This window comes from Microbulbifer epialgicus (assembly GCF_041447265.1).
Lineage (GTDB): Bacteria > Pseudomonadota > Gammaproteobacteria > Pseudomonadales > Cellvibrionaceae > Microbulbifer > Microbulbifer epialgicus.
Window position 1 is genome coordinate 1 of the sequence record NZ_JBGMEK010000006.1, and the last position, 115343, is coordinate 115343.

At 47.3% G+C, this 115343-nt stretch carries 90 protein-coding genes and 1 pseudogene (1 of these 91 running past the window's edge); 29 read left to right on the plus strand and 62 right to left on the minus strand.

The window, feature by feature from the left end:
- Nucleotides 1-10: 10 nt before the first annotated feature.
- From ACCI49_RS04450 to ACCI49_RS04475, 6 genes and pseudogenes are all read right to left on the minus strand, one after another.
- Nucleotides 11-1570, minus strand: a complete 1560-nt coding sequence (locus ACCI49_RS04450; RefSeq protein ID WP_371837776.1) for an alpha/beta hydrolase family protein — start codon at nucleotides 1568-1570, stop codon at nucleotides 11-13.
- A 3-nt stretch (nucleotides 1571-1573) separates the two neighbouring features.
- Complete coding sequence (locus tag ACCI49_RS04455; protein WP_371837777.1) at nucleotides 1574-1939, minus strand: hypothetical protein; 366 nt, start codon at nucleotides 1937-1939, stop codon at nucleotides 1574-1576.
- Between the two features lie 77 nt (nucleotides 1940-2016).
- Nucleotides 2017-2211 (minus strand): hypothetical protein, encoded by a 195-nt coding sequence (locus ACCI49_RS04460; protein WP_371837778.1) that lies wholly within the window; start codon nucleotides 2209-2211, stop codon nucleotides 2017-2019.
- Between the two features lie 37 nt (nucleotides 2212-2248).
- On the minus strand, nucleotides 2249-3655 hold the full coding sequence (locus ACCI49_RS04465; RefSeq protein WP_371837779.1) for an HlyD family type I secretion periplasmic adaptor subunit: 1407 nt from the start codon (nucleotides 3653-3655) through the stop codon (nucleotides 2249-2251).
- Nucleotides 3652-5673, minus strand: a pseudogene (locus ACCI49_RS04470) (type I secretion system permease/ATPase). Before ACCI49_RS04470 ends, ACCI49_RS04465 begins: the two are co-directional and overlap by 4 nt.
- 614 nt (nucleotides 5674-6287) lie before the next feature.
- Nucleotides 6288-6833 (minus strand): hypothetical protein, encoded by a 546-nt coding sequence (locus tag ACCI49_RS04475; protein WP_371837780.1) that lies wholly within the window; start codon nucleotides 6831-6833, stop codon nucleotides 6288-6290.
- Nucleotides 6834-7456: 623 nt separating this feature from the next.
- Here ACCI49_RS04475 and ACCI49_RS04480 point away from each other — a divergent pair.
- The 3 genes from ACCI49_RS04480 to ACCI49_RS04490 all read left to right on the plus strand — a co-directional run bounded on the left by ACCI49_RS04480 (nucleotide 7457) and on the right by ACCI49_RS04490 (nucleotide 9886).
- A complete protein-coding gene (locus tag ACCI49_RS04480; protein ID WP_371837781.1) occupies nucleotides 7457-7630 on the plus strand; it encodes a hypothetical protein in 174 nt (57 codons plus the stop codon).
- A 69-nt stretch (nucleotides 7631-7699) separates the two neighbouring features.
- Nucleotides 7700-8389 carry a UPF0149 family protein gene (locus ACCI49_RS04485; RefSeq protein ID WP_371837782.1) on the plus strand — a complete coding sequence of 230 codons (690 nt, stop codon included), beginning with the start codon at nucleotides 7700-7702 and terminating at the stop codon, nucleotides 8387-8389.
- 1053 nt (nucleotides 8390-9442) lie between these two features.
- Nucleotides 9443-9886 (plus strand): hypothetical protein, encoded by a 444-nt coding sequence (locus tag ACCI49_RS04490; RefSeq protein WP_371837783.1) that lies wholly within the window; start codon nucleotides 9443-9445, stop codon nucleotides 9884-9886.
- Between the two features lie 573 nt (nucleotides 9887-10459).
- On the opposite strand, the gene ACCI49_RS25100 is transcribed toward ACCI49_RS04490, so the two are convergent.
- On the minus strand, nucleotides 10460-10720 hold the full coding sequence (locus ACCI49_RS25100; RefSeq protein WP_442928483.1) for a hypothetical protein: 261 nt from the start codon (nucleotides 10718-10720) through the stop codon (nucleotides 10460-10462).
- Here ACCI49_RS25100 and ACCI49_RS04500 point away from each other — a divergent pair.
- Genes ACCI49_RS04500 through ACCI49_RS04510 form a run of 3 tightly spaced genes read left to right on the plus strand, consistent with a single transcriptional unit; the run spans nucleotide 10697 to nucleotide 12532 of the window.
- The gene (locus ACCI49_RS04500) at nucleotides 10697-10996 is read left to right on the plus strand and encodes a hypothetical protein (RefSeq protein WP_371837784.1); all 300 of its coding nucleotides are present in this window, start codon (nucleotides 10697-10699) and stop codon (nucleotides 10994-10996) included. The two genes, ACCI49_RS25100 and ACCI49_RS04500, sit on opposite strands and share 24 nt — an antisense overlap.
- Entirely contained in the window at nucleotides 10996-11172 is a 177-nt protein-coding gene (locus ACCI49_RS04505) for a YgjP-like metallopeptidase domain-containing protein (protein ID WP_371837872.1), read from the plus strand. Before ACCI49_RS04500 ends, ACCI49_RS04505 begins: the two co-directional genes overlap by 1 nt.
- Before the next feature lie 49 nt (nucleotides 11173-11221).
- The gene (locus tag ACCI49_RS04510) at nucleotides 11222-12532 is read left to right on the plus strand and encodes a patatin-like phospholipase family protein (RefSeq protein WP_371837785.1); all 1311 of its coding nucleotides are present in this window, start codon (nucleotides 11222-11224) and stop codon (nucleotides 12530-12532) included.
- Nucleotides 12533-12578: 46 nt separating this feature from the next.
- Here ACCI49_RS04510 and ACCI49_RS04515 read toward each other — a convergent pair whose 3' ends face one another.
- Nucleotides 12579-14258, minus strand: coding sequence for an NAD-dependent malic enzyme (locus tag ACCI49_RS04515; protein ID WP_371837786.1), 1680 nt, complete (start codon nucleotides 14256-14258; stop codon nucleotides 12579-12581).
- A 282-nt stretch (nucleotides 14259-14540) separates the two neighbouring features.
- On the opposite strand from ACCI49_RS04515, the gene ACCI49_RS04520 reads away from it, so the two are divergent.
- On the plus strand, nucleotides 14541-16511 hold the full coding sequence (locus ACCI49_RS04520; RefSeq protein WP_371837787.1) for a DUF3604 domain-containing protein: 1971 nt from the start codon (nucleotides 14541-14543) through the stop codon (nucleotides 16509-16511).
- Nucleotides 16512-16530: 19 nt separating this feature from the next.
- Here ACCI49_RS04520 and ACCI49_RS04525 read toward each other — a convergent pair whose 3' ends face one another.
- The 4 genes from ACCI49_RS04525 to ACCI49_RS04540 all read right to left on the minus strand — a co-directional run bounded on the left by ACCI49_RS04525 (nucleotide 16531) and on the right by ACCI49_RS04540 (nucleotide 20625).
- Nucleotides 16531-16980 (minus strand): GyrI-like domain-containing protein, encoded by a 450-nt coding sequence (locus ACCI49_RS04525; RefSeq protein ID WP_371837788.1) that lies wholly within the window; start codon nucleotides 16978-16980, stop codon nucleotides 16531-16533.
- 183 nt (nucleotides 16981-17163) lie between these two features.
- The gene (locus ACCI49_RS04530; RefSeq protein WP_371837873.1) at nucleotides 17164-17544 is read right to left on the minus strand and encodes a SpoIIAA family protein; all 381 of its coding nucleotides are present in this window, start codon (nucleotides 17542-17544) and stop codon (nucleotides 17164-17166) included.
- A gap of 173 nt (nucleotides 17545-17717) precedes the next feature.
- Nucleotides 17718-19421 carry an arylsulfatase gene (locus ACCI49_RS04535; RefSeq protein WP_371837789.1) on the minus strand — a complete coding sequence of 568 codons (1704 nt, stop codon included), beginning with the start codon at nucleotides 19419-19421 and terminating at the stop codon, nucleotides 17718-17720.
- 154 nt (nucleotides 19422-19575) lie between these two features.
- Nucleotides 19576-20625: an HAD family hydrolase gene (locus ACCI49_RS04540; RefSeq protein WP_371837790.1), complete on the minus strand. Its 1050-nt coding sequence runs from the start codon at nucleotides 20623-20625 to the stop codon at nucleotides 19576-19578.
- 96 nt (nucleotides 20626-20721) lie between these two features.
- On the opposite strand from ACCI49_RS04540, the gene ACCI49_RS04545 reads away from it, so the two are divergent.
- Together ACCI49_RS04545 and ACCI49_RS04550 are read left to right on the plus strand one after the other, a co-directional pair.
- A complete protein-coding gene (locus ACCI49_RS04545; RefSeq protein WP_371837791.1) occupies nucleotides 20722-23022 on the plus strand; it encodes a tetratricopeptide repeat protein in 2301 nt (766 codons plus the stop codon).
- A gap of 237 nt (nucleotides 23023-23259) precedes the next feature.
- On the plus strand, nucleotides 23260-24663 hold the full coding sequence (locus tag ACCI49_RS04550; protein ID WP_371837792.1) for an MFS transporter: 1404 nt from the start codon (nucleotides 23260-23262) through the stop codon (nucleotides 24661-24663).
- 227 nt (nucleotides 24664-24890) lie between these two features.
- On the opposite strand, the gene ACCI49_RS04555 is transcribed toward ACCI49_RS04550, so the two are convergent.
- From ACCI49_RS04555 to ACCI49_RS04635, 17 genes are all read right to left on the minus strand, one after another.
- The gene (locus ACCI49_RS04555; protein ID WP_371837793.1) at nucleotides 24891-26276 is read right to left on the minus strand and encodes a hypothetical protein; all 1386 of its coding nucleotides are present in this window, start codon (nucleotides 26274-26276) and stop codon (nucleotides 24891-24893) included.
- A 14-nt stretch (nucleotides 26277-26290) separates the two neighbouring features.
- Nucleotides 26291-27034, minus strand: coding sequence for an outer membrane lipoprotein-sorting protein (locus tag ACCI49_RS04560; RefSeq protein WP_371837794.1), 744 nt, complete (start codon nucleotides 27032-27034; stop codon nucleotides 26291-26293).
- Between the two features lie 48 nt (nucleotides 27035-27082).
- Entirely contained in the window at nucleotides 27083-28312 is a 1230-nt protein-coding gene (locus tag ACCI49_RS04565; RefSeq protein ID WP_371837795.1) for an ABC transporter permease, read from the minus strand.
- A gap of 2 nt (nucleotides 28313-28314) precedes the next feature.
- The gene (locus ACCI49_RS04570) at nucleotides 28315-29019 is read right to left on the minus strand and encodes a hypothetical protein (RefSeq protein WP_371837796.1); all 705 of its coding nucleotides are present in this window, start codon (nucleotides 29017-29019) and stop codon (nucleotides 28315-28317) included.
- Nucleotides 29016-29750, minus strand: coding sequence for an ABC transporter ATP-binding protein (locus tag ACCI49_RS04575; RefSeq protein WP_371837797.1), 735 nt, complete (start codon nucleotides 29748-29750; stop codon nucleotides 29016-29018). Before ACCI49_RS04575 ends, ACCI49_RS04570 begins: the two co-directional genes overlap by 4 nt.
- On the minus strand, nucleotides 29750-30484 hold the full coding sequence (locus ACCI49_RS04580) for a tetratricopeptide repeat protein (protein ID WP_371837798.1): 735 nt from the start codon (nucleotides 30482-30484) through the stop codon (nucleotides 29750-29752). The genes ACCI49_RS04575 and ACCI49_RS04580 overlap by 1 nt, the downstream gene beginning before the upstream one ends.
- Nucleotides 30485-30505: 21 nt before the next feature.
- A complete protein-coding gene (locus ACCI49_RS04585; RefSeq protein WP_020415023.1) occupies nucleotides 30506-30760 on the minus strand; it encodes an acyl carrier protein in 255 nt (84 codons plus the stop codon).
- Nucleotides 30761-30762: 2 nt separating this feature from the next.
- Entirely contained in the window at nucleotides 30763-31893 is a 1131-nt protein-coding gene (locus tag ACCI49_RS04590; RefSeq protein ID WP_371837799.1) for a hypothetical protein, read from the minus strand.
- Nucleotides 31890-32804 (minus strand): alpha/beta fold hydrolase, encoded by a 915-nt coding sequence (locus ACCI49_RS04595; RefSeq protein WP_371837800.1) that lies wholly within the window; start codon nucleotides 32802-32804, stop codon nucleotides 31890-31892. The genes ACCI49_RS04590 and ACCI49_RS04595 overlap by 4 nt, the downstream gene beginning before the upstream one ends.
- Nucleotides 32801-34768 (minus strand): NAD(P)/FAD-dependent oxidoreductase, encoded by a 1968-nt coding sequence (locus ACCI49_RS04600; protein WP_371837801.1) that lies wholly within the window; start codon nucleotides 34766-34768, stop codon nucleotides 32801-32803. Before ACCI49_RS04600 ends, ACCI49_RS04595 begins: the two co-directional genes overlap by 4 nt.
- A gap of 5 nt (nucleotides 34769-34773) precedes the next feature.
- Nucleotides 34774-36621, minus strand: a complete 1848-nt coding sequence (locus ACCI49_RS04605) for an acyl-CoA dehydrogenase family protein (protein WP_371837802.1) — start codon at nucleotides 36619-36621, stop codon at nucleotides 34774-34776.
- Nucleotides 36614-37633 (minus strand): hypothetical protein, encoded by a 1020-nt coding sequence (locus ACCI49_RS04610; RefSeq protein ID WP_371837803.1) that lies wholly within the window; start codon nucleotides 37631-37633, stop codon nucleotides 36614-36616. Before ACCI49_RS04610 ends, ACCI49_RS04605 begins: the two co-directional genes overlap by 8 nt.
- A 2-nt stretch (nucleotides 37634-37635) precedes the next feature.
- Nucleotides 37636-38175 carry a hypothetical protein gene (locus ACCI49_RS04615; protein ID WP_371837804.1) on the minus strand — a complete coding sequence of 180 codons (540 nt, stop codon included), beginning with the start codon at nucleotides 38173-38175 and terminating at the stop codon, nucleotides 37636-37638.
- A complete protein-coding gene (locus ACCI49_RS04620; RefSeq protein ID WP_371837805.1) occupies nucleotides 38172-38822 on the minus strand; it encodes a hypothetical protein in 651 nt (216 codons plus the stop codon). Before ACCI49_RS04620 ends, ACCI49_RS04615 begins: the two co-directional genes overlap by 4 nt.
- 182 nt (nucleotides 38823-39004) lie before the next feature.
- Nucleotides 39005-40045 carry a hypothetical protein gene (locus ACCI49_RS04625; RefSeq protein WP_371837806.1) on the minus strand — a complete coding sequence of 347 codons (1041 nt, stop codon included), beginning with the start codon at nucleotides 40043-40045 and terminating at the stop codon, nucleotides 39005-39007.
- Between the two features lie 3 nt (nucleotides 40046-40048).
- Entirely contained in the window at nucleotides 40049-41197 is a 1149-nt protein-coding gene (locus ACCI49_RS04630; protein ID WP_371837807.1) for a type III PLP-dependent enzyme domain-containing protein, read from the minus strand.
- 127 nt (nucleotides 41198-41324) lie between these two features.
- Entirely contained in the window at nucleotides 41325-42794 is a 1470-nt protein-coding gene (locus ACCI49_RS04635) for a class I adenylate-forming enzyme family protein (protein ID WP_371837808.1), read from the minus strand.
- Between the two features lie 851 nt (nucleotides 42795-43645).
- Here ACCI49_RS04635 and ACCI49_RS04640 point away from each other — a divergent pair.
- Nucleotides 43646-45217 (plus strand): DUF1254 domain-containing protein, encoded by a 1572-nt coding sequence (locus ACCI49_RS04640; RefSeq protein ID WP_371837809.1) that lies wholly within the window; start codon nucleotides 43646-43648, stop codon nucleotides 45215-45217.
- On the opposite strand, the gene ACCI49_RS04645 is transcribed toward ACCI49_RS04640, so the two are convergent.
- The gene (locus ACCI49_RS04645; protein WP_371837810.1) at nucleotides 45214-46278 is read right to left on the minus strand and encodes an AraC family transcriptional regulator ligand-binding domain-containing protein; all 1065 of its coding nucleotides are present in this window, start codon (nucleotides 46276-46278) and stop codon (nucleotides 45214-45216) included. The genes ACCI49_RS04640 and ACCI49_RS04645 overlap by 4 nt on opposite strands.
- A 97-nt stretch (nucleotides 46279-46375) precedes the next feature.
- On the opposite strand from ACCI49_RS04645, the gene ACCI49_RS04650 reads away from it, so the two are divergent.
- The 3 genes from ACCI49_RS04650 (at nucleotide 46376) to ACCI49_RS04660 (ending at nucleotide 47911) form a co-directional block, all read left to right on the plus strand.
- On the plus strand, nucleotides 46376-46705 hold the full coding sequence (locus ACCI49_RS04650) for an NAD(P)-binding protein (protein WP_371837811.1): 330 nt from the start codon (nucleotides 46376-46378) through the stop codon (nucleotides 46703-46705).
- Between the two features lie 78 nt (nucleotides 46706-46783).
- Nucleotides 46784-47101: an NAD(P)/FAD-dependent oxidoreductase gene (locus ACCI49_RS04655; protein WP_371837812.1), complete on the plus strand. Its 318-nt coding sequence runs from the start codon at nucleotides 46784-46786 to the stop codon at nucleotides 47099-47101.
- 57 nt (nucleotides 47102-47158) lie between these two features.
- A complete protein-coding gene (locus ACCI49_RS04660) occupies nucleotides 47159-47911 on the plus strand; it encodes an NAD(P)/FAD-dependent oxidoreductase (RefSeq protein WP_371837813.1) in 753 nt (250 codons plus the stop codon).
- 373 nt (nucleotides 47912-48284) lie between these two features.
- On the opposite strand, the gene ACCI49_RS04665 is transcribed toward ACCI49_RS04660, so the two are convergent.
- The 3 genes from ACCI49_RS04665 to ACCI49_RS04675 form a co-directional block, all read right to left on the minus strand.
- Nucleotides 48285-50297: an alkyl/aryl-sulfatase gene (locus ACCI49_RS04665; protein WP_371837814.1), complete on the minus strand. Its 2013-nt coding sequence runs from the start codon at nucleotides 50295-50297 to the stop codon at nucleotides 48285-48287.
- A 236-nt stretch (nucleotides 50298-50533) separates the two neighbouring features.
- The gene (locus ACCI49_RS04670; RefSeq protein ID WP_371837815.1) at nucleotides 50534-51688 is read right to left on the minus strand and encodes an acyl-CoA dehydrogenase family protein; all 1155 of its coding nucleotides are present in this window, start codon (nucleotides 51686-51688) and stop codon (nucleotides 50534-50536) included.
- 305 nt (nucleotides 51689-51993) lie between these two features.
- Nucleotides 51994-52503 (minus strand): Lrp/AsnC ligand binding domain-containing protein, encoded by a 510-nt coding sequence (locus tag ACCI49_RS04675; RefSeq protein ID WP_371837816.1) that lies wholly within the window; start codon nucleotides 52501-52503, stop codon nucleotides 51994-51996.
- A 141-nt stretch (nucleotides 52504-52644) separates the two neighbouring features.
- Here ACCI49_RS04675 and putA point away from each other — a divergent pair, with 141 nt between their 5' ends.
- Nucleotides 52645-55791: a bifunctional proline dehydrogenase/L-glutamate gamma-semialdehyde dehydrogenase PutA gene (putA, locus tag ACCI49_RS04680; RefSeq protein WP_371837817.1), complete on the plus strand. Its 3147-nt coding sequence runs from the start codon at nucleotides 52645-52647 to the stop codon at nucleotides 55789-55791.
- 280 nt (nucleotides 55792-56071) lie between these two features.
- On the opposite strand, the gene ACCI49_RS04685 is transcribed toward putA, so the two are convergent.
- Nucleotides 56072-56662, minus strand: a complete 591-nt coding sequence (locus ACCI49_RS04685; protein WP_371837818.1) for an HAD-IA family hydrolase — start codon at nucleotides 56660-56662, stop codon at nucleotides 56072-56074.
- Nucleotides 56663-56888: 226 nt separating this feature from the next.
- Here ACCI49_RS04685 and ACCI49_RS04690 point away from each other — a divergent pair, with 226 nt between their 5' ends.
- A complete protein-coding gene (locus tag ACCI49_RS04690) occupies nucleotides 56889-58202 on the plus strand; it encodes an amidase family protein (protein ID WP_371837819.1) in 1314 nt (437 codons plus the stop codon).
- Between the two features lie 146 nt (nucleotides 58203-58348).
- On the opposite strand, the gene ahr is transcribed toward ACCI49_RS04690, so the two are convergent.
- The 8 genes from ahr to ACCI49_RS04730 form a co-directional block, all read right to left on the minus strand.
- A complete protein-coding gene (gene ahr / locus ACCI49_RS04695; protein WP_371837820.1) occupies nucleotides 58349-59368 on the minus strand; it encodes an NADPH-dependent aldehyde reductase Ahr in 1020 nt (339 codons plus the stop codon).
- Between the two features lie 170 nt (nucleotides 59369-59538).
- Nucleotides 59539-59934, minus strand: a complete 396-nt coding sequence (locus tag ACCI49_RS04700; protein ID WP_371837821.1) for a glycine zipper family protein — start codon at nucleotides 59932-59934, stop codon at nucleotides 59539-59541.
- A gap of 302 nt (nucleotides 59935-60236) precedes the next feature.
- Nucleotides 60237-60731, minus strand: a complete 495-nt coding sequence (locus tag ACCI49_RS04705; protein WP_371837822.1) for a DUF2878 domain-containing protein — start codon at nucleotides 60729-60731, stop codon at nucleotides 60237-60239.
- 1 nt (nucleotide 60732) lies between these two features.
- Nucleotides 60733-61998, minus strand: a complete 1266-nt coding sequence (locus ACCI49_RS04710; RefSeq protein WP_371837823.1) for a class I SAM-dependent methyltransferase — start codon at nucleotides 61996-61998, stop codon at nucleotides 60733-60735.
- A 5-nt stretch (nucleotides 61999-62003) separates the two neighbouring features.
- On the minus strand, nucleotides 62004-62783 hold the full coding sequence (locus ACCI49_RS04715; protein ID WP_371837824.1) for a DUF1365 domain-containing protein: 780 nt from the start codon (nucleotides 62781-62783) through the stop codon (nucleotides 62004-62006).
- Nucleotides 62784-62796: 13 nt separating this feature from the next.
- Nucleotides 62797-64047, minus strand: coding sequence for an NAD(P)/FAD-dependent oxidoreductase (locus ACCI49_RS04720; RefSeq protein ID WP_371837825.1), 1251 nt, complete (start codon nucleotides 64045-64047; stop codon nucleotides 62797-62799).
- Nucleotides 64047-64793, minus strand: coding sequence for an SDR family NAD(P)-dependent oxidoreductase (locus ACCI49_RS04725; protein ID WP_371837826.1), 747 nt, complete (start codon nucleotides 64791-64793; stop codon nucleotides 64047-64049). Before ACCI49_RS04725 ends, ACCI49_RS04720 begins: the two co-directional genes overlap by 1 nt.
- A gap of 33 nt (nucleotides 64794-64826) precedes the next feature.
- A complete protein-coding gene (locus ACCI49_RS04730) occupies nucleotides 64827-65258 on the minus strand; it encodes a nuclear transport factor 2 family protein (RefSeq protein ID WP_371837827.1) in 432 nt (143 codons plus the stop codon).
- A gap of 197 nt (nucleotides 65259-65455) precedes the next feature.
- Here ACCI49_RS04730 and ACCI49_RS04735 point away from each other — a divergent pair, with 197 nt between their 5' ends.
- A complete protein-coding gene (locus tag ACCI49_RS04735) occupies nucleotides 65456-66034 on the plus strand; it encodes a sigma-70 family RNA polymerase sigma factor (protein ID WP_371837828.1) in 579 nt (192 codons plus the stop codon).
- Between the two features lie 7 nt (nucleotides 66035-66041).
- On the plus strand, nucleotides 66042-66728 hold the full coding sequence (locus tag ACCI49_RS04740) for a ChrR family anti-sigma-E factor (protein ID WP_371837829.1): 687 nt from the start codon (nucleotides 66042-66044) through the stop codon (nucleotides 66726-66728).
- Between the two features lie 30 nt (nucleotides 66729-66758).
- On the opposite strand, the gene ACCI49_RS04745 is transcribed toward ACCI49_RS04740, so the two are convergent.
- The gene (locus ACCI49_RS04745) at nucleotides 66759-70271 is read right to left on the minus strand and encodes an indolepyruvate ferredoxin oxidoreductase family protein (RefSeq protein WP_371837830.1); all 3513 of its coding nucleotides are present in this window, start codon (nucleotides 70269-70271) and stop codon (nucleotides 66759-66761) included.
- Between the two features lie 620 nt (nucleotides 70272-70891).
- Between ACCI49_RS04745 and ACCI49_RS04750 the strand changes: the two genes are divergently transcribed.
- The 3 genes from ACCI49_RS04750 to ACCI49_RS04760 all read left to right on the plus strand — a co-directional run bounded on the left by ACCI49_RS04750 (nucleotide 70892) and on the right by ACCI49_RS04760 (nucleotide 72983).
- The gene (locus ACCI49_RS04750; RefSeq protein ID WP_020414988.1) at nucleotides 70892-71383 is read left to right on the plus strand and encodes an Lrp/AsnC family transcriptional regulator; all 492 of its coding nucleotides are present in this window, start codon (nucleotides 70892-70894) and stop codon (nucleotides 71381-71383) included.
- A gap of 261 nt (nucleotides 71384-71644) precedes the next feature.
- Nucleotides 71645-72079, plus strand: a complete 435-nt coding sequence (locus tag ACCI49_RS04755) for a hypothetical protein (protein WP_371837831.1) — start codon at nucleotides 71645-71647, stop codon at nucleotides 72077-72079.
- A 55-nt stretch (nucleotides 72080-72134) separates the two neighbouring features.
- Nucleotides 72135-72983 (plus strand): alpha/beta fold hydrolase, encoded by an 849-nt coding sequence (locus ACCI49_RS04760; protein WP_371837832.1) that lies wholly within the window; start codon nucleotides 72135-72137, stop codon nucleotides 72981-72983.
- Between the two features lie 51 nt (nucleotides 72984-73034).
- Here ACCI49_RS04760 and ACCI49_RS04765 read toward each other — a convergent pair whose 3' ends face one another.
- The 3 genes from ACCI49_RS04765 to ACCI49_RS04775 form a co-directional block, all read right to left on the minus strand.
- Complete coding sequence (locus ACCI49_RS04765; protein WP_371837833.1) at nucleotides 73035-74696, minus strand: D-arabinono-1,4-lactone oxidase; 1662 nt, start codon at nucleotides 74694-74696, stop codon at nucleotides 73035-73037.
- A 42-nt stretch (nucleotides 74697-74738) separates the two neighbouring features.
- Nucleotides 74739-76604: a carotenoid oxygenase family protein gene (locus tag ACCI49_RS04770; protein ID WP_371837834.1), complete on the minus strand. Its 1866-nt coding sequence runs from the start codon at nucleotides 76602-76604 to the stop codon at nucleotides 74739-74741.
- Between the two features lie 620 nt (nucleotides 76605-77224).
- Nucleotides 77225-77689 carry a GNAT family N-acetyltransferase gene (locus ACCI49_RS04775; RefSeq protein WP_371837835.1) on the minus strand — a complete coding sequence of 155 codons (465 nt, stop codon included), beginning with the start codon at nucleotides 77687-77689 and terminating at the stop codon, nucleotides 77225-77227.
- A gap of 476 nt (nucleotides 77690-78165) precedes the next feature.
- Here ACCI49_RS04775 and ACCI49_RS04780 point away from each other — a divergent pair, with 476 nt between their 5' ends.
- The 3 genes from ACCI49_RS04780 (at nucleotide 78166) to ACCI49_RS04790 (ending at nucleotide 81954) form a co-directional block, all read left to right on the plus strand.
- Entirely contained in the window at nucleotides 78166-79155 is a 990-nt protein-coding gene (locus tag ACCI49_RS04780; RefSeq protein ID WP_371837836.1) for an alpha/beta hydrolase, read from the plus strand.
- A 518-nt stretch (nucleotides 79156-79673) separates the two neighbouring features.
- Nucleotides 79674-80438, plus strand: coding sequence for an amidohydrolase family protein (locus tag ACCI49_RS04785; protein WP_371837837.1), 765 nt, complete (start codon nucleotides 79674-79676; stop codon nucleotides 80436-80438).
- 601 nt (nucleotides 80439-81039) lie between these two features.
- Nucleotides 81040-81954, plus strand: coding sequence for a hypothetical protein (locus ACCI49_RS04790; RefSeq protein WP_371837838.1), 915 nt, complete (start codon nucleotides 81040-81042; stop codon nucleotides 81952-81954).
- A 313-nt stretch (nucleotides 81955-82267) separates the two neighbouring features.
- On the opposite strand, the gene ACCI49_RS04795 is transcribed toward ACCI49_RS04790, so the two are convergent.
- The 4 genes from ACCI49_RS04795 to ACCI49_RS04810 form a co-directional block, all read right to left on the minus strand.
- On the minus strand, nucleotides 82268-83671 hold the full coding sequence (locus ACCI49_RS04795; protein ID WP_371837839.1) for an MFS transporter: 1404 nt from the start codon (nucleotides 83669-83671) through the stop codon (nucleotides 82268-82270).
- 189 nt (nucleotides 83672-83860) lie between these two features.
- Complete coding sequence (locus ACCI49_RS04800) at nucleotides 83861-85273, minus strand: MFS transporter (protein ID WP_371837840.1); 1413 nt, start codon at nucleotides 85271-85273, stop codon at nucleotides 83861-83863.
- A 266-nt stretch (nucleotides 85274-85539) separates the two neighbouring features.
- On the minus strand, nucleotides 85540-86616 hold the full coding sequence (locus ACCI49_RS04805) for a LacI family DNA-binding transcriptional regulator (RefSeq protein ID WP_371837841.1): 1077 nt from the start codon (nucleotides 86614-86616) through the stop codon (nucleotides 85540-85542).
- Between the two features lie 79 nt (nucleotides 86617-86695).
- Complete coding sequence (locus ACCI49_RS04810) at nucleotides 86696-87958, minus strand: MFS transporter (RefSeq protein ID WP_371837842.1); 1263 nt, start codon at nucleotides 87956-87958, stop codon at nucleotides 86696-86698.
- Between the two features lie 438 nt (nucleotides 87959-88396).
- Between ACCI49_RS04810 and ACCI49_RS04815 the strand changes: the two genes are divergently transcribed.
- Together ACCI49_RS04815 and pgmB are read left to right on the plus strand one after the other, a co-directional pair.
- Entirely contained in the window at nucleotides 88397-90748 is a 2352-nt protein-coding gene (locus tag ACCI49_RS04815) for a glycoside hydrolase family 65 protein (RefSeq protein ID WP_371837843.1), read from the plus strand.
- Nucleotides 90748-91419 carry a beta-phosphoglucomutase gene (gene pgmB, locus ACCI49_RS04820; RefSeq protein ID WP_371837844.1) on the plus strand — a complete coding sequence of 224 codons (672 nt, stop codon included), beginning with the start codon at nucleotides 90748-90750 and terminating at the stop codon, nucleotides 91417-91419. Before ACCI49_RS04815 ends, pgmB begins: the two co-directional genes overlap by 1 nt.
- A gap of 355 nt (nucleotides 91420-91774) precedes the next feature.
- On the opposite strand, the gene ACCI49_RS04825 is transcribed toward pgmB, so the two are convergent.
- The 5 genes from ACCI49_RS04825 to ACCI49_RS04845 form a co-directional block, all read right to left on the minus strand.
- Complete coding sequence (locus ACCI49_RS04825; RefSeq protein WP_371837845.1) at nucleotides 91775-92233, minus strand: cupin domain-containing protein; 459 nt, start codon at nucleotides 92231-92233, stop codon at nucleotides 91775-91777.
- A gap of 403 nt (nucleotides 92234-92636) precedes the next feature.
- The gene (locus ACCI49_RS04830) at nucleotides 92637-93413 is read right to left on the minus strand and encodes a thiaminase II/PqqC family protein (RefSeq protein WP_371837846.1); all 777 of its coding nucleotides are present in this window, start codon (nucleotides 93411-93413) and stop codon (nucleotides 92637-92639) included.
- Between the two features lie 443 nt (nucleotides 93414-93856).
- On the minus strand, nucleotides 93857-94858 hold the full coding sequence (locus ACCI49_RS04835; RefSeq protein ID WP_371837847.1) for a serine hydrolase domain-containing protein: 1002 nt from the start codon (nucleotides 94856-94858) through the stop codon (nucleotides 93857-93859).
- 4 nt (nucleotides 94859-94862) lie between these two features.
- A complete protein-coding gene (locus ACCI49_RS04840; RefSeq protein WP_371837848.1) occupies nucleotides 94863-95468 on the minus strand; it encodes a serine hydrolase domain-containing protein in 606 nt (201 codons plus the stop codon).
- A gap of 1238 nt (nucleotides 95469-96706) precedes the next feature.
- Entirely contained in the window at nucleotides 96707-98989 is a 2283-nt protein-coding gene (locus ACCI49_RS04845; RefSeq protein WP_371837849.1) for a TonB-dependent siderophore receptor, read from the minus strand.
- Between the two features lie 399 nt (nucleotides 98990-99388).
- Here ACCI49_RS04845 and ACCI49_RS04850 point away from each other — a divergent pair, with 399 nt between their 5' ends.
- The 3 genes from ACCI49_RS04850 (at nucleotide 99389) to ACCI49_RS04860 (ending at nucleotide 101468) form a co-directional block, all read left to right on the plus strand.
- The gene (locus ACCI49_RS04850; RefSeq protein WP_371837850.1) at nucleotides 99389-99745 is read left to right on the plus strand and encodes a hypothetical protein; all 357 of its coding nucleotides are present in this window, start codon (nucleotides 99389-99391) and stop codon (nucleotides 99743-99745) included.
- 571 nt (nucleotides 99746-100316) lie between these two features.
- Nucleotides 100317-101072, plus strand: a complete 756-nt coding sequence (locus tag ACCI49_RS04855) for a metallophosphoesterase family protein (protein WP_371837851.1) — start codon at nucleotides 100317-100319, stop codon at nucleotides 101070-101072.
- A 39-nt stretch (nucleotides 101073-101111) separates the two neighbouring features.
- Nucleotides 101112-101468: a DUF4870 domain-containing protein gene (locus tag ACCI49_RS04860; protein WP_371837852.1), complete on the plus strand. Its 357-nt coding sequence runs from the start codon at nucleotides 101112-101114 to the stop codon at nucleotides 101466-101468.
- Between the two features lie 176 nt (nucleotides 101469-101644).
- On the opposite strand, the gene ACCI49_RS04865 is transcribed toward ACCI49_RS04860, so the two are convergent.
- Nucleotides 101645-102601 (minus strand): right-handed parallel beta-helix repeat-containing protein, encoded by a 957-nt coding sequence (locus tag ACCI49_RS04865; RefSeq protein ID WP_371837853.1) that lies wholly within the window; start codon nucleotides 102599-102601, stop codon nucleotides 101645-101647.
- A 919-nt stretch (nucleotides 102602-103520) separates the two neighbouring features.
- Between ACCI49_RS04865 and ACCI49_RS04870 the strand changes: the two genes are divergently transcribed.
- A complete protein-coding gene (locus tag ACCI49_RS04870; protein ID WP_371837854.1) occupies nucleotides 103521-105329 on the plus strand; it encodes a phosphoinositide-specific phospholipase C-related protein in 1809 nt (602 codons plus the stop codon).
- 1270 nt (nucleotides 105330-106599) lie between these two features.
- On the opposite strand, the gene ACCI49_RS04875 is transcribed toward ACCI49_RS04870, so the two are convergent.
- From ACCI49_RS04875 to cobN, 6 genes are all read right to left on the minus strand, one after another.
- Nucleotides 106600-107352 carry a zinc-dependent metalloprotease family protein gene (locus tag ACCI49_RS04875; RefSeq protein WP_371837855.1) on the minus strand — a complete coding sequence of 251 codons (753 nt, stop codon included), beginning with the start codon at nucleotides 107350-107352 and terminating at the stop codon, nucleotides 106600-106602.
- A 224-nt stretch (nucleotides 107353-107576) separates the two neighbouring features.
- Nucleotides 107577-108254 carry a protease inhibitor BamI-like protein gene (locus ACCI49_RS04880; RefSeq protein WP_371837856.1) on the minus strand — a complete coding sequence of 226 codons (678 nt, stop codon included), beginning with the start codon at nucleotides 108252-108254 and terminating at the stop codon, nucleotides 107577-107579.
- Nucleotides 108255-108738: 484 nt separating this feature from the next.
- Nucleotides 108739-109545: a zinc-dependent metalloprotease family protein gene (locus tag ACCI49_RS04885; RefSeq protein ID WP_371837857.1), complete on the minus strand. Its 807-nt coding sequence runs from the start codon at nucleotides 109543-109545 to the stop codon at nucleotides 108739-108741.
- A 508-nt stretch (nucleotides 109546-110053) separates the two neighbouring features.
- Nucleotides 110054-110875 carry a zinc-dependent metalloprotease family protein gene (locus tag ACCI49_RS04890; protein ID WP_371837858.1) on the minus strand — a complete coding sequence of 274 codons (822 nt, stop codon included), beginning with the start codon at nucleotides 110873-110875 and terminating at the stop codon, nucleotides 110054-110056.
- 280 nt (nucleotides 110876-111155) lie between these two features.
- On the minus strand, nucleotides 111156-111785 hold the full coding sequence (locus tag ACCI49_RS04895) for a protease inhibitor BamI-like protein (protein WP_371837859.1): 630 nt from the start codon (nucleotides 111783-111785) through the stop codon (nucleotides 111156-111158).
- A 375-nt stretch (nucleotides 111786-112160) separates the two neighbouring features.
- Nucleotides 112161-115343, minus strand: partial view of a cobaltochelatase subunit CobN gene (gene cobN, locus ACCI49_RS04900; protein ID WP_371837860.1) — the 3' portion only. 738 nt of this gene lie beyond the right edge of the window; 3183 of the gene's 3921 nt are visible here — the last part of the coding sequence; its start codon lies off the right edge, out of view — the gene reads right to left on this strand; it ends in the stop codon at nucleotides 112161-112163.

The window sequence follows — 115343 nt, forward strand, 5'->3', positions numbered from 1 at the left end:
TCTGGAACTGTCAAACTATGCGTGCCTCCCCAGCAAAGCTGGGGGGTCTCCCATTTTTACTAGAACCACTACCAAATACATATTGCTTCGCGGGATCTGAACCAGGTGAAACATCACTCGAATAAACCAATGCACCACTCACTACATCACGAAATTCTTGCGCGTCGTACGAACCCGGAATTTTTCCGCTCAAATTTCTTTGGAGAATGTAAGTTAACATAACTGCCCGGTCAGCAAGATAGCTATCGGTATAGACTCTCTCTGAATTGTCCCGACCTTTGTCTTTCTCCCATTCTGACACTATATCTGTGTAAAGGCTGGATAATGCATTTTCAGCAGATGAGCCATTTGTCCGAAATACCAGGTTAGTTAAATTTGTAAGAGAGAGAAAAGCACCTAAATTGCTTCTAGCATCTTGCCAATTTATAGAAGTCTCTATAAACATAGAACCTGCAAGAGCCTGAAATTTACTATTGTCCTGAAGGCTATGAATTGCCTTATACATCGCATCGCGATCTCCTATAGGCAACTTTTCATTTGAAACTTTTAATAATTTATTGACGGCATCGACAACCCCCTCAAGAGAAGCGGATTCTGACTGACTTCCCGCATTAAAGATCGCTCCATATTGATTTAAAGAGAGATCGGATTGCATTTGGCTGAGCAAATTATACACAGCCAGAGAATCCACTAGAAATTTCTGGCTATGGTTATCAGTGCCGCCTTCGGGCTCTATTCTTACATCAACCTTATTCCCTGGGCGGGAATGTAACCCTGCAGTTAAATTATTTGATTCCTCATCAAGATCAACTTCACTTGCGATAATGTTATGTACGTTATTACTATTCCCATTAACAGGCACACTACCACCCAGCCAATCAAAGAAGCTCTCATTAAACGAGCTATCTTTAATTCCAGGAGCATTATAAACAAAAACATCTTCTGTTGCTGATGGAAATAGCGAATTAAATGCCATTGCCAGGTGCCCGCCCAAGGAGTGACCGACCACATCAAAAGTCCCTCCCGCAGCCATCAGCTCTGAATAAATATTACCTTCAGCCTCGTTAGCAGCGGGAACAGCTGTATTTTCCAAATAGGTGTATGTATATAGAGAGCCATTAACAGGGCTATTTGTTGTTTTTTCTTGAGATAAAATCGCCGCGCCATCCGGCACAACATATCCTGTATCCATCTTAATCTGAGAGACTAGTGTGCCAGGCTTTGCTGAAACACGTTGCCACCAATTATACATCGCTATAATTTGATCATAGCCAGCGCCACCAAGGGCAAGTGAAGTATCAGTAGGAATTATATCACCATCATCGTTTGGTACGGTACCTCTAACGGCTAAAACGAGTTTTCCATCGCGCTCAAATACAGTTGCATCAAAGCCGGTACCTTCATCATCATGCTGGGTAACCACCTCAGTTTTATTTATAAATTTCTCCGCTTGAGCATCTGTAAAATCAGCTTTTATTAACTCTCTTTTACTTAGCACATCATCTTGCGAAAAAGTCGCATAAGCGGCCATCGCATATTCTGAATTATCAAAATATTTATTCTCGGACATAAATTACTCCTTTACATTTATGATTTTTTTTACAAACTTGTCAGCCGATTCGAAATCACCTTCGCATGAAGTTGAAGGCACTGGAAAAGGTACCGGGAAAGTCTGACCGACTCTTGAAAAAGAAATAAACTCACCCATAACTTTATTATCGGCAGCTCTTATAATTTTTACAGTATACTGTGCTACACTTGGATTCCCGCTCTTCAATTCACTGTAGATTGCATCCAAATAGAACAAATCATCTTTCCCAGCATACTTTTTAAACGGAATCTTAACTGAGCCGTTAGACCTCAATCTAGATGAAGGGAAATCCTTCTCTGACACTTTTCCAACCTCATAAATTATGCCACCCCCATTATCTCTACACATAACTCTAACTTGGCGATCCCAATAACTTTTATTCAGCTCGGAACCCAGAATAGCCATACCGATATAACAGAAAGGGCTCAACACAAGCACCAATAGTAGAGAAAAAAAATTCTAGAATACCCACCACCCTGAACCACCACCCATAACGACATCATAGTTAGATAGGCAAAAAATACGTATATCGCCAACTTTTCTTCGTGCACAAAACCAAATGCAAATAAAAGAGCTGGCATCAGAACAATGCCTGCAAAAGCAAAATATTTAATATTCATAAAGCATCAACTCCAAACCGAAACTAATAACAACTTATCACCTCTCAACAAAGCTACCAGCCAAAGACTCTCTTACTGGCTTGGTAAAATATTCGTAAATATTTCTCTTACCTGTCTTCACTTCTGCCACAACATGCATCCCCGCCCGCAATAATAGATCCCTTTTACTGTGCTGCTTTAGCTCCTGAGCATGCAGTTCAATATCACAGAGATAACGATACCCCTGCTCTTCATCCATTACCGCATCCCTTGAAAGGTTTACAACAACTCCTGCGACAGTGCCATATTTAGTAAAGTTATAGGTGGATACCTTAACAGTGACAGGGTGCCCTTCTTCTACAAAGCCAATATCTTTATTTAAAATCCATGCCTGCACCTGTAAGGTGCTGTCGGCAGGCACAATTTGCATTAGGGCCTGAGCAGGCTCCAAAACAGCATCCTCCGTATGAATTGCCAACTCTTGCACAGCGCCAGAAATTGGTGCGCGAATTACCTGCTGCTCAGAGCGGAGCTTTGCCTTATCAAGCTCTTTTTTCTGGGCTGAAATATTACGCTCCAACTCTTCCTGCTGTGAATAGCTTTTATACAGCGCATTATTTAATAGAGCAGATGCTTGTAGATTAAGCTCCAGTATCTGGGAGCTGTATTGACCAATCCTCTCACGCTCTAGTACCAGCTCCTCTTCGGCATTAATGCGCTGCTGCTCCAATTCCAGATACCTGTCCCGTGCAACCATTTTCTTATCAAGTAGCTTACGAAGAGATTCAGTGCGCTCCGTCAATATTGGCAATGTCTTTTCCGCCTTTCTTACCAAGGCGTGGGACATACTCAGCTCTTGTTGTTTGGAAGTAATCTGCTGCTCAATCAGATCTATTTCTGACAGGTAGTCTGAAAAATATCCACGGAGCAAGGTGCGCTGAAAAGAAACCTGCTCCTGTACCCCCGCCTGTAGCAAGGATTCCTCCAACTCCTTTAGGGACTGCTCAATAATATTCCCCCGAGTTTCACGCAATTGAGGTAAATATTTGTTAAATACTTTCTCCCGAATCAGTCGAGCATAGGAGACTTCCAGCTCATTTTTCAGACGCTCTTTGTCAGCCGTAGCATTGGTCGCATCTAGGGTTATTAATGGATCTCCGGCTTGCACATGACTACCTTCCCGCACATGAATCCTCCGAACTACAGACAGTTCTTTCGCCTGAATAGTTTTGACTTTTCCATCGGGAATTACTGTGCCTTCCGCTACGGCAACAATATCAATCTTGCCAAAAATGGCCCAAAGGATTGCTATCGTGAAAAATAGACAAATTGTATTGATCACCCACAATCCCAGTGGGTTTGGTGGTGATCGCTCCACTTCAAGAGCAGCTGGCACAAAGTCTAGAACAGCATTGCGCCTTTTTACCCAGTGGCGTACATTAAATCGGGACCAAAAGCGCATCATACAACCTCCCGCAAATTGGATTGCATAGCGTTAAGCTTGGCGAAATGACCTTTTTTCTGTATTAGCTGCTTAGGACTGCCCTGCTCTACAATACGACCTTTCTCCATGACAATAATACGGTTTGCATCCCGTACAGCAGTCAAACGATGAGCAATAATCAGTACGGTTCGACCCTTGCAAATTTGGCGCATATTGGCTTGAACTATGGCCTCCGATTCATAGTCCAGTGCACTGGTAGCTTCATCAAAAATTAGAATCCTTGGGTCGGCCATAAGGGCACGGGCTATGGCGATACGCTGTTTCTGACCGCCTGAAAGTGAACTTCCCTGCTCTCCAACTACGGTATCAAAACCCTCCGGCAATTCCAGAATAAAGTCATATGCACCCGCTTGTTTTGCGGCAGTAACCACTTTATCCATTGGCGCGCCCGGATCTGCCAATGCAATATTGTCCCGAACAGTCCGATTAAGCAAAAAGCTCTCTTGCAATACGACACCTACTTTCTGCCTTAGCCAAGCTGGGTCTACCAATGCCAAGTCAACACCATCGACCAGAACACGCCCAGCCTCCGGTACATAAAGGCGCTGAACCAGCTTCGTTAGAGTACTTTTTCCGGAACCAGATTTACCGACAATGCCAACAATTTCGCCTGGCCTGATTGATAACTGGATACCATCAATCACAAGAGGGCGATCAGGGCCATAACGGAACTTCACGTGTTCAAAAGAAATTTCCCCTCTAATCGCGGGCAACGTGGTACGATTAGGGTCATGCCCCGCTTCCGCAGGTGTGTTAAGGATGTCACCCAGGCGTTTAATTGAAATTCCTGCTTGCTGAAAGTCTTGCCATAGTTGCACAAGCTTTAGAATCGGCTGGCTAACTCGGCCGGCAATCATATTGAAGGCAATTAGCATACCGACACTCAGCTCTCCAGAAATTACTAGGTGAGCGCCCACCCACAAGATACCGACGGTGACCAATTTATTGATTAAACTGGCAGATTGACTGGCAACATTCCCAAGATTTAACGCCCTAAACGAAGCTCTGACATAACCTGCTAACTGCTCCTCCCAGCGACGTTGCATTTGCTGCTCAACAGCCATACTTTTCAAAGTTTCGACCCCATTACAGGCTTCAACAAGAAACGCCTGATTTTCTGCACCGAGCTTAAATTTTTCGTGTAGTCGATTCCTTAAAACTGGTGTAATAATCACTGAGAGAAGAACATAAAGAGGCAGGGAACCCAAAACGATCCAGGTTAAAGTTGGGCTGTAGAGAAACATAACCGCGAAAAACACCAGCGTAAAGAATAGATCTACACACAAAGTAAGCGCTGATCCAGTTATGAACTGGCGTATCGAGTCAAGCTCTCTGACCCTTGCAACGGTATCTCCAACTCAGCGGTTCTGGAAATAAGCAATTGGTAGACGCAGTAGGTGATTAAACAGACGAGAGCCCAGAACCACATCAATACGATTCGAGGTATGGCTGAACAAGTAGGTTCTCAATCCATTCAGAAGCACATCAAAGATACAAACGACCAAAAATCCTAAAGCAAGCACATCCAAGGTAGTTAGCCCTTGATGGACAAGTACCTTATCGACAACAACCTGGAAGAATAAAGGTGTAATCAGGGCAAATAACTGTATAAAAAATGAGGCGAGCAATACCTGACCAAGTAGTTTTTTATACTTTAGTATTGAGGGTACAAACCAGGAAATATCGAACTTTCTTTCAACTGAAGATAGAACTCCTTTTTTGCGGAATAAAAATATGGAAATTTTATCGGAATCTTTCGCTAGCAACTCCTCTACTGGCACTATGATAGGGCTTGTCTGCCCAACTCTCTGCAATAGCGCTCCTCCATCCCGAATGCCGCCAAGAACCGCGCAAGCACCGGATGGCTCAACCACCACTACGGGAAATGGCAAACCTTCAAGCTTAGATGGTTCTGACTGATGACTTTTTGCTTTCAACCCAAGAAAACCTGCTGCTCTGATCACCTCATAGGGCGCCATGTCACCAGCTGGAAATTCTCGATTTAACTTTTCAGGATTAACCGCAAGCTGATTAAGTCTTGCGATAATAGAAATACAGGAGAGACAACTCGCCCTATCAACTACAACGTCCAAACCATACTCCCTTAGTACAACTTCCCTGCTTTACCTAGCTATCGCAGGGAGATGCCGAGACTAAGAGATTAAGCTAATTGGGTAAATACACCCCAATGTAAATTAACTGACAATTCTCACATTCTCACAATGTTGATGTTTTTTTTGAGAGCAACGCCTCAAATTAAACACAATTACAACTAGACCACCCCCCCAACGAACAAAAAAAGTACAAAAATATTTTTATATGCACCTCATCCAGTCTCAACTTACAACCACTTAAAATATTTTTATCAGTTAGATAATACGTACCATTTACCACGCGAAACTCACCCCTCCATCAGAGCACTCCATAGATTAAAAAGAAATTACATGGACTTTTTATTCAGGTTTTCAGGGAACAGCTTGCGAGCATACGGGAGTGTATTCACAGCTAGTCGTGAGAGTTGTGAATTCTTTACTTCCTACCCCGTGACAATCGTCCTCCAATACCAAAAACTATGCCGTTGGAAATATTTATTTTATCTAGGACTATCCACCCGATACCAATAGTTGGCAATAAAACCCCGTGCATCTACTTGTAAAGCTTGCCTGATAATTTCAGGGACTGCATTTTTACAGCGCCACTCAAATACCGTTGCCCTGCCTGTCACAATCGTCGGGATAGCTTCCGATGCGGGATTGCTTTTACAGTAAGCCGCTATCGCATCGCTCGGCTCCCGAGAAGTATCCGCTTTTTCCTCACAGGGAAGGTTGGCGCCAACAAAGCACGCATAGACTTCGCCATCCATGCAGCGCCAAAAAGTGCCCCCTACAACCCAGTCCCTGGGGGCACCCGCAGAAATACCAGCCGCCTGGTAGATACCCGATAACACCACCTGTGGTTTTGCCGGGCCGATATAGGGCTCTTCCGGATTATCTGCATTAACTACGACTCGACAGTAAACCACCGGATCATTAAAGGCCCCGAGATACTTTCCTTTATTTTGCTCCGTCTCGGCCAGGCTCACACTCCCACAGAGCCACAGAGCCGCGCTCGCCAAGATATATACTATATGCTGAATCATGTTTGATCCCCTTTCCCTGCTAGCAAGCCTCTGCCAAGCTCAATAACAGTTTTACCATTTCCCATGCAGCCACTGCTCTGGCGCCAATAGTGGCTCAACAGTCCTTCAGCTAATAGGGCTCTCTATAGATTAGCCACCCCAGCCCAGCCATACCGAAGGCTCCCCACAGCAGGTCAAAAAACAACCAGGGAGTTAGGCTCTGATCATCACTAATTAGCTGGTAATCACTCCTGCGACTTAAGCCGCTCTTGCCTAATAGTGCCTCAGTATAAATGCTCTTGACGCCACCCGACCTCTGAATCAACATCGCCACAATCAGCGGGGCCAGCCCCGAATAGCACGGCTCCCCGGCTTCCAAACAATTGCGCGCTGGACTGGCAGCGGCCGGCGAATAAATAAGCCCAGCAGGTAGCAGAGAGCACCCTGTCGTCCTGCCCGCGCAGGCCTGACACTTACTATCATTGATTGCCGGGTAACTTCAGCGCCCACAACGCGTATAATGGGCGCCACCGCGCAGAAGCCGAAAAACAATATCAACGACAACACCCGCGACAATGCCAGTGCAAACCGAATTCGATTGGGCCACAGCGCCCCAGCAGTACACAAAGGACAAGAAGCACCCCATGAGCAGCAATAGCGCCGCCGAACAAATCACCCAGGACAGCATCAACAAGGCCCTGTGGAATGCCTGCGATACCTTTCGCGGTACCAATTACCGAGCAAGAAAAGATCACCGAAACTCTATCCAGCGCCGATCGGGAAATCGAATCCCTGCAACAAAAACTCGATTGCCTTAAGCAGTAGAAAAAAACCCTGATACAGCAACAAGTTACCGGCAAGCGCCAGGCCCAGATAGAGGATGCCCAATGACTTTTAACGAAACTATCGATCTCGAAACGCCCATAGGCGAAGCCGATCTGGAATTTATTGAAGAAGTACTGCACAAGTACGGCAATGACGACTCGATACTGGATATCTGCGAACTGGACGGTTTTCTTACCGCCCTGGTGTCGGGCCCGGAGATGATTCCCCCCAGCCGCTGGTTCTCCGCCATCTGGGGTGGCCCCGGCAACGAACCGGAGTGGGAGTCCGAGGAAGAGATGGAGCGCTTTATGGCGCTGCTGTTCCACCTGATGAACAGCAATGCTATGGCGTTAGTTGAAACCCCGGAAGAGTTCCAGGCCCTATTTAATCTCTTTGAGAAAGAAGGCGAGGCCCCGGTTACTATCGCCGAGGAGTGGTGCTTCGGCTATATGCGTGGCGTCGACCTGGGCCAGTGGCCCAACCTGCCCGCAGAACTCAACGCCCAGTTACAAGCCATAGCCCTGCACGGCCGCGAGGAACACTTTGATCACCTCGGTACCCTTACCGCCGCCGAACACCAGCAAAGCGTCACCCAAATAGAACCCGCCGCCCGTGCCTTGCACCGCCACTGGCTGGAACAGCGCGCCCCGGAACCACCAACAAGCCCCCACCGAGCAGAACCCAAAACCGGCCGAAATGACCTCTGCCCCTGTGGCAGCGGTAAAAAGTTTAAGCGCTGCTGTTTGCATTGATAGCGGTCGCACGAAGCCGTGCATAAAACTGGGTCAGAAGGAAAGAATACATTGCACTCGAGACGCGCTGTGAATACGTTCCTGTAAGCTCGCAATAGGCATCCAAGCCTCATGGGGTACCAAGCACAGTGTATTCTTTCCTTCCCCCTTTTTAGTAACTGCTCGCTCCCTATTGACGAAAAAAACTCCCAGAAAGTGCCAGTTTATAAACACCCGCAACTGAAGCGAATCTGTTTTTTCTTGAGGGTTCCAAAGTTATCGCCTCCACAAACAAAACTTCTTGACGCCCTATCCCGCAAGAATGAATTAATAAACGCGCCACGGAAATGACCTATAAACGCCAACCCAACTAGCCCGCAGCTACTTAGTCTTTATAGCTTGCCTTGTATTTGCAGACAATTACCAAGAGACGCCAACCACCTGTAGGAATCCCCGCCCTTTTGACAGAGGAGGATATTAAATCACAGACCTTTGCTTTAAGATCGGTTGCAACAACTGATTAGGAGGTTTTTATCAAGCCGAGTGGCCAGTTCTGTTCTTTAGCCCTGCCCCTTAGTGCACAGAAATATAACTAGTCACAAAGCCTCAATCTCACTTTTGTAAAAATAGCCGCCATTGGATAGGCCGCACCTGGCGAATGGAAAATAAGTAGGTCAGCACACTATAAGCCTTTGCTGGAAAGTGCTAAGCGCATATAAAACACTTTTCCTTCCAAAAGGCTGCGCATACTTTTTGCCTGAAATTTTCAACAAAAACGAAACCAAGGCTCCAGCTGGCTTATTTATTAATTATAAAATGAATTCACTTTAAGTCCTCATATTTTGGTACCCCTAAACATCAGAAAGCCCTGATCCAAAAACCCAAAGGAGATTAACCATGGAAATGAACTTTAAAGACAGAGGATTCCTCTCAACGTGGTACTTAAATATGGTCACTTTTGATAGAGAAGATAATCTGTGGTGTGTGGGGACTTCGAATAATATCGGAAAGTGGAATTCAAGAACTTTTGGCCTCGTTGACAAAAAAGAGTACAACAAATCATGGGATTCCAAGATGATTGCATTTGACAAGTCAAATGCAATGTGGGGCGTTGGAACTAAAGGTAATCTTGCCAAATGGAACCCCACCACTGAACACTGGGAGGAACCGGACATTGAAAAGCCCTGGGACCTAAAAATGATTGCCTTCGATAACTCTGGAGAAATGTGGTGTGTTGGCGAAAAAGGTAATGTAGGCAAGTGGAACCCCATTGACAACAAGTGGGATGATCAGGGTGATCTCGGCGGCTGGAAACTGGATTGGATTGCCTTTAGGCCGGGTGACCCAAGAGGTGATATCTATTGCGTGGATACCAATGGGAAACTGGGACTCTACGACCCCAAATTCCCGAATGACACTTTCCATATCGCATCCAATTTTGAATGTAAAAGCCTCTATTTCCATGAAATATTTGGATTTTGTGTCGGCACTAAAGGCAATATGGGTGTCTCAATTTAATAGGTAGTAACTTTAACTACTGGATAATATTAATTATTCACAAGTTATTTGGTAACCCCGCTCAAAAAGTGCACCTCTGGCACTTTTTGGGAGGTATGCAGTACTAACAAGGTTAAGGTTAATGCACTAGCAGTTAGATGAGCACTCAGGGACTCAGCCCTGATACTAATACCAAGGCCTATCAAATCCCAAAACCACCAGATAGTAGAAGCAACAACGAGCCCACGGGCTGCAACAAGCACTCACCCCCCAACCATGCAGGTCTCTAACCAAAGCTGTTGCAATACAAGCTCGCAAGAGGCGGGCTGGCAATAGCACTTTCCCACTTGCTCCTCAGCCAAGAAATGGAGACACTTTTATCCTAATAAAAATGGATTACACAGCAGTACCGAAATTCTAAGAAGAATACGCCGCAAAAATCCCTGCCCTGGCCCTGTTATGCAATCTAGGCTGGCCTTTTCTGCCTCCCGCATAGGCCAATAAAGCCCGCAGTGGGCGCCAGGATCAGTTGGAGCTCACAGAAATACTGCGCCAGCGGCGTGGAGAGCCACCGCCCGGATATGGTGTGTTTTGTCAACGGTATCCCCTAGTAGTGATCGAGGCCAAGCGCCCAGATAGCAGAAAGGTCTCTCTATCGACGAGGGCATCTCCCAGAGCCTGCGCAACCAGCGCCCCGATGAAATCCCGCAACTGTTCGCGTACAGCCAATTTCTGCTCTCGGTCAACGGCGCCGAGGGCCGCTACGGCACCTGTAGCACCCCGACAAATTTCTGAGCGGCCTGGCTTGAGGAAGATATCGCCGATGGGAAAATGCTGGCGATAAAAAACCGGCAACTTTACTGCGAGCAAATCCAAACCCTGTTTAAACAGCGCTCCCCGGCAGATCTGGACTGGTACCAGACCCAGATTGCCGGCGGCGAGCAGGCCCTGGGTAGGCAGGATCGGCTGCTGGAGATGATCCGTTTCTTCACCCTGGTCGATAAAAAGGCCGGCAAAATCGTCGCCCGTTACCAACAGGTATTCGGTATCAAACGGCTATTGGAGCGCATCGCCCAACGCGGCAATAATGGCGTGCGGGAAGGCGGCTTAATTTGGCATACTACCGGCTAGTGCATCGACTATGTCTTTTGCACGAGCTCTGCCATATCGCAGAGCACAACCACAGCGAGAAGTTTTACCGATTAATGAATCAAATGATGCCCAAGTGGGAAGGCATGAAAAACAAACTGGATGCTATGGCGAATTTGATTATAGGTGATACCCTGCCCCGCTCCATTAGTGGATAATATTTTCAACTTTCGTATGGAATCGACCTCCTCATCAGGGAAAGACCACATGAGTAAAACAGCATGGGTAACCAGCGCCATCTACCAGGCGAATACCCTTTGGCAAAATTCGCGTACAACGATCGAAGGCATATCCTTTAGCGATGTGCAGGATGCTGACGGGCTCCAGTATGTGGACCTGGTAATGGAAGGCGGTGGCATGCTGGGGATTGCCCTGGTGGGCTACACCTATATCCTGGAGAAAGCCGGCATTCGTTTTCGCAAGATTGCGGGCACTTCTGCAGGAGCGATCAATGCACTGTTTTTAGCTGCCGCCGGCACCCCAGGCTCACGCAAAAGTGAGAAGCTACTGGGCATTATGGCCAATGCCGATTTTGCTAGCTTTGAAGATGGAGAGCGCTTTGCGCGCAAGACAGTGCAACGCCTGCTTAAAGGCAAAGGGCTTTTTAGCAGCCTGGCCCTTCACCCATTCGATTCCCTGCGCACTTGCAAACAGCTGTTACGAGATAAAGGCCTCAACCCTGGCGACACTTTTACCCAATGGCTACAAGAAGAACTGCACCAGCTGGGCATTACCAATACCGCACAGCTCAATCAGCGTATCAACCAGTTTCCCACTCTTCACTACCGGGGGGAACCCGATCATCAAGTAGGCAATGCAGAAGTGGCTCTGGTTGCGGCGGATATTACCACTGAGACACGAGCCGTTTTCCCGGCCAAGGCACCGCTTTATTTCAGTAACCCGGATGCTGTAAACCCCGCCGAATTCGTCCGCGCTTCCATGTCTGTGCCGGGCTTTTTCAAGCCCTATACAGTGAAAGATATTCCGCAGCTGGAAGCATGCAGCTCAGTGGCTGAGAATTGGCGCAGTATCAAGGGCATCGGTGACCCCAGGCTGTTCTTCAAAAATGGTTTCCCCAATGAGATTCAGTTTGTGGATGGTGGCCTGGTATCCAACTTCCCCTTTGATATCTTCCACAAACCAGTCGGCACCCCAAAGCTGCCCACTTTTGGCATTAAGCTGGAAGTGGACCACTACCAGCCCAAGTCTGACAAGGTTGGGCGCTTTGCCATGGGGCTAATCAATACCTGCCGCAATATGCTCGACAACCATGTGCGAGCAAGCCTCAATGCGGAGTACCACACACTGGTAAAGGAGATCGCTATAGAACCGATGGCCAGCGGAGAACACCCCCACTGGTTGGATTTCGCTATGCCGGGGGAGCACTGTGAGCACCTATTTTTGTCGGGTGTCAGGGCCGCGATCGAGTTCTTAAGCAGTGAATTCCAGTGGGAGGATTATCTGGTGCTGCGCCAGCCGGAGGTCTTCTTTTCCGGCGAGAAACTGGCTTCGGGTTAGCCGGGTAAAATTACCCGGCCCAGGATTTTAAAAGGCGGGGAGTCGTTTAGAAGGAACGGCGGCGGTAACTACGGTAATCAGCCTTCCAGAAATTGCGTTCCAGAGATTTTTCAAGCTGATCCCGGCTCACTTTTGGCGCCACTCCATCGAGCTGTGCCTGAGCCGCAACCGCGCGCGCTATATGGCGGCTTACTTCTCGAATATCATTCAGGTGCGGCAACAGCGCACCCTCTCCTTCTTTTACTACCGGCGCCTGCTCAGCCAGCGCGTTGGAAGCCGCCATTAACATGCCATCTGTCACCTGAGTGGCACCCGCGGCAAGAATCCCAAGGCCAATGCCGGGGAAAATATAGACATTGTTGCACTGGGCCACAGCATAGTGGCGCCCATCAATCTCCACTGCAGCGAAGGGGCTGCCAGTTGCCACCAGCGCTTCACCGTTGGTCCAGGTGTAGATTTCGGCAGGAGTGGCCTCTGCGCGGGAAGTGGGATTGGACAGAGGCATCACCAGGGGGCGCTCATGCCCTTGTTGTAGCGCTTCAATCACCGGCTGGGTGAAGAGGCCACCTTGTCCGGAAACACCAATCAGAATACTGGGTTCAACCTTGCCAATCAGTTTTTCCAAATTCCACTCAGAGACACCTTCAAACACGTCGGATTTCTGTGCCAGGGCCTCCTGGAAGTCATGCAGGCCCTTCATATCGGAAGTTACCAGGCCATAGCGGTCGTACATGAAAATGCGTGCGCGGGCCTCCGTATCACTGAGACCGGCCTGCACCATGGCACTTACAACCTGCTCAGCAATCCCACAACCAGCGGAACCCGCACCAACAATCACAACTTTCTGTGCCGTAATTGGCTCCTGCCAGGTTTTGCAGGCCGCGAGGATGGTACCCAGAGCAACCGATGCCGTGCCCTGAATATCATCGTTAAAACAGCACAGCTGTTCCCGATAGCGACGCAACAACGGCATGGCATTAGTCTGGGCAAAGTCTTCAAATTGCACCAGTACCTTGGGCCAGCGGCGTTTTACCGCGCAGATAAACTGCTCCAGGAACTCATCATACTCCTCTTGGGAAATACGCTCATGACGCCAGCCCATATACATGGGGGCGCCCAATAGAGTACGGTTATTGGTGCCAACATCCAGGGTTACCGGCAAGGTGTAAGCCGGGCTGATACCACCACAGGCGGTGTATAGGGAGAGCTTGCCAATGGGAATACCCATACCTCCAATGCCCTGGTCACCGAGCCCCAAAATGCGCTCGCCATCGGTAACCACGATCACCTTGACATTTTGCTTGGTAGCGCTGCGCAACATATCATCCATGTACTCGCGATCCGGGTAGGGAATAAACAGACCCCGGTGGTTGCGATAGATGCTGGAGAATTCCTCACAGGCCGCACCTACGGTGGGCGTATAGATAATCGGCAACATTTCCTCGATATGATGCTCGATCAGATAGAAAAACAGCGTCTCATTATCATCCTGTATAGCCCTCAGATAAATGTGCTTGTCCAACCCTGTCTTGCACTGCTGGTACTGGTAGTAAGCACGACGCGCCTGCTCTTCTATGGTCTCGACATTGTTTGGCAAAAGCCCTGCCAGATTGAATTCGAGCCTTTCCTCTAGGGTAAATGCACTGCCCTTATTCAGCAGAGGCATTTCCAGCAAAGAGGGGCCGGCATGGGGGATATACAGTGGACGCTTTTCGTTGTTGCTCATAAACCTGCTTTTAGTCTGGTAAGGCGGGCGAGGTAAATTGCGCTCAGCTATAGCGATCTGACTGTATTAACCAACACAAGTCAGTAAAGTACGCAAACCTGCCAATCTAGTGGGGCCAGAAGACTATCTATTGTTCCAAGATATAACAAGGCCCGAGCTGCCTCCCAGCCAACCCTGAAACAACACCGCTCAACTATGCTAGCTGTATTTTCACTTGTAATTGCAGCACGGAAAGCAATATCGGCGCTGCACAGTTTTCGCTAAGGCAAGGGAGCGCCTGGCATGAAAATGCAACTACTGCGCAATGCATCAATAGTCCTGTTTGTCACGCTAGGCCTTTATAGCTGCGGAAAAAATAATGGTGAGGCAAAGAAGAATATCGGCGACAGCGGTGAGCAAACCTTAAAGGATGGTGAAAAGCGCGAGGTACTTACGGCCATGGCGCCGGAAATAGAAGCGGAAATCAAAGCTGTGGAAAGCGCTGATAAGCGCATCGCGCGCAATGTCTATTTTGGCGATACACATGTCCATACTGGCTGGTCGGTAGATGCGGGGCTGGATGGCGCAATTCTCACCCCAGACGATGCCTATCGCTTTGCGCTGGGGGAGGAAGTCACTTCCAACAGCGGCCTTAAAGCGAAACTAAGCAGACCCTATGATTGGTTTATGATCACTGATCACTCCGACGGAATGGGGGTCATTAGTGAGATAGTCGCCGGCAACCCGGAGATGATGTCCGATCCCACTCTTAAGCGCTGGCATGATGCACTGGCTTCCGGCAGTGAAGAAGCTACCACTGAAGCAAAGAGCGAGGTCATCGTACTGCAGTCTGAGGGTAAGCTTCCCAAGCAGGTAATGGACCCCAAGTGGATGCGCTCCGCCTGGGAAAAGACCGTGGAAGCTGCAGAGAAATATTACAAACCCGGTGAATTTTCCACCTTCATCGCCTTTGAGTGGACCGTCAACGCAGACGGTGGTGATAACTTGCACCGCAATGTGATTTTTCGCGACGGCGCTGACCGCACCAAGTCTCTGATGCCCCTGACCACTTTTGACACCCAGAACCCGGTAAAACTGTGGGAGTGGATGAAAGCCTACGAAGACAAAACCGGTGGCCGAGTACTGGCGATCCCCCACAACGGCAATATGTCCAATGGGCGGATGTTTATCGAGAAGCAGTTTGATGGCTCCCCCCTTACCCCAGAGTGGGCACAGCTTCGCGCTCGCTATGAACCTCTTTATGAGCTGGTTCAAATAAAGGGACAAAGCGAATCCCACCCTGCCCTATCCCCGGAAGATGAGTTCGCCAATTGGGATCTGTGGGACCGGGGTAACCTGATATTGAAACCCAAACCTCCTGGTGCCCTGCAATACGAATATTGGCGCGAAGCCCTCAAAGCTGGACTGCGCCTGGAAAAAAGCCTGGGTACCAATCCTTTCCAATACGGCGCCAACGCCGCAACAGATACCCATACCGCGCTCTCTACCCCAGACCAGGACAACTTCTATGGAAAGTTCAAAACCCTGGAGCCCAGCAACAAACAGCGCTGGGCCTTTCCACTACTAAAAGGCGTTGGCGGAGAGTACTTTGGCTGGGAGCAGGCTGCTTCGGGAGTTACTGGCGTTTGGGCTACCGAGAATACTCGCGAAGCCATCTGGGATGCAATGAATCGCAAAGAGACCTTCGCTACCACCGGGCCACGTATTTCCGTACGTTTTTTTGGGGGCTATGACTACACGGATGCGGATACCAAAGGAGATCTAGTAGCCAATGGATACAAGAAGGGAATTCCAATGGGACAAAAATTGCCTCCCGCTGAGAAGGGGCAAGCAGCGACCTTCTTGGTCGCAGCCCTGAAAGATCCTCAAGGGGCAAATCTTGACAGGATACAAATCATTAAAGGCTGGCTGGACGACAGTGGGCAGACCAGGGAAAAGATATACAATGTGAAATGGTCTGGGGATCGCAATTTGGACAGCGACGGAAAGATTCCACCAGTGGGTAACACCGTGGACCTCAAGACTGCCCAGTACACAAATAGTATTGGTGATTCGCAGCTGATCGCTGTATTCAAGGACCCGGACTTTAATCCGAAGCAAAGCGCTGTCTACTATCTGCGCGCTCTGGAAATACCTACTCCACGCTGGACGCTCTACGATAAAGTACGCTTCGGCATTGATATGGATGAGAAGGTGCCTCTGGTTCAACAGGGGCGCGCCTTCAGCTCACCGATCTGGTATTCGCCCCGGTGAGCTTCGTGGCATCGGCCAACTACTTGATAGAAATGGCAACCTGTACTTCATTCGAGCCCACATAGTGCTCAAAGTCAGTAGCGTAAGCGCGCATATGGGGACAGTCGGGCGCTGAAAAGTACCCCCATATCTCACTCCACAAGTTGATAGCCACCTGAGGCATTTCCCCCTGCGCACTAAACACCAGGTACTTGCCTGGCTCTATACGAACAGGCTTAAAGTCTTCAGACATTTCTGTAGAAAGCATATCGGAACAGGCATAAACATCGAACAGCCCCGAATGATCTGACTCATAATTGGTATACACCCCATAAATCTTTGGGGTACCGCGCAACTTTGGCGCGGCTTCCGCACCAAATTTGTCCCACAGCGGAGCAATCTTCGCCGTCGCCGGGTCCGCTTCATTTGCATTCTTGGTTCTGGTACCAAGCCCCACCAAGTCAAAACCTTCAATCTGTTCAACAACCATAACTACTCCAGGACGTCCTCATTATTCGTTTATCTCGAATATATCAGCCAATGGTTAACGCTGGAAGTTGTTAACTCGGCAAACTAATAAGTTTCTACTGGGTCGAAAGTGAAGAATACACCTCTTTCGTGACACGCGATGAATACATTTCTAAGCCGCCGGCGGATCAGCCCTAAAGTGCACTCAGCCATTTTTAGGCGCGTACTCCCGTAAAAAGTGAATAGCATCTTTACGCTGGTCTAAAGAAAAGCACTTCATATCGATTCCTCGAAACAGCTTATCCTCCATATTAACCACTTTCTTTAGCCACTCTTTATCGGTCAAAATTGCCGCAGCACAAATGTTGGAGATACCAACCTCAAAGAGGTATTTGAACTTCTCTATAATTGCCGAAAACTCGAGTCCATCGAATGACTCTATCTCTTCGTAAATCGTGATCTTTTCATACTGTTCACCTAGCTTTTTTGCCTCTAGTAGGGCTTCAGAGACATCAGCCTCAGAAAGGTTTCCTGAGATTTTTAGAGCAAGCGCATTGGGTATACCGATATCTATGATTTTTAGCATCACAAAAACCCCTTATAGCTTTCAATTTAATACCATTGGATAAGAAGTACAGAATACACTTCTCTCACGACCTACTTTAAATAGGTCCCTATTTGCTCGTAATCGGCATCCATGCCTCATACGGTCCCGAGCACAGTGTATTCTTTCTGACCCAGTAGTATACGGGTACCAAATCAATTACTACCCGCAGCTCCCGCTTCCAGCTGCTTCTGTACCTTTTCCAGGTTAAAAGATCCCGGTACCTGACTTGGAGGGTATTCTTTCATGGTTTGTAGGAATTTCGCGGCGAGTTGTTGCATCGGGACAAGTACGAATGCCCGATCAATAAACCAGTCGTTATAAGTGTTGGAACTGTGTTGCGCTTTTTCAAAGGGATCCTGGCGCAGGTTAAATAAGAGGGGCACTCGCAGTTCGATAAAGGGTTCACGCCAGACCTCAAAACCCTTGCCACGATTCTCAAGGAAGATGGCTTTCCAGGGCTCATAGCGCATGGCCACAATCTGGCCATCATCATTGACATAGATAAACTCTTTACGCGGCGACAACTTGGCCTTGCCGGTGAAGTAGTCCATCATGTTATGTCCATCCACATAGTTACGATATTGCCTGCCATCCAACTCTACCCCCTGCTTTAATTGTTCTTTGATGTTGGGGTTTCCTCCAGCGGCAGCTAAAGTTGGCAACCAGTCCTCATGTGAAACCACCCCGGTTAGGGTTGTTCCGGCAGGGAACTTGCCTGGCCAGCGTACAAAAGCAGGTACACGGTAGGCGCCTTCCCAATTGGAATTTTTTTCACTTCGAAAAGGGGTAGTGGCAGCATCGGGCCAGGTATTGAAATGAGGACCATTATCTGTGGAATAAAATACGATGGTATTATCGGCAATCTGCAAGCGGTCCAGTAGATTCAATAGCTTGCCCACCAATATATCGTGCTCCACCATGCCATCCATATACTCATTGCTATTGGGACCCGCCAGGTTGGTGTGCTCTTCACGTACATGAGTGCGAAAGTGCATTCGAGTGGCGTTCCACCACACAAAGAATGGCTTGCCTTGTTGGTGCGCTCTCTCAATAAAATCTATCGCGGCAGCAAGTGTTTCATCATCAATGGTTTCCATGCGCTTTTTAGTGAGAGGCCCGGTATCCTCAATAGGCCCCCCTGCGAATGATTTGATTACCCCGCGAGGGCCAAACCGCTTGCGGAATTCCAGGTCCTTGGGATAATCGCGGTTTTCCGGCTCCTCTTCCGCATTGAGGTGATATAAATTGCCAAAGAATTCATCGAAGCCGTGATTGGTTGGTAGATGCTCGTCGAGATCACCCTGGTGGTTTTTACCGAACTGGCCTGTGACATAACCGAGGCTCTTCATCACCGTTGCGATTGTCACGTCACTCTTTTGCCACCCTTCCTTGGCTCCAGGCAGTCCAACCTTGGTCATGCCGGTGCGTACCGGGACGTTACCTGCCAGAAAAGCCGCTCGGCCAGCTGTGCACGATTGCTGGCCGTAGTAATCAGTGAAAGAGAGACCCTCGACCGCCAAGCGATCAATATTTGGTGTGGCATACCCCATCATGCCTCGACTGTTGAAACTGATATTCCAGATGCCAATATCATCCCCCCAAATCACCAAAATATTAGGTTTATCCTGTGACTGTGCGCTGGGCTCAACTTGGGGCTGGGGCTGGGGCTGGATTTGAGGTTGCTGTTCGGGTTGTGTCTGGGCATGAGTTTGCCACTGTAGACACCAAAGTAATCCAAAGCAAATCGCCATATAGCCCAACGGACGGAGGAGTGAATACATGAAATGATGGACCTCGTAAATCCCTTTGCGCACTTTGCCCGACTCGAATATGAGCAAATATCCTTTGCTTGCCATCCTGGATATCCCCCCTTTTATTCGCACTAACCCGCCAGACCGTATGGATCTTGGCGTTTTCCGTGGAGAAGTAATACAGCAAGACTAGACAAGTCTGTATCCAATTGTTGGTACAGCTCAAATGGGCAGCCACAAACAAGGCGGGAAAGCAGATTCACCTGCCTTTGAGTTCAGATTTATGAGCCGTTTTTCGTTTTGGAGGCACGGGCCGCACGGGTGGAAAAATCACCCCCCAATCCTTCGCCATATCCACCACTGTCCAGCCATAGGGTTTTGCAGCTTGCAGCGCCTTGTCCAAGCGCCCTACTCTAGAATTGCGATCATAGGCCCATTCCCGCTTACCATCTGTATGGTGAATCAGCATGCCAAAACGAGGACCTTTGCCGGTGGTAACCCACTGCAACATTTGTAAATCCCCATCAGAATTCCCCACAGCAAATATTGGACGTCGCCCGATACTCTGGCTGATACCAATAGGCTTACCCTGTTTATCATTCACAAACTCAACCTTATCGGTCATAACCACGCGAGGATGGCCATTATTGCTCTCATAACGCGCTTTCAAGCGGCTTCCTATTACTTGTTCCGGCGGAATACCATAGAGGTTTTCAGAAAATACCCGTATAAAATCGACGCCCCCTCCCGAAACAATGTAGATTTTAAAGCCATTTGATCGCAGGTAATTCAGTAGCTCCAACATGGGCTGGTAAGTCATATTGCGGTAGTGTTGTCCGGTCAGGGGGTTCCTGGCTGAGGTGAGCCAACGCGCAACGGTGCGATGAAACTCATCGGCAGTCATATCGGCATGGGTTGCCCCTATCACTTTTTCCAGCCCCGCTCTACCTTCTGCTAACAGGCTGATCATATCTCCGTTAAGGATCGACGCGAACGGCTGTTCAGTCTTCCATTCTGGATGTTCAGGTGCCAGCCGCTTTACCTCATCCATGGCAAAGAGTAACTGGAAGTAAGCTGGTTTTTCCGCCCACAGGGTACCGTCATTGTCGAATACAGCAATGCGCTGTTCCGGGGGCACAAAATCCGAACCATCAACCTGGGTAACCTTGTCTACAAAGGCCATGATGGCTGACTTAACCTTAGTATTATTCCAGGAGGGAAGTGGCAGATCGCGCCCCACCTCAGAAAAACTGAGGCTTGTCAGCATGAGCAGGCAAAGGGCTAGTAAGCAGGCTTGCGTCCTCACCATATCGATTCACGGCCCTTATTGGTTACAGCTAATGTATTTGGTGGCGTATGAACTAATCTTTTAAGGAACTTGGCAATCCAAGAAAGCACCCAAGTCATGATAAATATAGCCAGTAACTTTCTTCATTTTTACACTTCTATCTGCTTGTTGATGCTTGCGGCTTGCGGGACCGACAATAATACGGTGCGTGAACAAGGCGCCCTCGACCGTCCCCTTGCCCATTCACTCACATCAGCTAAATTGACTCGGTCACCTGTCGGGAAAGCAGATTATGTAGGTTCAGGAACCTGTGCTCACTGCCATCAGAGAGAAACTGCCGCTTGGCTCGGTAGCCATCACGACTTGGCGATGAAAACAGCCAATGAAAATAGTGTCCTCGGTAACTTCAACCAGTCAAAGTTTATCTATCAGGGAGTGACCTCCACTTTCTATAAAAAGGGAGATCGCTATTACGTAGAAACTGATGGGCCGGATGGCACACTACAAAGCTTTCCTGTTGCTTATACCTTTGGCGTAAATCCTCTTCAACAATACCTGGTCAAATATCCTCGCGGGCGTATACAGGCTCTCAGCATTGTCTGGGATAATCGAGAAAAATCAGAGGGCGGACAGCGCTGGTTTCACCTATTTCCTGATGAGAAGGTTGACCATAGCGATCCCCTACATTGGAGTGGCATCAATCAAAACTGGAATTTTATGTGCGCGGATTGTCACTCCACTAATCTCCGCAAAAATTACGATTTAAATACAGATACTTTTCAAACCGCCTGGAGTGAAATTAATGTCGCTTGTGAAGCTTGTCACGGCCCAGCTTCCAAACACCTTGAATGGGCACATAAGAAACAAAAGAATATCGATAACTTAGGATTTGCCATTAAGTTACAGCGGGTAAGCAAAGCTCAATGGGAAATGGACCTTGAAAGTGGTATTGCCAAAAATAGGGTCGCAAAAACTTCTCAGGAGTTACAAACCTGTGCTCAATGTCACTCCAGACGCACCACCTACTTACCTGGAGCTATGCCAGGAGACAAGTTCCTGGATCACTACAACCCCACTTTGCTACAGCCGCCTCTCTACCATGCCGATGGCCAGATCAACGGCGAGGTTTATGTCTATGGTTCTTTTTTGCAAAGTAAGATGTATAAGGCAGGGGTAACCTGTAGCAATTGCCACGAACCCCACAGCTTACAATTACGCAGCACTGGCAATACGCTCTGTGCTCAGTGTCATCTCCCGGAGAAATTTGCCACCACGGAACATCACCTTCATGTAGATGGCAGCCCAGGTGCCCAATGCATCAATTGCCATATGCCCGCCAAAGTTTACATGCAGGTAGACAACCGCCGTGATCACAGTTTTCGAATTCCCAGGCCGGATCTCTCTGACAAACTGCATACTCCTAATGCCTGCACAGGCTGCCACAAGGATAAAGCCAACCAGTGGGCAGCCGATATATTGCTTAAAGAGTTTGGCCCGCCGGATATTAAACACTATGGTGAGGCGATATATGCAGGTATTCATGGTGCGGATGATGCAGAAAGCAAACTAAGTAAACTGATTACAGACTCAACGCAACCAGCCATTGCCAGGGCAACAGCAGTATCCTTGTTGCCCCAGTACCTTTCTCGCCACTCAGTCCAACTTCTTCAGGCGGTATCCCAAAGCAATGAGCCACTGTTGAGTCTGGCCCTGGCCCAATCACTGGACAGAGTGCCACCGCAGTTGCGCCCAGCTTTGGGAATTCCGCTATTGTTTGAGCAGGATCGCGTAACCCGATCCCTTGCGGCTAATGCGCTAGCTTACCTGCCCATGGATCCTTATCCAGTATCAGTTCAAAAACAATTTTCCCAGGCCCTGCGGGAATATACCATCTCTGAGTTATTGAATAGCGACCGTCCGGAGTCCCTGGTCAACCTCGGAGGATTACATTTACAGAAAGGCAATCCCCAGCAGGCCGAAGCGTTCTATCGTCGGGCAATCAATAGAGCCCCCTACTTTGCTCCTGCCTATGTCAATCTTGCAGACCTTTACCGAGGACAGGGGCGTGAAAAGGATGCCGAACTACTTTTGAGAAGAGGCTTAACTACTGTGGAAGGCAAGGCCTCGATCCAGCACTCATTGGGGCTCTCACTGGTGCGACAAAATCGGCATTCTGAGGCTATGCCCTTCTTAAGAAAATCCGCCGAGTCCGATGACACCCACAGCCGCTATATCTATGTCTATGGAATAGCCCTTAATTCGGCGGGGCAGAGTGAGCGAGCTTTGGAGGTTTTACAATACGGGCTAAGCCGGTTTCCAGGCAATACAGAAATTGTACAAGCTTTGGTTTCTATCAGTCGAGAATCTGGAAACCCGGCAATAGTAAATAAGTACCAATACCTTTTACGTGATAATTAAAGGCAAAGAAATTTTCCGAATCGAATACAACAGAGTCCTTCAATCACAAGTCTCAGAAAAGCACTTAAAATGAATCACTTACTTACGTGGCAGCAGGAAAGAGTGCGCTTTACTTGGCACCCTATGAGGCATGGATATCAATTACGAGCATTCAAATGTCCATTCAAGGCGTGTCGTGAGCGAAAAGTGTTCTTTATCTTCGATCCAATAGTGAGCTCAGAAGATTAGTATAAAAATATGAAAACAATCACCCCCAACCTGACAGATGCTAAACTGTTAGGCCTAGTGGCTCTAGGCTTTGCAGTATTTTTTGTTACCAATGATTTGGGTATTCTTACGGTTGCCATCCCAACCATAGGGAAGGAGTTCAACGGCAACATCACCACTGTGCAATGGTTAATAAATGGCTACACCCTGGTTTTTGGTGTCCTATTAATTTCTGGTGGACGCTTGGCAGATATTTTTGGGCGAAGGCGAGCCTTCTTTGTTGGTAGCGCAATTTTTGTTTTCTTTTCCATTCTTTGTGGCCTCGCTATAGATATACAGATGTTACTAGTATCCAGGGCCCTAATGGGGATTGGTGGCGCGCTGATTTGGCCAGCTATTCTAGGGATGATTTACAACCTCATTCCAAGAGAGCATTCAGGGTTGGCAGGTGGTTTTATAATGGCAGTCTCCGGCGTCGGATTAACTATAGGTCCGCTAATTGGAGGAGTAATTACTGACCTGGCCAGCTGGCGCTTAACTTTTTTCCTTAATCCAATTGAAGCTGCAATAGCCTGCCTATTGGGCTGGAAATTTGTGGCAGATGATAGGCCACAAGGCGAAAATAGAGGCATCAATTACGCAGGTGTACTCACGCTATCCATCTCAATATTTAGCCTATTATTAGCATTAGACCTCAGCGTGGATATTGGATTTAGACACCCTTTAATCGTCGCTTTAATGACATTATCTTTCTTGTTTATAGGTATTTTTATAATTGTTGAACACAAGGCTAGTGACAATGCTTTAATACCTCGAGATATCGCCCAAAACTACAGACTTTTTACGGCTAGCCTTGCTACTTTGATGATATCCGTAGTCTTTTTTGCTCCCATATTTTATATACCACAAGCTCTAAACAAAATACATGGTTATTCCGCGACGCTATCTGGTATCGGACTATTGCCGATGCTGATTGCGTTTAGTATTGGGTCCTACTTATCTGGAATCCTATATGAAAGGCTATCCCCTAAGGTAATTGTATCACTGGGTGTTGCATTAATATGCGCAGGCATGTTTATGCTATCCGACTTCAATAAAGATACAGATATATTTTCCTTGACTCCTGGGCTGACACTACTTGGAGCAGGTATTGGCATTTTCTATTCAACGATTACTACAATCGCCATAACCATAGTCGACCCTTCACGATCGAGCTTGTCTGCTGGAATTCTTTATATGTTTCAGGTTGCTGGAGGGACTCTGGGACTGGGAATAAATACCACAATTATCGCAATGTCACCGGATCTCTTAAGTGGCATCGTTAGGGCTTTCACGGTAAATGCGTATCTCGCAATAGCAGTATTTGTCGTTTGCCTTCTATTCGTATCAGGGGAACCCTCCGGACTCAAAAATCGGCACAATCGCCAATTTTGAACCTATAAGAATGTGCCGGAAGTTAGTTAATGGGGATTTTTAATTCAATACTTAGGATAGTCTTTCCGTGTGAGTGGCCAGTACTCTATGGAATGCCTGTAAATAAGATGATACTTTCTCGACACTAAGTAACAACCTAGACCTGCAAAAAAGCGGCGCTCCTGTGGTCCAATCTCTGTAGATTCGCACCTCTAGCGCTCTACAATTGTAGAAAGTATTGATAAAACCTAAAAATCAAAATAAAAACTGAAACGAAGCAGGTACTCACTGGGAATCAGGCCAAATTCACAGCTATCACAGCCAGAAAATACTTGAGCCTGAAGCCTTGTACTGAAATGTTCAGTCCAATTCTGGATAAATTCCAGATTATGGTATTGACTCTGATCGTCAATATTGTATTGGATACTTTGACGATATTGAAATTTACGCTCTACACGTGTATTCCCCCACATAAAAAACAGATATTCCCGTCGTAGCTGCCCCACAGATAACAAGCCAAAGCTATCAATCAGGAAATTAAAAGCTGTGTGCGCCTCTGTTGATTGTGAGCTTGCCAGGGAAAAGCCTGACTGAGTGAGATTCAGCTTAGCTAAATCTATTTGCTCAATCACCTGATCCCACTCTTCCGCTTTATAACCATGTTCGTTATACAGATATTCTGCCGTAATATCCCAACCATCATTTAAGCTTACTTGAGTGCCCAGAACCGCTTTCAAGTAACCGCGATCCTGCAGATCGGCGTATTGCATATCACCTGCCAGTGCTAGCTCCCGCTGGTGCTCCCAGGCACCCTCAAACCTTAGAGTGATATTATCGTCAGCTAGTGCACTTAATCCGAGGGCAACATTAATATCCCCACCTTCTAGCTGGTGTAATACCAGACGAGTATCCAGGTCCCCCTCTCGGTTGAAAACCAACGCATACTGATAATCACTATCGCCAAATGGAAGCTCCAGATTTCGGTCCAAAGTATCTTCCACTTCTGCAAAGTAGAAACCCGTATTCCAATCCCCGTAGCGAAAATCCAGATGAACCATATCCCACCCTTGTTGTTGGGTCAGGTCATCGGTATCCAGGTTGGGGCGATCATAAACGGGCTTGAGTAAATTTGCGGGTGACCAGTTGTAGCCATTGCTCCACTGCGGCTTCATACGCCCAACATTCACTCCAAATCGTCGACTAGAGGAATAGGAGGATAAATAACCTTCTAATAAGTAGTGGCTGAACTCATCAGAAGCGTCTCCTGATTCATCTACTCGATAGTCCCCTACGAGAGCTAAACGTGTATAAGTGGAAAAATATGAACCGGTAGAAAACTGACCACTTAAATCCAATGCCAGTTGAGACTCCCTCTCACGAAAAACCAACCCGCCAGGATTAAAGTATTGATCGTCTCTAACACCATTTTGCTGGTGGTAGGCAATAGCAGAGACATCAAAGTTCCATGAAGCAGAATTTTCCAACATATCACTACCGAGCTCACCCGCCAGATTGGCTTCAGAAGATTCGGTTGAAAACGGATCTTCATACTCCTGTGCAATGACTAAGGGAGGAAGTGAAGCAATACACAAAAAAATAGCCAGCTTTTGCCGGACCAAGCTAGGATTTGCCATGATCTTTACTTCTTTTAATTCAACCTACCCAGAGAAGCCTTTTGAAAAATAGCCGGATCTAGCTCTTCAAGCTGGTAGTTATCAAACTTCATCCAGGTATAGTTATCCTGCATCAGTGCATCAACCAACAAAAGCTTGTGTACTTTCAATTCGCCGAAGTATTTTTTGTACTCCTTGTAAAATGCTGTTTTCAAGAGGCGGTCGGAACGGGAATAAAACTCACTTTTTAACGGTTGATGGCCGTCAGCTTTTGCCATCCATACCTTTACTTTGGCATATGCTACGCCAGAGGCAGTCGAGGTTAACTCCAACAACCAGTACTCCCGCCCTTCAACTGATTCCTCTCCAACAATTTTTGCCCCATAGTCCCTGGAGAAGTTAGTGCCCACTACATCCCCATTGCTGGTCTCCCCAATTAAACGCTGCGATGGCGCTATTCGGATAATACGTCGAGTCCCCGGAATATAGAGCCACATATTGGAATCTTCTTTCAACATTGCCCGGCCCCTTTCTCGGGCGGGTGACTCGAAACGAATCAGGGATTTGTCATTGAAGACTTTAACACTGAGCGTATTTGTTCGGGGCTCTTTATCTTTTTTGTAGCTGATATTAATGATATCGAATACAAATCCTTGATCCCTATAGCCCCTGACCTCATCCAGTCGATTTACCAGGTATTCCGCTGTCACTTCAGCTTTTGACGATAGACTGAAAACAAGCAAAAACACAATCCAAAAACCAAAGCGATATTTTTCCATCACAATACTCTTTCTAAGCCTCACGTCACTGGGTAGCTCGCATTAACATCAGGTAAACCTCAGTGCATTCACTACAGGTATTCTGGATGCTTTCACGGCAGGATAAATACTGGAAACCAAAGAGATGAAAAATCCCAAGACAAAGGTTTTGATTAAAATTTCAGAAACTACAAATACCCGGATAGGGTAATCTTGGGTACTACCCGGTGGGCGCGGCATCATCCACTCCGCATAGGTGATGCCTTTAGCAGCCAGAACGCCTACAAGTAGACCTAAAAGACTACCGATAATACCCAGGAATACGGATTCCAGAAGAATTAACCCGACCACCTGGGTGGGGGTTCCCCCCATGGCTCGAATAGTACCAATCTCGCGAGTGCGCTCCATCACTGCCATCAGCATGGTGTTGGAGATACTTAAAGCCACAATTACCAATACAATAACTGTAATAAAACCAAAGACACCATTGAATAGCCCGACGACCTGGTGATAATAACCAGCCAGATCCCACCAACTCTTTATTTCCAATTTTAGACCCTGCTGTTGAAATATCCTTTGCAAATCACCAACGACTTTGTCGGTCATTTTGGTATCTTCCAAAAGGACAACCAGCCTGGTTACATCTGAGGTATAGAGCAACTCCTGGGCAAGAGGTAAATTGACGCGGAGTAGACGATCATCCAGCTCTTTTACACCAGTACTAATCACTCCAGCAATTTGGATATCCACCGCATTGATCGCCCCATCCTGGGTGCTAGCCAACAAGGTTAAATAGTCCCCTATTTCGGCATCTAGTGAATTAAGCAGCCCCTCTCCAAGGTGCGCAGCAGCCGCATCTTCAGGAAACAGGTCCTCTCCTGCAACAATATGAATAGCGGAGGAAAGCAGAACTTCTTTCTCCGCATCGATACCAACCCCCGTTATCGCTATAGACTGTTTTCCATCACTGAGAAGCCCATTAAAATTTAGTCGTGGAGCCACCACCAAAGCCTGGCTTTGCTCTTTAATTACATCGCTAATCTGTACTAAGTCAGCAGAGGAGATAAGGTATTTCTCTGGTTCAGCCTTACCATACTGATCGAACCCCTCTGCATAAATCTGGATATGACCTAACTGCGAACGAATCATGCTTTCGCGCATACCATCGTACATAGATTGCACAAAGCCACCAAATACAATCAGGCTCGTGCAACCAAATACAACTGCTGCCAGAGTAATCAGACTACGCCGTCCATTTCTCAGGATATTTAACAGTGCTACTTTCCAACCGAGAGTCATGGTTACAACTTCTCCAGCGCCTGGCGAGACTTTTGCGCCCAATTGGTTTCAGAGCCCGCCAGCTTTGTCCAGAGGCTTCGGGCCTTCTCTGCCTGCTTATTACGGCTATAGGCCTGCGCCAGGTAGAACTCGACAAATGCATTGAACTCTTCGCCATATTTCCCACCTATTTGTTGCTGAACCAGTTCTAGGTCTTCAACCGCATAGCGGGCTCGACGAAGGAACGCCGGCATATTTGCACAGCTGATGCCGCGCTGTAACCGGGCACCCAAGTCAAAGGGGGCTTGTTTAACAGCTCTATCCATAATGCGATTTCCCCTTCTTGAGAATAAGGAAAGTTTTGCCAGCTGGTCTGTATAAAAACTGGATCGAAACGAGATCGCTGAACCCAGGGCGGCACTTAGTTCTGAATCATTATCCTGTGACTTCAGCAATTGAGTGATCTTCCCTTCCAGCAATTCCACTTGCGCCACTTGTGTATCGGCCGAGGAAGTGAGCAATGCCAGCTCAGCTAAGTAGGCAACTTTTTTTTGTTCCGGGGTGGAATTTTCATTTAATTCAGCTATCAGTGAAGCCCGTTCACTATTCTCAGGGGGAATCTCAGTGGGTGGTATATATTCTTCAGCCCATACTTTTGATAGATGGCTGGCTAAAATAAAAAAGACAACAAAAAATCTCGGAACATATTGCTGAGCAAATAACTTCATACCTCTACCCCCGATTCATCAAGAACAGTTTCTGAATATTTATTGGCCTGCCTGTTTTTAGCAAGGCTATCTCCCACTAATTTTCCATCCAGAATAGTAATAACTCTGGAAGCCAGGCTGGTAACATAATTATCGTGTGTGGATATAACGAAGGTGACACCCTGCTCCTTATTCAGTTTCTGTATCAACGCCATAATATTTTCAGAGGTTTTTGAGTCCAGATTTGCAGTAGGCTCGTCAGCCAGCACAATATCGGGCCGTGTAACAATCGCCCGGGCTATGGCTACCCGTTGCATCTGCCCACCAGACAGTTGTGTAGGCCTCTGATTAACCTGCTTTTCTAGACCGACATCTTTCAGTGCCTGTAAAGCCCGCGGCTTTGCATCTTTCACCCCCCTGAGAGTCAGCGGATACATCACATTTTCCAAAGCGGTCAGTACCGGTATCAGGTTAAAGGACTGAAACACGATGCCAATATGCCGGTTGCGGAACCTAGAGCGCTTGTGCTCGCCCAACGCCCCGACATTAACCCCCCCTACCTGAACGGTGCCGGAATCGCACTGATCAAGTGCAGACAAAATATTCAGCAAGGTGCTCTTTCCACTGCCACTCGGGCCTTTAACAGCTAAAAATTCGCCTTTATCCAGGGAAAGAGTGATTTCTTTGAGCGCATCCACCCAAACATCACCCATCGCATAGCGTTTAGATACATTATTAAGTTCAACCAGCATTAGGCTTTGCCCAGGGTTACAACCATTTGACTTAATTGCTTGCAAGCATCCTGCAGTGTCGAGGGGCAGTCAGCCAGACTTTCTGCCTTCTGAAAATAGTCAGAGGCTATACTAAACTCGGAACTATCTTCCTGCCCCTTAACCCAATAGGCATTGGCAAGAGCGAGATATACCAGCTGCCTGACCTCAGCAGGTAAAGCCGCAGGGTCTTCATCAATTACCGCATTAAACCAGTCTTCATCTTCGAAGACCCGATCAAAGTGGCCGCTGATCTCACCAACAAAAGAGAAGGTCAGTAAACGAACCAAGCGTACATTAAAATCAGAGTTCGCCTGTACTGCGGCCGCATCCACTTGGCTCATCGCATAACGCAGCCGATAGAGCTTGTAGATCCCCATAACGGGATCAAACATGGCTCCGGCCAGCTTCCCGTCATTAGAGAAGTAGGCAGCCTTGACTAGCATATTGTCAGGGTCTTGCTGGTAAGCAAGGCTCAATAACTCATCTGCTCGATCTATTTCATTGTGATAGCTGTACAGTTGACCAAGCTGCAGCATCAGCTCTGTGTCAGAATGATCCTGTTCAAGCTCTGTCTTAAGGAACTGCAACTGCTCAGTTTCTGATTCGCTATAAGCGACCTTTTTGAAATCTATGGGAGCTGCCCCTGAAAACCAGGCAACAATATTTCCGATAAAAAGGCTGCTTATTAGAATTGTTAGCACTTTCTTAAACATGGGCTACCCCCTAAAAGAGATTTACATCTCGACAGAATTCTCAAGTAATTGGTTATCCATTTCTTTAAGAGTGGTGTGTTCATCAAACACCAGATTTTCAGGACTCATAACTCCAGGATAAAGCTGTTCACAAATTAGTATCACTTCAACAATATTGAGTGAATCAACACCAAGCTCTGCGATGGGAGTATCCGCATCAACAGAATCAACATTCAGCATAAGAGCTATCTGCTCACAGAGCTCCTGTACTTTGCTCTCTACGACTGCTGTAGACATACCTAATCTCCAATAACATTACCAACTTTTAAGGGATAGAATCGCAACAAATAATCCAGAGTAAGGGCATATATACATATATGCTGTTCACCGCCGGAATATCTCTGTTGCCGTTTAATAATCTTGGCACTAATCATGGGTGGAATAAAAAACCATACGCGAGAAAGCCACTTGTTACCGTAAAAGAACACCCTCTGAAATGATTCATAGACATTTACTATTGGGGCATCGTCCAAAGAAAATACCGGCGCTACGCTGTTTTCCTGATTTGCTGATTCAACAATCCTGATTTCCTTACCAGTTCCAGCAGCTAATGTATTGAGCTGGAACAGAATAAATGGATAGTAAAACTGCTCTGCCAGATAGCAACCTACGGACTCTTTACTTCCCGAAGCTTCCCAGCTTGACTTGATTAAGTCATTGATCTGATCGGTGTATTCTTTTAGATCAACCCCCTCAACTACGTTAGACTTGTGAGCTCCATTGAAGACATCAGCCCTTTCTTTATTAAGCCCAAAATTTTTCGGCAGACTATCTTTGGATATTTCGAGCACCGAATCTTTATTGGCTTGTAGTTGTTGTGAGATTTCAACAAAAAACACATGATCGAAAGGAGAAAACAGGTCCGCAGCCACTTTGGGCAGAAGGTTGTAAACTACACCCCCTTTTGCTTGAGGTTTCACCAAAGTCGCATGTAAACCCGGTTGCTCCGGCAAGGTTTCATCCAGCCAAATAAGCTCTTCCGCTTTAATCATCACTTCATCGCCAGGAAAAAGCATATGGACATTCTTCAGCAGGCTTTTTCGCTCTGTCGGAAAACCAAAGTATTCCAGCTCGATTAAATAGTGAGGATCAACTTTATCGGCACCCACCGATATAAAAGAAGATAGACTTCTTCCCATATATAACTGTTCATTAAAGAGGAAGTGATAAAGGGGCAAACTGAATGATTTGCCAAGCTTGATATGAAAGCTATTGCGATCGCTTCGCTGAATCACAGAGTCATGATCTACAAGTGGAATAGCTTCTGACTTTTTGTATTTAGCAGGATATAAATTAAGTAGGGAAAGCTCTGCTCCCACTGCCAGAGTTACGGATTCCACGCCCGGAATATCATAAACCATTTGCTTCACAGGCTTGCCTCCAGCTGACGCTCAACTACTTTATCCAACCAACTGGAAAGTGGTTTGGCCGATGCCGAAATGGCTGACATATGTGTGGCTTTTGGAATCTCGGTCAGACAAGACTCAACCTGGGGAGATATATACCAGTTCATCACTGTATACAGGATATGAGCGTCGACCACCTCATCATGCTCACCGACTGTGATGTGGCACGGAATATCCAGACTGGCAAACAGATCCGTATATCTTTTGATTGTATAAGCGCTCAGGAGATTAAAGCTACAATCAAGAACTCTACCCTGGTTACCGGCATCCGACCCCACTGGAGGAAAGCTCAGCACAGCCATCCGCCTGAAAACAGGAAAGAGCATTGCCAGCCAATACTTCCACAGATTTATTTTAGGCAAATTTTGTTGCTCCGGTCCCGCCATCGGCCGTGCATGTCTTCTCTTGCGGAAGTAACGGATAAAGTACTCAAGGCCTGAGGTAGCAATATCGTACTTCCTGGTTTCCTCTGCCTGGGTTAATGGTGGAGCAATAGCGAAGAAACCCACTATGTCCTGGGTACCATATATCCCAAGGTATCTTAAGGACGCAAGAGAACCTGCACTGTGCCCCCCCAAAATAATACAACGTACTCCGCGCTGTTTCAGGTGATTAATTAAATCATGCAGATCGTCTTGTAATTGATCTGGATAGTCCAGGTCACCTGGACGGCCTTCACTTTTGCCATGACCACGCCAGTCGGGTAGACAAATGGTCATCCCCTGCCTGTGCAACAGGCGCCCAAACATCAGATACCACTGGCTACTAAAAGTACTACCGTGCATACAAATTAGTGCAGTCTCAGTATCATCCGCTGGTAACCAGCGAAATGCCAGGCTCTTACCATCCCTGGCCTTAAAAAACTCCTGAATCACACCGCCTCCACAACATTAATTTCAGAGACTTCTCGATCCATACCCAGCATTTTCCTCTGGTCTATTACTGAATCCATAATGCTATCAGGCTGGCTACGAGCAAATGCCAAAAATACAGGCACCATACCCGGCATGGCTATATATTCCTGAGTTTGCCCCCAGAGTGCCTTGGCTTTCTTAAAAAGCTTTTCAAGCTCAACTTCAGTGAGATCACCTGAGGGGTCCACAACTTTCACCATATCAGTGTGAAAGGCATCTTCATTAATCTTAGCCTGAACCGGGAACTCGGTTTCTTCGGAGAGCATTTCGGATAATTTGTCTGAGATTTTATTCAGGAGCCAATCTTTGTCCCCAATATTCAGGTTGGGCCTCTCCAAAAGGTCCGGCAATAAAATACTTTGCTGCACAACCATTCTACTGGCAAGCATCGGTAGATCCAACCTGGCTTCGATTACTTTAAGGAACATCTCCACCCAGAGTTTGACCCTTAAATCAATACGCCACCCATCTTTGCCACTGGTACCCATCAAGTAAACAAAATACTTATAATGATCGGCTCCAGATTCGAAAAAGCCTTCATCATTTCGGCGGTAGTAGCGCCCCTCGGACTTGAGTACTTCAGCGGTATCTATCAGCTGCTTTTGCAGTATTAATTCAAGAGCCATGTAGCCGCGACGCAGGTAGCTCTTGCGTTGCCAGTATTCCTGGTCAAGGTAATTTCCAGACATATAATCCCAGGCTATTTCCAAGAAATAGGCCGCGGTATTGTAAGCCAGTAGCGGCGAGCACAGTTCGGCGGAGTCAATGACCGGATACACATTAGCCACATGTGCATAAAGTCCCTGGTAAAACTCTTTTACTGTTTGGTTGGCAACCGGTAACTGATGATCCAGTACTTCCTGAGCTTTATCTCTGTCAGATTCACAAAGATCCATAAGAATGTACTTGGAAATATGATCATTGAACAGGGCGATCATATCGCCCCCCCCACTAAATAGCGGGTCCAGGAACATAGAAGCAAAGCCGGAAGTTGCCCAACGATCTGGAAAAATAAATTCGTCCGCACGATAAGCTAGCTGGCCCCAGGCCTCGAAATCCACAAGCTCCGCACCCTCCAACAACTCCGCAATCGCACGATATTCCGCCAGGAAATTCAGGAAGCTATCGCGCTTAGTAGGTGGTTTCTCAAATTTAGCCTTTTCTCCAACGATTCCAACACTGGTGTAGCCACCACTCAAGGGGATAAACCATACCCAATAGCCATCCCCTGCAAAGTGATTGGTAGAGAGGAAACGGCCAAACGCCCGTTTTCTCCAAGCCTCATCACCCATGGAATCTATATCCTGGATATTCATGAAACGCCCCCAAGCAGAAAAGTGTTTAGGCACATTTTCCTGCCGGGTTAGTTTTTTATGCTTTTTGGTGAATCGGTTTCGACCACTACAGTCCACTAACCAATGTGTAGAAATTTCCGAACTGTAATCCCCGGCAGACACCAGCACAGAGTGTCGTTTATCTGCTGGTTCTATATTGAGTGCCTTGGCCTTCACCCCCATGACAACTTCAATACCATCTGCGCGATTCATCCCCACTAGATCTTCTTCCAAGCGGGCCCGATCCAGTTGGAAAGCCGGATGCGGTGGAATGCTGGTAGTCCCATGCTCACTCATTTCTGTGAGCGACAAGCTGTGATCAGGCTTGTCATAAAAGAAACGCAGACCATTTTTAGGTAAGTGATTACGGTATAGGTAGTTTACCAACCCCAGTTGCTTCATAAAATAGTGGCCTGTCATTTCGACGGTGGCTTCACCAACTTTCCCCCGAAACTCCTTGCTGGCCTCTACAACAAGGATTGAGATTTCCTTACTGCCTCGCCTTAACTGGCGCGCAAGGGACAAGCCGGCCCAACCGCCACCAATAATGACAACGTCGTATTCTTTTTCTAATTGTTCGACTGCATTCATTACACTTACTCCACATCACTGAGCAGTGAGACCCAAACCGGCGAGTCGACCCCACAGAAAGAGTCAGGGTCTTGAATTACCTCCAGCGTATACCTGCTTCTGGGCAACTCATTGCGAATAAAGAACTTGGCACTAAGTATCTTTGACTCGTAAAAAGCTTTATCTGAATCTTCTTTACTCAATTTGCTGGAGGCTGCACAGGCGGCTTCGAGTAATAACCAAGCCAGGGTAATATCCCCCATCATGTGCAGGATACGTGTACTGTACGCTGGGATTTTGAACATCTCTTTGGTCCGGACCCAGACATGAACAGCCTTAAGGGCTACCTCCAAGTGTTCAAAGGACTGCTTCAGATGATCAAACTCCCCCTCGAATTGTGGGAAGTCTGCCGCCCTGCCAATAAATGCGTCGATTTCAGTCTTATACACCTGAAAAAGCTTGCTGGAATTGCCCAAGCCAAGCTTGTCTCGAATAAGGTCCTGGCTCTGGATATAGTTGGTGCCCTCCCAGATAGCCAGCACTTTGATATCTCGGGCATACTGCTCAATACCCAAACCTTTCAAGTAACCCTGGCCACCACAAGTTTGAATCGCCAGCTCGCAGATTCTCCAGGCCTGATCACTGATATAGGCCTTAACAACTGGAGTAAGTAGATTTACCAAACCCTGATGGTGGGCTATCTCCGCTTTTCTGTCGGCATCACCGGCAAAAGTTTTCAGAAGACTTTCCGAAAGGGTCAACTTGGCAATCAGCGCACGACAACCTTCCACCTTTGATTTCATCTCCAGCAACATGCGCTGAACATCCACATGCTCGACAATATCTACACGGCTGGCAGTTGAGCTGAAACTCTCATGGAACCGTTTGCCTTGAAGACGCTTACTGGCATAGGCCAGCGCATTGTAATAAGCAGAGGAAGCCATCCCCAGTGCATAAACACCGGTACTTATCCTGGCCTGGTTCATCAGGGTGAGAAACTGTAGTAGGCCGACATTCTCTCTGTCGCCTAACAAATAAGCCCGACATTGGCCATTTTTGCCAAAAGTCAGATGGGTATTGGCGCAGCCTTTAAAACCCATTTTATCAGCCAGGGATATACACTCCACGTGATTGAAAGCTCCCAGGCTGCCATCCTCTTCTACCCAATATTTGGGCACTATAAAGCAAGATAACCCATAGGTACCTGATCCGCTTTTCTCTCCTCTGCCCATTACAAAATAAATGGTGTTACCTGTGAGATCATGCATACCGGCGCTGATCAGATATTTTTCACCACTTAGTAAGTAAGTGCCATCTTCCTGGCGAGTAGCTTTGGTTTCCACCAGGGAAACGTCGCTGCCAGCCTGAGGTTCAGTCAAGCAAAGACAGGAAGTCCACTCGGAGGTTGCCAGCTTGTCCTTGAAGAGCGCCTTTTGGATATCACTACCGTACTTTTCTACCAAAGTGGCGGATGGCAGGCAGAAACCTCCATATGTCATAAAACTGGGGTTGGCGCCCATAAACATTTCCAGGAGCATCTGCATAACGAAAGGCGGCAGACTGGTATCCTGTGCCCCATCCACAGCAGCCATATTCCCCCACTCCTCCTTGAAACGTTTCCACATTTCAGGAAAGGCACTGGGGAGTTGAACCTTGCCATCTACAAGGTGGCAACTTTGTTCATCAGCTTCCTGGTAACCTGGCCCTAAGACTTGATAGGAAAACTGCTTTCCACGCAACAAAATATCATCCAATATTTCTGGCGTACAATTTTTATATAGCGGGTGCTCAAACAGGGTTCGGGCTTGGTGAAACTGGTCTTCAATCAGGAATTTGAATTCCCTTAAATCAGCCTTGTAGATATTTCTACCCATGTTTGGCTCCTTGATTCTCTAAAAGGGATCGCCAGCTGCCAGAATTTAGCACCCAGTGAAATATTTGATTGTGCCTTCCCCGATACTTTCTTTTGGGGTAACTCAAGGCTTCACGTACATGTGGAAGGTAATCCTGCCCTAACGTGTCTCCGATATGCTGCGCCGTACTAAAATCGGAAAAGGCATCTTCCAAAGACAGCGTCTCGGTATGGACCAATCTGGAAAGCAATCTAGCTCGGTCGATTGCGGGACTCACTACCTTTATACATCCTGCTCTACCACCACCACCGAGTGTTATCAGCCAAAGATTCTCAAGTTTTTTCTCAAGAAAGTACTTTCTAATCTCAGCTAGCGGTTTGATACTCAAATAATGTAGGCCATCCTTTTCAATACTCGGCAGCCAGGTTGACCTTTCTGTGCCAGAGAATCCTTTCAATAATCCTTTGGCCCACTTGGATTCAATATCAAAGGAAACTACCTGACTCGCATCATCGAAATTGACGGACATGATTCGCTTCAGGCTCTTTACCAGCTCGTGTGCGCCAGTCAATGACGGGGACTGCGATAAAATGTCACAACTTGAAATCTGACAGATGCTCTGCTCGTGATATTTTCTGGTAATCCAGGTGACTGCTACACCGGTAATTACACTGAGGCCATCTTGTCCTGCTTTCACGCCTATGCCCAGGGAATCCAGGCATTCCTGCTGACGTTCTTTACCAACCTCCAGGTTGATAATCAACGCATCAGCTTCAGCTCGCCGTGAATAACTAAGGATCGCAGCATGAAAGCTGGTACAAGCACTACCTACGAAAAGAATATTGTGGGCGGACTCTTCCAGCTTCGTAATAAACTGCATTACGCGCTGCTCGAGCAGTACATTCGCCTCCCCGGCAGACACGATATAGATAAGTTCAGGAAGTTCAGCAAAACCATCCAGATACTGATTCAGCGATTGTAATAGCTGCTCCGTCTCCCCTTTATTGTCCAACCACAGGCTTTTGATATACATGTCTACGCGGTCCTGTCCTTGACAGTCGTTTCTACAGCATCAAATCCAACGGCTTTTAATTTGGTTGAAATCCCTTCCACTAAATTCCAATATAAATCGGAATGGTTCTGCTCGCAGGCAATTCGAATTTGGATTTTATTATTCCCCGACTCTAATGGATGCCGAGGGAGTGTGTCTTCAATAGCAATATATGGCTTTCCCTCACGTTGAAGGAATGCCTCTTCAGCGCGTACATCCTGTAACATCAAGACCTTCTCATCGAGAAACTCTTTAGGCATGCGCCCACCTGCAGGCATTTGCATCCTAAGCAGGCACGTATCAATCTTGGCTTCAAAACTCTTAATACAACCGAGCAACTCGACGATCAAACGATAGTGCTCGGCATAGTTCTGCATCATCGGGTTGCTATTTACCGGAAGAATAGATATCGCTTCAAAATCTTCTTCCCTATGTAAGGGCAAAGTCCTGGCTGCACAGAGCTTAGGTAGATCTGGGTATGGATTACGAACCAGCGTAGCAGTAATTTCTATCAATTTACTCATACTGCCTCCGACAGATAAAAGGTGCTCTGCTGGTCAACACACACCTCGGCGGTACAATAGTAGCCATTTAATGCAATAGAACAGGCCAGTATTTTTTTTGGCTGCTGAAAATCACCATTGACGCCGTGACAGACAATATTCAACCAGGGATCACTACCAAAACAGTGACCCCACCTGCCATGTAAATCGGGCAGTTGCTCGAAACCATTGAGCAATTTGGTAAAAATTTGACGAATATTTTCTGGGAAGAATGGCAATGATAATATGAGATCATCCCTACCAGTTGCCATTTTTCGGATAATCGTAGCAAACTCCGGTGTGGTGTTATAAGTAACAGCACAGCTAGCAGTGATATCCTTTTTTTCAAATGATTCCACTTCCAACAGCAAAGTACAAAGCCCAAATCCGCTATTTCCCCAGTTTTCATTACTCTGCCAAAAACTTAAGTCCAGTACATTGGCATCCAGAATACTGACCATGACATAACGGGCATTAGGGTTCTGCTTTAAATAATAACGAAGGCTATAGCCCCACGAAGCGCATTCATAAGTATTCACAAAACTGGTCACAGGGACATACTGCTCTTTTCCCACAACATTCAAATCACTCTCAGCAATAGCGCCTGTTGTAAAGGGTAATTCGATCATTGTTGAGCAAAGAAAGTGACGGCCGATCTCTTTCCTTATATCCGGGGAAATTGCTCCAAGTACACGAGTACTCTGCTCAAAGAGAATTTCACTGACGTGGGCAAAAGCGCTACGGAGACTTCCGCTCGATGAAAAAGTAATACTTTCGATAGGAGTGAAAGCGGCAGACGTCAAATACAAACTCATACCCGGTGCCCTTTCGCCTTGCTATAGATCTCGAAAAAGCAGCGGTAGGAGCTTCCTTCCATTTTGGTAAATGCCAACAAGTCACGCTGGCGAGCCTTATTTTTAACCTTGCCAGACGCCACTAAATCCAGAAGTAGTTCATTACTGGCAAACTTAGTCGCTAATACCCTGTTTACACTGTGCATTGAAAAGATCGTTGCCGAAGTCTGCTCGTTGCACAGGTAAATGAGGTATTCAATATTTCCCTGATCTGTATCTGAGAGCTCTACCTCTCCCTGATTTTTTAACCACAGTACAAAGTGCATCAGGGACTTTACAAAACGAGGGCGAACTAGAGTAAGGAAACGGTTAACACTGCCCAGCCCCCCCTTGCTGAGCAACATATCTTTAGAGACTTGCACACTGCCTCGACAATTACCAAGCTGCAGCTTGCCATCCAGGAAAGGCTCTCCAACGGGTAACTGTTTTAATTCAGCACAAAGATCAGGGGGCAACATCACCGTGATTGGAAATGGACGCGCAGCCTGTTTCGCTACAACCATGGCAAACCCAAGTTTCTGGGCTTCAATACCATGCATCTTATTAACATTGAGTACCAAGCCCTCGTCCCTATCCTCAAGCTCAGTCTTCCAACTTTGCAGGCTAGGCCCACCGGGGTCTGTCATTAAGAAGTGGCCAAAAATCCCCCCCTCTACCCAATGGTTCACCTGCGCTAATTGCTCATCTGTGGCAGTTAGGCTCATCATAATGGAGCCAAAAAGTCCGATCATTTCATGGAAATGCTCTGAAAGCCCTTCATCCCGCACCCTATCAATAATCTGATCAATTACGTAGGTCTGCTCAAACTGCTCTAAAGGCTGCTTTACTGAGGGCTCCCTAAGCGGAGCCAATTCAGTAAGCGGGTCTTCAATAATCATCGAGGCATCAAACAAGCGCATGCAGGCCCGCTCCAGCAGGCTCTGAAAGGTCGCAGGAACAGGCGAAATCGATGCGAGCTGGTCAGCGACAAAGCCGCCAGCAATAGATTGCAATTCCATGAACTACTCCATCAGGTAGGATTTAGCGGACGGCAGGCTTAGGAAAGGAGCGACGGTATAGCTCGCGTTATAAGCACCACAATGACTAAAAATAGCCAGATCTCCAGGCTTTACGTCAAACCCTTTAACCTCACCGATCACATCCTCCTTATTACAGGATGTACCGACCAAAAAGCAGCTACCGGCCTCTTCCTCGGGTTTAACTACACTGCCTTCGCGTAAAATCAGGGGTTGGGAGAATCGCTTGAAAGCGCTTTCCGTTTTGGCCAATAGAAAATTCTGGGCCATCCCCCCGTTACAAACACCGTAACGGCGCCCTTCTATCGATTTCACATAGCGCACTTCAGTAACAAAGTAGCCGGCAGACTCCATAATGGCCCGCCCGCTTTCATGGGTAATATTGATATGGGATGGAAATTCTGAAAGAAGACTTCGATATTGGTCAAAATCAAAATTCTCATTTTCCCAGTTCGAATTGAAGCCACCTCCAAGGTTCACAAGCGAGAGCGGGTAACCTAGAGAATCCTCAAATATCTCAACAATTTTTAGTGCAGCTTGCGCAGTAGAGTTAGCAAGCTTGGCAAAACTATATGAGCCACGGAAAACATGGAAGCCAGCAACATCCAGGCCATGCTCCTTACAGGTTTCAAGAGCTCGAATTGCGTCTTTCCAACTTAAACCAAAGTGATCTTTCCGGGTTCCAGCTGGAGGCTCTACAAACTGATCGAGTGTGCTTGGATTCAGGCGCAATATCAGGGGCTTGATCGGCCTCTTGCCCTGAAACTCTCTGATAATTTCCAATTGGAAAAGGTTATCTACTACCAGAGTACACTTACTGGCTATGGCGGCCCGAATAAAGCTTTTGTCCGCTGAAGGGTTGTTGATGTAACGGGGACTCTCACCTCTCGGTAGAAGATTCAATTCCCCCACAGAGGCGATCTCGATACCGTCCTCAAAAATATGCCCACAGCGTACAATGAGATCGAGGCAACTGTTTGCCTTCAACGAGTAAATCAGGGATGTACCCAATTTTTCCTTTAGCTTGCGATAATTATTAGCAACATCTTCAATCGAATATACGTAACAAGGCGTTGAAAATTGTTGTCTATTTTGGTCAAGCTGGGCAACAAGCTTTTCCAAGGAAGCGTTCATGGTATCCCCTAAAGAAATTCAATGTCATTCTTATAATGCGCTTATGTTTCAGTCCTATTAACAATCAACAGGTCTCAGCGCTTTTATTGTTATTCCACTAAAAATAGCTAAAGATAGAAAATCTAGCTCAAGTTTGGAGTTCTTGCTGCAGCAATTTTCTATCTACCTTACTATTTGCAGTCAACTGGATGGTCTCAGCAAATTTTATTTCCCGAGGGGCATAGTCAGCATCCAGGTTTTCTTTTAACCACACCTTAAACTTTTGTTGGCTGTCCTGCGTATTTTCATTTAGCTCTACAACGCAAACAGCAATTTCACTTTGAAATTTGTCTTTTGAACCCATCACAACACTTAGGTGTACCAATGGACACGTATCAATAAGGTTTTCCAAGTCCTTGGGAAATAGGCAGAATCCTGCCTGTTTGATCAGGTCTTTGGAACGCCCCTTGAAATAATAAAACCCTTCATTATCCCTGCTGAACAAATCACCTGTCGCCAGCCAGTTATCATCTCGATACAGGCCATGCACAATAGTCGCACCGCCCTGGGCATTCGGGTCGTAATAAGCCTGCATTACCGCCGAGCCACGTACATATAACTCACCGACTTCGTTTTCTGCTACTTCGCGATAGCTATCTGCATCGCTGTCATATTGAAAAATTCGCGCATCCAGGCCGGGAATTGGCTTCCCAACCGACCCCATTTTCTCCTCCCAAAGCTCGGGCTCCAGGTACATGGCCCGCTTACACTCAGTAAGTCCATACATTGAAAAAATGTTGAGTTGCGAACAGTACTCTTTCCAGGCCCGAATCACATACTCAGATAAATGACCGCCGGTATTGGTGATACTTTTCAGCAGAGAGAGATCCGGCTTCACCAGAGAAACCAGTTTTACTAATGCTGCCCCCATGGCAGGAACGATCGGTAAGATCGTGATTTTATTCTCAGAAAGTGCCTTTAACGCATGAATTGGATTAAAGGACTTATCATAGAGGACAGTCGTGCACTCTTTGTAGAGGGCAAATAGCACTTGGTAAAGACCGTAGTCAAAAGATAGGGGTGAGAGACAGAGAATCCTGTCCTGCTCAGTTAAGCGCAGGTATTGGGTGATTGACTCCAGTGAGGTCAGAACATTCTGATGAGTGAGCATTATTCCTTTTGGCCTGCCCGTGCTACCAGAAGTATAAATAATCAGTGCTAAATCAACCCCGGTAACCCTGGGAGGTACGCAGAACTCGATACGTTTCTGCTCAGAACGATAAGTCTCCAGAGAAACAACATCACCATCCTTGAAAATCACCTTCGCATTACAGTCTGAAGCTACAGATTGCACCGCAGCTTCACTCGCATCACCTTTAACTGGTACTACGGCAAGTCCAAGTCGCCAAGCGGCTAGCATAACGGCTACAGTAAAAATATCGTTATGGGCTCTGACAACAATCCTATCCCCGTTAGAGAGACCTAGACTCTCCTGTTTTAACAGGTCCAGGGCCTCTTCACATTGCGAGGCGGTCAATTTTTCTCCGGTCAGGCTTTCCAAGCTTCCATGCCAAGATTTAGCTAAAACCTTATCGAACAGGTCGGCAAGCGAGAACATTCTTAGTCCAATTAATTATTCTAATTTTTTTAAACTATGGTTTCCTCGTTTTTCTTTTTGAACAACGGGAACCACCTAAATGGGACGGGCATTTTATAGAGTTAGCTCTCCATAATGACAAGCACTATCTTGAATTCCTGTGATGGAGTTTTTATTCAGGCGCCTGAAATCAAGAAAAATCAAAAACTGTTATATTTTTTTACATTGACTTTCTGTGACAAGCGAACATACATCACCTCAAAAAAAGAATTTTAGAACGGTCACTTTGATTGAAATTAATTTTCTGAGCCTGGCATAAAGCGACAAAACAGCCACTTCTAAATGAAATTTATTTACTATTCACATAAATTAATCCAATAATTTTTCATCATCAACTTTGAAAAGTTGGAATAGGTTCCAATATGTAAATTGACAAAATAGGTCACGACAATGACATTTTACAACAGCCAGTACTTAACTTACTCTCAAGTAATTTCTTATCCAGCTTCCAAATTATAATTATTCCCTCGCTCGCGACCGCTTAGTCGCATAGTGAATTCCACTCCCACCCTCCCATTTACTTTTTCTCATAGTTCACTTAAGTGCCCAAAGAATCTGGCTTAAGGCGTCAGGCACAATTATTTTTCCCTTATTGGAAATAATGTCCCGATCAATGGATTTATAAAGAGCCCATCAAGGGAAGCGACTACTATGAAATAGCCAAACTTTCCGTTGTGTGTGTCAGCGCAGGGCTCCTCTTGGGCCCAAAAAGCTCCGGCATGCCAAAAAGTAACAAATGAAAATCTGGGATTTTTTGCCTTTCTTGTCACTTCCCCATACTAGGGGCATTTTTTACAAAGGAGGTACAGACATTGAACGGCTGGCCAATAGCGCCTCTTAGAACGTCTCCCTTTCCCGGCCTAGCTGTGCTGCAGGCAGTATTTTCTCTATTTCTGTTAATTGGGTTGCTCACCGGACATACTCGCGCCGATATAGGTCCAGATACAGTGGAATCCATCAGTACGCCGGATGAGGTGGAGAGTAGTATTGGTTTATTAAAGTTTCGCGACGGTGCGCCTTACCCGGAAACTGCAGAAAAACTATACGACTACTTGGATCATATGCGCGCAGTAGACAGTTTTTTGAAAGGTATCCAGGGCGCGTCGGTACATGCACTAATGAAAGGGGGCCGCGAGCTAGGCGCCAAGTCAGCCAATGAAGTGTTGATATTCGACCGGCTAATGAACTCAGAATCTCTGTTCCTGACTGGCAATACATCTACCATCTATACTCTTGCCTTCCTCGACCTAAAGAGAGATGGCCCTACTGTACTCCATGCCCCTCCAACAGTAATGGGGGCCTTTAACGATGCCTGGTTTCGCTACGCGGAAGCCATAGGCAATTCCGGTCCGGATAAAGGCCGAGGCGGGAAATACTTGGTTCTCCCCCCAGACTTTAAAGGCAACCTTCCCTTCGGTTACTTTCCGGTATACCCCCGCTCTTACCGGGTTTGGGTGTTTATGCGCTCCCCCGGTAACCAAGCACTGGACGAGGCAGTACAAAATGTGAAGGACAACCTGAGGATTTATCCTCTGTCCAAAAAAAATCATCCACCGAGGATGGTGTTTATCAGCGCTTCCGGGAAAGCTTTCAACACAATCCACCCCAGTAACTACAAGTTCTACAAACATCTCAATGAGGTTATTCAGTATGAGTGGATAGGAATGCTCAACCCAGAAACCCGAGGCCTTTTTGCCTCAATCGGTATTGAGAAGGGCAAGGCTTTTAGCCCCAATGAGCGCATGACCAAAATCCTTACAGATGCGGTTGCGATTGGCAATGGCATCGCCCGATCCATCGTATGGTACCCCCGCACCGACAAATCTTTGTCCGACGTCAAGATCTATCCAGGCACAGACAGTGCCTGGGTAATGGCCTTTCCCGGCAAGAATATTTTCTTTAATGGACCGGATGGCAAGACAATCGACAGCGATGCCCGTGTCAGTTATTTTTACCCTTATACTGGTGTTAGCCCGGCGATGACTGCGATTGAGCCAGGCAAGGGGTCCGACTACGCCATTGCCTTTGTAGATGAAAACAAGGAACCCTTCGATGGCTCCAAGAAGTACAAGCTACATCTACCCCCTGATGTCCCGGTAAATGCATTCTGGGCGGTTAATATTTATGACAGCCAGACCCGCTCCCAGCTACAGACAAGCCAGGAATTTCCCTCCGTCAGCAGCCAAAGCAAGGGTATAAAAAGAAACCCTGATGGATCTTACGATATTTACTTCGGGCCCGAAGCGCCGAAAGGCTTTGAGAAAAACTGGCTGGAAACCGTGCCGGACAAGGGCTTCTTCGTTATCCTGCGTCTCTATGGCCCCTTAGGCCCGTGGCTGGAAAAGACTTGGCGCCCCGGAGAGGTGGAACCCACAGAGTATTAATCCGGATTAACTGAACAAGTTCCCTCGAAAAGGTCCGCACGAGTTAATTTACAGCGGTGATTACGGGGAGTATCTGAGAACCAGCGCCTACAAGAATGCTGGAAGGTACTCTGCTCTGCATAACCTAGTAAACCGGTAACCTGCTCCAAGGTAAGAGTGGTATCAGACAGGTACTCTGCAGCCAGCTCCCGACGCACAATATCCAGTAGTCTATCAAAGCGAAGATTTTCCGCAGCTAACCGCCTCTGAAGTGTTCGTGGGTGCAAGCTGAGGTGCGATGCAACCACCGCGACCTGATACTTGCCTGTAGGCAACAACTGCCGTAATAACTTTCTTACTTGCGTCCCTAAGGAGGCTCTTGTGGAAACAAACTGTTGCCCCAGGTAACTTGAGGCCAAGCGCTTGGTAATCGGATCGACCGATGGTAGAAGGCGGTCCAGTAGACTTGAAGGAAACTCCATAGCACAGTAGCCAGACTGGAACTCAACTGGGCAGGCAAAATACTGTTGATAGCAGCGTTCATCAGAAAGCGCACTGTGGGGCAATAGTACCCGCTGGGGTATAGCATCCACACCCATCAGCATGCGCAACATCGCCAACGCATTACCCAGGGTCTGTTCATGAATCTGGGCAAAATAGGATAGCGCTGGATCAATCAAATCGAATACCAGTCGTACGCAGGTAGCCCCAGCTACCGACTCCAGGCGTAGCTGAGTAGCGGTACTATGCAAGGGCATAAACTTCGCTATTGCCTCGACAGCCTCCCTTGGGGAGGTAGAATTACAGGCAATCAGCGCAATCCCCCCCAACCTATCAACGCCCTGGCAAGAAGCCAAGCGAAGCCCAAGATCTACACATCCCAGGCGCTGGGCAGAGACCTCAAGCAATCGCGCTACATCTGGGTGGGGAAGCAAGCGGGCGTCAGATACACCAATATCCAGGGGCATATTAAATTCAGAGAGATAAGACTGGGCATCGCCACCCAAGTCCTTGACCAGCTCGCCATATCCTGTGAGAACACTGGCCCGTATCACGCTACCCAATGCTCCTCCAATGCGCACATTGGCGCCTCATGATAGTTTTTGTCGCAATGTAGCAATAAATCTGCCCCGGTTCCACGCAGTCTATAGAGCCCTATAAACCGGACAGGCAATGATTTTGAAGCCACTTCATTTTGATATATTGATTATCGGTGCTGGCCTCTCTGGCATTGGCGTAGCTTGCCACCTCAGGCGCGAGTGTCCTAACAAACGCTTTGCAATTCTTGAACGGCGACAGCAAATTGGTGGAACCTGGGATTTATTCCGCTACCCAGGAATACGCTCCGATTCAGATATATTCAGCTTTGGCTTCAGCTTCCGTCCTTGGTCGGGGCTCAAGGTGCTGGCCGATGGCCCCTCCATCAGGCAATACATCAAGGATACCGCCGAAGAGTATGCCATTACCAAGCACATTCACTTCGACGTAGACTTGCATAAGGCCAACTAGGACAGTGAGGAAAAACGCTGGTTTATTGAGGGAAAAAATTTAGAAACCGAAGAGCCCCGCCACTATAGCTGCAATTTTTTGATTTCCTGCACGGGTTATTATGATTACCGTCAAGGGTACCTACCGGAGTTCCCGGGAGCAAAGCGTTTTCAGGGGATGTATATTCATCCTCAACACTGGCCTGAAAACCTGGACTACCGCGATAAAACCATTGTCATTATCGGCAGTGGTGCCACAGCGGTCACACTAGTGCCAGCCATGGCAGATGACGCCAAACATATCACCATGCTGCAGCGTTCACCCAGCTACATGATATCTGTACCTGAATTTGACAAAATTTCATTCACGCTTCTGAAGCTCTTACCAAGAGCCTGGGTTTTTAACTTTGCACGCTAGCGTAATATCAAGTTACAACGTTGGCTCTTTAAGGCTTCCAAGCGCTGGCCCAGCTTAATGCGCAGGTTATTCCTACGTGGTATTCGCAAAAGCTTGCCGGCCGATTTCGACATGCGTCATTTCAGCCCCGACTACAACCCCTGGGCCCAGCGCCTCTGCGCCGTGCCCAATAATGACCTGTTTAAGGCCATCAAGTCTGGCAAGGTTTCCATAGAAACCGAGCATATTGAAACATTTACTGAGACGGGCATTCATTTGAAATCAGGTAAAAAGCTGGAAGCGGATATCATCGTTACGGCAACCGGCCTCAATCTACAAATGCTTGGCGGCATTCAACTGTATGTTGATGGTGCATTGACTCCCATTAGTCAAAAACTAACCTATAAGGCAGTACTAATAGAAGACGTCCCCAATATGTCCTGGATTTTTGGGTATACAAATGCTCCATGGACTTTGAAAGCAGACATCGCGGCTCGCTATATTTGCCGGCTTATAAAGCATATGGACAAGCATGATTATCAGGTTTGCCTCGCAACTGACACTGAGGGCTGCGCCGAAACAACTTCCGTAATGAGTGCCCTAAACTCAGGTTATGTACAAAGGGGAAATCATATATTGCCCAGACAGGGGAACAAATATCCCTGGCGCCTCTTAAACAATTATGAGGAAGACTCAAAGATATTACTTAATAACCCTATCGAAGACCCTTTCCTATTCTTTGACTTGCTCCCTGAACCCAAAAACAATCGCGCAGACCCAGTTCACAACGAGATCCAATTTGCCGGCTATGACATCCAAGATACTGACTGAAATTATTATAAGTTAGGTTTATTAAACCTGACACCAAAAAAACTAATATTACATAATTTAAAGGCCGAAGATATCCACTTTCCGCAAAAACTCTAGGTCTCCCTCATGTAGAAAATACTCACCAATACCCGAAATTCTAATATTTTCTCTGGAAATATTCAGTTTCAAATCTGTCAGATTCTCCAGGTCGTCAAATAATAGCTGTGGATTTTGCCCGATCAGCAGGTACTCGTAGGGGTCCGCTCCACGGTTTTGCCTACCGCCCCCCCCGCTCAATCATTAATTTATCAGTGTGAACCCGAGTGAAGAAACTGCACATATTTGTCAACACCTGCTTTTTTCATTGCAACTAAAGCCGGTCGCGGACTGCTCATCAGAAGTCTCCGGTAGAAATTTTTTCCATAGGCTCCGGAGTGACCAGATTCCACCAGAAGTCAAACCGATCCATTAGAGAGAGCAGCATTTTTAGCTGCCCCACATCCCCCACTATTTTTATCGAGCCATCGTCCATTTTTTCCTGGATTGTAGCGCTACCGAGAATAATATCGTTTAAGTCGGTGCGCTTGATGTTGATCGTAGAATGTGGGTCCTCAACTGGGGAACCATAGTTCAACACGGCATTTTCAAGGATCAGAGAATACTGCTCATTGACATCAGGGAGGGTGATATTGATAGAGATCTGCTTACCGGTTGCTCTCGGCCCGTTTAAACGAATCCCCAGGTAATCAAAAATTAGCTCAGTGGGCATACTCCGGATAGTGTCGGCGCTGGCGGTCAACGACACCGGAAACCGCTCAATACCATCGCGTAGCTCCTTGGCACCACTCAGGAAGAAATTTCTCCAGGTGCCATTCTCCTGCTGATAGCCCATTTGCTCCAAGGCATCGGCTAACAATTTTCTCGCCGCCCTGTTATTGGGCTCCGCTGAAACCAGTTTATCCAACACTTCTGCAACCCAACGGTACTCGCCAGCGTCGTAGTCTTTTTTCGCCAACCTAATGATATTGGCCGAGCCCCCCATATATTGCACATACTTTTTGCCAGCGGCGGTGGGTGGCATGGGGTAGAGGCGTGCGGGATTACCATCAAAAAAACCGAGATAATAATTCCACACAGCGCGGGTATCATGATTGACACTACCGTAGTAGCCGCGATTAGCCCAGTACTGGGACAGCTCCGGAGGCAATTTCATCATTTCTGCGGTCTGCACCATGTTATAGCCGTGGTTGGCCAAACGTAGGGTTTGATCGTTCAGATACTTGTAAAGGTCCCGCTGTTTTTTCAAATGGTTGACAACATTCTCTTGCCCCCAGGTTGGCCAATGGTGGGGGGCAAACAGTACTTCCGCCTTGTCTCCCCAACGCTGTATAGTTTCATTGAGATAGCGCGACCAGTCTCGCGCATTGCGCACCTTGGCGCCGCGCAGTGTATAGAGATTATGCAGCGTATGAGTGGCATTTTCAGCCGCGGTTACCGCCTTCAGCTCTGGAATATAGAAATGCATTTCCGCCGGGGCTTCAGAACCAGGAGCCATCAGAAATTCAAAACTCAGGCCATCAATAGTACGAATCTCGCCTGTTTTTGTAATAGTATCGGTGGGCTCAATTAAGGTGACGGTACCTGTGGAGGTCTCCAGGCCTAACCCAGCCCCCAGGGTTCCTTTAGGATCTTTAGGGATTAAATTACCGTACATAAAGCTGGCGCGGCGCGCCATATGGTTGCCAGCAAAAACATTTTCACTGACTGCCTCAACCAGAAAGTCTTTAGGAGCAAAGATTTTAACTTTTCCAGATTTTACATCTTCCTCATCCACCACTCCACGTACACCACCGTAATGATCCACATGGCTGTGTGTATAAATAACCGCAAGCACTGGCTTCCTGCCTCGATGCTTCCGATATAGTCCCAGTGCTACCTTTGCTGTTTCCATCGAGATTAAGGGGTCCATTACAATAACCCCGGTATCCCCTTCAATAAATGTGATATTTGAGAGATCGGCGCTGCGCACTTGGTAGATACGCGGAATCACCTCATAGAGGCCGCCTTCAGATATCAGCTGGAGTTGGCGCCACAGGCTTGGGTTAGCGGTATCCGGAGCAACCCTGTCCCGAGCAAATTGAAAGGCTCCAAGGTTCCAGACAGGCTGTCCTTTCTCATCCTTGATAACGCCATTGTCGGGAAGTGGCGCGATAAATCCACGTTTGACATTTTCAAAATCCTGGCGATTATCAAATGACAGCTCTGTTAGAACCTCCTGGTTGAACTTTTTGGTAGCTACACTCGCCGGATTCGGTGGATCGGCCGAAGAAATCAGAGGAAACTGCAACGACAAGACGAGAACCAGGTGGCTTAAAATAACCGCCATGATCCCATGATTAGCATACATTTTTTCACCCGAAATTAATAACACCCCAAGAACTGCCGACACTACACAGCGGACAAGTGTTCAATGAAACTTTTGGGAAAACAGGGACAGAATTCCTCACTAGAGAATAGGAAGAATTAGGCGGGCGGGTTGGGGGATTCGAAAGCGAGAGGACAAAATGACAGATTTGCAAACGCAAATCAGCCCCTGGCCCCGCTTTCAATACATGGCCAGGGACTGAGAATTATCTCACCAAATCAGCGCACGTCGAGCAGGTGACGTGCGATAATCAGGCGCTGAATCTCGCTGGTACCTTCGTAGATGGTAGTAATGCGCACATCACGACTCATGCGTTCCAACGGATATTCGCGCGTATACCCTACCCCACCATGAATCTGCAACGCTAGGTAACAGGCCTCATTGGCTTTCTCAGTGGCAAATAGCTTGCCCATGGAGGCGGCGGGACCGAAAGCCATGCCGGCATCTTTCTGCCAAGCCGCCTGCAACAGCAAGAGGCGTGCGCCTTCTAACTCTGTGTACTTATCGGCCAGTTGCCACTGTAAACCTTGGAACTGGGCTAGTTTCTTGCCGAATTGCTCACGCTCATGCATATATGCACGGGCACAGTCCATCGCTTCCAGGCCAATCCCCAGCGCCAGGGAACCGATACCGATACGCCCACCGGCCAATTCACCGGCGGCAATACGGAAGCCACGGTTTTCCTCTCCCAGCATATTGCCAGCTGGTATGCGACAGTTGTCGAAAGAGACTTCATTGGTGACTGAGGCTTTCTGTCCCATCTTTTCTTCGGCCTTACCAATGATCAAGCCCGGGGTCCCAGCCTCCACCAAGAAGCAGGAAATGCCCTTGCCCTTTGCCGCGTCTGGGTCTGTTATCGCCCAGACAACAAAGATACCAGCAAACTCAGCGCTACTGATAAACAGCTTGCTGCCGTTCAATACATATTCATCACCTTCCATTATCGCGCGGGTGCGCATAGCCGCTGCATCGGAGCCTGAACCAGGCTCAGTGAGACAGAAAGAACCTGCCGCATATTCACCACTACAAATTTTTGGAAGGTATTTTTGCCGCTGCTCTTCATTACCAACGGCCTGAATTACTTCAGCCACCATATTGGTAACAGAAGTCGTGGTCGCAGTAGAAGCACAGCCACGAGCGAGTTCAGTAATCGCCAGGCTGAAAGCGATAGTACCAGCGCCGGTGCCACCGTAATTGGGGTCGACATTGATCCCCATAAACCCCAGCTCGGCCAGCTCTTTAAGTTTTTCCAGCATCAGGGGGCGATTGCCAGTTTTATCAAGTTCCGCAGCTATGGGCTTCAGTTCGCTCTCGGCAAACTGCCGTGCAGCTTCCTGGATCATCTGCTGCTCTTCGCTCAGTGAAAAATCCATATAGTACCTACTTTATCGTTATCGCGATCCGGTTAGGCGGCACAGGGTACCGCCCGCCAAATTCTACCGAGGATAATAAAATCTCGATCGACAATGATTGCCAATTCGCGCAATTCCACAGTGAAATCCGCAATCAATAACAAACATAGTCCTGCAGAGAAGGCAATTGAGTTTACGCCCCGGCCTGGGGCATATGCTGGATGCCACACCATTGAGCAGTCACTCTTTCATATACCTTGGCGATCTAATCGGTTGATTTTCTGCTCAAAGGCGCGCGTCCTATTAACATTGGACACCCACCCGACTTAACGCCGGGTGGATTTGGTCTTAGGCTCGGGGTCAGGCACCGCTACAGCGGTATCCGTCTTAACTTCCTCCATCACCACATAGGTGTGGGTTTCGCGAACACCCGGCACAGAAGCCAGCTTCTCTCCAAGAAAACGGCGGTATCCGAGCATATCCTTTATACGAATCTTCACAAGGTAGTCAAAGCCACCGGCCACCATATGGCACTCCTGCACTTCCTCCAGGCCAGACACATGTTGGTTAAAGGCTTCCAGGGCTTCCGTGGCGGTATTGGTCAGGGTCACCTGGATATACACCACCAAGCCGGCATGAACCTTGAGCGGGTCCAGCAACGCTACATAGTCGCGAATAAACCCCTCTCGCTCAAGGCGCTTGACCCGCTCCAAGCACGGAGTGGGACTGAGGTTAACCCGGCGTGCCAACTCTACGTTTGGCAGTCGTCCATGGCGTTGCAGGATTCGCAGTATTTGGCGATCGATACGATCGAGATCTTCCAACTGTCGAGACATTACAAAATACCCTACTGGCAATCACGCAATTAGGCGTGATATTTAACCACAACCGGCGTCAAAATGGCGATTAATTCTAAGCACTTTCGCACATAATCCGGTTTTTTATTCTGACCCTAGATATAGAGCTTGGGAGACGATATGTCGACAAACTTCGCCGGAGACCTACAAAGTGCCCGAGAGCGGGCACGCGAGTATTTACACGCCGACGAAAACCAATGCGTCAGTGAGCTCCTGGCCGCCCCGCGCCCCAGTGACGCCCTGCGTAAGAAGATCCTGAACACCTCGCGCGAGTTGGTTCGCCATTCCCGGCAGCAGCGCAGCAAGCGTGGCACTCTGGATGCCTTCCTGCAGCAATTCGGCCTTTCCAATAAGGAGGGCGTGGCCCTAATGTGCCTGGCGGAGTCTCTACTTAGGGTCCCCGATGCCGATACTGCCGACAAACTTATTGCTGAGAAAGTGCATTCCGGCAACTGGTCCAGCCATCGTGGCCAGTCTGATTCACTGTTCGTAAATGCCTCTACCTGGGGTTTAATGCTCACTGGCAGCGTAGTCGAACTGGACCCGGATATTACCGAGCAGCCCTCCCACTGGATGAAGCGCCTCATTAGCCGTATCGGCGAACCTATGGTGCGCACCTCTATGATGCAGGCCATGAAAATCATGGGCGGCCAGTATGTGTTGGGCCGCACCATAGAGGAAGCGCTGAAGCGCGGCCCCAAGGAAAACTTGCCCGGCACCCGCTTCTCGTTCGATATGCTCGGCGAAGGCGCGCGTACAATGGCGGATGCCCAGCGCTATTTCGATGCCTATATGATGGCTATTGAAGCTATCGGCAAAGACAACACCAAGCGTGATGTTGTCGAGGCAAACGGTATTTCTATCAAACTCTCTGCACTGCATCCGCGCTACAGCGTCTTGCAGCGCGAACGCGTTATGGGCGAATTACTGCCACAGGTGAAGCGCTTGTGTGTGGCTGCTGCCAAGTATGATATGGGCTTGAATATCGACGCGGAAGAAGTGGATCGCCTGGATATCTCTCTGGATATTTTCGAGGCCCTGGCCCGCGACCCAGAGATAAAAGACTGGCAAGGTCTTGGCTTTGTTCTGCAGGCCTACCAGAAACGTGCCCCTCACGTAGCCGACTGGCTGATTGCACTCGGCCGTGATACCGGCCGTAAACTGATGGTACGACTGGTAAAAGGCGCCTACTGGGACAGTGAGATCAAGCACTCCCAACAAATGGGCCTCACCGACTATCCGGTTTACACTCGCAAGTGCCACACAGACTTGTCTTACCAGATCTGTGCAAAAAAATTGCTGGATGCTGGTAATGCCATCTACCCACAGTTCGCTACCCACAACGCCTACACCGTGGGCTTGATTTTGGAGCTTGCCGGCGAGCGGACCGATTTTGAATTCCAGCGCCTGCACGGCATGGGCCATCTGCTCTACGCGCAAATTGAGGCCGTACACGGAAAGCGCGTACCCATAAGGGTTTACGCTCCAGTGGGTGCCCACCGCGATCTACTCCCCTACCTGGTACGCCGCCTACTTGAAAATGGCGCCAACAGCTCATTCGTCAACCGTTTCATGGATGAGGAAACCCCTATTGAGTCACTGGTACAGGACACTCTCGACCTGAGTGAAGCCTGCAATCCATACCGCCACCCACAAATCCCAGTACCGGAGAATATCTATATGGGCGCAGAGGCCCTGCCAAGAAAAAACTCACACGGCATTGAATTGAGCGACCCTCAGGCCGTCGGCCCCCTGCTCGAAGAGCTGGCCAAACAACGCGGCAAGCACTTCCTCGGTGGCCCCATCGTCAATGGCGTTATGGGCAAAGCGGAAGAGCCGGTTTACAACCCAGCTAATGGCGAGGTCATTGGCCACACCGCAAACACTGATAAACACCTGATCGAACAAGCTTACGCCTCAGCCATCGAAGCACAGATTGGCTGGGACCGCCTTGGCGGCAACGAGCGTGCCACTATTCTCGATAGAATCGCCGACTTCTACGAAAAGAAAGCCAACGAACTGGCGGCCATTATCTGCCTGGAAGCTGGCCGCACGCTCAACGATGGCATCAGTGAAGTGCGTGAGGCAGTAGACTTCTGCCGCTATTACGCTAACGCCGCACGCCAACACTTCAGCGAACCCACAGAACTCCCGGGACCTACCGGTGAGCAAAACCAATTGTACCTTGGTGGACGAGGTGTGTTCGTCGCCATCAGCCCATGGAACTTTCCGCTGGCTATTTTCACCGGCCAAGTGGTGGCGGCTCTCGCCGCCGGTAATACCGTACTGGCAAAACCTGCTGAGCAGACTCCAATTATCGCAGCCCACGCTGTGCGCCTGATGCTCGACGCAGGTGTACCGGCTAAAGTACTGCACCTGATTACCGGCACTGGCGCAGCCGTGGGTAAACTACTGATTGAAGATCCTCGCCTGGGGGGTGTAGCTTTCACTGGTTCCACAGAAACTGCGCGGCTGATCAATCAGCAGTTGGCTGAGAAAGAGGGTCCGATTGTTCCGCTGATCGCTGAAACCGGCGGCCAAAATGTGATGATCGTAGATTCCACCGCCCTGCCCGAGCAGGTCGTGGATGACGTCATCCAATCTGCCTTCCTCAGCGCCGGCCAGCGCTGCTCCGCATTGCGCATTCTCTGCGTACAGGATGTGATCGCAGACAACTTGCTCAACATGTTGAAAGGCGCCTGTGAAGAGCTTACCTTGGGCGACCCCGGCAAGCTGGCTACCGATATCGGTCCGGTGATCGACGGAAAAGCCCTAAATTTACTTGAAGCGCACCGCGAACGTATGGATAAAGAAGGGAAGCCACTGTTTACTTTCGACAAAGACAAAAAACCAGGCAAAGGCACCTTCTTCGGCCCACAGGTAGTGGAAATCGAAGATTTCTCTGTACTCAAGCGTGAGGTCTTCGGCCCCTTCCTGCACGTAGTGCGCTTTAAAGCCGAAGAACTGGAAGACGTAATCCGCCGCATCAACGCTACCGGTTACGGCCTCACCTTCGGCCTGCACTCCCGTATCGAAGGCCGCGCCGATGCAGTATTCAAACGTGTAAACGTTGGCAACTGCTACGTAAACCGGGATATGGTAGGCGCAGTAGTAGGAGTAAACCCATTCGGCGGCCAAGGCCTTTCCGGCACCGGCTTCAAAGCGGGTGGGCCCCACTACCTGTTCCGCTTCGCAACAGAGAAGACAAAAACCATCAATACAGTCGCTACCGGCGGCAATACACAATTGTTCAGCTTGGGGCAGTAATTATTTGAAATGGTGAAAGCGGGCCAACGCCCGCTTTTTTCTTTTCTGCCCTATCTCGCTGGGCACAAGCCGGTGTATACAACCCACACATCATTGTTCAGTTTTGGAGCCTGATATTTCATATCGAGATAAAAGATATGAGCCGCAGTGCCCCTTGTAGGCTTTAAGAACCTCTGAGTAATTCCGTGATAACTCTGACTTTCAGAACGGCCAAAATCAACAAGAAAGGAACACCATTCAAGAAAATCAATAAATAACAAAACTCTCTTTTGATGAGTCATCATGCTAAGGATAGGTCAACTTTAGATAGCAAGGCGACAACTTCCAAAAATCCACGAGTTAAATACGAATTAATTCCTACTCTGCTGGCAGCAGCAACATTTTCTATATTGTCGTCCATGAACATAATTTTATTAGGATGGATAGCAAATTTCTCAATCGCATACTGGAAGAATCTTACATCTGGTTTTGCCATTCCGACTTGATGAGAAGCAATGATAGAATCAAAATAACAAGGTGCTTGAAACTCCTCAGTTATTCTCGACCAATGTATTTCATTAGTATTCGTTAGCGCAGAAATCTTGCAGTTTGCTTTTAGCCTATTTAACAGATCAATTGCTCCCGGATAAAAGCCTTTTGGCCAGGCTTTAAAGTGAGAAATAATATCCTCGACAGACTGCTCCAGAAGTAGATCTTTCTTAACCGCACATGCAAACTCCTCTGAAGAAATAAGCCCAACTTCAAATTTTCTTACCGTTTCAGATAGTAACCAGTCAGATAGCTGAGGATGGTATGTGGGCAGGGGGGAGTCATTTAGCTCTATAAGCACCCCTCCAAGATCGAACAATAGCAACTCAATATCTAATCCCATATCCTTATTCCTACTTATTATCATTACTTTGAAAAGAGCTCAGCTAAAACTCCCATTAATTTTCTTTTGCCACGACATTCGCTTACGCAGCACAAATATGTCACCAAGTCACAATCCAGTGCACTAATATCAGGGTTAACTTATTTAACGTTTGGTTGACAGTATGCCATGTTCGATCATTGAGCTAGCAGAAAAGGTTCGCACCGGAGATTCGACAGCAACCTCGTTGATCGAAGAGTCTCTTGATAAAGCTGCCACTAATAAGGCACTAAATGCTTTTATCACAATAGATAAAGAGTGTGCGCTAGCTGCTGCACAGAAAGTAGATGACTTAGTAGCTACAAAGCAAGACACAGGGCCTTTATGTGGCATCCCTTTGGTTATCAAAGACAATATTAACGTTGAAGGTATGCGAACTACTGCCGGCACACCAGGTATTGATTTCATTGCCAGAAGCTCAGCCCCAGTTGTTGAACAACTTGTTGAAGCCAACGCGATTATTATCGGAAAATCCAATATGCATGAATTGGCATTTGGAGTGACATCAAATAATACAGCATTTGGCGCCGTAAGAAACCCCAAGGATCTAGCATGTTTTCCAGGGGGGTCATCTGGTGGCACCGCTTCCGCCATTGCAGCAGGTATAGTACCAGCAGGCTTGGGCACGGATACCGCTGGCTCCGTCAGGCTGCCGGCTGCTTTAACTGGTATTGTTGGCTTTCGCCCAACAACCCAAAGCTTGGATCAGGAAGGTGTTGTCCCCTCTGTGCCGACCTTTGATGTAGTGGGCCCGATGTCGCAGAGCGTGGCGGACACTGCCTATCTTTATAAGTTGATGGGCAGCAACTGCATGCCCCAAGATAAAAAGATCACAGGATTGCGATTAGGCGTAGCACGTCCACACTCAGATGAGCTTTCCTCCAGAGTTAGCTCTGCGTTTCTGCAAGCCCAGAATCGACTAGTTAGAGCTGGGGCAACGTTGGTTAGTATAGATTTGTCTAATGTTGTCAATGCTGCTTTTGAAGTGGGGTTTCCAATTGGGTTCTATCAAATGAAGTCTGCAATGACCACTTTTCTAGCGAAGTTTCAACCTGACACCAGCCTTGAAGACCTAGTAGATAAAATTGCCAGTACTGATGTAAAAGCGGTATATCAAGAATCCGTATTGGGGAAAAATGCTCCATCAGAGAAAAAATACAGATGGGCTTTAGGGGAGTTAACTGAAATACAGCAGGAATACCTAAACATAGTGCGGCGGCACGGAGTTGACGCTGTCATTTTCCCTACAGCACCCATTGAAGCGCAACCACTTTTGACATCATCTGAATTTATCACTCTCAATGGAATCAAAATACCAACTCTATCGCTCTATCTCCGTAACCTTGCTTCCACATCGGTTTGTAGCGCCCCAGGAATAACCATCCCCATTGGAGGCACCGATTCAGGGCTGCCTGTAGGGCTTGAGTTAGATGGTCGGCCAGATGAAGATCTGGAGCTCCTTGCTATTGCCACAGCAGTAGAATCAGCTTTAAATTCTTAACCTCGCCTTACTACCGGGTCGGAAGTAAAACATACACGTCTCTCACGACACGCTGTGAATAATTCCCTATGCACTCGCAATTGACATTCATATCTCATGCATTCCCGAGTGAATTGTATTATTCTCCCCCCGCATTTAATAAACTTTTATTCTTTTCTGGATAATACAATCCGGTATTTAGATTTCCCCGACTTCAAATGTTTGAATGCCTCCTCTATTTGGCTCATAGGATAAATCTCTACCTGGGGGCTGATTTTGTGATGAGCAACGAAGTCGAGCATGGTTTCCATCGTAGCCGGGCTGCCTACGGGTGAGGCAGAAATTGAGCGCTGACCACGGATCATCGGAAAAAGGCTGAACTGAATAGGGTTGACAATAGCACCAACAAAATGCAGCTGCCCTTTTGGCTTCAATGCCTGTAAATAGAGATCCCACTCTAAATTGACATTAACGGTGGAAATAATGAAGTCAAAACTCATGGACGCCGATTTGATTTCACTGGGATCTCGCGAATTCAAAGTATCATGGGCACCAAGGGCGAGAGCTTCCTTTTTCTTGTGCTCGCTTGAGGTAAAAGCTGTGACTTCACAGCCCCATGCATTCAGGAACATCAATGCCAAGTGCCCTAATCCCCCAATACCAATGACTGCTACTTTATCGGTGGGTTTTATATTGAACTGAACCAAGGGATTAAACACCGTAATTCCACCACATAACAATGGTCCGGCAGAAACAAGGTCAATACCTTCTGGAATAACCACCAGACTGCACATATCGGCACGGACCTTATCAGCAAAGCCGCCGTTAGTCAGGATGGTAAAACGTGCTTCAGTGCAAAGGTTATGGTTACCCAGTCGGCAGGAATGGCAGGTTTCACAGTAGCCGGAATTCCAGCCCAGGCCGACGATCATGCCTGGTTTGAAATGACTGGCTTGCTCTCCCGTAGCGGTGACGCGCCCAATCACTTCATGTCCAGCCACCATAGGGTACTTCGATCTACCCCACTCATCCTCAATCATGCTCAGATCGCTGTGGCAGACACCACAGTAGAGCACATCCAGCTCTACCTCCGTTGCACCTAGCGCACCAAGCTTAATCTGGTGCAGCTGAAATGGACCACCGGCCTCCATTACTGCATAAGCATTGATAGTATTGTTACTGGACATAGAATACTCCCAACGTGTGGTCCACTATCTTGCGCTTCGAGCAACAAAGATAACCGGGCAGCGCAGCCACAAAAAAAAAGCCGGGGATCACCCGGCCCAAGACAAGTCCTGTGAGGTTGCCGAATATCAAAGGACCTACGAGAAACCTCGACCGGTCCCTGGAGGGGAAGTCAGTTCAGTACACGATAGCCGCGACCGCGAAGACAGTTCTTAATAATCTGGTTAGCCTCAGCTCCGGCACCACCCGCACCGGAAAGCCCCCCCACCAGAGCACCGGCGCCAGCACCCGCGGCTGCCGCACGACCACTATCTCCGACAATGGCCCCTAGCGTGCCACCCACTACCGCCCCTCCGGCTGCGCCAACTAAGCCGCGACGACCTTGGTCGCTATAAGTGGAATAGGCAATGCCCTTACATTCTGAAAGATCGATTTGATACTGATTCATATTGACCCCCCAGGTATCAATCACGATTCCCCCGGCACCGGGCACCTGCTCCGGCTGAGCGGCGCACCCAATCAGTAGAGCCATACAAATTCCAGCGGCAGCAGTAATACCAGTATTCATCAAACACCCCTTACAGCTAGTGCCAAGAGATAGCGGTGTTGTCACGCATTTCTACTTTAGGTTTAGCCCTTGGTGGAAGTTGGCGCCAGTTACCCAGAAAAGAAAAATCGGAAAACTATGGCCATTCAGTCAGCTGTATCAAATTGAAATGAGCAATTTAAAAAAACTGACAATGGCTAAGACGGCTCTATCAAGAACTCTACTGGAAGAAAACTTTCAATCGCCAGGACAGTCAATAGCTCAAACATGCTTCACTCTATTCAACTATTCTTAACATCCTGGTTTGCTGGATTCTTGAATACCTATTTAATAGCACGTGCCAATCTGGCAAAACCCAGCAACATGAGAGCCCAAAGCAGCGACAGCAGCAATAGAGATTGCCAAAGCGGCTGGTGCAACTTAACCGTGCCATTCAGTAGGGCACCCGTATAGTAACTAAAAGGTCCAAAAAAACCACCCAGCAATACAGCCAACCATAATTTGCGCTGTAAAAACACTAAGCTGTAACGAAGTGTCATGGCAAAGTTCAGCCACAAACAGATCAACCATATAGGCGGCCAGAGACTACCACTCCGATTCTGTAATATCCCCAGATGAAAAAGTACTGAATCCACCGTCACCCCAAACAGGAAGACCACACCAAGCCAGAGGGACTCCCAGCGCAAATTAGCTATAAAAATCAAATGAATAGACAGATTTAACAAGGTAAATGGCACTACAATCCAAGGTCGGGCTACGATCACACACAGGGGCCATGCGATATCGAACAGTAGAGCATTGGCGAAAAATCGCCACATATTAGAAACCGCCTAAATATCGGGGCTTAGCGAAAGTAAATTGTGCAGTACTGATTACGCGCTGCATAAACCCACCCTCGCAATAGCACAAGTAGAATTCCCACATGCGGATAAAGCGCTCATCGAAACCAAGTGCGCGTACCTTGTCAATATATTTAAAAAAGGCTCTGCGCCAGTAGCTGATAGTACGAGCATAATGTTCAGTGATATCTTCCAGGCAAACAATCTGCATATCTGTGGCCGTAGCAACATGATAAGCAACCACCTGATTTGAAGGTAGGCAACCGCCTGGGAAAATGTAGTGTTGTATAAAGTCGACTTCCTTGCGATATTGTTGGTAACGCTGATCTTGAATAGTGATGGCTTGCATTAACATCAAACCATCTTCTTTGAGTAACTGACTGCAAGTGGAGAAAAACTCCCGGTGGAATTCATGCCCAACAGCCTCCACCATTTCGATCGAAAGTAGCTTGTCGTATTGCCCCTGTAGATCGCGATAATCTTGTAATAATATGGTGACTTTATCCTGTAATCCCTCCCTCTCTACCCATAGACGGGCATATTCGTACTGCTCTTCAGAAATTGTTGCACTAGTCACCCGGCAGCCAGATTGTTTCGCCGCATAAATAGCCATGCCTCCCCATCCAGTGCCGATTTCAAGCAGGTGGTCACTTGGCTTTAACTGCAGCTTGCGACAAACATGCTCCATTTTATTTAATGAGGCTTCATAAAGCGTGGTGTGTGCCGAAGGAAAGATCGCCGAAGAGTAAAGCATGGTTTTATCGAGAAAAAGCTTGAAAAAATCATTGCCCAGATCATAGTGTGCTGCGATATTTTTGCGCGAGCCGCGACGATTATTAGAATTCAAATAATGTAAGCTGCGCAAGAGCATTCGCGGTAAATGGCTCCAACGGCCGTCCATATCTTCAATCAGTGACATGTTATCGACCATCAAACGAATTACATTCAATAAGTTTGGCGACGTCCAGGCTCCCTGCATATACGCTTCGCCGGAACCGATGGTTCCATTGAGCAAAACCTGTACGTAAGCGCTACCATCTTGCACTTTAATATGTGCACTGACACCAGCCTGTCCTGATGGCAGGCCAAATTGATAGCTTTCTCCCCCCTCCTCTATAACCAGCTGTCCAATCGCAATGACTCGCATTTTATTTAATACCAGCTTTCGAGCGAGCCGGATAATCCAAGGCTGGTATACCTTTATGGTGGTCTGCGATGACTGCTGGGAATGCTGCGCAGCTTTCATAGGTGTTATTCTCCTCCATGAGTCCCGTGTTTCTCATTCGGATGAGAAAAAACGGGAGTACGCTTGACCCACAACTTCAGCGCTTGCCAGTAAATCGTGACAATTACTTTTAGGGTCATGAATGGATACCGGATCAGGATACGATTGAGTAGGGCTCCGCTTATTTCATGCCGACGCAGGCTCAAAATCGCATCAAATAGAGGGCCTTCCCCCCCTACTGTATGATTATTAAAACTCTGTAAACAGGCTGTGAGCCGATCACCCGGGATGGTACTGCGCCAATGGTACCTCTGGGACATGGGCATAAATGGGGAGACATGAAAAGACTTTGCAAATGTAGCTTTCTGAACCCTGGCATTTGAGCGACAGTCCAACACATAACTATGGCGCTCCTTCCACGGCGTATTATGCACATCCAGCAGCAGCCAACATACATCCCTGCCTTCCTCATTAAAAAAGTAGTAGACGCTGATGGGGTTCATGTTGTAACCAAAGTAGCGCCAATTAGCGAGGAGGCGCACGGGCCCCTTCGGGCACTCGCCTGTCGCCTCCTCTATTCTGCGACGCACAGCCTCATCCAGGGGCAACGCAGGATCTCCAAAGAAATCGGCCCGACAAAATCGCGCAGGTGCCCAAGGTTTTTTTGACCACCAGGGCGAAAGAGAACAGAGGTTGTCTACCTCTGCCAGATCCACATACACCATAAAAACCTTGTAACGAAACTGATTCTGATGCGGCGTAAAGCGACGGTGCTGTACCCAACCTGTATAAATCGCACTCTCCACTAAATATATCCCTTCACCAGCGCACCCCCAGACTTTCTGCCACCCGCAATGCGCTGTTTACACCATCCTCATGAAAGCCATTAGCCCAATAAGCCCCACAAAACCAAGTGCGATTCACCCCATTAATTAGAGGCCACTGCTGTTGAGCCTGGGAAGCTGTCAATGAAAACTGCGGATGAGCATATTCAAAATGTGCGAGGATTTTGTATGGGTCTATACGCTTCTCCGCATTTAAGGTAACGCAATAAGTTTTTCTCGTTTTCAACCCTTGTAGGATATTCATGTTATAAGTAAGAATCGGCAGCTGGTTCCGCTCTGTAACTAAGCGGTAGTTCCAGCTTGACCAACTACGCCTGTGGCGTGGCAGCATAGTAGTATCTGTATGTAGGACAACTTCATTAAGGGTATAGGGAATGGCACCGAGGACCTGCCGCTCCATCGCTGTAGCATCGCCCAGGCATTGCAAAGCCTGATCCGAGTGGCAGGCAAATACTATCGCATCAAAAGAACATTCCTCTCCTGTGGATACTATCAATTCCACCCCCTTGCCGGTACGTCGCACAGACCGTACCGGGGTAGAAAGCCGTATCTTGTCGGCGTAAGGCGCTTTCAGCGGACCAATGTAGGAACGCGACCCCCCGTGTATTACTTGCCACTGGGGGCGCCGCAGCAAATTCAGTAGGCCGTGATTTAAAAAGAAGCGCACAAAGAAGTCGACTGAAAACTCCAACACCTGCGCGAAACTGGCGGACCAAATAGCCGAACCCATGGGCACTAGGTAGCGATTAGTAAATTCCGTCGAATAGCCATTGGCGGGCAGGTATTCTCCTAGGGTCAATCCATCATGCAGACGCCCCTCACGCCAATCTCGCAGCGCACTGCGGTTAAACCGCATAATATCCCATAGCATACGCCAGTGACCTGCACTGAAGAGGCTGGATCGTTGAGAAAAAAGGGAGTTCAGGTTATTACCCGCATACTCAAAGTCTTCCTTATCGCAGCGCACGCTAAACCCCATGGAAGTCGGCTGCGACCTAATGCCAAGCTCATCCAGCAAGCGAATAAAATTCGGATAGGTCCAATCGTTGAATACGATAAAGCCAGTATCAATTGCTAACGGGCGATCCCCCTCCTTCACCTCAACGGTTGCAGTATGTCCTCCCAGGCGACTTTTTGCTTCAAAAAGAGTAATTTCATGTTTACGGCTCAATAGATAGGCAGCGGTAAGTCCAGAAATACCACTGCCCACAATGGCAATACGCATCAGTCTTTCCTTAAAGTGCGAATCCTGCTTATTTTAGGTGCGCAAAAACGGAACCAGAGAAACCGGAAAAAACCCAAAAATCGCAATGGCCAGCTCAAGCGCCTGGGAAAATCGATATTGGATCTTTCTTTGGCAATCCCATCTTCAATATATTTTGCGGCCCGCTCCGCGCTGATTAATGTGGGCATCTTAAAATCATTGCGTGCAGTAAGCGGGGTATCTACAAAGCCCGGTCGAATACATATAACTTTAAAGTTTGTATTACAGACATCGGCACGCACGGATTGCAAAAAATAGTCCAGGGCAGCCTTGGAACTGCCGTAAGCTTCCGCCCGCGGGAAAGGTACTACAGATGAGAGACTGCTTAGTGCGGCAAATACTGGGGAAGAGCTGGCAGTAAGTAATGGCAAGGCGATGCGCAAGGTATTTACCACACCAAAAAAATTGGCATCGAATACCCGACGGTACATTGCACTTTCAAGTCGCAGACCATCGTCATATTCACAGGTGCCAGCGCAGGCGATCACTATATCCAGATGATCAGTCAACTCTGCCAGTCGCTCAGGAACAACATCCATAGCATCATCATCTGCGACATCACATTGGAGGATACCTATTCGCTTGGGGGAGCACTTTTGCAATTCGGCCAACGCCTGCTGCCTACGACCTGAGGCGATTACAAAATTCTTGTGTTTGGCAAGGCGGAGCGTCAGGGCCCGACCAATACCGGAGCTGGCACCTGTCACCCATATCGTCTTTTCGCAAATTTCCCCCACTAATCAACCCTGCCTAAGACGCGATTTGATTTTGCGTACCAAGGAGCCCAGTAAGGGCACCTGCTCATAGACCATGGCCCCCATATCGTAAAAATCCTCGTGGTAAAACACCTTGTCGGAAAAGCGCAGTAAACTGCAGCCACGCAAACACAATGGGCGCCCCCCTTTTAAGGACTGGTGCGCATAGTGCATATACCATGGCAGACAAGCACTGTCTCGGGTAATGGATGCCTCCTCAAAACGGAAGCGACACTGGGTAAGTCCTCGGCTCATCTCCCGAAAGTGTGCTTTTAGTGCTGGGAGCCCTTCAATCCGGTAAAGGGGGTCGCGAAAAACTATATCATCGCTATATATTTTGCCCAGACCCGCCGGGTCCCGTACAAGAAAATCCCCATAATAACTTTCAACCTCCTTAATCAGTGTTCGACTGCTCATAGTTCCTTCCGCGATATTCAACACTGCCCATCCACCACGTCTACGGCTTCGCCGTTTATATGGATCACAACCGAGAATCAAAAAAACTTCTCAAAAACCACATCCATATGGATTTATCGAGCGTAGTAAGGATCGACAATACAATAAATAGCGCTAAGATGGCGCAAAGACAAAAACTCAATAGCAATGGAATTGCAGTGAGAGCTCCCAAGGATTGTGAAGATGACTGGAGCGCGTTACTCATGCAGGTCGGTACTCAGCGAGACCGACAGGCGTTCGAGCGCGTATTTCGACGTTTTGCGCCCCTGATAAAAGGATTTCATCACAGCCGCAGCACCCAGGCCCTCAATAGTGAGACTGCTGATGAACTCGTTCAGGAAGTGATGCTTAAGGTCTGGCACAAGGCCCCCAGTTTTGACCGGGGCAAAGCCTCTGCCAGCACCTGGATCTATAGCATTATGCGTAACTGCCGCATCGACATGCTGCGGCGCAACCAGCGCCACCGGCACAGGGATGGCGATATTGATGTAGCCGACATCTGGGACGAAACCCTGGAAAGCCAGCCCCTGCTTTTTCTACAACAGAAACGCAATGAACGGGATATTGCCGATGGGCTGCGCGCACTGCCAGCAGAGCAGAGCCATATCCTGGAGAAGGCCTATATGGAGGGGAAATCCCACAGTGAGATTTCAGAAGAGCTGCGCCTGCCACTGGGAACAGTAAAATCCCGAGTGCGGCTGGCGATGAAGAAACTTCAAGCTCGATTTGTCAGGTAATCACCATATGATTCGCCATCATCCGGACAAAAACCTGCTTTTGGAATACGCTTCTGGCAGCCTGGCCCGCGGACCCAGCCTGGTCATGGCTGCCCATGTGCAGATGTGCCCAGACTGCCGCTCCCAATATCATACTCTTAATAGCCTGGGGGGCGCATTACTTAGTCAGAGCCCCGCACAACCACTACAGGCAAACGCCTTTGAATGCTTAATGACGCGCATCGACCAAATTCCGGATAAAAATGGAAGACAGGTAAAAAGTGACAGCGATGCATCACAAGCCACCAAAAAAGACCCGGCATTTGATAATTTACCGCGAGTACTATGCAAGTTGCTGGCAAAGAATCCAGCCCACAGCTGGAAAAATGTGAGCCGCGCCCTTCAAGTATGCCGCGTTAGGACTGGCCAAGGTGATTACGAAGTGTCCTTCCATCGCCTGCGTAGCGGTGCCAAATTACCTGAGCACGACCACCGCGGACAGGAATTCGCAGTGGTACTCAACGGCAGTTTTTCTGACCACTATGGTATCTATGGGGCTGGGGATTTCGTTTTTCGCGGGCCGGGCCAGATACACAGACCTATTGCCACACAGGACAAAGACTGCCTGTGCTTTTCTGCAGTGGCCGCCCCGGTGGCCATCACAGGAATCAGCGGCCTGCTACTCAACCCGCTGATTCCCTTCCGCCCCGGCTGAGGCCACAGCCCCAAGCACAAGGTACCACTGCTAAGAAGTAGCGATAGGAATCTGGTCGCTCTCTCCATGTGCAAACTGGTCAGAAAGCGTTTGCCAACGGTCCTTCACTTGGGCAAATTTCTCTGCTCGCACATGACCGTAACCCCGTACCTGCAAGGGAATCTCCAGAAGCTCGCGCGCCCGGACGATATTGTCTGCCTGCAACCGAGAGGCAACCGTCTCCACCGCATGGGCTACTTGCCGGGCCCAGTCGCGCTCAGCACGCCGCTCCTGGGTGTAGCCAAACACATCCATAAAGGTACCACGCAGTACCTTACCCCGCGCCAGCAACGGCATCAGCTTACCCACCCAAGGGCCGAACTGCAGTTTGCGCACTGTACCGCTGGCATTCGGACGCGCCAGCAGCGGTGGCGCCATATGGAATTTAACGGTGTAGTCGCCACTAAAGGTCTCACGCAATTGGCGCTGGAAGTCCTCACCACTATAGAGGCGCGCCACTTCATACTCGTCCTTGTAGGCCATGACTTTGTACAAACTGTTGGCTGCAATACGGGTCAAATCGCCATTAGTACCGGGCAGAGCCTGCTCCGCTCGGTAAAGCTGCTCAATACTGCGGGTGAACTGGTGCGCATAAGCAGCATTCTGATACTCGCCTAATTCTGCAGCCAACCGGGCTATCAATTGCGCTACAGATTCCTGAGGCTCAACCATTTTCACGGGTTGCGCTGGTACCGCCAACTGCTCAATCACAGTCGGGTCAATCGCCAACAAGCGGCCCGCGCGGAATGCACGCAGGTTATTTTCCACCGCGACGCCATTCAATTCGATGGCGCGTTCCAGTGCCGCTTCACCGATCGGAAGTAGCCCTTTTTGGCAGGCAAAGCCCATAATCATCAGGTTACTGGAAACCGTATCGCCGAACAGTGCCTGGGCGTACCTATTCGCATCAAAGGCGAAGTACTCAGCACATAGAGACTCAATACTTTGTTGAGTAGCATCCGCTGGAAAGGCCAGCTCATTATCACGTACAAAGGCCGCTACCGGCACCTCAGCAGTATTTACCAGCGCTCGCATCTTACCAGTGGCAAATTTCGGGCGCTGACCCGCCGCTGTCACCATGTCGCAACCCAGCAGAAGCTCGGCGGCGCCATCGCGAATACGAGCGGTGGTGATTGCTTCCGGGCCGGCACCGACCTTAACGTGGGCAACAACAGCGCCGTTTTTCTGGGAGAGGCCGGTGAAATACAGGGTGGTACTGCCCTTGTCCTCAAGGTGCGCAGCCATTCCCAGCAGCGCCGCCACAGTAAGTACGCCACTGCCTCCAATACCTGCAACCAGGATACTGAGGGGCTGCTCCAGTGCAGCAGTGGGAGCTGCTGGCAACTTGGCGGTAGCAGAATCCAGGGATTCAGCCAGGGACTGCACAGGCGGCTTTTTCAGTTCACCGCCCTCGACAGTCACAAAACTCGGACAGAACCCATCGGCACAGCGCATATCTTTATTACAGCTGGACTGATTTATCTGGCGCTTGCGTCCATATGGGGTTTCCAGTGGTTCCACCGCGATACAGCTGGATTGCACACTGCAATCCCCGCATCCCTCACACACACGCTGGTTGATTAGCAGCCTTTGAGCCGGATCGACCATCTGCTTCTTCTTGCGACGTCGGCGTTTCTCAGCGGCACACACTTGTTCGTAAATAATCGCGGTAACCCCAGGGGTCTCGCGCAAACGGCGCTGTACCGCATCGAGTTCGGAGCGATCCAATACTTCTACCCGCGCCGGCAACTGGCTGCGATGCTGGCGCCAGTGGTCGGGGTTTTCACTGAGCAGGACTACTTCGCCCACCCCTTCAGCCAATAGTTGCGAGGCTAGGCTGGGGGCGTTTACTTCACCGTCGGCGGGCTGTCCGCCGGTCATTGCCACCGCATCGTTGAGCAGAATCTTGTAAGTAATATTCACCTTACTGGCCACAGCCTGACGAATGGCGAGTAGGCCGGAGTGATTGTAGGTACCGTCGCCCATATTCTGGAAAATATGCTCAGCACTGGAAAATCGGTGCAAACCGACCCAATGCGCGCCCTCACCGCCCATATGGGAGTAAGTATCAGTACGCAGACCTTTTCCCAGAGCCATAATGTGGCAACCAATACCCGCACTGCCCAGACTGCCCTCCGGCAACTTCGTGGAGGTATTGTGCGGACAACCAGCACAGAAGATCGGCTCACGTGCAAGCAGGCCGCATGCTTTGCCCGGCACATTTCCTCCCAGCTTCTCAGCCGCTGGAATCAGTTTTACTGCCAGGTCAGTATCCGCGAGCCAACGGGCAATGGCCTTAGCCACCTGATCAGGGCCAAATCCCCATATCGCCGGTAGCAGATCATCGCCATTCAGATCTTTCTTACCCACTACTTTCGGTCGACGCCCATCCTTCCAGCCATAGAGCAGGTTCTTGAGCTGATCTTCCACCAGCGGACGCTTTTCTTCCACGACCAGCAGGCGCTCCATACCATCAGCAAATTCGCTTATGCCATTGGGCTCCAAGGGCCAAGACATGGCCACTTTGTATATAGAAATACCCGCTTCACGCAGGTCGGCTTCGCTCAGATTGAGCAATTGCAGGGCTTCCAACAGATCGCCGTGCGCCTTACCCACCGTCACAATGCCGAAACGTTTGCGCTCAACCTCATGGGTGGTTTTATCCAGGCGATTTGCATAGGCAAAGGCCTGGGCCGCCGGCAAGCGCTCCTCCAACATGCGGCGTTCGTATTCCAAGCGCTCGGCCGGCCAATTCAGATGTGGGTCGTAATTTAAGCCGTGGGCAGGAATAGGGAAATCTGCAGGAATCGTAAACTGCGGTAAGCCCGGTACAACCAGCGAAGCCCCCGCCTCAACGGTTTCCGTAATAGCTTTGAAGCCTACCCACAGTCCGGAGAAGCGCGACAGGGCAATGCCAGCCAGACCGAGGGTCAGGTACTCATCAATTGTCGCCGGGAACAGTAGCGGCATCATCACCGACTCGAAAATTTGATCGGTATTGTGGGAGAACATGGAGGACTCGGCAGTGTGGTCGTCGCCACAAAGGGCCAAAACACCACCGAGCTTGGCGGTACCCTGGATATTCGCCTGGCGAAACACATCCGCAGTGCGGTCTACACCATGGCCCTTGCCATACCAAATAGAGAAGACGCCATCACGAGTAGCCTGTTTGCGATAATGGTCCACCAACTGAGTACCCCAGATGTTGGTAGCTCCTAGGTCTTCGTTGATACCCGGCTCAAAATGGATATCGTGCCCGGCTAACAGCTTCTTGTGGCGCCACAAAGCCTGGTCGTAACCGCCCAGGGGGGACCCGCGATAACCGGAGATAAAGCCAGCGGTATTGAGGCCAGCTAATTCATCCATGCGCTTCTGCATCAGGGGCAGGCGCACCAGTGCGTCAATTCCAGTCAGAAAGACCCGGCCCGACTCACGAGTAAATGCGGCTTTGAGCGAATACTCTGTATCAAAGCCCAACTCCTGATCGCCTTCGACCATTGCCATGGGTACCACCTATTTTCGTTATTGCTTTTCTCGCTACTGGCATGCGATGGGCGCTCAAACCGCCAGAATTATCCTGACGACAGGAGGGCCACCCAAAAGCCTAACCAGAGCTCTCAATTAGCCGCTAAAATTAACACCAGCTGGCAAGGCAGGTCATACCAAAATAATCCCAGCTAGGGCATAATACGGACACAAGTCGCTAAAGATTGCCAACTACTGGCAACAAATCACTCAAAATACTGTATTTTGGGCGATGTATCGAACAGGATGTACCCAGTTGTGGCGCACTACTCGGGTGCTTAGTGGCTTGTTGCCACCCTTACAGAACAGACTGTAATTAAAAGTGTGACGGAAGCGTTGAAGTTGGTCGCTCACAGAAAGGGGGCAAGCGCGGGAAATTAAAATAAAGAAAAGACGGTTTCACAGCAACACTGCGGTACGGGACAAGCCACTCACGGTCGCAAGGCCTGAACCATCCGGTAACGGTTAACAATTGCTCAAAGAGGCAAACTATTTACCGGAGACGAATACAAACCGGGAAGGTTACTTTGATCGCCTGGTTAAGTGAAGCAGCCGGAAATCCCGAAGTACGTTCATAGAGATGAGATACGGAAAAAACCATGGCCTATTTACTGGATGCCATCGATAAAAAGATCCTGGAAATTCTTCAGCAGGACGCCACCATTCCCAATATTGAGTTGGCAGAAAAAGTTTGCCTCTCCCCCTCCCCATGTTCGCGCCGGGTCAAGAACCTGAATGAGCAGGGCTTTATCAAGCGGGCCGTTACCCTATTGGAACCCGAAAAAGTGGGCCTGCCGGTTAGTGTGTTTATTCAAGTAACACTCAATCATCAAGTGAAAAAGGAATTACAAGACTTTGAGTCTGTGATTGGCCAATGGCCAGAGGTGATGGAATGCTACCTGATGACCGGTGACTTTGACTATCTGCTGCGCGTAGTAGTGCCCAACCTGCAGGCCTACCAGGAGTTTCTGGATAAAAAGCTCACTGAGCTACCCGGTATTGATCATATTAAGAGCAGTTTTTCCTTAAAGCAGGTGCGTTATCGCACCGAGCTGCCTCTGGATCAGTTGCTGGAAAAGAAGGGGCAATAACGTAAGCTTTTCTTCTTAGAGACCAAGCCAACTCTTCTTAATAGCGCCTGAGGAAAACTCAGGCGCAGCCTCCAATTATATCTTGATTGGGATTTAACCTCTTAGTCTAGCGTTATTTTGAGGTGTCAAAAGCGCTCCTTTAATAGCAACCATCCGATTAGAGCTAATAAAGTAGATTTGAAAAACAAGAAAATATGCAGCTGTTATACCTACGGCCTTTGATAACCCCGCCTAACTATAAAATTCTACAGGACAAGAAAATTGCAAAATATTATTAGGTTTACATTGTTAACTGCCTCTATCGGAGGAGGCTTTATGGGCAGTGCCATTACCCTGAATTATTTTCTGGATTCAAACAGATTGGCATTAGGGGGAGCTATTGCCAATGGCCTGGCACTTACAGCATTCCTATACACATTATATGCAGGTTTACAGTTTTCAAAATCCGCCGTAAATACCAAGCAGCTTTATCGCGCCTTTTTACTCCAAATTCCATGGTTATCCTCGCCCATTTTAACTTACAAGGTTGGGGCGGGATTTTTCCTTTATTTAATGTATTCCTCACAGGGAAGTAAGTATCTGGTAGGCTTTGGAGCCAATTATTCACTAGCTATTTTTAGCGATAGACCTTGGGGCATCGGGGTCAACTTCGCAGCCATTGGGTTCCTAGCACTGATGAAACTTTACAAAAAGTAAGTCACTTGTGTATAACAATAAGCACTTTAGTTTCCACATGTTCTAGCTATATATCATGACTAACAACTTGAAAACGAGCAATAATACCCAACAAATAAATCACCCACAAAGAAAATCTGGCGAAGCTCTGATTCTCCTTCATGGAGCCCTTGCCGACGAAAGAATGTGGGAGCCACATATAGAAATTCTCACTAAGGATTTCAATACGATATCTATCACTCAGAGGCACTTCGGTACAAGTGGAGAGAGTTCAGCGGAAGGTTTTGGGATTAATACCCATGCTGATGACCTGATTAACTTCCTCACTAAACTAGATTCCGGCCCTACTCATTTAGCTGCCTGGTCTTATGGGGCTGACGTTGCCCTGAATGCTGCAATTAAGTCCCCGGAGTTGATCAAAAGCTTATTCATCTATGAGCCTGGATATCCAGGATGTCTGAATGATCAAGAGATGAATGAATATATGCAGGACGCTGAGGCCATGTTTGGCAAAGTATTCCAGGCAGTTTCTGAGGGTGAACTTAAAGAAGCAGCGGAGTTTCTTATTGACCGGTCAGGTAACGCAGCTGGTTATTTTTCTGCCCAGTCACTAGCCCATCGTACTCAGCAACTGGAAAACGCCCATACCCTTCCCTTACAACTATCACAAACCGAGCAACCTACCCTGGATAAAACCAGCCTTTCCGGAATCCAAGTTCCAACTACTATTGCTTACGGTAGTGATACAAGGTCACTATTTAAAATCGTATCCAGGTCTGTGAGTGCCTATATTCCAAATTCAAACCTGATAGAGATATCTTCAGCAAATCATATGCTGCCGCTGGAAAACCCAGAGCAATTTAGCCATCTTATCAAAGAGCATATTTCTAATTTGGAACATTTATTATCCTGCACGAAAAATTAAAAAGGGGAGTAGCGTCAACCGCTACTCCCCTTTCGAGCAATAAAATGCTAGTTATTCGACTTTACAGATTCGGGCATCGGAATACCAATTTCCCGCTTGGCAGGTTGCTCCCGCCTCGCAGTGCTCATCACTTCTGCAATAGCACTGACCATCCGCATTACATTGCGGGGTCAGGTAATTTTCCAAAGGATCTTGCCCACTTACCCTCTCCCAGAAGGGGTTGGTAAAGACATTATTTGGATCAAGCTCTGCCTTGGCATCCAGGAATTGAGGCCACTTGGGGAAACGCGATGGCATATCTTCGAAGATTGCCACTGAATTTTTACCCCAATGGGGCCTGGCCCCATACTTGCGCAGAGACATCTGCTCAATTTCTAGGTTAACAAAGTAGTTCTTGGGCACCGCTTCGCCGCGCTGACGCAGGGTGTATTCGATTCCCACAAAGGCTGTATCACGTCCTGCACTCATTCCCAGGTAGCTGTCGGAGGCCTTGCCAAAGCGGAAATATATACCATTCAGCGGAAAGCAGGTGCGCTCACTGTTAGCGATAATCTGACGTACATCGGCAATCCAGTTCGGCAGTTCCTCAAATGGAATGGCAACTTCCTGCAAGGCAATTGGCAGGTTGTCCCAAACGCACTTATCGGGCTCTTTACAGACAAAGTGTTGCATCAAGTCTGCATGGCCAGTGGGCTTGATCAGTTTCTTGAAACCACTATCCACATCCCTGAAGTAGGAACCGGAACGGGCTGTATAACGCAGGGAAGCTGCGAAGCACTGCAAGGCAGAGCTATTAGCCTCATGCAAGCTATCGAAGATAAGACCGAATAGGTACTCAGAGAAATCGGAAACATCTGCCTGGGCATTGTAGGCATTGCCTTTAGTGTCCAGGGAAACCTTATTATAGGTGGTTACCGTATAACGACCGAGTCCAGGGAACCAGGCAACATTAGCTGAGTGATTGTCCCGGGCCAAATCCAAAACAAGATTTTCTAAATCCTCATCATCTCGATACCCTTTCACCTTAGCCTGAACCTTATAACCTGGCTCAACCTCAATTGTGGCTTCCACCACCACACCCAACACCCCTAAATTAACTCGAGCAGCATTGAGCATTTCACCCGTCAGCATACGCAGATCACCTTTGCCATCGACAAGCTTGAGCTCGGTGACATAATCGGAAATCATGTTGCTTTTTTGCGTGAATGTGGAACCGTGAGTCCCACTGCCCAGCATGCCGCCAATAGTAAAGATTGCCAATTCAGTGACCATGGGTACGCTTAACTCGTGCTCACGCAGGTAAGCAGTCAGCTCATTAAAGCGCATGCCCGCTTGTACGGTAACCAGCCGATTTTCCTTATCCAGGCTGACCACCTGATCCATATTTTCCAAGGTAATCTGCACCTCACCATTACCGGCACAGGCTGCATCAATCTGGCTGTTAAAGCGACGCGTGCCAGTCATTACCTTTCGGCCCTGTGCCGCAGCATCGCGCACAATTGCCTGAACCTCTGCAATAGAGGAAGGGTCATGGATCACTCCGGGGAAGCACTCCTGGGTGTTTTGATAGTTCTTTAATACTTCAGGAACATCAATTGGTGGAGGCAACTGCTCCGCCGTGACTCCCGCAGCAAAAAACAAACCTGCCGCACAAATAAGTTTGGTAGCCCGGCGCAACAAACGACATCGCCTGAAAAAGAGTTGATGGTACATGCCATTGTTTCCTTTTGATTGCATTACAGTTGGGTCAATGAATTAACCGAAACGGGGCAACAGCTCCCTGTTGATAATGTCCTGCACATTGCTGCTGTGATCTGTCGCCTTACTCCGTAAGAAATCTCCATAGCCCGACCGGTAAGCGGTAGCGGGACGCCGACTAATAGAGGGCACCCACAGAGCGTGATTGGTAGTAGCAAACTCCAGGGAGGTATTGGCGAGTATGCAGATCGGCCCCCGACTCAAAGCGGCAGCATCAAATATCCAGAATTCCTTGCCATTGGATTTCGTATTGGTAGGATTTTTCCTAACAACCGCTGCAATCAAGTAACCGTCGTTTTGTTCACTGGAACCTGGCCTAGCCATAAACTGCGGTGTTCGCATCACGCAGTCATCCGGGAATTGGTAGGCATCAGCGATACGCATCTGGCCACAATCCATATGTATCAATGCAGAAGGTCTACTCTCCTCCGGCATATCCCAGTAACCATAATAACGATCGGGGTAGTTGCGGTAAGCCCAGGACACGCGCATGGAAACCAAGTTTGGCCGGTAACCCACCGCCGCCCAGTATAGGTGTTCAAAGGTTTCAGGGAATTGAAAGTGGCCACGGTAAGCAGGATCATTCATGTCCCAAAGCAAGTTTTCATCGCGGATAACCCGGTAATCCTCCTTAATCTCCCGCGCAGAGTCGGAAGTTACCTGTATCCGGGCCCGGACTAGACCGCCAACATCCACCGGAGCAGCAGGGTAACCTGACAGCCAGGATGGAACCAAGCCACCTTCCTGAAGTATCTCGTAGCGGAACAGTTGCTCCGACTTATCCATGGCCCCCATATACTGGCCATAAAGAGTTATTTCACTTGCACTGTCGTCATAGTTACACACGATATCCGAGGTATCGAAACCCAACTCCAGGTAATCAGCCATAATATCCTCTCGGCCAGGCACCATATCCGCCTTACGTAGCACCCAGCAGCGTGTTTGGTGCTCCTGCGGAAGGACAATACGTGTACCTAGTATCCGGGTAGACTCCACCCTGGCAGCGGTCTCAAAAATGACGACATGGTTACGGGTGACCCCCAAGGAATGAGAACTGGCTGAAATATAGGCATTGTTACCCTGACGATCTCGGATGTTCCAACTTTTGAAGGCTCCTTGCTGGTCCCAGGAAATCAGACGAATAAATCCCGAACGCCCGGAGTCCCCCATATTCCCGCCGTAGTTGATGGTGATACACTCACCGGTTTCCAGATCAAAGAAAGGGTGTCCAGTAGTGCGGATCTGGGGAAATAACCATTTTTTAGGCGTAAAGTTCTCGAGAAGAGGCGGCAGGCTGGACTCCCACTCATCCACCTCGCCAATGGGTGTAATCATCTCCAGAGTAGTTGCATCAAACTCGTAAGGCATTCCCCCTTCATAACTCATTGCAAACCGGTTATCCCCCATATAGTTGGGAGCGGTGTTACAATAATTCATAAATCCCAGGTTAGGGCTGGAGTAAATGGTTCCGCCAAGCAGGTTAAACTTATCGAAACCACTGAGATCCTGCTCTTGCATAATTGCCGAAGCAGTTCTAATCATTTTGCGGGTATAAGCAACATTACTATTACTGCTTCGACCGCTAAAATCCAATCGGGTCAAGGCTCCCTTACCATTTGGAGTAAGGTGATTAGGAGCAATGGGAATTCCTTCGGCCATCAATAAATGGCCCGTGACATCATCCGGCAAATTACCTTGAATAACTGACAACTGCCCGGATGAGTCCTCCAGACTGCCATGCATTATGGATTCCGGAAAATCATCCGTTATCTTACTACGTGCCTGAGCTGACAAAGGAGACATACCTGCAAGTGGTAATGCAGAGAGAGCCCCAGCTGCTTTCAAAAGGTCGCGACGTTTCATTACTTTCCCTGGATAAACGGCCGACTGCGTTACCTGGCCCAGTAGTTATTGGATAAAAATACTTAGTTATAAGTAAAAGGCGAAAACCTCCAAAGGATATTAAATATTTTTTCTAGTTACCTACCTTTAGAAAAGGCCCCATAAAAAGGGATGCGATGCAGTTAAATATATAAAACTTTAAAAATCAAGGCTCGAATTGTGACACAAACTACAAGCGAGAAATTTAAACTTCAATAAAATAAAATCAAGCAGTCACATAGGCAATTACTGAAAATAACTTCAATAAAAAAATCTTCAATAGGGGTCCAGGAGAACTTTTACCAGCCAGCTGCAGGCAAACTCGCAAAATCAAAGAAAAGAGGTGACCGCAGCTGTAATCTAGAATTTCTTACTATTTTAAGTTCTATATTTTAAAAAAATTGAATTGCCTTCCGTGGAAAATACGATACTGTCCTGCCCCTGAAAATCCGGCCTGTGGTAGCGAAGCGCCCCACGCAACAAATAATCGCTTGCGTTCTAAGGCGGCAGAGATATTACGGAATTACTCTGAGACCCCTTAATTACTAAATAGCTAGTATATATAAATAGCCAGCTTTTTAGCTATCCAGTCTTCTTATACTTCACAACTCTAACTTAAGCCTCTCACCAATCGAGTTATCCGAAAAGCCCTCCCTCCGGTAAAAGTCTATTGTTCCTTGCCAATTCTCTCTTTCAGGCGTACTCACCTCAAGGCGCGGCCAGCCTTGCCCTCTGGCGAAAGTGATCGCCCTATCCAACAAGGCCTTACCGATAAACTTTGAGCGAAATTCCGGCTTAACGTAAAATTCTTCAATCACTCCATAATAGCCACCAGCATAAATGGCTGCGGACTTGGATAAAGTGACAACCCCAACAAAAGTGCCCTCAGCCTGATACAGGAACGCATGAAAACCACTATCCTCGGATAAAAGTTTTCTTGTGGTAATCCCTATTTTCTCAGAGTCTATTATCCGTTTATGTCCAACGAGCGCTTGAAGCAATTTCGTCACCAGACGAGAAACTTCATCACTATGCTCCAACGTTGCCTTCTTAATCTCATTTAGCATTAGCTCTGCCCCCTACTTTATTACCAATTAGCAAGCACACCAAAACGTGACACACATCACATTAAGGTCAGCGCCCCGAAAATGTGATCACATTTTCAATCTATCAGTAGCCCAGTTATCTGGCAAGACTAAAGAGAGCGCCCTCTCAAAAGACAGGAGAAATATCATTTTCTGTAGTCACCCTGAAAGGGCTTCCATCTAAGACATATATATCGAGTGGACAAGGCAGAATTGAAGGAAGCCTGTAAGCATCAAAGGCAAGAAATATTGTCTACGATGCACTTGATGATCATTTCAAGGACACCTCCGAAAATTGCGCTTTCCTCAATTTTCCCACCTTAAAATCTGAAAAATCAGTGCTCGCGGAAAACCAAAAAGTCATTTTTGGAGGCGCCTCCATTAACATATCAAACACCCATCCATTTTAGAAAATTGAATTTTCTATAATTCAACAAGTATAAAAGTGGATAAAAACTATGACATTCACGGTTGACCCAGAATTCACCCAAGCGATGGAAAAATTCAGCGACTTATTCAGCGAAATAGATCCCATTCCTCCTGGGGATGTCTATACCCGGCGCGAAACTGGTGAAAGTATTCTGAAAGCGGTCCACGGCTCCCACCCAATGCCCCACGATGTCACATGGGATGACTTTCTAGTTAAAGGACCCAATAAATCAAGCCTACTACTTCGCTGGTACCAAAAGGCTAATAGTACTCCTGGCCCCGCGGTACTCTATATGCACGGCGGCGGTCTGATCTACAACAATGTAGGGATTTATGATTGGCTAGTTGCCAGATATGTTTCCGATAGCGGGGTACCATTTCTCTCCGTCGATTACCGAAAAGCACCAGAACACCCCTATCCCGCACCAATTGAGGATTGCTATTCAGCGCTCGACTGGTTAGTAGAACACGCCAAATCTTTAGGCGTAGATCCCACAAAAATTGCGGTTATGGGAGATAGCGCAGGCGGCGGACTTGCGGCGGCGCTAGCCATCATGAGTCGGGACCGCTGCGGCCCAGCGCTGGCCAAGCAAGTCCTTATTTACCCTATGCTGGATAATCGAACCACCAACACTGATCCCAACCTCGCGCCTTTTACACTCTGGACTTATGAGGACAACCTGACAGCTTGGGAGGCCTACCTTGGCAATTCCATCAGCTCAGACAATATCAGCCCCTGTGCAGCGCCTGCCCACCTTGCTGATGCAAGATGCCTCCCTCCCGCTTATATCGAAGTTGGCGAACTGGATATATTTCGCCATGAGGATATCCAGTATGCACAACTGCTTGCCGATGCCGGTGTTAGCGTCGAACTACATGTCCGCCCCGGTGTTATTCATTCATGGGACTCTTTTGCACCCAATATCGCCGTATCACTACGATCACATCAAGATAGAATAAGGGTTATAAAATCGATTGGGGAATCCACTAAACATCCTAATCAAAGTGCGAAAGCTTAATCACAGCAGAACTTGTTTATCGTTTTAATCCACCCTCCTTTTGATTTTACTCAAGACACAGTTCAGAGGGTTAGCCGTACTCGACACCAAATTTCTCACAAATCAGGACTGACACGTCCACAATCCGAAGTCAAAACTATATTGCTATGGATCACCAATAATAATCTAACCTTCGGCTTACTGATCCTCGATAGACGACAACTTTCTACTCTGTCCAAATCAAACTTTAGATCCATAGCATCGCTGCCTTTTCCCGTACAATTTCCAACCACGGAGAAATGCTTCTACTTCTCAACTCCTAACTACCGGTGGCATCTGTTTCTGTCACCGATCACCCTTTCACTGAACGGCTATTTTTCGTATGAGGCGCGGCTCTTCTGTGCCAGGTTTTCAAACTTCGCATTTCATCTGTACGATGCTTCTATGTTGTGTCGTTTGTTTCTGGGTTGCTAGTCAGTAGCAGTCACCTACCTTGAATAGGGAGCTATTAATTCACCAAGCGCTAGGCGTAACTAACCATGTCAGAAAAAAACACCATTTTATTTGATAGTCACTTTCACATTATTACTCCTGGTTTTCCGCTCTACTCAAATCAGGGGTTCACACCAGAAGCTTTTACCACAAACGACTACTTGAGTAGATTCAAGGAATACAAGCTGGCAGGAGGAGCCATCGTGTCGGGCTCATTTCAAAAACAGGATCAATCCTATCTGCTAGATGCCCTAGCGCGACTGGGGGAAGGCTATGTCGGTGTCACCCAGCTACTGGCTAATGCAGAGAATGAGGCCATCCTCGCATTAGATAGAGCAGGTATCCGAGCTATACGTTTTAATTTAAGACGTGGCGGGTCCGAAGACATATCCAGGATCGAAGGCTTTGCCAAAAAAGTTCACGAACTCGCTGGATGGCATGTAGAACTCTATATCGACTCATCTCACATAGCGCCCCTTATTCCCACATTACTTTCCCTGCCTAGTGTATCCATTGATCATCTGGGGTTGAGTAAGTCGGGCTTCAGGCAAGTATTGATGCTCGCCGAAAAGGGGGTAAAAGTGAAGGCCACAGGATTTGGACGCCTGGATTTTGCGCCGGGTCCAGCCATTGCTGATTTGTACCAGGCCAACCCAGAATGTCTGATGTTCGGATCTGACCTACCCTCGACAAGAGCACCAAGGCCCTTTCAGTTTGAGGACATTAATTTGATCCAGGATGTATTGGGAGAGCCTGGAGCCAGCAAGGTATTCTGGAAGAATGCTAAAGCATTCTATCTAGGTCAGGAATAGCTGTTTCAAACCCTACGGGATCTACTTTTACTCACCTTAAATTTAATGCAAACCATTGCAAGACCACGAATCCTTAAGCAGCTTTTAGCTGCAACAACCCTCATAGCTTACCTATGAGCTCCATGAAAAAACTGAGCATTAAAAAGAGATTTCGCTCTCAAGCATCAACAACTCACAAAACACCCAACAAGAAGCATTAAAAATTACCTAGTGGACATTCTAAAAAAATCAGCTAACAACAGCATGCAGCAAATATTTCAGAGTAAAACGCGGCATGCAGTCAGTCCCTTATTCCCTGGAAAGACAAGGGAGCACAAATATAGCTTTTCTGACAAACAACAACATCTGACAAGTACCAGATCACCTGCACTTCATCTCAACCCCACCACCAAAAAGGTACAATCAATTAAATAACTCTTGCGGAAACAATTCCTACATGTAATATAAAAAATATTTTTTACTGATCGCAAGTCAACACAGGAAACTTAAAACCAAGCTGCAAAACATGATCCTCAATATCTGCCATTGCCATATCATTTGGCAAAAAATATAGAATAAAAATTAAATAAGATTAAAAAATCTCGGTTAGAATTGCACTTTTATGAAAATTAAACACCTACAGGAAAAGATTACTCTACTCGCCCTAATTTACTTCTGCCATAGCTCTGCAGCATTATCACAGTCCGAGTTTGAAACACTAGTTCCAGGACCCGTTCATTTGGGTGTAAATGTCAACACGGAAGATATTCCGTTTTGGAAAACATTGGATAATGACCATCAGGATGACTGGGATGGGCGCGTTCTTCATTATCCCGCTAATTGGCGACTTGCAAAAGGTCGTGACGGCCGCTGGGTCACTTTTCCCTGGAGTTGGGACCATTGTGAGGGCCCCGATGGTCGAATTGTTGCCTACCCTAATGGTTTCTACCCTAATGGAGGTGATGACGGCAGAGTAATTGCCTATCCCTACTCCACATGGACATTTTATGAAGGTGCAGATGGTCGCGGAGTAGCGATTCCAGACGATTGGGATCGGGATGAAAATGGTAACAGACTATGGGGCAAAAATATCAAAGCAGGAAGTGATAACCGTAAGATTGTAGTGCCCCCTGGCTGGGAGTACGATCAGGGGCGCGGCACTAGATTAATTGCTTACCCACCTGGCTGGTTAACAGACCATGGTTTCGATAAAAGACTGATAGCGATTCCACCTTTAGCACCATGGGTAATCACTGATGGAACAGATGGAAGAATGATTACTTACCATGAAGGTATGACATCAAGAGTGCTTGAGGGGAATGACGGAAGAAAAGTCGCTATACCCAATCATTGGCATTATTACCAAGGCCCCGACGGAAGGTTCAAACCAAAGCCCCATAAAGTCACAGTAAAAACGCCTTTAACTTTTAATGATCCGGCACAACTCGCGCTAATAAAGAAGCTAAAGGAAGATGCAGAAATAACAGATGAAGAATATCATGATTATCTGCTCTACATATACCTCAATAAAGACTGATTTCGATTTTTAACTCAGGAATTTAAAAAGCCACCCGCTTGGCGGGTGGCATCGAAAACATCGCCAAGCGAAATTAATTACAGTCCCACTGGTTCCCATCGCTGACTTGATTGTTTAATAAAAAGTCGGAGAGGAAGAATATCGATTACTAATATACAGAGATGCAATCACAGCGTGTTGTGAAAAAAAACGTATTCTTTACTTGCGTCCTAAAGAGCCTCTAAATAATTCCGTAATTAGCAGCAAGGTACTATCAGACATCTAAGTCTGAAACGATACTGTATTAGTTAGCCTTATAGCGGCTCCGGAATCCCTAAAGAATCCCCTCCTCCTCAATCTCAACTTCTACAGCTTTACCACTAACAAACAGAATACAAACGATCAGGCCCGCCAGAGCCAAGTAGGCATTCACCGTGAATGCTCTGTCTATACCTGTTGGCAGGTCCAGGGCCATAGCCACAATAGTAGTATTCATACCCAGGCCCAGGGCACCGCCAGCAATCTGGAACATATACAAAATGGCACCGGCCAAGCTCGCCCGGGAAGATTCGACAACAGTAATCGCGGCAGTAGTGATTGTTGAATAAAAAAGGCCTATACCAGCACCCAGAATTATTAAGCCAGGAATCAGGGCGGTATAGGGTGTATTCTTTTGTAGGTGCGACAACATAAACATACCAATACACATACAAACAGTCCCCGCAGAAACAATCGCCTTAGCACCCAACCGTTCATATAAGCTGCCTGACGCGTAAGATACCAGGCCAAATACAACCATCATTGGCAGCAGCCCCATTCCCGCCCCCATCGCAGAGTAACCATGTATCTTGGTCAGAAACTGGGGGACATAGAGCAGTGCCGCAAAGAAAACTACCGAGAGTAATAGTGTGGCTATACCCGCTGCAAAGAACTTTTGATTGCTGGCCACATCCCGAGGTATCAGAGCATCCTTACCCGCACGGCGTTCAACGGTGATAAACAGCCCTAAAAACACAAAGAATGTCGTCATCAGGCAGATAATGACTGGATCCTTAAATCCAAAATCTACCACCAAGTCCAATGCGATCAGCAAACCAAATAGGGATATTGATAGGGTAGTTACACCGGCATAGTCGATCCGTTCTTGGGTATCTTCCGGACTATCATCAGCCACCACCTTCCAGCACACCAAACAGACCAGGACTGCGATCGGTACGTTAATAAAGAAGATCCAACGCCAGCTGAGGAGGTCCGTCAAGGTGCCTCCTAACATAGGACCTATTGCATTAGATGTGCCGCAAACTGCCATTATTAAACCGCCAGCCAGACCGGAGCGATCCTCAGGCATCAGGCCATAAATCATGCCCAGGATCGCCGGCCACATCAGGGCTCCGCCGATACCCATCAAAGCTCGAGAGATCAGTAGCATCCACATATCGAATGCAAGTCCTCCCAACAGGGAGAAAAACACGAAAATTGTGCTACCAATAAAGAATATCCTCCGCCGTCCAAACATGTCTGCCAGGCGCCCCCCAGAGACAATAAGGACTCCAAACACAAGGGTATAACCATTGATCACCCATTGCGTCGTCGTGATATCTGAGTTGAACTCTTTTTCCATAGCTGGGATTGCCACAGAAAACGCGGTGAAGTCATTTCCAACTAAAAAAACTGAAAGGCAAAGGGCAGTTAGTCCCCAAAATTGGGTTCTTGTTAATGGAGTCCTTGTTTCCGCCATGTTGATTACCAGTGTAGCAATATCCTTTTAGGCAAATTACACGCTACCCATAGATCTAACCCCTTGAGTCACACCATCGGAGTAAGTTTCCACCCAGACAGACCTGCACAATAGCCAACACCGATGTCCCTTCCAGCAACCGATTAGTTTGTCCTCCTAGACAACCCTATATACTTAATAATTTGCGCCCTATATGCTTAAAGGACCCCCCTCTTCTTCGATCTCCACTTTCACCGCCTTGCCACTCACAAACAAAATGCTTACAACCAGTCCTGCCAGAGCCAAGTAGGCATTCACTGTAAACGCTCGATCTATCCCCGTGGGTAAGTCCGGTGCCATAGCAACAATCGTGGTATTCATCCCGAGTCCCAGCGCCCCCCCGGCAATCTGAAACATATATAGAATTGCCCCTGCCAAACTGGACCTGGATGGGTCTACAACTGTAATCGCGGCAGTTGTAATAGTGGAATAAAAGAGACCCACACCAACACCCAGAACAATCAGTCCGGGTATCATTTGTGCAAAAGTGGTGTCTTTGTGCAAATGGGATAACATAAACATACCAGCACATAGAAATACAGTGCCTACCGACACAATGAGTTTAGCTCCCAGTTTCTCGTATAAGCTGCCGGAAATATAAGAAACTATACCCTGGGTAATCATAATTGGGAGCAAACCCAACCCGGAAACCATCGCCGAATAACCATGCACCTTGGATAAAAACTGGGGTATATATAAAAGTGCGGAGAACCAAATAGCAGACAGCAGTAATGTGGTGACCCCCGCAGCGAAAAACTTACGATTACCGGCCACATCCGGTGGTATCAAAGCAAACTTCCCCACACGCCTTTCAACAATAATAAAAAATCCCATAAAGAGCAGGAAAACCACAATCAAAAATACAGTCAAGGGGTTTTTAAAACCAATATCGACCGCAATATCCAAGGCGACAAGCAGGCCAAATAGAGAAATCGACAGCGTAGTTACCCCCACATAGTCAACTTTTTCCTCCATCTTTTCAGCACTATCGTCGGCAACGACTTTCCAGCACATAAGACAGGCCAGCATGGCAATGGGTATATTGATAAAAAATATCCAGCGCCAACTAAGCAGATCCGTCAAGGTGCCGCCCAGCATAGGACCAATGGAGTTTGATACCCCACAAACAGCCATAATCAGACCACCAGCTAAACCGGAACGATCTTCGGGCATCAGACCATAGATCATTCCAAGTATTGCGGGCCACATCAGGGCGCCGCCAATCCCCATCAGGGCACGGCATATCAAGAGCATCCACATGTCGACGGCAAATCCGCCCAACAGGGAGAAAAAAACAAAAATTGCCGAACCGATAAAAAAGATACGTCGGCGCCCAAACATATCCGCCAAGCGCCCACCGGTGATTATTAGCACCCCAAAAACTAAGGTATAGCCATTCATTACCCATTGAGCAGTCGTGATATCGGAATGGAAGTCCCGTTCTATCGTGGGTATAGCTACGGCAAATGCGGTGAGATCATTTGCGATTAAAAAGACCGCAAAACTTAATGCCGTAAGCCCTAATATTTGAGATTTTGTCAGGGGGGTCGAAGATTTCGCCATGCATCCTTTTCCAGACGCCGATACACTACAGGCGCAATTGAAATTGTCCTGACAGTTTGGCTCAATGGATACAGCAGCTGTGCAATGTGGGGTGTGCAAACACGCCTAAAAGCCTGTTTCAATCTGGAAGTAAATCAAGCTGGACCTTGGATCAACATACGCAGCGCAGAGGGGTAAAAAACCACCAGGATAGCTAAACCGCCGAGACTTGGCTGTGAAGAGTTTGAACCCTCTCATGAGGGCTCATTTAATGACAGCAGCATAAACTAACCCTGCTGCGGTCCACGGAAGAATTCCTGGATCGGTTGATACTCTGGATTGGCCCCACAGGAAGCCCGTATTACCAGCTTTGTTGGCAGCACTTCTGGCTCGGCAGCCCGGTCCCCCACAAGCTGCATCATCTTCTCCACCATCAGTTCCCCGGCACGTTGGATATCCTGGCGTATCGTTGTCAGCGGCGGGGTGTAAAAAGGCGCGATGGGAATATCGTCAAAACCAACCACCGCAACGTCCTCCGGCACTTTGTAGCCGAGTGCCTGTAAGGCCTTGATGGCGCCCATGGCGATACTGTCACTCGCGGAAAATACTGCATCAAAAGTCAGCCCCTCACGCCCTATCAACTCAACGATCGCCTGGTAACCACTTTCACTGGAAAAGGGCACCGTAACCTGGCGCTTGCAATCAGCGAGCCCGGCATCCGCCAATGCGGAACTGTAACCCTCGTAGCGCCCATTAATTTCTGGATGGGCAATATCACCAAGAAAGATAATTCTCCTGCGCCCCAACCCAAGCAAATGTTCCGTGGCCTGGCTCCCACCCATTTGATTGTCACTGCTCACTATGCAGTAATCGGAGCCAGGTTTCGTAGTACCACCCCAAACCACCAAAGGGTCCCCCTGCCTTTGCAGTTCGCGCAACGGGGCATCGTCTACCCCCTGACCAATCACGATAACACCATCGGCCCGACGGGAACCCATCAAGTAGGAGTGCCAGTCATCACTGCTGGCAATACTGCTCGAAAACAGCAAATCGTACTGGTGCTGTGCCAATCTGTCAGCAATAGCGCCGATCATATCGAGCATAAAAGGGTCGGAAAAAGTCTGGCCCCCGGCACAGCCGGTGTTGATAACCACCGAAATAGTATGGCTTCGTTTCAAACGCAGGTTCCGCGCACTCTCATTGACCTTGTAATTCATACTGCGCGCGATTTGCTGGATACGCTCACGGGTCTTTTCATTGATCAGCGGGCTGTTATTCAATGCGCGGGAAACCGTGGATTCTGAAACTCCCGCCAACCGCGCAATATCAGACATGGAGACGGGAGAGGAGGAATCCTTAGGCATGACGTACCTCACCTTGTTCAGGGGAAATGCGCCATCTTAGGGGGGTGGTAAATATTTGTAAAACCTAGACAGATTCCGATCAGCTGGCCAGATTAGCTGGCACTTCCGCATCGCCGGGTAACTCCCGCTCCACCGCGCGGCGGAAGAAGAACAGGCTTACAAGAATTACAGTAATGGGAACGAGCGACAAGTAGAAGGCCACTTGACCATCAAAGACCTCAAATACCGTTCCTGTGATCAAAGAGCCAGTGGTACCGCCAAGGGCTGAAAAAATCACCAGTAGCCCTGTCATTGCAGCATGCTGGTGCTTGGGCAGAGAACTCAGTATCACTGAGTTGATCGCCGGATAAACCGGGGCCATAAACAAGCCAATCAGAGGCAGTATAAAGGCAGCGATCGGTGCGTTGAACCAATTGACGTCCGGGTTGGCCTGCACATTACTCGACAGCGGCAAGGTCATAACCACTAACAGCGCCATGGCTACCAGGCAAACATTCAGTACCGGGTACCAATGCAGGCGCCGCATAATTGCTCCCGCTCCCAGGCGCCCAATTGCGAGCCCCGCAGCAAAGATGCTTGCTGCCTGCACACTCATTGCCGCCGGCAACTTCAGCACTTCATTATTGAATGTGGGTAACCAACTACCAATACCCTGCTCAATCAGCACATAGATAAAGACAGATACCACGTAGACATACACCAGTGGCTTGGCCATCAGCTTCATCATCGCTAAAAACTCCTGGCGCGGGCTGGTGCCCTCGACACGCATCCCAGATTCATCCATTTTGGTTGTCCACAACAGGACAAAAGCAACAATGCAAATAGCAGCCAACACCCAGTAGACGCTCAACCAAGCTGTCGAACTTGGATTAGATGAATCAATAAAGACACTGAAAAGCCAATATCCCCCCAATACACCCACCATAAACACGCCCTCAAGGGTATTCAGCAGGCTAGCGTGTTCCTTGCGACCCCGGGCAAGTAATCCAACGGTTGAATAAGCCGCAACTTTTACCAGGGCAAAGGCAACCCCCACAGACAGAAATAACAGTTTGGCCGTCCAGAAACCTGGCAACAGCGGCATCGCAATACAAGCTGTGGTAACAATGGCCAAACCCGCCAACATGGCCTTTTTGAATCCGAAGCGAGGCAGCTGCGAGGCCACTAGGAAGGAAACTATACCGATGGGAATATCCTTAAACCCCTCCAGCACACTTGCTGCGGATTTACTCACATCGTAAGTGTTGATCACCTGCAGGATCACAGTGCCCACGCTGTTTAACAGAATGGCAAATACAAAGTAGATAGCGAATAGGGAAAGCAGAATGCGCTGATTGTTCATAATGGATTCTTCGTTGGTCTATGGCTCAGGCTCTGAGCCGTACCAGCCTGTTATTGTACATTTTTTAACCACCTTGTGCGCAAGTAATCGAAACAGCGCCTCAATCACTCTCATGCGACTTCAGTATCGCTTAAGCTCACCACTAAATGCAATCGTTTGCATATTTGCGGAGGCAACAAATGAGAATATATGTTGATTGCTGGTCACAGGCCAGTCTGAAAGTATTTTCCATAAAACCTAAATTCTCATATAAATCATATAGTTAAAAGAATATCAAGATAATTTCCCGGTGAATTATTTGGGTAGACGTGTGGTTTTCTGGAATAGATTGCAATCGATTGCAATTAAGGCCGAGTTGAGGGTAGACTGATACCTACCTGTCCACAGCGCCCCGCCCGCTTCGGGTGGGCCCCAAAGATCCGATTCTGTGTAAGTGGTATGAAGCAAGAACAACAAATTAAGCATGAGGTTCAGCCCTGGGACCTATTGGAAAGGGGGTTTCAACCCGAGGATTACTGCCTCAACGCCACCCTGTTCTCACTGGGCAATGGTTATATTGGCCTGCGCGGCGCCTTCGAAGAGGGCTATGACCCCGAGCCCTTCACCGACGGCTGTTACCTGAACGGCGTATACGCTTGCGAACCTATCAGCTACGGCGAGTCCGCCTATGGATACGCGCGCAATAACCAACGCATGTTGACGATGCCTGATGGCAAGTCGATCCACATTTGGATTGACGGTGAGCGTATGAGCCTGGCCGAAGGCAAACTGCTCAACTATTCGCGCAAACTGGATATGACCACCGGTACCATGGAGCGCAAATGTACCTGGTGCTCCCCGCAGGGAAAAACCATCGAGCTAACGATCAAGCGTCTGGTCTCCCTCAGTGAAAAGCACCTATTCATCATCAATCTGGAGCTCACTCCGCTTAACTTCGAGGGCGAAGTGCGCCTCCAATCCCGCCTGGATGGTGATTTCTCCCAGGCTGAGCGTAGCGATGACCCCCGCCTAGCCTCCCCTATCGACCGAGAAGACATCCGCTGGCTCGAAAATACGGCAGATGGTAGCTACCTGGCCCTACCCCTGTCGGTAATCAGCAGTGGCTTCTCTATTTGCAGTGCAGCACTGCATCATTGTGAGAGTGACAGCGAGCACACCATCGACAACTCTTGGAGCGAAGACAGGGTGTCGACGGAGTACCGCTTCAACGCAAAGCCCAACACTCCGATCCGTCTCACCAAGTATGTAGCTTACTTTGCTGAACAACATGCCGAACCCATTGAGACCGCCCAGTTGCGCGCTTACCTAGAGCGCTGTGCCGCAAGAGGCTTTGAGGAGCACGCTGTATCACAACACGAGGAAATGGATAGGTTCTGGCTCGAATCGGATATCCAGGTCCGTGGCGACGACGCATTGCAGCAAGGTATTCGCTTCAACCTGTTTCACCTTTTTCAATCACTGGGACGGGATGGCCGCACAAATATCGCGGCTAAGGGGCTGTCTGGAGATGGCTACGATGGCCACTATTTCTGGGATACAGAAATCTATGTATTGCCGTTCTTCCTCTACACTCAGCCCCTGCTCGCGCGCCGACTACTGGAGTATCGCCACTCCATTCTTGACGCCGCCCGCACTCGAGCACGGGAGATGACGATCAATAAAGGGGCTCTATTCCCCTGGCGTACCATCGGCGGTGAAGAGTGCTCGGCATACTATCCGGCGGGCACCGCGCAGTACCATATCAATGCCGATATCGCCTATGCGGTACGCCATTACTGCCAAGTAACAGGTGACACCGAATTTCTGCGAGACAAAGGCGCGGAAGTGGTGATTGAAGGCGCGCGTATGTGGATGGAGATAGGCCACTTTAATTCACGCCGCAACAATCAATTCTGTATCAATGAAGTTACCGGCCCAGACGAATACACAGCACTGGTAGACAACAATTTTTACACCAACCTGATGGCCCGCGCGCACCTGGAATATGCGGCAGAGGTCTTCCAGTGGTTGCAGTCATTCGATCCAGAAGCTTGCCAGACCTTGGTAAAAAATATCCAGCTGGACCCGGCAGAGCCCGCAAACTGGACGCGCGCGGCTGAGGCCATGTATCTTCCCTACGACAGCTCTGAGGGAATTCATCCCCAGGACGATGGATTCCTGAACAAGCCGGTATGGGATTTTGCCGAGACTCCTGAAGAGAAGTACCCGCTATTACTCCACTACCACCCGCTGGTGATCTACCGGCATCAAGTTTGTAAACAGGCAGATGTGGTACTGGGACTTCTATTACAAAGTTCCGAATTTTCAGTGGAGCAAAAACGCCGCGACTTCGACTTTTACGAGCCGCTCACCACCCACGACTCCACGCTGTCTGCATGTATCCACAGCATTATTGCCAGTGAAGTCGGTTATCCGAAAAAAGCCCTGAGCTATTTCCAACAGGTAGCACGCATGGATCTGGATAACCATCACAACAATACCCAGCATGGTATTCACACCGCCTGCATGGGCGGCACCTGGATGTGTATGGTGCAGGGTTTTGCTGGAATGCGCCTGCATGACAACGAACTGAACTTTAATCCCTACGTGCCCGAGGGGATGGACGGCTATCGCTTCCGTCTCCAATTCCGTGGCCGTACCCTTGCTCTGGATATCGACCGCCTTAAAACCAGCTATACCCTCGTAAGCGGAGAGCCAATCACCCTGCACCACCGCGAAGAGGTAGTACTGCTAAGCACACCCGGGCAAGTGCAAACTTTCCAAGTGACAGCGATGGAGGAGGTATCTTGATGATCTATCGTGCAGCAATTTTTGACCTCGATGGCGTAATAGCAGATACCGCCCGATTGCACTTGCAAGCCTGGCGGCAACTCGCAGAATCTCTGCAACGCCCCTGGGCCGATGACACAGAGGAAAAGCTCAAAGGGCTGGAAAGAATGGCCTCTCTGGAAGTCATTCTCGGAGAGGAGAGTGGTAATTTCAGTGAGGAAGGAAAGCTCGCCCTGGCTTCCCGTAAAAACAGCCGCTATCAAGAGTTGATTAGCAGCCTATCTCCAAAAGACCTGCTACCAGGTGCCGGCGAGCTTCTGGCTTGGCTACACGAGAGAAAAATCCCCATCGCCCTAGCCTCCGCAAGCAAAAATGCTCCAGCCGTATTGCAAGCTTTGGGAATATCTAATTACTTCTCACATATTGCAGACCCGGAGCAATCAGCACCCAAGCCTTCTCCGGATATTTTCCTCGCCGCGGCGCGAGGCCTGCAAGTTGAAGCTGAACTTTGTATTGCCTTTGAAGATGCCGCTGCCGGAGTTGCCGCTATCAAGGCGGCACAGGGAATGACTGCTGTCGGCGTAGGCAGTGAGAGTGCATTGGGAAGCGCCGACTATATTGTTGGCAGCCTAGAAGAGTTTGCCCCCAAAGACTTCTTTCTCCCTGCAATTAGAGCAGCAGCTGTTAGTTAATCAAGATCCCGTAATAGATACTACTGGATCAGAAGGAAAGAGGACTCTGCACTCGAGACGCGCTGTGAATACATTCCTGTAAGCTCGTAATCGGCATCCATACCGCATACGGTCCCGAGCACAATGTATTCTTTCCTTCCCACTTTTTAGTACATAAGGTGAGTAGCGAATTAAAAAACCCGCTACTCAGCCCTACCGGCATTTAGCAGTGTACTTATATATCGAACCAGGAAAAATTTTTGTTAGGGACAAGTACCCTCCGGTAGGTCTCAATTGAGTTCTTAGCGAGCACTGAGGTTTCGAGCAAAAACAAACCCATCTACTTTCTCAACACCTTATCAATTCAATTCTATCATTATGATTCTATAAACTTTATAAAATTAGAATCTATACCTCGTAATTTTTTGGCCGCATCTGACCGTGGATCTATCATCTCAAAATCAGAAAAATCAAAGCCGGGGCCAACTGAACACCCCACTAGCACCGATTCCCCAATAGGTTCGGCTGCTTGCCAGACACCAGCGGGAACCACATCACAGTAAGTATTACATTGCGCGGAAAGCTCCGTTCGCTTAACTTCCTTATCTAACCCATCCCAGGTATAAAGATACAATCCAGATCCTTGATACAGACTCCATACTTCATCTGACTGCACCTTATGAAAACGACTAATTTCCCCCCTGCCCAATGAAAAATAAATATGAGTAAGGGCGGATCTTTCCTGCCCATTTTTATTTGTAACCGTTGCATTAGACCTGAAGACCTCAAGGAATTTCCCGCCTTCTGGATGTTCTATTAGATTTACAGGCTGCATATTTTAACTCCCTGAAAAATATATGTCGACTTTGTAGACGTCACAAAAATAGCTTAAGTCATAATAGATTAAAACATTAACAGTTACAGGGAAAGATCAATCACATCCAATATCAAACACTTTCTTTTATACAAAAAAGCGGAGGGGAAGAATACACTTCACTTAAAATCACATGAGATATGGATATCGATTACAAGCATGCAGGAATGTATTCATGGCGTATTGAGAGAGAAAGGTATTGTATACTTCCTACCCAGCAGAAAATCATTTTCGATATACTCCATAGATTTCTTCATCGGAACCAGGTCTCTCAAATATAGCACCCAATAATCAAGAATTATCCATAGCCCCCCAGCAAAAAACACTTAAAAAATACAATATATTCACCCATTATACAATCAAATCAATTGCGCAAATCTCGGTTAACACTATTAGCATTTTCAAGCGCCCGCCAAAATTCCTTTTCATAAGACTGAATAAGTCGAACACAGGTTTCTATATTCGATTCACCCACACCTGACGCCAATCCTCTTGCAACTATATTGACTGCCTGCTCTCGAAAGCCAGGTGGTAATTTACTAAAATTGACCAGGAATGCGAGCTGGCTATCCGACATGCCGGTATTTTTTTTAAGCTCTTTAGCCATACGCCCAACATTTAGGCCAAAACTTTGAAAGTTGATTAATAGTGCGGCAGCAATTTCCGCAGGCAGTGCATAATTTGCCAGCCATGTAGTATAAGCAGCATATGCCTGAGCTCCGGCCAATGGCTGATACTGTTCAACTTGTCTGGGAGAGATATTAAACGCTTGAGCAAGCGCTGGTAGCTGTTCGCTAGCTTTTACCTCATTGGCGACTAGGCGAGTAAAAAACTGTCGAACATTTTCGCTAGGGGAGCCACCAAATCGATGCAAAGTGAGAGCATTATTACGAAGGTCAGATTGAATAATCAAATGCTGTTCAAGCGCAAATGCTTGGAGTATTGAGTTTGGCAATACATTCTTCTCTAGTTTCTGGATGACAATGGGAACCTCATTACTGAGATATTTTTTTTCAAGACCCTGGATCAATGTCCTTGCTCTTTGCAGATTTTCATCAACTGTTGCCGCTATAGCCTGCCCAATCGTTAAAATGAAGAAAGCTATGATGCCTGCACTCTTCAATAAATACTGTGAATTCATTCTATTGCGCTCCTGCCACAAAGCATTAAGCATAGCAGTGCATTCAAAATGCACATAAGCAAGCCAGGAGGAATTTGACGGCGGGCGCAATAAGCTGAGAGCGGTCACATAGCGCGCAGCTTAGGCCGCCCAGGCACCTACTGAAGACCTTCACGTAGATTTATGTGCAGAATGTAAAATACCCCCAACTTTAACCACTCACCCGGATGAGAAACAAGGATTTTAAAGGGGTTCATTAAACTTGAAAAAACGTACAAATGCTTGAATTACTAAAAAGGGGGAAGGAAAGAATACACTGCGCTCGGGATCGTATGAAGTATGGATGCCGATTACGAGCTTACAGGGATGTATTCACAGTGCGTCTCGAGTGCAGTGCATTCTTTCCATCTGACCTAGTAGCATGTTTATGGGGTACGCCATTCCCATATGAATTTCACCATCATCTAATCCAATCTTTCGCGCTTATAAATTTCATCGACAAGTAAAAGTTGATATACATCGCCATTTTGGTCCAAACTAAATTTCATCACCATCGGCAATCCTGATATATGATTAAATCGAACTGACTCTGCTTTTGTATAAGGGGTTGTGGGAGTTGAGAAATCCCCCTCCACAAAGTGAAGCTTTCCGTTATTAACTTCAACCGCTATAGATTCTCCAAAAATACTGCTATATTTACCAACATATTTATCCAATGGCAGACTCAGTGTAGACGGCCTATTTGCCAACCTCGCCTTACTAGCAGCCAAGCGCTCTTTCGCCACTTGCCTTCTTTTAATCGCCTCCTCAAGTGAGTCCTTATAGTTTTCTTCAGCGTCATTTTCTTCAATCAACGAGTCATAAATATAATTGGCAATAACATCTGCCAATGGATTACCAACTTCCGAATCATTAATGAATACTGCCACACCAATTTTCCTGTCGGGCATAAATGAAACGTGCGATCTTGCACCAGAAAATCCACCAAAATGGTGAATTAAAACATCTTTTTCATATTTTCCAATATACCAACCTAACCCATAGTGGTTTCTCTCATATTTTCCGTACTTTTTATTTACCTTCACATAGGGCCTGACTGTTGAAACAACAGCTTCTTTAGAGAATACTTGATGACCTCCAATACGACCATCTTCAACCATAAACTCCAACCACTTAACAGCATCGCCAGCACTCATAATTACTCCGCCAGCCGACTGCATAGTTGCATCTGTTTTTAACCGCTCAGAATTGACCAATTTAGGCTTATTAAGCCCGAAAGTATCATGGGGGTGTGCAATAGACCAACCTAGATTCTGCGCTTTGGAAATGTAGGCTGATGAGCGTGTCATACCAGCCTTTGAAAAAATTTCATCATCTATTATATCTTTCCATGATTTACCTAACTGCTTATCTGTCAACGCAGTTAAAATATTATAATTATAATTGGAATAACGAAAGCTACCCAATGGCTCATTTTTGTTTTGTTTGGGAGAGCAGCTCCCATAGGATTTCCGGGGAGGACTTTCCAGTAAATGCTGATCGTATTTGAATAGGGTGATTAACTAAGCCTGACGACTGAGAAAGTAAATGACGAAGAGTTACTTGATTGGGGTTAACTGCCTTTGGGAAATCCGCGCCTGGAGCAAAATCCGAAAGCGTGGCATCAAGGTTGATCTCGCCACGCTGATTTAGAAATGACATCGCCAATGCGGTCAGAGGTTTAGTTGAGGACGCAATATAAAATGCTGTATCTGTAGAAACTGGTTCAGCTGTCTCAATATTCGAAACCCCATACCCTTGAGTATATATACCATCAGGCGTATAAATCGCTACCGCTAATCCTGGCACCACTTCCAGAGCCGCCATTCCTAATTCAACCTTCCTATCGACTTGCCGAGTAAAAGAGCTCCCCAATCGGTTTTTCCATGCTTGATCATCCTCCAATAACTTGCTCGGCTGATTTATACAACCAATAAGAAATACCGCAATAACACCTAAAATAAATCTATGACACATAAAAACATCTCCAATCCAACGTCCGCCGCACAGGCAGGAAATTTTTGATACACTCAACATATTTGTAGCGGCCCTTCTAAATCTTGCTCTCACCTGACCTAGTTTATTGCATTAAGAACAACCAGAACCACAAAAAATGACAAACAACACGAACAGAATGGTTTTTTTGAATTGAAGACATCCCAGTAAAAGCGATTACCAATCTCCAGGCAGAGGCCACTCTTAGCACCAGCATTCAAAATACTTTTTTTACATTCCATACACTCCCTGTTAGTACTTATATCATCCCATAGAACCCACCCCAAGACCCTCGTGATTTGACTTTCTGCCATCGTTCAGCTTACTTTGAGCAGACTTGGCTAATCTATACGCTTTTGGTAATGGAAAGCCTCAATAAAACCAAAAAAAAGATGGTCAAGCTTTTAAAGCTGTGAGCGCGAATATATTTTTTAAAATACTATTTTTATCTTATTTTTTTCATGAGGTTCTAAATTTGAATTTACGTTTTCATGCCGCCATATGCAGAAAAAATAACGGCCAAATTTTCATAATCAACTTACCCCCTCTTTCCTGAAAAAACATTTGAGCAGTGATCTTCATGACAACTATTATTCTAATGATCGCTTCATAATCGAACTACAGTTAGCACCCAGAATCCTCTTGTAAAATACTAAAAAGGGGGAAGGAAAGAATATACTGCGCTCGGGACCGTATGAGGCATGGATGCCAATTACGAGCTTACAAGGATGTATTCACAGCGCGTCTCGAGTGCAGTGTATTCTTTCCTTCTATCCCAGTAGTAAGTGGGTTACACCTAGCTGGCACGATAAAACCAATTGAGATAGTGGACCCATAACTACTATCTCAGAAAATGCCCGGTTTTGTCACCATGTGAAAAATCTAATTTTTCCACACCGGAAAAATCGTCACAACTAAAATTCGGGGTGCAATTTAATCCCATACTGACAGCGAGACTGATTTTGAAGCTTGTTTTGGGAGATTTGAGGCCGAGAAACCCCACGGGCATTAGGGGTAAGAGTAGACTCTCCGGAGCTGGACACATTTTTTTAGATACTAAAAAGGGGGAAGGAAAGAATATACTGCGCTCGGGACCGTATGCGACATGGATGCCGATTACGAGCTTACAGGAATGTATTCACAGCGCGTCTCGAGTGCAGTGTATTCTTTCTGACCCAGTAGTAAGAAGTATGGGAAGCGACCTAGCTGGAGGAAGGAAAAAAGCCGCACGCTGGAGACCGTGCGGCAAAGCTCAGAATACCTCTGGGAGAGGCATTAGGTTAGAAATCGTAAGCCACGCTTAGCTTGATATTACGCGGCAGAATATAGCGAACATTGGTGGCGAGGGGATCGCGTGGATCTCCTTCGGTAATACCATCCTCATCAGTCAAATTATCCACCGCCAGTTGTACGGTGATATCATTGAGATAGGCTACGGCCCCCAAGTCTACTTTGGTATAACCGGGTAGAGTTACTGAGTTCTCACTATCGTTGAAGCGGTCACCTACCCGACTGACTCCTCCAAAAACTGCCATATCAATGTTGTTAATGGTGAAATCATAGTTCTGGCTCAGGCGAACCTGGTATTCGGGCTGGCGCATCACCTGATTGCCTTTAAAATCACCGCTGGTGATCTCCGGCTTTTGCAGGGTTGCATTCAGGCCCAACGTAAAATCACCCCAATGGGCTTTACCATCCAGCTCCAGGCCAAGGGCCTCTGTTTCCAAACGGGTACAAGTGGTACTACCAATAATGCAGTCCGGCATACCCTGGGTTTCGTTGTAGAAGAGCGTGGCAAATAGCGAGTAGTCTTGGTTCTGTAGTTTGTAGCCCAGCTCGTATTGATCGATATCGATAACCAGGTCGGAGCCAGCCAGGAAGCTATCGCCAAACTCGCGGTAGTTATCAAAGTCCGCAAATTTAAAGCCAGAATTAATACGGAAGAAAGTTCCCATATTTTCCGCAAAGGCCCAATCCACTGCAGCAGTGTAGGCGAATCCATCTTCATCGGCTTTATAGGTGGTAAAGACCCCATTACGCTCTCCAAGATCAACGGAATAGTTGGTCTCACGGTTGGCAGAACGCACACCTAGGTCGAAAGTAAAATCTCCCAGGTAGAATTCACTGGCTAGGTAGAAGGCATTTTCGCGAGCATCACCTACAGCTTCAAGATCGTAGCTCCAGCAGGTAACGGGATCCAACTCCTCATCGTCACAAGAGATATCTTCCGCAATTTGCTCGCCATCGTGACCAAGCACATAGTAGTCCTGGTTTCCAAGGGACCACCACTCATCGACTTCCCAGCTAGAGGTGTAATAGCCTGCTGTAACCTTGAAGCTGTCCCATTCTTTGGACAGGCTGATATCGTTGGTAGTTGCTTCAATGTCTTTCCGCACTACCCAGGCGCCAAACTGTTGTAACAGGGTATCGTCGCTGACTTCTGCCCCAGACACAGTAGTAGCTGAAGTAACAGCAGTACCATCGTTGTATCTCAGGTCACCAATAGTGACCGGACTACCATTGGGCACAAAGCCCAGGGTATCGGCACTACCACTGGTCAGGCCAAAGCGCTCAGTCAGGCTCCAGCCATTGCCCAGATCCAGCTCGAGATAGGCGCCGGCTACGCTACCATCCCAGCCGCGCCCTTCTCCCATATCAAAGGTTTCCCAGCTCGTTTCTGAGCCGCCATTCCCATCGGCCTGGGAAATGGGTACTGAAACCTTGCGGTTGCTGGGGCCTACTTGGGTGTAATCAGTTGCTAGGAAGGACGCATTTGGCAGGTACCAAGTACCAGTATCTTTGGTATCGCGTACATAGAAACCGGCTTTACCGTTATCCATTTCCTTGGTCAGGTGCAAGGTAAACTGGTGGCCTTCCTCAGCATCAAAACCAGCATCACGAATACCGGGGGAAGAACTCACATATCCGCCCATCATATAGTACACATCTTCGCTGAGCTTACCGGTCAGCAGGGCGTCCGCCCTTTGAAGATCATAATCAGAGGTAGTGTATTTAAAGCGGCCCTCAGTCTCTTCGGTACCCTCTTTAAGGATAAAGTTAGTAGTGAGGCCGGGCTGGCCATTGGAATATACCGGATTTGGTCCTCCGCGCAGACCCTCTACCCGCTGGATAGTCTCATCAACACGGAACAGGGAAGAATTTTCCATGAAGGAAAGTGTCGGTGCCGGATATAACGGCAAACCATTCATAGAAACCGTCACAAAGGGGGCGTCGCTGCCACCAGGAAAACCACGAACATCAATATTCGCACCAGATACACCACCTGAACTCTCAACCCAAAGACCAGGGATAGACTTCAGCAAATCCGCTGTACTTGATGGGGAGGCTTTACCTATCTCGTCGTCACTCAAGGTAGTAATTGAGAAGCTGGCATCCAGCTTGCGCATGCCGGCCCCTCCTGGGGTACCCGTCGTAATGACCTCTTCCATCAGCACATCTTCATCGCTGCTTGGAGAAGCAGCTTCCTGGGCGACCGCGATACTACAGAAGCCCAGCGATACTGCCGCCAGGGAGACTGCCCGCGCCAGAGGTTTCTTATTCATCATCACTTCCCTCTCATCGTCGTTCTTATGTGATTTATGGTGTGAGTGGTGGCCGGCCTATGCAATCGATTGCATAGGCCGGCCACGCCTGTCCTGTGAGACGACACCACTAGGGAGACTATAATTTGCAACTGCAATCGATTGCAACTGGCATTTGAGGCCAACTGGAAGGATTCAGTCAAACTTACTGCATCACTCCGCCATTGCCGGATTTATTGCTGTTTAACATCAAATTATCTATCCCTAGCTACCGAGGGCTCAATCAGCTTTGAAACCGGCCCAGGGGGTTCCTAAAGTTCATCTTAGGGCCCCGACATACCAACAGGCTGCGGTCTGGCTTGTGTATAGCCCTGGGCCATCAACCGGTCACATCACCTTTTTCTTATTGAGGACCCCTTCATGACCAGCAATCGATGTCTAAAAGCAGAAAGTCATTCCCATAAACACGGACCCCATTGTGGCCACACAGCAATCCAGCACGGCGATCATGTCTGTTATCTACACGATGGTCATCTCCATCACCCACACCAAGAGCACTACGATGAGCATGTACTGGAGATAAATGACAGAAACCCAAATGGTTGTAATCCTGTTGATGAGACTATTCACTCTACCCATGTACACGGTGAAAGTTGTGGACACGAGCGCATCCCCCACGGCGATCATTACGACTACCTGGTCGATGGGCGACTACATCATGTGCACGGGGATCACTGCGATGACCATGGCCCAGTAGAGATAACCGGAGGGCAATAATCCAAATTGGGAATAGTTGTCACTACAAATGGCCAATATACGGGATGAAAATATCTTTACTTAAATGTTTAGGGACTGGCATTCAATAGGATTTTCCGCCATCTCCATTTGCCAGTCTCTTAGCGCCCTAAAAAATGCTCCAAATAAAAGTCTCAGTGCCCAAACTATTCGTTTGAAAAATAATCTGTACCCATTACTGAACCAATTAAAATTTTCAAAAAATGAAAACGATGAATCCAAAAGGTGGCGCATCACAGGCTATTTACCGCCTTTATTGCTTATATGGAGTTCGCGGTTAATAACGGGCCGAAAGTAAAGAATACCCTTCCCTCAACACATGCTATGAATACATCTCTGCACGCTGATGATCGGCACCCATGCTTCACACAGCCTAAAGTGAAGTGTATTTTTTCGCTCCTCCTTTTAGTAATATATGTGAGGCATATTACAAATAAAGAATTCTTCCTATGATCATACACCACTATCGACAATACACTCCCAGTGGGCAGCCAACTTTAAGCCTCTAATCCGGGAACAAGCGAGTATATTCAAACTAGACTCAATAAAATTTATGCGTATCGCTGCACTCTCTGACATTCATAGCAATATCTATGCCCTCAAGGCTGTTATTGGTGACCTCGAAACTCGAGGTGTCGACCAGGTAGTAAACTTGGGAGACATACTCTATGGACCCATTGCTCCACGGCAAACCTTTGAATGCCTTATGGAATACGACTTTATTACAATCCGGGGCAATCAGGATAGGCAGATCTATGAGGCAGACCCCAAAACCATTGAAAGCAACCCTACCCTACAATTTATATTGGAGGATTTGACTGCAGAGGCCTTGGAATGGATGAAAAACCTTCCTGCTACCCTGCAACTCAATCCGGATGTGTTCCTCTGTCACGGCAGTCCTGATAGTGACTTGACCTACTTACTAGAAAATATTGAAAGTGGGCTTCCCCAAGTCCGCCAGGATGGAGAAATCCTTAAATTAATTTCCATACAAAAGTCTCAAGTTATCCTTTGTGGCCATACGCACATTCCCAGATCCATAACAACTAGCACTGGCCAACAGATAATCAACCCCGGTAGCGTGGGACTCCCCGCTTATTTTGATGTTTCTCCCCGCCCCCATTGGATGGAAAATTTTTCACCATATGCGAGCTATTCGATATTGGAAAATCTGTGTGGGCTATGGCGTGCTCAACACATCAAGGTACCCTATGATAATCAACAGGCGGCTCAAGATGCCAAGCGCCGGAATAGGCAGGACTGGGAATACTATTTGACGACTGGAAGAGCGCAACAACCAGCAACTTGAACTGACCACTTGAAGAAAAAATTGAAAGGCTGAGAGTTTATGGAAAATTACAAACCATGGGGGTTGGAAATCAAGACTTTCCTAATGCTATTACACCTAAGTCAGCTGGCATGGATTGTCATACCCGGTGCAGGCTTTGTATTGCCAATTATCATGTGGGCAACAACAAGGGATCACTCAGTTGAGGTAGACAGACATGGAAAGATGATCTTTAACTGGATGCTTAGCCTGCTCATCTATTCAATTTCCTGCACTATCTTAATTGTTGTTGGTGTCGGGGTTATTGGCCTGCTAATGCTGGCACTAATTAATTTTATTTTTATTATAATCGGGGCTATCAGGGCGAGCGAAGGTACATTCTGGCGATATCCATTAAGTATCCGCTTTTTCCAATAACTTGCACCTCCACTAATATCCCGAAAGAAAACCAGGCGCCCCTCTGTTACGCCTGACACAAGACACTGGATTCATGTATACCTCTAACCGTAAACTAGCAATAACATTTAACCAATGTAGTTCTTGATAGAATAGTCCCCAGGCATGGAATGCCTGAAGACTATTCACTCTTGGATTTAATCTAAACAAGGAGGGCTTGCAGTTACAAACGTGTTATCAAGCCAAATATTGTCGGCACTGCAATCACCAGGATCATTAACGTCAACCAAATCAAATAAATTATCAAGAGCAAAATTACCAACAATGACATTGGTGGTATCGGGGTTATTCGCCATGAGAATCCCAGATATTCCATTCTCTAAGGATATATTTTGAGATATTAAATTATCTACCCCTCTAATCTCAAGGCCATTTTGTCCACTACCTTTAATGAAGTTTTGTGAGAATATAGATAAGTCAGCGGCTGTTCCGTTTATTCCACTTGCGCCATTGTTTTCGAAATTATTATTGGTGACCCTGTTGTTATCTCCAAAAATTTGAAGTCCATCATTTCCATTACTGTCTAAAATATTTGACAATATATGATTGTTATCATTTAAAATTGTTATTCCATCCAGATTGCTGTGAGATATTTGGCTTTCTATTACCGTATTGTCACTACTATCCAATACTACCCCATCAATTCCTGAAAATGTTATGGAAGCCTGAGTAACGGTATTATTTTTACTTTCGATCAATATGCCGTATCTTACACTATTTGTAATTTTCGTCCCGAACACAGCGTGAAATCCATTGCCTGCAACACGTACAGCATCAGGACAGTTACTAATTTTACCCCCGGAAAGTCTTGCTCCTACACCCAGGAGTACAACTCCTGCAGGATCAGCTGCATTTGGATTTATATTTGAGCAGGATATCTCACTATTCAGCAATGTCAGGCTACCAGCAGGGCCAACAACAGTGACAGCAACAGGGTTTGCTGGTGTAATATCACAGGAAAGATCCTGGAGTAGCACCGTCGGAGTAACAATCGTGTCGCCACATTGAACGGCTAAAGCCGCTACTGACATAAAAAAATAAGATACTGCAAACAGGATGGGTATAAAGACCCGCTGGCAGATTTTTTTGTTCATCAAAAATCCCTTTTGAGTTGGTAGGTGGTGTTTTTCAACATAAGTAATATATAGATCTTGACTGCAAGATTAACAGCATAGCAAAGAGGTGCCGAAGATTAACGCCATATAAAACACCTACATCAATGTATGTGCGTCATATTTCTCTGGACGAGAATAAACAAGCCAGGAAGACGTTTTTGTCGAATCAATAACAAGCCGGAAAAATGTAACGTGCTCGCATATTTAAAATTCCAGTTCATCATCTGTCGGGTGATACAAATGCTACAATACCAATAATTTAAATATCAGCAGGACACCCAAGGGCTTCCTTTTCAGCATTGCTTTTTCGCGGCGTTGAACGAATTTGATTAGCGCGGCCTAAAACCCCGCCCATTAATCAGCTTATGCAAGACAGCCAACGGGCCGCGTTCATTATTTTTTGGTAGATTGCATCGAGACCAAAGAAACTCAGCTGAATTTTTGCAGCGACCTATATCTGGGAGTGACTGAACAACTTTACCGGAAATCAGGTTTTTCTAAAGATACCCTAAAGTAAAAAAATTAATCTCATAATGTTGATGCATGTTTACACATAAAAGTCATATGTTTTATAGAAGTGTACACAGGGCGCCATACCACGAGACAGTGAATTTTAGCCTGGATATTTTTATTAAGTTTTTGCGGACTCTTTATTGGACTTCCACATATTTCTCTGCCTTCCATCTTCGAATTAATTCCAGTTAACCAAACTTTACATATAAAACTATTTTTTTCGCTTGAAGATATTTGAGTCGATATGTAATTTTTAGTGCGTCATATTTAATATGTTTTCTGATAAATATGACCCTATACCGCACAGCTACCTATGAGCGGCATTGTGTTTACCTCATGGTTATGTTTCGCCATAAAAATATTAATAAGCGAGAAGAGGTGGTTTATGATAATAAGAATATTTGAATCCAAAATTCGCCATTTTTTTTGTTGGCAGATAAGTAAATTGTTGACGGCGTTGGCGGTAGGGGTTGCAATAGTTTCTCCTGCGGCTATCGCAGAAACAGCTGAAGATATGTTGAAAAAATTTGGATTATATTACGACTATCTGCTTTACCCGGACTTCATGCAGCCAAAATATGGAATGGCGCTACAGAGGCAGCTTGCCAAAGATACACCATTTTATCATTCGACTGTTTTAGGAACTCATAACAGCTACAATTCTATCAGCTATGAGTCAATCATTCGCGATGATATCCTTCAATCTGGGCAGCATAAAATCAAAGTCAAAGATCAGATAGATCTAGGCGCTGAGTATATAGAACTAGATTACTATGATCATTTGGGAAACCTGAGGTTTTGCCATTCTACCGTGAATTGTGTTGTCGGGGGGAATTACGTTCTTCTGGCTGATTTATTCAAAGAGTTAAATGAGTGGGCCAAAGAACAAGATAAATACGGCACAGATCGTGTTGTCATGGTACATGTGGAAAATAATAACGGTAATGACGGAGATTCTGGAACAAAGTTTTATGAGAATTTACGTGATCGAGTGGGGGATAACTATGTTTATTCACCTCTCGATTATGAAGCGGACTTCCCATATGGAAGAAACTATGAGGGAAGAGAGCTGGGCCTAGACGTAGTCGTAGATTTTCCCTCTAAGGAGCTGACCAAGCAGATCATTAGGAATAGAGATAAGCGGTTTATATTCTTTATGTCGGAAGGACAGCCAGGGAAGGGCAATGGCCTTTGGGATCTTGTGTTTTGGCACCGAGGTGGGCTCGAAACACAGAAAAGTGCTGATAATAAGGATGCCATGGATGATTGGTTAGGGGGTAAGCAGGTCGTAGAATACGTAGGTCCTCCAGGGCCGGATAATGAGGATGGTAAATTCCGAAATTCTGATGCCCTCTGGACATGGAGTACCGCAGAACCGAACAGCAATGGAAATCAGGATTGTACGGCCTTAAGGGGAGATAATGGTTCTTGGTATGACCTTGCTTGCTCGAATCAATTTACATATGCCTGCAAACGCAATCTCTATGGCCATGATAATTACCTGTACCCCGACGAATTTGACTATGTGAGTTACGAGGAAATGTGGGCGATCACAGATGCGGTAGGCATTCACAGTGGGGGAGACGAAGCCTGCCGGGAACAATTCGGGCAGGGTTGGTACCACAATGTGCCGCGCAATGCGATAGAAAGTAAAGTTGTTCAGGATAAATTGGTGGAGAAAAGTCATACACATGCATGGCTGGCATACACAGATTTGAATGACGAAGGAAACTTTGTGATTGACATCGCACCCGAGGCCTCCGATGCCTATTTTAGTCATCATAACCACGGTGTTTACGTTTCGGTGCATGCTGATTCTCCCAAGATGTACGCTATCGTCAGGAAAGTCTATCAATCGACCTCAGATGCTTCATGTTCCGATCCCGTTGCTGCAAATGGTGGAGAAGAGATTAAAAATGGAAATACGGAACTGTTAATTAATGTTAATTTTAATTGCCTAAATACCTCAGGAGCCGGTTGGTATTGGGATATAGCTATTATTAATGACAATGTTAGTAAAGATTATACTTTCTATGTTGGTAATACCGGTTTACTCACAGTTCCAACCGGTGGCGCCTATGCATACGGTGGTGATTTGGACATTATGAATGATGGTCATATGAAAGTGAAATTAATTTCTGCAGACTGGAATTCAAATAACGATGGCATTGGGTTTATTATCAGCGAACCTTAAAAATGTATTGACCAACCCTGCAGTATGGATTCCTGGTTAGTGGTTTCTCTTTGAAGGGATGGAAATTAACAACTCCTTCAATAGATTCGATTGTTATTAACCTGACAATGAAATAGATGAACCCTCATCTATTTCATTGTTGTCAACGCTATTTTATGGGCACCCAAAGATTGAGAGCAATTAAAAAATATTTAAATGTATTAATTAAGACCAGTATATTGCTTGGTATCCTGAAAAAGAAATTCAATCTGGAATCTTGCCTTGTAATGCCTTAGCAGTGTCATCACATCTAATTGGGTGTCAGTGGAATACATAGCACTCGACCAACTTCATAATTTTTCTCCTGTCGCAACATCACCACACGGATACTAGGATTCAACTGTTTTGAATGACCTGCTTTAGTGTAAACACCGGTCCCGTCATCCAATGGCCCAATATGATCAAAACACTGCAAATCCTGCTCGTAGTTCACTTTGCCAGCATACTTTCGAGGATGACCTGAACCACTGTATTCACCTTCGTACAGCTATAGAAGATCTGCATCCATGCGTAATTTACCGACAATCTCCAACCCGATCCCTGTAACAGCAGAAACAAATTTAGCTTTGCTATAGTAGGCATCAGCAGCAAGGTAACGAATTTTTAACTGGTGTAGTTTAGGCGCAAGTCTCGCTAAATGCTCGGCATATAAATTAGTCCGTAGCCGGCATTTCCTGATCGACTGCCTAACATGCATCAAAGCCATATGCAGTATTTGACTAAAGATCTGTCACACAAATCACGAATATTTCCAGACTTACCTGAGATTCACCTGCGCTGCCATTGAAATGCCAAGCAAGTGCTGTAGCTCTTCTCCCCGACTTTGCCATAAAGCTGGCATCAATCGCGACAATACGTCCACCTCTATCTTTAAATCAGTGTGGCAGTAATTCAGTATTGAACTGTACAAATTCAAATTCGCGGTGCGACCAGGACACTTAGCTAGTTAACTGCCAGCGCCATTCTGCCCCTCCTTAGCATATAAATCACATACACTGACAATACTTGTGCCAAGTCAACTCTGTTTTTAAGTTCACCAGGGCATATTTTGTATGAGATTTTTAAGGAGTTAGGTTTTCTCTGCGAAAAACTATTTCAATGAATATGACAAAAAAAGAAAGCCAGAAGAAATGCCTCTGACTTTCTACTAACCTGTGAGACTGGGTGCATGTAAACCTCCAGCTTCGAGTGGACGCTCACACACAACGATCTAGCGAGATAAAGAAATTAATTAGTAGTAACCCGCTACATCATCTACTACCGGACCTAGAGCGCGATACGCATTGGAGATATCTTGACCATTCACTCTTTCACCGCAGGGTAAACCACTGCACTCTACCCAATCCGGATCTGAGAACCAATCATACTGAGTCGTGGTATTGAATGAATGCGGATAAGCCATGATAGTACTAAATTTATTTAGTACGCCGTGTCCCAAACCATAGCTGTAAACACCGCCAGAGGTATCACCCTGCCTGACAGAGTGACTCAGGCCCAAATTGTGGCCAAGCTCATGAACAAAAGTGTTATAGCCACAATCAACGGCTGTAATGCTATAAGCAGAATCACGGGAATCCGGGTACATAGTACCGTTACTACCTTCTCCGACAAAGGCAATTCCGCAAGTCGTGAAACGGCCATCACTTTCCGACATGCCCAGCAATATCACCATGTCAGCGTTTTTAGAAGCGCGCCAGTTCTGGTAATCGCTGCTCGCTGCGATAGCTCTAATATCATCTTCTGTGGGGCGGCGATCCCTAGAAATGCTTGCTGTACCAACTAAATTCAGCTGAATATCTATATCGTTTCTATCAAAGGAATTATTAGCATAAGTAATATACTGATCAATCTTTGCAGAAATATTACCGGTATAGGCTTCAGCTTGCTCCGTATATACAATACCAATATCAATAGTTTCAGCATTTACAAAGCTGGAAATTGTTGCAGCTGCAACGGCAGCAGCCAGACTTTTTTTGAGACTCATTGTAGTCTTCCTTTTTTATATAATTAACACACACTCCTATTTCACAGCGTTAAGAATATATCAGCTGTCAATAAGGCATGCTTTAGCACCCTAACCCGAACAGAAATAATCCCTTATTCTCCACCAGTCTAAGAAGTAGACATTTAGTATTTACGGGCCACATCTCGACACATCCTATGCCGATCTAAAGATTAGAAACCAAGTGTTTCTTATCAATAGATTCTTTACCGCTCATCGTCAATTAGAAGTTCGCCATCATTCGATTTTTCGCTCGGGGATGACGGCTTCCAGCGAAGATCCCCATTTTCCACATGGCCCTGAATCAACGCTCCATTAGGAGCAATCCAAGCATAACCATCTTGCGCTTCCATAGTGTAAGAGCCCGATGGCAGGTTCAGCTGGGCATAAACCACATCCTTTCCAAGCGTTATTGTGGCACCAACTAGACGGGCATAACCCGGAAAATTTAGTTCCAGACTTTTATTTCCGCTGGCATGCTGCTGAATACTACTCACTTGCGCGTCATAGTCGCCTTCAACTCCAGGAAGATCCAGGTCAATATAATCACCAACTTCCAAATTCCTTAGCATTTCAACATTAAGCTCAAGATAGGTTTCGCCCTTGAGGTCTTTTGGCAAACGGCCATTCGCATGAAGCACCTCTCTTGCCAATTCCGACTGCTCCCACAGGGCCATTTCAGCCTCCTCAATAATTTCGTCAGAAATAGAAACCTCTTCTTCAACAACCTCTTCTGAAGCTTTTCCTATAGGAACTCTATCAACGACTATTTTTGGATCCGAAATTTTGGCAACCTGACTTTTAGAATTAGACTGCCCTTTAGACCCAAAATAATAACCAGCCCCCAGCAAGACAACCAAAACAGGAAAAACAAACTTCTTCACAGTTCACCACCCCAATATTTATTTGCTTAAATAAAACCGCAGAAACCCAACACCTAAGAGGCAAATTATTCCTTACAGATTTTGACCAGAGAGTAATCATTTCCCAGCTAAAACTATCGATCAGGCCCAGAAGAACGACGACACCACACCCTCAAAACACCTCAAAAAGATAACTCACAGAAAAAAACTAAAAAAAACAACAAAACAAACGATTAAATGAACAATAAAAAACTACAGGCTTTAACGCAACCAACAAATATACCTCCGTGAAAATAATGAGAAGTTCATCCACTCAACACCCACTAAAAGTTATAAATCTATAACCAAAAATAGAGGCAAGTTGCGTACAAAATGACAAAAAAATATTTTTAGAAGAAAACAGGCAAGAAAAAAATAGCAAAAAAAAGGGAGGGCAAAGCCCTCCCTAAGGAATTATAATCAACCGACAGGCGGATGATTTATTGGATCAAGAGAGAAATTGTACTCAGTAATAGCCTGCTATATCGTCAAGGATCGGCTCCAATGCTCGATGCGCATCAGCCCTATTGTTGACTCCACAGGCCCGGCCATTGCAGATTTTATCCGGATCTGAAAATGTATCTAGACGCTCCGCGCTGCCAAAATAGTGAGGATAAGCCATAATAGTGGAGAAGCTATTGTTAACTCCATGCCCTAAGCCGTATGTATAAACACCTCCCGATGTATCACCCTGTCTGCGAGAGTGGGTCAACCCCATATTGTGACCAAGCTCATGGACAAATGTCAGATCGGCGCCCCCACAATCTACAGCAGTCATACTGTAAGCGAGTCTTTTTGATGCGGGGTCCATAACGCCATTACTGCCTATCCCAATCCAGGCTATACCGCAGCTTATTGAATTCCCTTCCTGGTAAGCCTTACCCAGCAAAATAGCCATATCGGCCCCATGGACGCCACGCTGCTCTCCAATATAACCGGGAGCAACGTTAGCTATTTCCTCATAGGTCGGAGTATCATCTTGCTCCATATATTCAGCCAGGCCAGAAAAATCATTGAGACTTTCGCCTGATATTCGCATATCCTCATCGGAATACTTTCGTGAATCAACCACCTCAAGCTGGATATCCAGATCGTTATTTTCGTATATTCGATTAGCCACACTAATAAAACTATCGATCCTAGCAGACATATCTCCAACCGACTGAGCGGCTGGCTCGGTATACCAAACAGAAACGTTAACCGTTTCAGCACTAGCCACACTTGACAGGCTTAGGGCCGCTACCGCGGCTACCAAACTATTTTTTATTCTCATGATAATACCTTTTATTATTAAGTCACTTACCCCTAACACTAGATCCTAAATCCCCAAAGTGATATAGCTTACGCAAAGGGGGTTAAGATCTGTTTTTCCCCTAACTCAGCAAAGAAGACCTTCCCTGATCTCCCCGCTGCCTGCGGGGGTACAAGCTCCCTGGGGTTGCAGGTATAGCAGCAGCACTACCTGTGCTGAATAACGGCTTATAAAATAAACCGTCAAAAAAAGCATACAAAACCTAAGACCCAACCTCATCTGATTTATATTTGAAGAATCCCTGAAACAGGTAAAATTTACATCAACTAAAAACCAGAGTCGATAAGCCATTTACAATCAAACTGTTGTTATATGGACAATACGAAATAAGTATGGAGCCCTAAAAACCACTTGCTTTATTTTATCTATTGACCAAAAAATAGATTTATCCGAGAAATGGCAAAACCGACTTTAAGAATTGCCCTCGACCTTATTTTGTACAGGTTAATTAGTCCTGTGAGACAGCTATTTAATAGTAACCTGCCATATCGTCAATAATTGGCACTATCGCTCTGTGAGAATCAGATACATTTTCAACACCACAAGCCAAACTATTACAAAGTTTGCCCGGGTTAGAGAACATGTCCAGACGAATTGCATCGCCATAATAATGCGGATATGCCATTATTGTTGAAAAATTATCATCCACACCATGACCCCATCCATATGAATAAACACCGGGCTGTCCAGGTTGACGGGGAGAGTGACTCAATCCCATGTTGTGACCAAGCTCGTGAACAAATGTCAGGGCGCCACCGCTACAATCAACTGCCGTCACACTATAAGCTCTACGCTTGCTCATTTGATCCATTACGCCATTGGCCCCCTCCCCTAGATAAGCGATGCCACAGTAAGTTCCAACCCGCTCTCCATTTTCAAATGCCGGCTCCCCCATACCTAAAAGAGCCACCATATCAGCCCCCTTAGATTCACGCTCTTTTTCTTCTGACCACCCACCCCAGGCCAAAAACTTATCCCAGGTAGGAATACCTGCCTCAGATTCAATATATGCATTAACGCCAGCTACTTCTGCCAGGCTTTCTCCTGTTACCGTCATATTTAAATCAGAAAATTGCCGTGAATCTACTAACTCAAGTTGAATATCTACGTCATTGTTTTCATAAATACGGTTTGCTTCACTGATCAAACTGTCGATTTTTACTGAAATATCACCCGTATGCTGGGCTGCCGGTTGTGTGTACAGCATGGTAATACCAATGGTTTCAGCACTAACAACACTCGATAAATTTAGTGCGGCTACCGCAAAGGCGCAGTAATATTTTAAACTCATGACAGATTCCTTTTTTTACAAGTTGATCTTTACCAAACCTTTTCAGCTCTAGGCATGATACCGGTTACATCGCGGTTTCGACCTCAGCAAAGAAGGTGGAATGTACCCCAAACTGGATCAGAGAGTTTCTCCTTAGTCTTTAGCAGCCCTGTGGAGGCATTACTCCCAGAGGTTAAACAACAAAGAGTCTCGCTGCACCAAGCAAAAAAACTAAAAAAATACCTCCTCAAATTGACAGATCTAATCCCAACAGCTTTCAACCAAATTTCGCATCAAAACTTTATTTAGCCTCTGGAAGCTTGAAGTTTAAATCGTCTTCAACATGATTCTTGGTTAAATCTGCTTTAGAGGCTACCCATGCATAGTTACCCTGCGCCTCCAGTGAGTAAGATCCTGAAGGCAGGGTTAAATTTCCATACACTGTGTCTTTACCAAAGGTAAAACTAACAAAGTAGACGCTACCGAACCCTGGAAGATTCATTTGTACCGTCTTATTACCGCTAGCATGTTCCTTAACTTTATCTACCAGGGCATCGTAATCACCTTCAACTCCCGGCATTTCTATATCGACATAGTCTCCAATAGATAAATTCTTTAGAGCCTCTACATCGATCTCAAGATATGTCTCTCCATTTAAATCGACCGGCAAACGTCCTGATTCATACAAGACTTGCCTAGCTATATCCGATTCTGCCCACATCAAGTTACTGTCAGAGTCCACCTCTTGTTCATCAACAGAGGACACCTCTACGATATCGCCAGTAGATTTGGTTTCAGTTGGAACAATCTTCTTGGAAGGAGGCGAGACTGCTTTTTCAGTAATCGGTTGTGGGCTATCTGTTTGACTCTTCGCCCAGAAAAAATACCCTCCAGCACAAAGGAGAGCAATCAGCGGAATTATTTTTCTCATTAGCTTCTCACTGTAAAAATTTTATGCTAACTCCAGGAAAACTGCTCGGTGCCGATACCCATATAATCTGCACCTCAACTGAGGCTTAACCCTTCTTAACATCCACTACTTAGCTGAGACGCTTGATACTGATTTCCACGCAATGAAATTTTCACAAACTTTTCACAAACTCCTGATGGAGATTACTTCATTGTTTATTTTATTTGCCTCATCATGGGAGATGCCGACAGAATTAAAGGAAATCTCAGCAAAATTTCACCAGTAGCCCAAGACGAAAAAAGCCAGCAACATCTGCATATGTTGCTGGCAAGAAGCGCTCTGGAGAATGGGTTTGAAATACTATGCGTTGTCAATAATCTTTACTGACCGGCACCCTCAAGCATGGGTCACACGCTGCTCCCCACGTTCAAAAAATACGCTTGCAAATCCTGCAAATAGAATTCCCAACAATAGTAACCAGATAAATTCCTGAGGTTTTTCCTGGGCGCTGGGCTTCTCTACCTGCTCAAGTTTCTGACCACTAACTTCCTGGGGCGCAGCCGCACTGGTAGGAATATTTTCAGCGGCTTGTGCACTCAGCAGGGGAGCCAAGCCAAAACCAAGCGCTTGCTCGCTTACATAATCCGTAAATTTTTCATTATCGGTTACGACATCATGTTGGTTTGCAAGCTCAGTGTATGTTTCGATCATTTTCTTGAGCGTTTCCATATCGGCAGGCCAGTAGCCCTTACGCACTGCCTCCAGCATACGCTCCAACATCTGCGCCAGGGCTTCTGCGTTGTGCTCTTCAAAGAACTCGCGCATATCCATTTGGTATTTATCATCCACGTAGACTTCAAACATCTCCTGCCATTGGTCATCGCGAATGGTTTCCGGGGTCATCACCTCCCAACCCCACATGTTGTTCACGCGATCCAGGATTGCCGTTGCGCCGGCATAGCCGGATTCCTGCATCGCCTCAATCCAGCGGGGATGGAAGTAACGGCTGCGCATTTCCTGATTGACAAACTCTCCCAGGGTCTGGGTTTTAATATTGTCCTTACGGCGCAGATTGGATACGTACATCTCTGGCGTCTTACCGTCGAGGTTGCGCACCGCTAGCCCCATACCACCAAAATACTGGAAAGGATCGTCATTGGTCATCATCGCGTAAAGGTTGGTGGAACGTGAGAAAATGACCCCATCAGTACCGGAAAGCACCTTGCCATAAAGTGCAACATTACGCTGGTCCTCGCTCCAACGGGACTCATCCTTGCCATAGGCAAACCCCATGCGGCGCATATACAGATCGGCCAGCTTATCGTCTGTCTCCCAGCTGTCGGAAGCCAGGCTGGCACCATTCAGGCCGGTACCGTAATTGCCACTTTCATTGGAGAAAATACGCACGGAGGAAAGATAGCGGGCATCCTCCTCGGAACTGCCCTCTTCCTTTAGCTGTTGCAGTAAGGCCTGACTGTGACGATAAACAAAGTTGTTCTCCTCCTTCATCTGCGCCACCTTATCGATGGCTTCCGCCAGCCACAGCATCACATTAGGGAAAGCATCGCGGTAAAGGCCCGTAGCAGAGATCACCACATCGATACGAGGGCGCTTTAACTCTGAATAGGGAATCACCTCAGTTCCAGTAACATTGCCCTGCTGATTCCATTTGGGCTTGAGACCCAGCGCATGCAGTATTTGCGCTTCCAACGCACCTTGGTGGCGCATCGTCTCCAGGGACCAAAGGGAGAATGCCAGCTTATCCGGGAAACGGCCGTGTTTTTCCCGATAGTCGGCAATAGTTTGTTCCATCAGTTGAACGCCGGCCTCATAAGCCTCCTTGGACGGCACCTTGGCAGGGTTGAATCCAATCAGGTTGCGACCGGTAGGCACTGCCTGCGGGTTGCGAATAGGGTCACCCCCATAGCTCACCGGAATGTACTCACCGTCGAGCGCCAGCATCAGGTTTTGTAGCTCAGCGATACTGGCAAAGTTATCGGCATACTCCCGACCCTGCTGCAGGTAATTTTGCAGCTCTTCAGAAAGTTCTGGCAACTTGCGGCCAGCCAGGTAGGCATTTAACAGCTGATAACCCGGCTGTGCTTCTAGGGTGACCACATTGCGTTCATCCAGCACCTGATCCTGCGGCAAACTCAGGCCCTGGCCGCTCTCATATTGGCCGGCGGCGGAGATAAAGTTTTCACCCAGCATTTGCAGCATGGTGCTAGTGAGATGCTCTGACTTGGGCAGCTGACCAAAACGATGGATACCCAGTGGCTGGCTCATTTCAGCCAGTTGGGCCAAGTGGTCCTGAAGACGACTGAGCTGGCCGTCGAAATCAGCCTGCAGGGTTTCAGCGCTGATTTCCAAATCCTTAAGCATATTAAGCTTGTCCGCCAGGGCGATAATACGCTCCTGGGTATTCTGCCGGGTTTGCCCTTCTTCCAGAATCAGGTAATTACCAATCAATTCAGAGAGTTCGGCCACTTCGGCATAAAGACCCGCTTTAGCGAAGCCCGGTGTCAAGTGGCTGATCATTGTCGCACGTCCGCGACGCTTGGCCTGCATAGCCTCGCCTACATTATCAATAATGTAGGGATAGAACACCGGGATATTACCCAGGGCCAAATTTGGGGCGTCGAACACAGAGAGTCCGCGCTCCTTACCGGTTAGCCACTCCTGGGAACCATGTGTCCCCAAGTGAATATAGGCATCGGCCCCGAAAGTTTTGCGCGCGTAAAGATAAACCGCCAGGTAGGCATGATTTACCGGCGTTTTCATATCGTGATACAGGGAGGCATGATCTTTGGCATTATCCGCCCGCACCCCCTGTGGCAGAACAATCAGGTTACCCAACGTCATACGTGGGATCACAAACGCGCGCTCACCGTTATTGTCTGCCAACATGGCGTTATCTTCCGGCTTACCCCACCGCTCCACAATGGGATCACGCACAGAGGCCGGCAAACTATTAAACCAATCGACGTAGGTTGAAAGTGGCATCCAGTCAGCCAAACCTTTATCAATCAGTGCCGCGCTGTCTTCACGACGATAATAGGGCCGCAGCAATTGACCGGCCCAGGCGATCAGGGTCTTGGAGTCCTGCTGTTCTATTTGATAGCCACGCTCCGCCATGGCTTTGGCGATAGACTCAATAGAAGAAGGTACATCGAGGAAGGCCGCCCCAATATTCTTCTCACCGGGAGGGTAGTTCCAGATAAAAGTAGCCACTTTTTTCTGGCTATTTTTCTTGTAGCCAAGAAAGGCATGGCTCCAGGCACGTTCCACCAAAGCATCGAGCTGGTCTGCCATTACAACCTTATTGCCACCTTCACTTGCGGCAACAATTACCGGATCGATACTGCCGGTGTCTTCAGGCATCACCAGGAAGAATGGAGTTAACGAAGGAGAGACCCCACTATTATCGGCAAGATAATCCGCTTCACTGCCCTCGGTATAGTTCAGGGCATGTATCACCGGGACACCCAACTTTTCGAACTCTGCGCGACGCTTACTCACGTAATGGAGAGAGCGGTAATTGATCATCAGATCAATACGCGTTTGCCCCGCTTCGTTTTG

Bases quoted from the DNA above. Each gene is read 5' to 3' on its own strand.
- ACCI49_RS04455 (WP_371837777.1), bottom strand. From the start codon at position 1,939: ATGTGTAGAGATAATGGGGGTGGCATAATTTATGAGGTTGGAAAAGTG.
- ACCI49_RS04460 (WP_371837778.1), bottom strand. From the start codon at position 2,211: ATGAATATTAAATATTTTGCTTTTGCAGGCATTGTTCTGATGCCAGCT.
- ACCI49_RS04575 (WP_371837797.1), bottom strand. From the start codon at position 29,750: ATGCTGGTTGAACTTAATAATGTATCTAAACGCTATGCGATGGGTGAT.
- ACCI49_RS04760 (WP_371837832.1), top strand. From the start codon at position 72,135: ATGACTAACAACTTGAAAACGAGCAATAATACCCAACAAATAAATCAC.
- ACCI49_RS04675 (WP_371837816.1), bottom strand. From the start codon at position 52,503: ATGTCTCGACAGTTGGAAGATCTCGATCGTATCGATCGCCAAATACTG.
- ACCI49_RS04845 (WP_371837849.1), bottom strand. From the start codon at position 98,989: ATGAATAAGAAACCTCTGGCGCGGGCAGTCTCCCTGGCGGCAGTATCG.
- ACCI49_RS04770 (WP_371837834.1), bottom strand. From the start codon at position 76,604: ATGAAACGTCGCGACCTTTTGAAAGCAGCTGGGGCTCTCTCTGCATTA.
- ACCI49_RS04550 (WP_371837792.1), top strand. From the start codon at position 23,260: ATGAAAACAATCACCCCCAACCTGACAGATGCTAAACTGTTAGGCCTA.
- ACCI49_RS04700 (WP_371837821.1), bottom strand. From the start codon at position 59,934: ATGAATACTGGTATTACTGCTGCCGCTGGAATTTGTATGGCTCTACTG.
- ACCI49_RS04895 (WP_371837859.1), bottom strand. From the start codon at position 111,785: ATGAGAAAAATAATTCCGCTGATTGCTCTCCTTTGTGCTGGAGGGTAT.
- ACCI49_RS04520 (WP_371837787.1), top strand. From the start codon at position 14,541: ATGAAAATGCAACTACTGCGCAATGCATCAATAGTCCTGTTTGTCACG.
- ACCI49_RS04825 (WP_371837845.1), bottom strand. From the start codon at position 92,233: ATGCAGCCTGTAAATCTAATAGAACATCCAGAAGGCGGGAAATTCCTT.
- ACCI49_RS04475 (WP_371837780.1), bottom strand. From the start codon at position 6,833: ATGATTCAGCATATAGTATATATCTTGGCGAGCGCGGCTCTGTGGCTC.
- ACCI49_RS04515 (WP_371837786.1), bottom strand. From the start codon at position 14,258: ATGAGCAACAACGAAAAGCGTCCACTGTATATCCCCCATGCCGGCCCC.
- ACCI49_RS04530 (WP_371837873.1), bottom strand. From the start codon at position 17,544: ATGCTAAAAATCATAGATATCGGTATACCCAATGCGCTTGCTCTAAAA.
- ACCI49_RS04850 (WP_371837850.1), top strand. From the start codon at position 99,389: ATGACCAGCAATCGATGTCTAAAAGCAGAAAGTCATTCCCATAAACAC.
- ACCI49_RS04450 (WP_371837776.1), bottom strand. From the start codon at position 1,570: ATGTCCGAGAATAAATATTTTGATAATTCAGAATATGCGATGGCCGCT.
- ACCI49_RS04815 (WP_371837843.1), top strand. From the start codon at position 88,397: ATGAAGCAAGAACAACAAATTAAGCATGAGGTTCAGCCCTGGGACCTA.
- ACCI49_RS04890 (WP_371837858.1), bottom strand. From the start codon at position 110,875: ATGAGTTTAAAATATTACTGCGCCTTTGCGGTAGCCGCACTAAATTTA.
- ACCI49_RS04510 (WP_371837785.1), top strand. From the start codon at position 11,222: ATGAGTAAAACAGCATGGGTAACCAGCGCCATCTACCAGGCGAATACC.
- ACCI49_RS04705 (WP_371837822.1), bottom strand. From the start codon at position 60,731: ATGTGGCGATTTTTCGCCAATGCTCTACTGTTCGATATCGCATGGCCC.
- ACCI49_RS04775 (WP_371837835.1), bottom strand. From the start codon at position 77,689: ATGCTAAATGAGATTAAGAAGGCAACGTTGGAGCATAGTGATGAAGTT.
- ACCI49_RS04785 (WP_371837837.1), top strand. From the start codon at position 79,674: ATGTCAGAAAAAAACACCATTTTATTTGATAGTCACTTTCACATTATT.
- ACCI49_RS04605 (WP_371837802.1), bottom strand. From the start codon at position 36,621: ATGGGTAGAAATATCTACAAGGCTGATTTAAGGGAATTCAAATTCCTG.
- ACCI49_RS04535 (WP_371837789.1), bottom strand. From the start codon at position 19,421: ATGGCAAGCAAAGGATATTTGCTCATATTCGAGTCGGGCAAAGTGCGC.
- ACCI49_RS04665 (WP_371837814.1), bottom strand. From the start codon at position 50,297: ATGTATGCTAATCATGGGATCATGGCGGTTATTTTAAGCCACCTGGTT.
- ACCI49_RS04865 (WP_371837853.1), bottom strand. From the start codon at position 102,601: ATGAACAAAAAAATCTGCCAGCGGGTCTTTATACCCATCCTGTTTGCA.
- ACCI49_RS04600 (WP_371837801.1), bottom strand. From the start codon at position 34,768: ATGAATGCAGTCGAACAATTAGAAAAAGAATACGACGTTGTCATTATT.
- ACCI49_RS04525 (WP_371837788.1), bottom strand. From the start codon at position 16,980: ATGGTTGTTGAACAGATTGAAGGTTTTGACTTGGTGGGGCTTGGTACC.
- ACCI49_RS04610 (WP_371837803.1), bottom strand. From the start codon at position 37,633: ATGTATATCAAAAGCCTGTGGTTGGACAATAAAGGGGAGACGGAGCAG.
- ACCI49_RS04780 (WP_371837836.1), top strand. From the start codon at position 78,166: ATGACATTCACGGTTGACCCAGAATTCACCCAAGCGATGGAAAAATTC.
- ACCI49_RS04805 (WP_371837841.1), bottom strand. From the start codon at position 86,616: ATGCCTAAGGATTCCTCCTCTCCCGTCTCCATGTCTGATATTGCGCGG.
- ACCI49_RS04875 (WP_371837855.1), bottom strand. From the start codon at position 107,352: ATGAGTCTCAAAAAAAGTCTGGCTGCTGCCGTTGCAGCTGCAACAATT.
- ACCI49_RS04555 (WP_371837793.1), bottom strand. From the start codon at position 26,276: ATGGCAAATCCTAGCTTGGTCCGGCAAAAGCTGGCTATTTTTTTGTGT.
- ACCI49_RS04630 (WP_371837807.1), bottom strand. From the start codon at position 41,197: ATGAACGCTTCCTTGGAAAAGCTTGTTGCCCAGCTTGACCAAAATAGA.
- pgmB (WP_371837844.1), top strand. From the start codon at position 90,748: ATGATCTATCGTGCAGCAATTTTTGACCTCGATGGCGTAATAGCAGAT.
- ACCI49_RS04750 (WP_020414988.1), top strand. From the start codon at position 70,892: ATGGCCTATTTACTGGATGCCATCGATAAAAAGATCCTGGAAATTCTT.
- ACCI49_RS04855 (WP_371837851.1), top strand. From the start codon at position 100,317: ATGCGTATCGCTGCACTCTCTGACATTCATAGCAATATCTATGCCCTC.
- ACCI49_RS04860 (WP_371837852.1), top strand. From the start codon at position 101,112: ATGGAAAATTACAAACCATGGGGGTTGGAAATCAAGACTTTCCTAATG.
- ACCI49_RS04635 (WP_371837808.1), bottom strand. From the start codon at position 42,794: ATGTTCTCGCTTGCCGACCTGTTCGATAAGGTTTTAGCTAAATCTTGG.
- ACCI49_RS04885 (WP_371837857.1), bottom strand. From the start codon at position 109,545: ATGAGAATAAAAAATAGTTTGGTAGCCGCGGTAGCGGCCCTAAGCCTG.
- ACCI49_RS04490 (WP_371837783.1), top strand. From the start codon at position 9,443: ATGATTGCATTTGACAAGTCAAATGCAATGTGGGGCGTTGGAACTAAA.
- ACCI49_RS04830 (WP_371837846.1), bottom strand. From the start codon at position 93,413: ATGAATTCACAGTATTTATTGAAGAGTGCAGGCATCATAGCTTTCTTC.
- ACCI49_RS04660 (WP_371837813.1), top strand. From the start codon at position 47,159: ATGCGCAGGTTATTCCTACGTGGTATTCGCAAAAGCTTGCCGGCCGAT.
- ahr (WP_371837820.1), bottom strand. From the start codon at position 59,368: ATGTCCAGTAACAATACTATCAATGCTTATGCAGTAATGGAGGCCGGT.
- putA (WP_371837817.1), top strand. From the start codon at position 52,645: ATGTCGACAAACTTCGCCGGAGACCTACAAAGTGCCCGAGAGCGGGCA.
- ACCI49_RS04790 (WP_371837838.1), top strand. From the start codon at position 81,040: ATGAAAATTAAACACCTACAGGAAAAGATTACTCTACTCGCCCTAATT.
- ACCI49_RS04500 (WP_371837784.1), top strand. From the start codon at position 10,697: ATGCTGGCGATAAAAAACCGGCAACTTTACTGCGAGCAAATCCAAACC.
- ACCI49_RS04585 (WP_020415023.1), bottom strand. From the start codon at position 30,760: ATGTCTACAGCAGTCGTAGAGAGCAAAGTACAGGAGCTCTGTGAGCAG.
- ACCI49_RS04565 (WP_371837795.1), bottom strand. From the start codon at position 28,312: ATGACTCTCGGTTGGAAAGTAGCACTGTTAAATATCCTGAGAAATGGA.
- ACCI49_RS04580 (WP_371837798.1), bottom strand. From the start codon at position 30,484: ATGTTTAAGAAAGTGCTAACAATTCTAATAAGCAGCCTTTTTATCGGA.
- ACCI49_RS04840 (WP_371837848.1), bottom strand. From the start codon at position 95,468: ATGTTGAGTGTATCAAAAATTTCCTGCCTGTGCGGCGGACGTTGGATT.
- ACCI49_RS04765 (WP_371837833.1), bottom strand. From the start codon at position 74,696: ATGTACCATCAACTCTTTTTCAGGCGATGTCGTTTGTTGCGCCGGGCT.
- ACCI49_RS04670 (WP_371837815.1), bottom strand. From the start codon at position 51,688: ATGGATTTTTCACTGAGCGAAGAGCAGCAGATGATCCAGGAAGCTGCA.
- ACCI49_RS04710 (WP_371837823.1), bottom strand. From the start codon at position 61,998: ATGAAAGCTGCGCAGCATTCCCAGCAGTCATCGCAGACCACCATAAAG.
- ACCI49_RS04615 (WP_371837804.1), bottom strand. From the start codon at position 38,175: ATGAGTAAATTGATAGAAATTACTGCTACGCTGGTTCGTAATCCATAC.
- ACCI49_RS04740 (WP_371837829.1), top strand. From the start codon at position 66,042: ATGATTCGCCATCATCCGGACAAAAACCTGCTTTTGGAATACGCTTCT.
- ACCI49_RS04625 (WP_371837806.1), bottom strand. From the start codon at position 40,045: ATGGAATTGCAATCTATTGCTGGCGGCTTTGTCGCTGACCAGCTCGCA.
- ACCI49_RS04465 (WP_371837779.1), bottom strand. From the start codon at position 3,655: ATGATGCGCTTTTGGTCCCGATTTAATGTACGCCACTGGGTAAAAAGG.
- ACCI49_RS04720 (WP_371837825.1), bottom strand. From the start codon at position 64,047: ATGCGTATTGCCATTGTGGGCAGTGGTATTTCTGGACTTACCGCTGCC.
- ACCI49_RS04545 (WP_371837791.1), top strand. From the start codon at position 20,722: ATGATAAATATAGCCAGTAACTTTCTTCATTTTTACACTTCTATCTGC.
- ACCI49_RS04800 (WP_371837840.1), bottom strand. From the start codon at position 85,273: ATGGCGAAATCTTCGACCCCCCTGACAAAATCTCAAATATTAGGGCTT.
- ACCI49_RS04570 (WP_371837796.1), bottom strand. From the start codon at position 29,019: ATGAAGTTATTTGCTCAGCAATATGTTCCGAGATTTTTTGTTGTCTTT.
- ACCI49_RS04560 (WP_371837794.1), bottom strand. From the start codon at position 27,034: ATGGAAAAATATCGCTTTGGTTTTTGGATTGTGTTTTTGCTTGTTTTC.
- ACCI49_RS04730 (WP_371837827.1), bottom strand. From the start codon at position 65,258: ATGAGCAGTCGAACACTGATTAAGGAGGTTGAAAGTTATTATGGGGAT.
- ACCI49_RS04810 (WP_371837842.1), bottom strand. From the start codon at position 87,958: ATGAACAATCAGCGCATTCTGCTTTCCCTATTCGCTATCTACTTTGTA.
- ACCI49_RS04620 (WP_371837805.1), bottom strand. From the start codon at position 38,822: ATGATCGAATTACCCTTTACAACAGGCGCTATTGCTGAGAGTGATTTG.
- ACCI49_RS04685 (WP_371837818.1), bottom strand. From the start codon at position 56,662: ATGGGATTAGATATTGAGTTGCTATTGTTCGATCTTGGAGGGGTGCTT.
- ACCI49_RS04480 (WP_371837781.1), top strand. From the start codon at position 7,457: ATGAGCAGCAATAGCGCCGCCGAACAAATCACCCAGGACAGCATCAAC.
- ACCI49_RS04540 (WP_371837790.1), bottom strand. From the start codon at position 20,625: ATGGTGAGGACGCAAGCCTGCTTACTAGCCCTTTGCCTGCTCATGCTG.
- ACCI49_RS04870 (WP_371837854.1), top strand. From the start codon at position 103,521: ATGATAATAAGAATATTTGAATCCAAAATTCGCCATTTTTTTTGTTGG.
- ACCI49_RS04745 (WP_371837830.1), bottom strand. From the start codon at position 70,271: ATGGCAATGGTCGAAGGCGATCAGGAGTTGGGCTTTGATACAGAGTAT.
- ACCI49_RS04795 (WP_371837839.1), bottom strand. From the start codon at position 83,671: ATGGCGGAAACAAGGACTCCATTAACAAGAACCCAATTTTGGGGACTA.
- ACCI49_RS04485 (WP_371837782.1), top strand. From the start codon at position 7,700: ATGACTTTTAACGAAACTATCGATCTCGAAACGCCCATAGGCGAAGCC.